At 56.3% G+C, this 88,278-nt stretch carries 79 protein-coding genes, 1 tRNA gene and 1 other RNA gene (1 of these 81 running past the window's edge); 34 read left to right on the top strand and 47 right to left on the bottom strand.

What is annotated here, in order from left to right; translation table 11 throughout:
- The first annotated feature begins 79 nt into the window (after nt 1–79).
- Nucleotides 80–155, top strand: a tRNA-Lys gene (locus QMG44_RS20700).
- Nucleotides 156–182: 27 nt separating this feature from the next.
- A non-coding RNA gene (locus QMG44_RS20695) (RtT sRNA) lies at nt 183–310 on the top strand.
- Nucleotides 311–359: 49 nt separating this feature from the next.
- Here the strand turns inward: QMG44_RS20695 and QMG44_RS20690 are convergent.
- The 3 genes from QMG44_RS20690 to xapA all read right to left on the bottom strand — a co-directional run bounded on the left by QMG44_RS20690 (nt 360) and on the right by xapA (nt 3,448).
- Nucleotides 360–1,247, bottom strand: a complete 888-nt coding sequence (locus tag QMG44_RS20690; protein ID WP_020883096.1) for a LysR family transcriptional regulator — start codon at nt 1,245–1,247, stop codon at nt 360–362.
- 68 nt (nt 1,248–1,315) lie between these two features.
- On the bottom strand, nt 1,316–2,572 hold the full coding sequence (locus QMG44_RS20685; protein WP_086532237.1) for a nucleoside permease: 1,257 nt from the start codon (nt 2,570–2,572) through the stop codon (nt 1,316–1,318).
- Nucleotides 2,573–2,623: 51 nt separating this feature from the next.
- The gene (gene xapA / locus QMG44_RS20680) at nt 2,624–3,448 is read right to left on the bottom strand and encodes a xanthosine phosphorylase (RefSeq protein WP_014171078.1); all 825 of its coding nucleotides are present in this window, start codon (nt 3,446–3,448) and stop codon (nt 2,624–2,626) included.
- A 207-nt stretch (nt 3,449–3,655) separates the two neighbouring features.
- Between xapA and QMG44_RS20675 the strand changes: the two genes are divergently transcribed.
- Nucleotides 3,656–3,997, top strand: coding sequence for a FlxA-like family protein (locus tag QMG44_RS20675; protein ID WP_020883093.1), 342 nt, complete (start codon nt 3,656–3,658; stop codon nt 3,995–3,997).
- Here QMG44_RS20675 and QMG44_RS20670 read toward each other — a convergent pair.
- Entirely contained in the window at nt 3,994–4,929 is a 936-nt protein-coding gene (locus tag QMG44_RS20670; protein WP_086532236.1) for a LysR family transcriptional regulator, read from the bottom strand. The two genes, QMG44_RS20675 and QMG44_RS20670, sit on opposite strands and share 4 nt — an antisense overlap.
- 89 nt (nt 4,930–5,018) lie before the next feature.
- On the opposite strand from QMG44_RS20670, the gene QMG44_RS20665 reads away from it, so the two are divergent.
- The gene (locus tag QMG44_RS20665) at nt 5,019–6,014 is read left to right on the top strand and encodes a bile acid:sodium symporter family protein (RefSeq protein WP_014171081.1); all 996 of its coding nucleotides are present in this window, start codon (nt 5,019–5,021) and stop codon (nt 6,012–6,014) included.
- On the opposite strand, the gene QMG44_RS20660 is transcribed toward QMG44_RS20665, so the two are convergent.
- The 3 genes from QMG44_RS20660 to zipA all read right to left on the bottom strand — a co-directional run bounded on the left by QMG44_RS20660 (nt 6,011) and on the right by zipA (nt 9,299).
- Nucleotides 6,011–6,226 (bottom strand): DUF3820 family protein, encoded by a 216-nt coding sequence (locus QMG44_RS20660; protein WP_014171082.1) that lies wholly within the window; start codon nt 6,224–6,226, stop codon nt 6,011–6,013. The two genes, QMG44_RS20665 and QMG44_RS20660, sit on opposite strands and share 4 nt — an antisense overlap.
- Nucleotide 6,227: 1 nt before the next feature.
- On the bottom strand, nt 6,228–8,243 hold the full coding sequence (gene ligA, locus QMG44_RS20655) for an NAD-dependent DNA ligase LigA (RefSeq protein WP_025203500.1): 2,016 nt from the start codon (nt 8,241–8,243) through the stop codon (nt 6,228–6,230).
- 69 nt (nt 8,244–8,312) lie between these two features.
- On the bottom strand, nt 8,313–9,299 hold the full coding sequence (gene zipA, locus QMG44_RS20650; protein ID WP_020883089.1) for a cell division protein ZipA: 987 nt from the start codon (nt 9,297–9,299) through the stop codon (nt 8,313–8,315).
- A 230-nt stretch (nt 9,300–9,529) separates the two neighbouring features.
- Between zipA and cysZ the strand changes: the two genes are divergently transcribed.
- From cysZ to crr, 5 genes are all read left to right on the top strand, one after another.
- Nucleotides 9,530–10,291, top strand: a complete 762-nt coding sequence (cysZ, locus tag QMG44_RS20645; protein ID WP_086532234.1) for a sulfate transporter CysZ — start codon at nt 9,530–9,532, stop codon at nt 10,289–10,291.
- Nucleotides 10,292–10,454: 163 nt separating this feature from the next.
- Nucleotides 10,455–11,426: a cysteine synthase A gene (gene cysK, locus QMG44_RS20640; RefSeq protein ID WP_020883087.1), complete on the top strand. Its 972-nt coding sequence runs from the start codon at nt 10,455–10,457 to the stop codon at nt 11,424–11,426.
- A gap of 317 nt (nt 11,427–11,743) precedes the next feature.
- Nucleotides 11,744–12,001: a phosphocarrier protein Hpr gene (ptsH, locus tag QMG44_RS20635; RefSeq protein WP_000487600.1), complete on the top strand. Its 258-nt coding sequence runs from the start codon at nt 11,744–11,746 to the stop codon at nt 11,999–12,001.
- A gap of 44 nt (nt 12,002–12,045) precedes the next feature.
- A complete protein-coding gene (ptsI, locus tag QMG44_RS20630) occupies nt 12,046–13,773 on the top strand; it encodes a phosphoenolpyruvate-protein phosphotransferase PtsI (protein ID WP_014171087.1) in 1,728 nt (575 codons plus the stop codon).
- A gap of 40 nt (nt 13,774–13,813) precedes the next feature.
- On the top strand, nt 13,814–14,323 hold the full coding sequence (crr, locus tag QMG44_RS20625; RefSeq protein ID WP_003861316.1) for a PTS glucose transporter subunit IIA: 510 nt from the start codon (nt 13,814–13,816) through the stop codon (nt 14,321–14,323).
- 44 nt (nt 14,324–14,367) lie between these two features.
- Here the strand turns inward: crr and pdxK are convergent, their stop codons facing one another.
- The 10 genes from pdxK to QMG44_RS20575 all read right to left on the bottom strand — a co-directional run bounded on the left by pdxK (nt 14,368) and on the right by QMG44_RS20575 (nt 22,707).
- Nucleotides 14,368–15,204, bottom strand: a complete 837-nt coding sequence (pdxK, locus tag QMG44_RS20620; protein ID WP_020883086.1) for a pyridoxine/pyridoxal/pyridoxamine kinase — start codon at nt 15,202–15,204, stop codon at nt 14,368–14,370.
- Nucleotides 15,205–15,209: 5 nt separating this feature from the next.
- Entirely contained in the window at nt 15,210–16,121 is a 912-nt protein-coding gene (cysM, locus tag QMG44_RS20615) for a cysteine synthase CysM (RefSeq protein WP_014171089.1), read from the bottom strand.
- Between the two features lie 112 nt (nt 16,122–16,233).
- The gene (cysA, locus tag QMG44_RS20610; RefSeq protein ID WP_014171090.1) at nt 16,234–17,328 is read right to left on the bottom strand and encodes a sulfate/thiosulfate ABC transporter ATP-binding protein CysA; all 1,095 of its coding nucleotides are present in this window, start codon (nt 17,326–17,328) and stop codon (nt 16,234–16,236) included.
- Nucleotides 17,318–18,193, bottom strand: coding sequence for a sulfate/thiosulfate ABC transporter permease CysW (cysW, locus tag QMG44_RS20605; protein WP_086532233.1), 876 nt, complete (start codon nt 18,191–18,193; stop codon nt 17,318–17,320). Before cysW ends, cysA begins: the two co-directional genes overlap by 11 nt.
- Nucleotides 18,193–19,026, bottom strand: a complete 834-nt coding sequence (gene cysT / locus QMG44_RS20600; RefSeq protein ID WP_020883084.1) for a sulfate/thiosulfate ABC transporter permease CysT — start codon at nt 19,024–19,026, stop codon at nt 18,193–18,195. The genes cysW and cysT overlap by 1 nt, the downstream gene beginning before the upstream one ends.
- Entirely contained in the window at nt 19,026–20,039 is a 1,014-nt protein-coding gene (locus QMG44_RS20595; RefSeq protein ID WP_047743027.1) for a sulfate ABC transporter substrate-binding protein, read from the bottom strand. Before QMG44_RS20595 ends, cysT begins: the two co-directional genes overlap by 1 nt.
- Nucleotides 20,040–20,214: 175 nt before the next feature.
- Complete coding sequence (locus tag QMG44_RS20590) at nt 20,215–21,114, bottom strand: Dyp-type peroxidase (RefSeq protein WP_014171094.1); 900 nt, start codon at nt 21,112–21,114, stop codon at nt 20,215–20,217.
- 92 nt (nt 21,115–21,206) lie between these two features.
- Nucleotides 21,207–21,782, bottom strand: coding sequence for an RpoE-regulated lipoprotein (locus tag QMG44_RS20585; protein WP_020883081.1), 576 nt, complete (start codon nt 21,780–21,782; stop codon nt 21,207–21,209).
- Between the two features lie 63 nt (nt 21,783–21,845).
- On the bottom strand, nt 21,846–22,295 hold the full coding sequence (locus tag QMG44_RS20580; RefSeq protein ID WP_047955930.1) for a DUF2919 domain-containing protein: 450 nt from the start codon (nt 22,293–22,295) through the stop codon (nt 21,846–21,848).
- Nucleotides 22,282–22,707: a GNAT family acetyltransferase gene (locus tag QMG44_RS20575; protein WP_020883079.1), complete on the bottom strand. Its 426-nt coding sequence runs from the start codon at nt 22,705–22,707 to the stop codon at nt 22,282–22,284. Before QMG44_RS20575 ends, QMG44_RS20580 begins: the two co-directional genes overlap by 14 nt.
- Nucleotides 22,708–22,919: 212 nt before the next feature.
- Here QMG44_RS20575 and amiA point away from each other — a divergent pair, with 212 nt between their 5' ends.
- Both amiA and hemF read left to right on the top strand, forming a co-directional pair.
- Nucleotides 22,920–23,795: an N-acetylmuramoyl-L-alanine amidase AmiA gene (gene amiA / locus QMG44_RS20570; RefSeq protein ID WP_014171098.1), complete on the top strand. Its 876-nt coding sequence runs from the start codon at nt 22,920–22,922 to the stop codon at nt 23,793–23,795.
- Complete coding sequence (gene hemF / locus QMG44_RS20565; protein ID WP_025203494.1) at nt 23,795–24,694, top strand: oxygen-dependent coproporphyrinogen oxidase; 900 nt, start codon at nt 23,795–23,797, stop codon at nt 24,692–24,694. Before amiA ends, hemF begins: the two co-directional genes overlap by 1 nt.
- Nucleotides 24,695–24,712: 18 nt before the next feature.
- Here hemF and maeB read toward each other — a convergent pair whose 3' ends face one another.
- Nucleotides 24,713–26,992 (bottom strand): NADP-dependent oxaloacetate-decarboxylating malate dehydrogenase, encoded by a 2,280-nt coding sequence (gene maeB, locus QMG44_RS20560; RefSeq protein WP_014171100.1) that lies wholly within the window; start codon nt 26,990–26,992, stop codon nt 24,713–24,715.
- 290 nt (nt 26,993–27,282) lie between these two features.
- Here maeB and tal point away from each other — a divergent pair, with 290 nt between their 5' ends.
- Together tal and tkt are read left to right on the top strand one after the other, a co-directional pair.
- Entirely contained in the window at nt 27,283–28,233 is a 951-nt protein-coding gene (gene tal / locus QMG44_RS20555) for a transaldolase (RefSeq protein ID WP_014171101.1), read from the top strand.
- Between the two features lie 19 nt (nt 28,234–28,252).
- Complete coding sequence (tkt, locus tag QMG44_RS20550; RefSeq protein ID WP_086532232.1) at nt 28,253–30,241, top strand: transketolase; 1,989 nt, start codon at nt 28,253–28,255, stop codon at nt 30,239–30,241.
- Here tkt and QMG44_RS20545 read toward each other — a convergent pair.
- The 3 genes from QMG44_RS20545 to aegA form a co-directional block, all read right to left on the bottom strand.
- A complete protein-coding gene (locus QMG44_RS20545) occupies nt 30,238–31,281 on the bottom strand; it encodes a DUF1176 domain-containing protein (protein ID WP_020883076.1) in 1,044 nt (347 codons plus the stop codon). The genes tkt and QMG44_RS20545 overlap by 4 nt on opposite strands.
- A 108-nt stretch (nt 31,282–31,389) precedes the next feature.
- Entirely contained in the window at nt 31,390–31,980 is a 591-nt protein-coding gene (nudK, locus tag QMG44_RS20540; RefSeq protein WP_020883075.1) for a GDP-mannose pyrophosphatase NudK, read from the bottom strand.
- A gap of 67 nt (nt 31,981–32,047) precedes the next feature.
- Complete coding sequence (aegA, locus tag QMG44_RS20535; RefSeq protein WP_047366199.1) at nt 32,048–34,024, bottom strand: formate-dependent uric acid utilization protein AegA; 1,977 nt, start codon at nt 34,022–34,024, stop codon at nt 32,048–32,050.
- Between the two features lie 152 nt (nt 34,025–34,176).
- On the opposite strand from aegA, the gene narQ reads away from it, so the two are divergent.
- Nucleotides 34,177–35,871 carry a nitrate/nitrite two-component system sensor histidine kinase NarQ gene (gene narQ, locus QMG44_RS20530; RefSeq protein ID WP_086532230.1) on the top strand — a complete coding sequence of 565 codons (1,695 nt, stop codon included), beginning with the start codon at nt 34,177–34,179 and terminating at the stop codon, nt 35,869–35,871.
- 142 nt (nt 35,872–36,013) lie between these two features.
- Complete coding sequence (gene acrD, locus QMG44_RS20525; RefSeq protein WP_014171108.1) at nt 36,014–39,127, top strand: multidrug efflux RND transporter permease AcrD; 3,114 nt, start codon at nt 36,014–36,016, stop codon at nt 39,125–39,127.
- A 109-nt stretch (nt 39,128–39,236) separates the two neighbouring features.
- Here acrD and ypfM read toward each other — a convergent pair whose 3' ends face one another.
- Entirely contained in the window at nt 39,237–39,296 is a 60-nt protein-coding gene (gene ypfM, locus QMG44_RS20520; protein WP_015572204.1) for a protein YpfM, read from the bottom strand.
- A gap of 387 nt (nt 39,297–39,683) precedes the next feature.
- Here ypfM and QMG44_RS20515 point away from each other — a divergent pair, with 387 nt between their 5' ends.
- From QMG44_RS20515 to QMG44_RS20505, 3 genes are read left to right on the top strand one after another with little or no spacing between them, the layout of a single operon-like run.
- Nucleotides 39,684–40,034, top strand: a complete 351-nt coding sequence (locus QMG44_RS20515; RefSeq protein ID WP_014171109.1) for an ArsC family reductase — start codon at nt 39,684–39,686, stop codon at nt 40,032–40,034.
- 10 nt (nt 40,035–40,044) lie between these two features.
- Nucleotides 40,045–41,172 carry a succinyl-diaminopimelate desuccinylase gene (dapE, locus tag QMG44_RS20510; RefSeq protein ID WP_014171110.1) on the top strand — a complete coding sequence of 376 codons (1,128 nt, stop codon included), beginning with the start codon at nt 40,045–40,047 and terminating at the stop codon, nt 41,170–41,172.
- A gap of 24 nt (nt 41,173–41,196) precedes the next feature.
- The gene (locus tag QMG44_RS20505) at nt 41,197–41,394 is read left to right on the top strand and encodes a YpfN family protein (RefSeq protein ID WP_014171111.1); all 198 of its coding nucleotides are present in this window, start codon (nt 41,197–41,199) and stop codon (nt 41,392–41,394) included.
- Nucleotides 41,395–41,430: 36 nt separating this feature from the next.
- Here the strand turns inward: QMG44_RS20505 and ypfH are convergent, their stop codons facing one another.
- The 6 genes from ypfH to dapA all read right to left on the bottom strand — a co-directional run bounded on the left by ypfH (nt 41,431) and on the right by dapA (nt 47,914).
- A complete protein-coding gene (gene ypfH / locus QMG44_RS20500) occupies nt 41,431–42,126 on the bottom strand; it encodes an esterase (protein WP_032680517.1) in 696 nt (231 codons plus the stop codon).
- Between the two features lie 73 nt (nt 42,127–42,199).
- A complete protein-coding gene (locus tag QMG44_RS20495; RefSeq protein ID WP_086532229.1) occupies nt 42,200–44,173 on the bottom strand; it encodes a tRNA(Met) cytidine acetyltransferase TmcA in 1,974 nt (657 codons plus the stop codon).
- Nucleotides 44,173–45,042 carry a neutral zinc metallopeptidase gene (locus QMG44_RS20490; protein WP_020883068.1) on the bottom strand — a complete coding sequence of 290 codons (870 nt, stop codon included), beginning with the start codon at nt 45,040–45,042 and terminating at the stop codon, nt 44,173–44,175. Before QMG44_RS20490 ends, QMG44_RS20495 begins: the two co-directional genes overlap by 1 nt.
- A gap of 119 nt (nt 45,043–45,161) precedes the next feature.
- Nucleotides 45,162–45,875 (bottom strand): phosphoribosylaminoimidazolesuccinocarboxamide synthase, encoded by a 714-nt coding sequence (gene purC / locus QMG44_RS20485; RefSeq protein ID WP_008501631.1) that lies wholly within the window; start codon nt 45,873–45,875, stop codon nt 45,162–45,164.
- 109 nt (nt 45,876–45,984) lie between these two features.
- A complete protein-coding gene (gene bamC / locus QMG44_RS20480) occupies nt 45,985–47,019 on the bottom strand; it encodes an outer membrane protein assembly factor BamC (protein WP_020883067.1) in 1,035 nt (344 codons plus the stop codon).
- 16 nt (nt 47,020–47,035) lie between these two features.
- Nucleotides 47,036–47,914 (bottom strand): 4-hydroxy-tetrahydrodipicolinate synthase, encoded by an 879-nt coding sequence (gene dapA, locus QMG44_RS20475; protein ID WP_014171117.1) that lies wholly within the window; start codon nt 47,912–47,914, stop codon nt 47,036–47,038.
- Nucleotides 47,915–48,059: 145 nt separating this feature from the next.
- On the opposite strand from dapA, the gene QMG44_RS20470 reads away from it, so the two are divergent.
- Nucleotides 48,060–48,629, top strand: a complete 570-nt coding sequence (locus QMG44_RS20470) for a glycine cleavage system transcriptional repressor (RefSeq protein WP_014171118.1) — start codon at nt 48,060–48,062, stop codon at nt 48,627–48,629.
- Nucleotides 48,629–49,099 carry a thioredoxin-dependent thiol peroxidase gene (gene bcp / locus QMG44_RS20465; protein WP_047743042.1) on the top strand — a complete coding sequence of 157 codons (471 nt, stop codon included), beginning with the start codon at nt 48,629–48,631 and terminating at the stop codon, nt 49,097–49,099. Before QMG44_RS20470 ends, bcp begins: the two co-directional genes overlap by 1 nt.
- 121 nt (nt 49,100–49,220) lie before the next feature.
- On the opposite strand, the gene QMG44_RS20460 is transcribed toward bcp, so the two are convergent.
- The gene (locus QMG44_RS20460; RefSeq protein WP_014171120.1) at nt 49,221–50,285 is read right to left on the bottom strand and encodes an AI-2E family transporter; all 1,065 of its coding nucleotides are present in this window, start codon (nt 50,283–50,285) and stop codon (nt 49,221–49,223) included.
- A gap of 221 nt (nt 50,286–50,506) precedes the next feature.
- On the opposite strand from QMG44_RS20460, the gene bepA reads away from it, so the two are divergent.
- Nucleotides 50,507–51,970, top strand: coding sequence for a beta-barrel assembly-enhancing protease (gene bepA / locus QMG44_RS20455; RefSeq protein ID WP_020883065.1), 1,464 nt, complete (start codon nt 50,507–50,509; stop codon nt 51,968–51,970).
- An 18-nt stretch (nt 51,971–51,988) separates the two neighbouring features.
- Nucleotides 51,989–52,345, top strand: coding sequence for an arsenate reductase (glutaredoxin) (gene arsC / locus QMG44_RS20450; protein WP_059305769.1), 357 nt, complete (start codon nt 51,989–51,991; stop codon nt 52,343–52,345).
- Here the strand turns inward: arsC and QMG44_RS20445 are convergent.
- On the bottom strand, nt 52,342–53,166 hold the full coding sequence (locus QMG44_RS20445; RefSeq protein WP_086532228.1) for a helix-turn-helix domain-containing protein: 825 nt from the start codon (nt 53,164–53,166) through the stop codon (nt 52,342–52,344). The two genes, arsC and QMG44_RS20445, sit on opposite strands and share 4 nt — an antisense overlap.
- Nucleotides 53,167–53,311: 145 nt before the next feature.
- Between QMG44_RS20445 and celB the strand changes: the two genes are divergently transcribed.
- The 3 genes from celB to QMG44_RS20430 are packed head-to-tail and all read left to right on the top strand — an operon-like array spanning nt 53,312 to nt 57,012.
- Entirely contained in the window at nt 53,312–54,631 is a 1,320-nt protein-coding gene (gene celB, locus QMG44_RS20440) for a PTS cellobiose transporter subunit IIC (RefSeq protein WP_014171124.1), read from the top strand.
- A gap of 3 nt (nt 54,632–54,634) precedes the next feature.
- Nucleotides 54,635–55,591 (top strand): N(4)-(beta-N-acetylglucosaminyl)-L-asparaginase, encoded by a 957-nt coding sequence (locus QMG44_RS20435; protein ID WP_047366201.1) that lies wholly within the window; start codon nt 54,635–54,637, stop codon nt 55,589–55,591.
- Entirely contained in the window at nt 55,591–57,012 is a 1,422-nt protein-coding gene (locus QMG44_RS20430) for a M17 family metallopeptidase (protein WP_086532227.1), read from the top strand. The genes QMG44_RS20435 and QMG44_RS20430 overlap by 1 nt, the downstream gene beginning before the upstream one ends.
- A 56-nt stretch (nt 57,013–57,068) precedes the next feature.
- Here QMG44_RS20430 and QMG44_RS20425 read toward each other — a convergent pair whose 3' ends face one another.
- The 4 genes from QMG44_RS20425 to QMG44_RS20410 all read right to left on the bottom strand — a co-directional run bounded on the left by QMG44_RS20425 (nt 57,069) and on the right by QMG44_RS20410 (nt 61,464).
- A complete protein-coding gene (locus QMG44_RS20425; RefSeq protein ID WP_212479862.1) occupies nt 57,069–57,770 on the bottom strand; it encodes a DnaA inactivator Hda in 702 nt (233 codons plus the stop codon).
- A 95-nt stretch (nt 57,771–57,865) separates the two neighbouring features.
- On the bottom strand, nt 57,866–59,155 hold the full coding sequence (uraA, locus tag QMG44_RS20420; protein ID WP_014171128.1) for a uracil permease: 1,290 nt from the start codon (nt 59,153–59,155) through the stop codon (nt 57,866–57,868).
- 86 nt (nt 59,156–59,241) lie between these two features.
- Nucleotides 59,242–59,868 carry a uracil phosphoribosyltransferase gene (gene upp, locus QMG44_RS20415; protein ID WP_020883061.1) on the bottom strand — a complete coding sequence of 209 codons (627 nt, stop codon included), beginning with the start codon at nt 59,866–59,868 and terminating at the stop codon, nt 59,242–59,244.
- 165 nt (nt 59,869–60,033) lie between these two features.
- Nucleotides 60,034–61,464, bottom strand: coding sequence for a 6-phospho-beta-glucosidase (locus QMG44_RS20410; RefSeq protein WP_020883060.1), 1,431 nt, complete (start codon nt 61,462–61,464; stop codon nt 60,034–60,036).
- Between the two features lie 266 nt (nt 61,465–61,730).
- On the opposite strand from QMG44_RS20410, the gene purM reads away from it, so the two are divergent.
- The 4 genes from purM to ppx all read left to right on the top strand — a co-directional run bounded on the left by purM (nt 61,731) and on the right by ppx (nt 67,238).
- Entirely contained in the window at nt 61,731–62,768 is a 1,038-nt protein-coding gene (gene purM, locus QMG44_RS20405; protein WP_014171131.1) for a phosphoribosylformylglycinamidine cyclo-ligase, read from the top strand.
- A complete protein-coding gene (gene purN / locus QMG44_RS20400) occupies nt 62,765–63,406 on the top strand; it encodes a phosphoribosylglycinamide formyltransferase (protein WP_032680505.1) in 642 nt (213 codons plus the stop codon). The genes purM and purN overlap by 4 nt, the downstream gene beginning before the upstream one ends.
- Nucleotides 63,407–63,635: 229 nt before the next feature.
- The gene (gene ppk1 / locus QMG44_RS20395; RefSeq protein ID WP_040018112.1) at nt 63,636–65,696 is read left to right on the top strand and encodes a polyphosphate kinase 1; all 2,061 of its coding nucleotides are present in this window, start codon (nt 63,636–63,638) and stop codon (nt 65,694–65,696) included.
- 3 nt (nt 65,697–65,699) lie between these two features.
- Nucleotides 65,700–67,238, top strand: coding sequence for an exopolyphosphatase (gene ppx / locus QMG44_RS20390; RefSeq protein WP_020883058.1), 1,539 nt, complete (start codon nt 65,700–65,702; stop codon nt 67,236–67,238).
- 4 nt (nt 67,239–67,242) lie between these two features.
- Here the strand turns inward: ppx and QMG44_RS20385 are convergent, their stop codons facing one another.
- Nucleotides 67,243–69,483 carry an EAL domain-containing protein gene (locus QMG44_RS20385; RefSeq protein WP_086532226.1) on the bottom strand — a complete coding sequence of 747 codons (2,241 nt, stop codon included), beginning with the start codon at nt 69,481–69,483 and terminating at the stop codon, nt 67,243–67,245.
- 370 nt (nt 69,484–69,853) lie between these two features.
- Here QMG44_RS20385 and QMG44_RS20380 point away from each other — a divergent pair, with 370 nt between their 5' ends.
- On the top strand, nt 69,854–70,024 hold the full coding sequence (locus tag QMG44_RS20380) for a YfgG family protein (protein ID WP_020883056.1): 171 nt from the start codon (nt 69,854–69,856) through the stop codon (nt 70,022–70,024).
- On the opposite strand, the gene QMG44_RS20375 is transcribed toward QMG44_RS20380, so the two are convergent.
- Nucleotides 70,021–70,911, bottom strand: coding sequence for a LysR family transcriptional regulator (locus tag QMG44_RS20375; protein WP_086532225.1), 891 nt, complete (start codon nt 70,909–70,911; stop codon nt 70,021–70,023). The two genes, QMG44_RS20380 and QMG44_RS20375, sit on opposite strands and share 4 nt — an antisense overlap.
- A gap of 97 nt (nt 70,912–71,008) precedes the next feature.
- Here QMG44_RS20375 and QMG44_RS20370 point away from each other — a divergent pair, with 97 nt between their 5' ends.
- The 3 genes from QMG44_RS20370 (at nt 71,009) to QMG44_RS20360 (ending at nt 73,536) form a co-directional block, all read left to right on the top strand.
- The gene (locus QMG44_RS20370) at nt 71,009–72,202 is read left to right on the top strand and encodes an MFS transporter (RefSeq protein WP_086532224.1); all 1,194 of its coding nucleotides are present in this window, start codon (nt 71,009–71,011) and stop codon (nt 72,200–72,202) included.
- Between the two features lie 111 nt (nt 72,203–72,313).
- Nucleotides 72,314–72,781: a DUF6130 family protein gene (locus QMG44_RS20365; RefSeq protein ID WP_020883054.1), complete on the top strand. Its 468-nt coding sequence runs from the start codon at nt 72,314–72,316 to the stop codon at nt 72,779–72,781.
- 11 nt (nt 72,782–72,792) lie between these two features.
- Nucleotides 72,793–73,536 (top strand): alpha/beta fold hydrolase, encoded by a 744-nt coding sequence (locus tag QMG44_RS20360; RefSeq protein WP_047743058.1) that lies wholly within the window; start codon nt 72,793–72,795, stop codon nt 73,534–73,536.
- Nucleotides 73,537–73,581: 45 nt separating this feature from the next.
- On the opposite strand, the gene QMG44_RS20355 is transcribed toward QMG44_RS20360, so the two are convergent.
- Nucleotides 73,582–74,028, bottom strand: coding sequence for a helix-turn-helix domain-containing protein (locus tag QMG44_RS20355; RefSeq protein ID WP_040018117.1), 447 nt, complete (start codon nt 74,026–74,028; stop codon nt 73,582–73,584).
- A gap of 113 nt (nt 74,029–74,141) precedes the next feature.
- Between QMG44_RS20355 and QMG44_RS20350 the strand changes: the two genes are divergently transcribed.
- The gene (locus QMG44_RS20350) at nt 74,142–75,359 is read left to right on the top strand and encodes an MFS transporter (RefSeq protein ID WP_086532223.1); all 1,218 of its coding nucleotides are present in this window, start codon (nt 74,142–74,144) and stop codon (nt 75,357–75,359) included.
- A gap of 40 nt (nt 75,360–75,399) precedes the next feature.
- On the opposite strand, the gene iolB is transcribed toward QMG44_RS20350, so the two are convergent.
- The 10 genes from iolB to QMG44_RS20300 all read right to left on the bottom strand — a co-directional run.
- Nucleotides 75,400–76,212 (bottom strand): 5-deoxy-glucuronate isomerase, encoded by an 813-nt coding sequence (gene iolB, locus QMG44_RS20345; protein ID WP_086532222.1) that lies wholly within the window; start codon nt 76,210–76,212, stop codon nt 75,400–75,402.
- A gap of 9 nt (nt 76,213–76,221) precedes the next feature.
- Entirely contained in the window at nt 76,222–77,112 is an 891-nt protein-coding gene (iolE, locus tag QMG44_RS20340) for a myo-inosose-2 dehydratase (protein WP_032680496.1), read from the bottom strand.
- A gap of 14 nt (nt 77,113–77,126) precedes the next feature.
- Nucleotides 77,127–79,031: a 5-dehydro-2-deoxygluconokinase gene (gene iolC, locus QMG44_RS20335; protein ID WP_032680495.1), complete on the bottom strand. Its 1,905-nt coding sequence runs from the start codon at nt 79,029–79,031 to the stop codon at nt 77,127–77,129.
- Nucleotides 79,032–79,043: 12 nt separating this feature from the next.
- Nucleotides 79,044–80,177, bottom strand: coding sequence for a Gfo/Idh/MocA family protein (locus QMG44_RS20330; protein ID WP_020883047.1), 1,134 nt, complete (start codon nt 80,175–80,177; stop codon nt 79,044–79,046).
- Between the two features lie 8 nt (nt 80,178–80,185).
- Nucleotides 80,186–81,214, bottom strand: a complete 1,029-nt coding sequence (locus tag QMG44_RS20325) for an ABC transporter permease (RefSeq protein WP_014171147.1) — start codon at nt 81,212–81,214, stop codon at nt 80,186–80,188.
- 11 nt (nt 81,215–81,225) lie between these two features.
- The gene (locus tag QMG44_RS20320) at nt 81,226–82,773 is read right to left on the bottom strand and encodes a sugar ABC transporter ATP-binding protein (protein ID WP_086532220.1); all 1,548 of its coding nucleotides are present in this window, start codon (nt 82,771–82,773) and stop codon (nt 81,226–81,228) included.
- A 54-nt stretch (nt 82,774–82,827) separates the two neighbouring features.
- Nucleotides 82,828–83,757 (bottom strand): sugar ABC transporter substrate-binding protein, encoded by a 930-nt coding sequence (locus QMG44_RS20315; RefSeq protein WP_079231783.1) that lies wholly within the window; start codon nt 83,755–83,757, stop codon nt 82,828–82,830.
- Nucleotides 83,758–83,788: 31 nt separating this feature from the next.
- Nucleotides 83,789–84,775, bottom strand: a complete 987-nt coding sequence (gene iolG, locus QMG44_RS20310; protein WP_025203474.1) for an inositol 2-dehydrogenase — start codon at nt 84,773–84,775, stop codon at nt 83,789–83,791.
- A gap of 290 nt (nt 84,776–85,065) precedes the next feature.
- Nucleotides 85,066–86,991 carry a 3D-(3,5/4)-trihydroxycyclohexane-1,2-dione acylhydrolase (decyclizing) gene (gene iolD / locus QMG44_RS20305; RefSeq protein ID WP_086532219.1) on the bottom strand — a complete coding sequence of 642 codons (1,926 nt, stop codon included), beginning with the start codon at nt 86,989–86,991 and terminating at the stop codon, nt 85,066–85,068.
- Between the two features lie 11 nt (nt 86,992–87,002).
- Nucleotides 87,003–88,278: the 3' portion of a CoA-acylating methylmalonate-semialdehyde dehydrogenase gene (locus QMG44_RS20300; RefSeq protein ID WP_086532218.1), read on the bottom strand. 230 nt of this gene lie beyond the right edge of the window; only the last 1,276 of its 1,506 coding nucleotides appear in the window; its start codon lies beyond the right edge, outside the window; it ends in the stop codon at nt 87,003–87,005.

The raw sequence follows: 88,278 nt of genomic DNA, 5'->3' as shown, positions 1-88,278 counted from the left end.
GGCGATTAGCTCAGTTGGTAGAGCATCTCCTTTACACGGAGGGGGTCGGCGGTTCGAGCCCGTCATCGCCCACCATTTCGGGTCGTTAGCTCAGTTGGTAGAGCAGTTGACTTTTAATCAATTGGTCGCAGGTTCGAATCCTGCACGACCCACCAATGTAAAAAAGCGCCCTAAAGGCGCTTTTTTGCTATCTGCGGTATGGATGATTCGAACCTGCAGCAGGTCCGAGCCGAACGCAGTGAGGCAACGGAGCCGTTTACGGCGACGGCCCGAAGGGCGAGCGAAGCGAGTCATCCTGCACGACCCACCAATGTAAAAAAGCGCCCTAAAGGCGCTTTTTTGCTATCTGCGGTATAACATCACTCTTCCGTCAACGTTGCGATCAACGACTTAATCGCCGGTGTCGCCTGCTTCTCGTCATACACCACATACAAATCTGCCGGTATACGTACCTGTAATGGACGAAATACCACACCGGGCCACTGCATTTGCGCATAGCTGTCAGCAGCTAACGTAATCCCCATTCCCATGCTGATCATTGCCAGCACCGTCTGTGGTTCATCGGCTTCACGCACTATCATCGGTGAAAAACCGGCCTGCTGACACACTCGCTGTAAGAACGACCAGTCAGAATGCGCAGACGGCATAGTTACAAAGTACTCATTCTGCAGTTCGGTGAGCGCAATTGCGCTTTCCCCCACCAGCCGGTGATCCTCCGGCAGCGCAACCAGAAACGCCGCATCCCGTAAGCGGATACTGGTAAACCCTGCGGTGGGCTCGGTTGCCATTCGCCAGATCCCGACATCCAACTCCCGACGCTCCAGCAGCGCCATTTGCATTACCGGCGACTTTTCGCGAAAGACGACATCAACGTTCGGATGCTCTTTCAAAAATGTGCGCATGACCGTGCGCACTTCGCTCCACATGGCGGTACCGACAATGCCCAGCGCAATCCGCCCCGCCTCACCCCGTCCAATTTGTTCGACCCGCGCCAGTGCCTGGTTTGCGCTGGCAAGCAGTCGACGGGACTCTTCCATCAACACTTTACCCGCATGGGTCAAGGCGACGCTTCGTGAGTGGCGAATAAACAGTAAGGTACCGAGCTGACTTTCCAGCTCTTTTATATGCAGGCTCAACGGCGGCTGCGACATATTGAGACGGGCCGCAGCCCGTCCAAAATGAAGTTCCTCAGCGACGGCCAGAAAATAGCGCAGCAGCTTAAGGTCGGTTCGGTAGACGCGTTCCATCAACACATATCCTGGCGATAACACTTATGCTCCCACCTTAAAGCCTTTCACCGCCTGCCGGGAAAACTTTAATGCGCAACTGTGCGCAACTCGCTGTTTTGACTGGTGTGGCGATAGTTAAAGCTGAAATAAAACACCACGGCGAGCACCAACGCATACGCCGCAAATACCAGCCAGATGGTCTGCCAGTCTTTCACCCCATCCACGGAGAAATAATCTACCGCCGCGCCGCTCAATACCGATCCGAAATAAGCACCGATACCGTTAACGGTCGTCATAAACAGCCCTTGCGCGCTGGCGCGGATATCAGCGCTTACCTCCTGTTCGACAAACACCGAGCCGGAGATGTTGAAGAAGTCGAACGCGCAACCATAGACCAGCATTGACAGCATCAACAGCCCGACGCCTGTCGCGGAAGGATCGCCATACGCAAAGAGTCCAAAACGCAGCATCCAGGCCACCATGCTTATCAGCATCACGGTTTTTATGCCAAAACGTCGGAGGAAGAAAGGAATGGTCAGGATGAACAGCACCTCTGACATCTGCGAGACGGAGAGCAAAATAGAAGGATATTTAACGATAAAGCTTTCCGCATACGCCGGATTACGCGCAAAATCATGCAGAAAGGGGCTACCGAAAGTATTGGTGATTTGCAGCACGGCGCCCAGCAGCATCGCAAACAAAAAGAACACCGCCATTCGGGGCTGTTTAAACAGGACGAACGCATTCAGGCCAAGTTTGCTTGTCAGCGACGATGAGGTTTTATTCTTCGCCACCGGAATGGCCGGTAACGTCAGTGAATAGAGCGCCAGTACCAGCGACGCGGCAGCAGCAATGTAGAGTTGAATGTTGGTTAACTCTGCCCCCATCAGGCTTATGGCCCACATCGCCACAATGAAGCCTACCGTGCCATAGACCCGCACCGTTGGAAAATGGGTCACCGTGTCCAGCCCTGCCTGCTCAAGACAGGAGTAGGAAAGGGTATTCGATAGCGCAATGGTCGGCATAAAGGCCATGGCATTAACCAGCATGACCCAGAACATCAGCCCCGGCTCATTGACCTGCGCGGCATAGCAAAGCGCAACGGCACAGACGAGATGGCAAATCACATATGCACGATCTGCCCGCAGCCACTTATCGGCAATAATGCCCACCAGCGAGGGCATCACGATCGCGGCAAGCCCCTTCGAGCTGTAGACCATCCCCACGTCAGAGCCGGAAAAACCCAGGGTGTTAATCATGTAAGCGCCGAGAGTAACGAGCCAGCTTCCCCAGATAAAATATTGCATAAAGGACATCATCTTTAAGCGCGTCGTGATGTTCATACCCGATTCCTTATGGCAGAGTGGCCCTCACGGGCCACGATGTTGTTTCGCTCAGGCAAGCTGGCGCAGAAAACCGCAGATAAGATCGATGAAGTTCTGGCGAGAGAGTTCGGCGGCGGCAAGCGTTTGTTCATGCGACAGTTTTACATCGCTCAAACCTTCAGCAAGGTTGGTTATGGCCGAAACGGCGACCACCTTCAGGCCACAGTGGCGCGCCGAGATCACTTCCGGCACCACTGACATTCCCACCACATCTCCGCCGATGATCTGCATCATGCGGATCTCAGCCGCGGTTTCGAAGTTAGGGCCTGGATAAGAGACAAACACCCCTTCATGCAATGGAAAGCCCTTCTCGCTCGCCACGGTCTGCAGCAGGGCACGGCAATCTGCATCATAAGCATTGGCCAGCGAGAAAAAACGGTCGCCAAAACGGTCATCGTTCAGCCCGACCATCGGGGTACCCGGCAGGGTGTTGATGTGGTCGCTGAGGGCAACCAGGCTTCCCGGTTCAACCTCCGGACGTAATGAACCGGCGGCATTGGTACTGAACAGCAGTTCGCAGCCCAGCAGTTTGAAGGTGCGGATTGCATCGGTCATGACGGCGATGCCGCGGCCCTCATAGAAGTGACCGCGCCCTTTCATACAGGCGACCGGAACACCGGCAAGATGCCCCAACACCAGCTCACCGGCGTGACCGTGAACGGTGCTCACCGGGAAGCCCGGCAGTTTTTCATAGCTCAGTACTACAGCATCAACAATCTGCTCGGCGAGCGCGCCAAGACCAGAGCCGAGAATAAACGCAACCCGCGGAGTGAAATCAGGTTTAGCGGCACGAATGATGTCGGCAGAGAACCAGGGATTATTCGAGAGGGTCATAAAAGCTCCTTGAGAATTAAGATCGCGATATCACCGATCGCATGACCTTAGTCTTATATCTGGAGCCTGCGGGTTACCTCCAATACACTTTCTCGGCACCATCAATACTGATTTGGTATCAATACCTTTCCCTGCCAGATATGGCAGTTTTGCTCAAGCTAATTGCGTTGGCGCCGATACCTCTTTTTTACAGCGAGAGGAAAAAGTATGACGACCATTCAGGCTACAACCCAGCCCATTCAAACCAGCGGTGGCGGGAGTCGTTCTTCCGGCGGCAACGATATCGCTGCCCAGATCAGCCGTATCACTGACAAGATAACCAAGCTGACTCAACAGTTAAAAGAGGTTGCGAACGGTTCCGGCAGTGCGGAAGAGAAGAAGAAACAGCAGGAGCTTATCCAGGTGCAAATCAAAGTGCTGCAGGCACAGCTCGCACAGCTGCAGCGCCAGCAGGCGGAAGAAGCCCAGAAGAAACAAGAGCAAAGTCTGGTCAACGTGGAAGGCCCGAAGAACGCATCAGACAATCATCAAATAGACATCTACGTCTAACGCTCTGTTGAGTTAAACAGTGGATCGCGTATACGGGCCTCGGTTAATCGTTGCGCCTGGATACGCACCACTTCCCAGATAGCCTGCGCAGCCCCGGAGAGTGAACGGTTTTTTCGCCGTACCAGCATCAGTTTTCGCTCAATAGCAGGCGTCAGTCGCTTCACGACCAGACGGCTTCCCTGCGGCAAAGGGAGCGCCAGGGCGGGTAATACACTGATCCCTATGCCGGCCTCCACCATGGGAAACAGCGTTGCCGGGTGTCCAATCTCCTGCACAATGGTCGCCTTAACGCCCTGCGTCACCAGCGCAGAATCAATCAGCGGACGGCTGCCTGAGGCATAATCCTGTAATACCAGGTTCGCTCCCTGCAACGCCTGCCAGTGAACAGACGGCTGCACGGCTAGCGGATCGTCGTCCCGGCAAAGCAACAGAAACGGCTCAGAAAGCACAATTTCACATTCCAGGTCACTCACCTGACCGGGATCGATAACAATACCAAAATCCACATCACCCTGACGGATGCTCTCCAGCACCCACTGCTGCGGCCTGTCATGCAAAACAAAATCGATATCCGGATAGCGATGATTACCCTCTGCAATACACTGCGGGATAAGGTGCGCGGATATCGTCTGGCTGGCCGCAACCCGCACGGTACCCGACAGCTGCTGTCCCAGTCGACCTACATCTCTGAGCGTACTGTTGAGTTCGTCCAGCAGCCGTTCAAGGCGCTGAGCCAGCTGCTGTCCGGCTTCCGTGAGCACGACTTCACGCGTGGTGCGATCAAGCAGCCGGACACCCGTCTGGCTCTCCAGCTCTTTCACGCTGTGGCTTACCGCGGACTGGCTCAGGCCGATGATCTCCCCTGCCCGGCTGAAGCTGCGGGCATGGGCTACGGTGACGAAGATGCGAAGCTGGCGTAAGGAATAATTCATCTGTTTAATTCATGAATGGATGCAATAAATCAATTTTATTTCTCAAACGGAAAAAAGCACAATAGCGATATCTGTTTTCAGGAGTCATTATGAAACTATTTCGTATTCTTGATCCGTTTACGCTTACTCTGGTTGTCACGGTATTACTGGCCTCCTTCTTCCCCGCACGGGGCGGGTTCGTTCCTTTTTTTGAAGGACTGACGACCGCGGCCATCGCGCTGTTGTTCTTTATGCACGGCGCAAAGCTCTCACGCGAAGCCATTATTGCGGGGGGGAGCCACTGGCGACTGCATCTGTGGGTGATGTGCAGCACGTTCATCCTCTTCCCTGTACTCGGCGTACTGTTCGCATGGTGGGCGCCGGTGAATGTCGACCCGGCCCTTTATACCGGCTTCCTGTATCTGTGCATTCTGCCGGCCACCGTGCAGTCCGCTATCGCGTTTACCTCTCTGGCGGGCGGTAACGTCGCAGCCGCAGTCTGTTCAGCGTCGGCATCCAGCCTGTTAGGGATTTTCGTTTCGCCGCTGCTGGTGGGTCTGCTGATGAACATGCACGGCGCGGAAGGTAACCTGGAACAGGTAGGTAAAATCTGTCTGCAGCTGCTGTTGCCGTTTGTGCTGGGTCATCTCTCTCGTCCGTGGACGGGCGCGTTTGTTGCAAAGCACAAAAAATGGATCTCAAAAACCGACCAGTCATCGATTCTGCTGGTGGTCTATTCAGCCTTCAGTGAAGCGGTTGTGAATGGCATCTGGCATAAGGTGGGCGCAGGCTCGCTGCTGTTTATCGTGGTGGTCAGCCTTGTTCTGCTGGCGATTGTGATTGGCGTAAACGTCTTTGTGGCCCGCAAGTGCGGCTTCAACAAAGCCGATGAAATTACCATTGTCTTCTGTGGCTCGAAGAAGAGCCTGGCGAACGGCATTCCTATGGCAAACATTCTCTTCCCGACCTCAATGATAGGGATGATGGTACTGCCACTGATGATTTTCCATCAGATCCAGCTGATGGTCTGCGCGGTGCTGGCGCGTCGTTACAAACGCCAGACGGAAAAACAGGCGCAGGAAGAGACCCGCGCCGCGAAAGCTTAAGGACGTTTCAGGGGCTGAACCAACTGCGTCAGCCCCTCGGTTTTAATCAGTAACGTGATAGCCATCAGCTCACCCAGTCGTCCAGCCGGGAACCCATCTTTGCGGGCAAACCACAGCAAATAATCTTCCGGTAAATCAATCAGCCTGCGGCCCTTATATTTACCGAATGGCATCTCCGTGTTGGCGATCTCAACGAGCTGCTCTTTCTCCACGTTACTCTCCTAACAGGCGCATCATTTCCGCTTCGTCGATAACCTCAATGCCCAGCTCCTGAGCTTTAGCAAGCTTCGAACCGGCGGCCTCCCCGGCAATAACCAGGTCGGTTTTCTTCGACACGCTGCCTGCCACTTTTGCGCCCAGCGCAACCAGTCGCGCTTTAGCATCATCACGTGAAAGCTGGCTCAGGCTGCCGGTCAGAACGACCGTTTTGCCGGCAAACGGGCTGTCGATCTCGTCAGCGTTGACCACGACCGGAGCCGGCCATCTGATGCCCTCTTCCAGCAGCTTGCCGATCACCTCGCGGTTGCTCTCTTCGGCAAAGAAGTTAAAGACATGCGTCGCGACGACAATCCCCACGTCCGGGACTCTCTGCAGCTCGTCAATACTCGCTTTTTCCAGAGCTTCCAGCGTACCGAAATACGCCGCCAGCCCCGCCGCCGTGGCTTCGCCCACTTCGCGAATACCGAGCGCATAAAGGAATCGGGCAAAGGTTGTCTCTTTGGCAGCATCCAGGGCATTAACCACATTCTGGGCCGACTTAGGTCCCATGCGATCAAGACCCGTGAGTTTACCCGCGGTCAGTTTGAAGAGATCTGCAGGCGTATGAACATATTCTTTCTCTACCAGCTGATCGATAATTTTGTCGCCCATTCCGTCGACGTCCATCGCCCGACGGGAAACGAAGTGCTTCAGTGACTCTTTACGTTGTGCCCCGCAGATTAAGCCACCCGTACAGCGAGCCACCGCTTCACCTTCAACGCGCTCAACGTCAGATCCACATACCGGGCAATGCGTCGGGAACACGATGGCGCGCGTATCGTCAGGACGCTCTGACTCAACCACGTTCACCACCTGCGGGATAACATCGCCCGCGCGACGAATCACCACTTTGTCACCAATGCGCAGGCCGAGACGTTCAATTTCATCGGCGTTATGCAGCGTGGCGTTACTCACCAGCACGCCGGCAACCTGCACCGGCTCCAGACGGGCAACTGGGGTAATCGCGCCCGTACGGCCCACCTGGAACTCCACGTCACGGACAAAGGTCATCTGCTCCTGCGCCGGGAATTTAAACGCCACTGCCCAGCGTGGCGCGCGCGCCACAAAGCCTAACTGCTCCTGCAACGCAAGTGAGTTAACCTTGATAACCACGCCATCAATATCAAAACCAAGCGTCGGGCGGTCTTCTTCCACTTTGTGGTAGAACGCCAGCACGGCTTCCGGGGAGTCGCACAGCTGAACACGGTTACTCACCGGCAGGCCCCACGCTTTAAACTGCAATAAACGTCCAAGATGGGTATCCGGCAGTTCACCGCCTTCCAGAATCCCGACGCCATAGCAGAAGAAAGTAAGCGGTCGCTTCGCGGTGATACGGGGATCAAGCTGGCGCAAGGAGCCTGCCGCCGCATTACGCGGGTTAGCAAACACTTTCCCGCCGGTACGGCGCGCCTCTTCGTTGATTTTCTCGAAGCCCGCCTGCGGGAGGAATACTTCACCGCGCACTTCCAGTCGGGCTGGAATATTATCCCCTTGCAGCTTCAGCGGGATCGCACGGATGGTGCGTACGTTGGTGGTAATGTCTTCACCCGTCGTACCATCACCCCGCGTCGCGGCACGCACCAGCACACCGTTTTCATAGAGAAGGCTGACCGCCAGACCATCCAGCTTCAACTCGCAGCACCAGGTCAGGGAGTCGCTGCTTTTGAGGCGATCCTGCACGCGCTTGTTAAACGCGAGGAAGCTCTCTTCATCAAAGACGTTATCCAGAGACAACATTGGGACTTCATGACGTACCTGACTGAAAGCACCCAGCGGCTCCGCACCCACGCGCTGCGTGGGTGAGTCGGGCGTAATCAATTCCGGGTGCTGCGCCTCTAGCTCGCGCAACTCGCGCATCAGACGGTCATACTCCGCATCCGGCACTTCCGGCGCGTCCATAACATGATAGAGGTATTCATGATGGCGAAGCGTGGTTCGCAGTTCAGTGAGTTGTTGTTCGATTGAGTCCATATCACACCATCAATGAGAAAAAACCCCCGACATGCGGGGGTTGAGGAGGAGTCGATGTAAACGCGATGATTACGCGTTGGCTTCCTTAACTTCGCGGATGCGGTCCTGATACTCGCGCAGTTTCTGCGGCGTCATCATACGACGCTGATCGTCGAGCACCACACCACCGACTTCGTCAGCAATGTGCTGTGCGGACTGCAGCATCAGCTTAAAGTTTTGCAGTTCATCACCGTAGGACGGCACCTGCATGAAGATAGTGACACCCGGCGTCACGAAATCACCGGTCATTTCCGGGTCAAAGGTGCCAGGGTTGACCATATTGGCCAGGCTAAACAGCGCCGGACCGCTACCGTCAGGACTCAGGTGACGATGGAAAATATTCATGTCGCCAAACTTGAAGCCTGCCTGTTGAATGCTGTTAAGCAGGACATCGCCATTCAGGTGGGTGCCATGATGCGCAGCCACGTTCATGATGATGACCGCTTCTTTACGCTGCGGTTTTTCAACAACCGGTTCTGGCTCAACCACGGGCTCTGGTTCAACGAGCGGGGCCGGCGCAGGCTGAGGTGCAGGCTGCACGTGAACAGGCTGCTGCGGTTGGTGTACCGGCTGTGCAGGCTGTTGTGGCGCAGGTTGCTGCACAGGCTGTTGCTGAACCGGCTGTGGCGCAGCAGGCTGCTGATGGACAGGCTGTTGCGGCGGCTGACGCACCGGCTCTTCTCCAGGCTGCGGCGCCTGCTGGCGCGGCTGTGCAGAAGCATACGGCGGTTGATACTGGTGCTGCGGAGGCTGACGAGGGGCTTCATGCTCCCCATGAGCCGCGCCGGGCGCAGTATTGACCCGATGAACACGAACTTCACCCACGCCGTCGTCGTCGCTTCCGTCGATGTCATTTTCACTGTCATCGTCATCACGACTGGACTTCATGCGCTTCAGTGGGCGATCGCGAAACATAGAGGAACGCTCTTTACGGCTGGTCCAGAAACCATGTACCAGTAAAGCGATTATGGCGATCGCGCCAACAATGATTAATATCAGACGCAAATCCTGCATCATTATATTCTCTGTTGTTCTAACACCTTGCCACCACGGCAAACATTTACTCACTAAGAGTATTTGCCGTTTACGTCAAGTGCAAGTGTGTGCAGAGCATTCACAGCATAAAGATGAACTAAATCGTGCTTTTTGCTGTTTTTTCGAACATTTCCGAACTGGTCATTGGTCCGTAAGTGGATAATATAGGCGGGCAATTCCACTGGTTGTGAAAAAAGGAGTACAGCCTGGTTATGGTTTCAACATCATCTTCTCCCCCGCGCAGCGGCGTCTGGTATTTTTCTCAGGGCTGGAAACTGGTCTCACTGCCGGGGATTCGTCGCTACGTCATTCTGCCGTTGCTGATTAACATTATCCTGATGGGCGGCGCGTTCTGGTGGCTGTTCACCAAACTGGAGAGCTGGATCCCTTCGCTGATGAGCCATGTGCCGGACTGGCTGCAGTGGCTGAATTACCTGCTCTGGCCGGTAGCGGTTATCTCCGTGCTGCTGGTGTTCGGCTACTTCTTCTCGACGATTGCAAACTGGATAGCGGCGCCGTTTAACGGCCTGCTGGCAGAACAGCTGGAAGCACGTCTTACCGGTGCAACGCCGCCGGATACGGGCATGGTGGGGATCATGAAAGATCTCCCACGCATCATGAAGCGCGAATGGCAGAAGTTTGCCTGGTATCTTCCCCGCGCCATTGTGCTGCTTATCCTTTATTTTGTCCCTGGCGTCGGTCAGACGGTGGCCCCGGTGCTGTGGTTCCTGTTCAGCGCCTGGATGCTGGCAATCCAGTACTGCGATTATCCGTTCGATAACCACAAGGTGCCGTTCAAGACGATGCGCAGCGCCCTGCGCACGCAAAAAGTCGCGAATATGCAGTTCGGGGCGCTGACCAGCCTGTTCACCATGATCCCGGTGCTCAACCTGTTCATCATGCCGGTCGCCGTTTGCGGCGCAACGGCGATGTGGGTTGACTGCTACCGTGCTAAGCACGCGTTATGGAAGTAATGCAAAAATGTGTAAAAAGGGGGTGGCTTATGCCGCCCCTTATTCCATACTGATCCCCATTATTTCCTTGCAGTATATAGATATGCGAATTCCTTACTTCCCCCTACCTGTTCAACAGGTATGCTGGGACGGTATCCCAATTTCATACAGTTAAGGACAGGCCATGAGTAAGATTTATGAAGACAACTCGCTGACTATCGGTCATACGCCCCTGGTTCGACTGAACCGTATCGGTAATGGACGCATTCTGGCGAAGGTCGAATCACGTAACCCGAGCTTCAGCGTGAAGTGCCGTATCGGTGCAAATATGATTTGGGATGCTGAAAAACGTGGCGTGCTGAAGCCAGGCGTTGAGCTGGTTGAACCGACCAGCGGTAACACCGGTATCGCACTGGCCTATGTTGCGGCGGCGCGAGGTTATAAACTGACGCTGACCATGCCTGAAACCATGAGCATCGAACGTCGCAAACTGCTGAAAGCGCTGGGCGCGAATCTGGTACTGACCGAAGGTGCCAAAGGCATGAAGGGTGCGATTCAGAAAGCAGAAGAGATTGTTGCCAGCGATCCGGCGAAATATCTGCTGCTGCAGCAGTTCAGCAACCCGGCGAACCCGGAAATTCACGAAAAGACCACCGGCCCGGAAATTTGGGAAGATACCGACGGTCAGGTTGATGTATTTATCTCCGGTGTAGGCACCGGCGGAACCCTGACTGGCGTGTCGCGCTATATAAAAGGCACAAAAGGTAAAAAAGACCTGATTACCGTTGCCGTGGAACCAACCGACTCACCGGTGATCACCCAGGCGCTGGCGGGCGAAGAGATCAAACCCGGCCCACATAAAATTCAGGGTATCGGTGCCGGCTTCATTCCGGGCAACCTGGATCTGAAGCTTATTGATAAAGTGGTGACCATCACCAACGAAGAAGCTATCTCTACCGCACGTCGCCTGATGGACGAGGAAGGTATTCTGGCGGGCATCTCTTCCGGTGCTGCTGTTGCGGCAGCGCTCAAACTTCAGGAAGATGAGGCCTTTACCAATAAGAACATTGTGGTTATCCTGCCTTCATCGGGTGAGCGTTACTTGAGCACCGCACTGTTTGCCGATCTGTTCACTGAAAAAGAACTGCAACAGTAATGCCAGCATGTTAATAACGCGTAAAAAAGCACCTTTTTGGGTGCTTTTTTGTGGCCTGCTTCAAAGTTTTACCCCTCCTGGCATTGATTCACCCCGTTGGGTCTGGTATTTAAACCAGCAATTATTTTGATGCGTGAAATTAATCAGTGAACGAAATAGCCTTGCTGAATCGATTTTATGATTTGGTTCAAGTCTTGCTTTCGCTGCATAATGTTTAATGACGATCGAAACGTCAGCGCTAACAATACAGGCTAAAGTTAAGTCGCCAGGCTAGACTTTAGTTCCACAACACTAAACCTATAAGTTGGGGAAATACAATGTTCCAGCAAGAAGTTACCATTACCGCTCCGAACGGTCTGCACACCCGCCCTGCTGCTCAGTTTGTTAAAGAAGCGAAAGGCTTCACTTCTGAAATCACTGTGACTTCCAACGGCAAAAGCGCCAGCGCAAAAAGCCTGTTCAAACTGCAGACTCTGGGTCTGACTCAGGGTACCGTTGTCACCATCTCTGCTGAAGGTGAAGACGAGCAGAAAGCAGTTGAGCATCTGGTAAAACTGATGGCTGAGCTCGAGTAAGTTTCCGGGTTCTTTTAAATATCAGTCACAAGTAAGGTAGGGTTATGATTTCAGGCATTTTAGCATCCCCGGGTATCGCTTTCGGCAAAGCACTGCTGCTGAAAGAAGACGAGATCGTCATCGACCGGAAAAAAATTTCTGCCGACAAGGTTGATCAGGAAGTTGAACGTTTTCTGAGCGGTCGTGCCAAGGCATCTGCGCAACTGGAAGCAATCAAGACTAAAGCTGGCGAAACTTTCGGTGAAGAAAAAGAAGCCATCTTCGAAGGGCACATCATGCTGCTCGAAGATGAGGAGCTGGAGCAGGAAATCATAGCCCTGATTAAAGATAAAAGCATGACGGCAGACGCTGCTGCGCATGAAGTTATCGAAGGTCAGGCAACTGCCCTAGAAGAACTGGATGATGAATACCTGAAAGAGCGTGCGGCTGACGTACGTGACATCGGTAAGCGCCTGCTGCGCAACATCTTGGGTCTGGCCATTATCGACCTGAGCGCTATTCAGGATGAAGTCATCCTGGTTGCCGCCGATCTGACCCCGTCTGAAACCGCACAGTTGAACCTGAAAAAGGTCCTCGGTTTCATCACTGACGCGGGCGGCCGTACCTCCCACACCTCTATCATGGCGCGTTCTCTGGAACTGCCTGCCATTGTGGGTACCGGTAGCGTCACCTCTCAGGTCAAAAACGACGATTATCTGATTCTGGATGCCGTAAACAACGTGGTTTACGTCAACCCAACTAACGAAGAGATCGAAAAACTGCGCGCGGTTCAGGAGCAGGTTGCGACTGAAAAAGCGGAACTCGCTAAGCTGAAAGACCTGCCAGCCATCACTCTGGACGGTCATCAGGTTGAAGTGTGCGCAAACATCGGTACCGTACGTGACGTCGATGGCGCTGAGCGCAACGGCGCGGAAGGTGTGGGTCTCTATCGTACTGAATTCCTGTTCATGGACCGTGACGCGCTGCCAACTGAAGAAGAACAGTTTGCTGCGTACAAAGCTGTGGCTGAAGCGTGTGGCTCTCAGGCAGTTATCGTCCGTACCATGGATATCGGTGGCGACAAAGAGCTGCCATACATGAACTTCCCGAAAGAAGAGAACCCGTTCCTGGGCTGGCGTGCAATTCGTATCGCGATGGATCGTAAAGAGATCCTGCGCGATCAGGTTCGCGCTATCCTGCGTGCGTCTGCTTTCGGTAAACTGCGCATCATGTTCCCGATGATCATCTCTGTTGAAGAAGTGCGTGCACTGAAGAAAGAGATCGAAATCTACAAACAGGAACTGCGCGACGAAGGTAAAGCATTTGACGAGTCAATTGAGATCGGCGTGATGGTGGAAACACCTGCGGCGGCGACCATTGCGCGTCATTTAGCCAAAGAAGTTGATTTCTTTAGTATCGGTACCAATGATTTAACGCAGTACACCCTGGCAGTTGACCGTGGTAATGATATGATTTCACATCTCTACCAGCCAATGTCACCGTCCGTACTGAACTTGATCAAGCAAGTTATTGATGCTTCTCATGCAGAAGGTAAATGGACTGGCATGTGTGGTGAGCTTGCAGGCGACGAACGTGCTACACTTCTGTTGCTGGGTATGGGTCTGGACGAATTCTCTATGAGCGCCATTTCCATCCCGCGCATTAAGAAGATTATCCGTAACACGAACTTCGAAGATGCGAAGGTGTTAGCAGAGCAGGCTCTTGCTCAACCGACAACGGACGAGTTAATGACGCTGGTTAACAAGTTCATTGAAGAAAAAACAATCTGCTAATCCACGAGATGCGGCCCAAATTACTGCTTAGGAGAAGATCATGGGTTTGTTCGATAAACTGAAATCTCTGGTTTCTGATGATAAGAAAGACTCCGGAACTATTGAGATTGTTGCTCCGCTCTCCGGCGAGATCGTCAACATCGAAGACGTGCCGGATGTAGTGTTTGCTGAGAAAATCGTTGGTGATGGCATTGCTATCAAACCAACTGGCAACAAAATGGTTGCTCCAGTTGACGGCACCATCGGTAAAATTTTTGAAACCAACCATGCGTTCTCTATCGAATCTGATAGCGGTATCGAACTGTTCGTTCACTTCGGTATCGACACCGTTGAACTGAAAGGCGAAGGCTTCAAACGTATCGCGGAAGAAGGCCAGCGTGTTAAAGTTGGCGACCCGGTCATTGAATTCGATCTGCCACTGCTGGAAGAAAAAGCCAAGTCTACCCTGACGCCGGTTGTTATCTCCAACATGGACGAAATCAAAGAACTGATCAAACTGTCTGGCAGCGTCACCGTGGGTGAAACCCCGGTTATCCGCATCAAGAAGTAATTCTTGCCGCACAGAAAAATGGCGCCTTCGGGCGCCATTTTTGTTTATGCGGGCAGGATAAGCTCGTCGTAGCCTTTCGACTGCGTATAAATCATCACATCAGTGACGCGGTCTCCGGCCATGCGAATCGCATCGGCAACGGTTTTGCCCTCAACGATCCCGCTTACCAGCTCTGAACAGAAGAGATCGCCCGTGCCTTTCAGGTCCGTTTCAACACGCGGATGCGCACTGACGGTCACACCGTCTCGGGTAACCAGCACCACGTGAATATTCTCCGGATCGTCCGCCACCGGCGCACTGGTGATGGCCACCCATTTCAGCGTGTCGGAAAGTAACCCCTGCGCTGCCGCTATGGCACTTTCAGGCGTACGACACGGTTTACCGCTTAACACTTCCAGCTCAAAGACGTTAGGCGTGATCCCCTGCGCCAGTGGCAGCAGGTACTCCCGATACGCCTCAGGGATATCAGGTTTCACATACATCCCACTGTCAATATCGCCAATAACGGGGTCAACCAACACCAGCAGGTCAGGATGCTGCGCTTTGATCGTGTTGAGCCACTGCGCCAGGCATTTTATCTGGCTGGCACTGCCCATGTAGCCCGTGGTAACGGCTTTAAGCTCGCGCAGGATCTCGCGCTCTTCCAGCGCCTTAAGATACCCGCTGAACCACTCATCGGGGATCACGCCGCCGTAAAAGGTATCGTAGTGCGGCGTGTTGCTGAACAGCACGGTCGGCACGGCGGTGACGGTCAGCCGGTGGGTACGAATGTTCGGCACCGCAATGCTGTTCCCCACGCTGCCGTAAACCACCTGCGACTGTACCGCGACAATATCGGTTTGCTGCGCCCGGGTGTTATCCCGGAATAAAATCATCTCCATGACGCTTAAATCCCCGCCCCCTGCGTATAACTCTCTTCACCAAAGACGCCGGTAGAAAGATAGCGATCGCCGCGGTCGCAGATAATCGCCACCACGACAGCCCCGGGATGTGCCTGCGCAACACGCAATGCTCCCGCTACCGCGCCACCCGAGCTGACCCCGCAGAAGATACCTTCACGCACGGCCAGTTCACGCATCGTATTCTCCGCCTCGCGTTGATGAATATCCAGCACCTGATCCACCAGTTGGGCGTTATAAATACCCGGCATGTATTCCGCCGGCCAGCGGCGAATACCCGGTATGCTGCTCCCCTCTTCCGGCTGCAGACCCACAATCGTTACCGCCTTTTCCTGCTCGCGCAGAAAACGGGATACGCCGGTAATGGTCCCTGTCGTGCCCATGCTGGAGACGAAGTGAGTGATGCGCCCGTTGGTCTGCTGCCAGATTTCCGGACCGGTAGTGGTGTAGTGAGCGTACGGGTTATCCGGGTTATTAAACTGATCGAGCAGTTTGCCTTCACCGCGTTCGGCCATGGCTAGCGCCAGATCGCGCGCCCCTTCCATCCCCTCTTCTTTAGAGACCAGAATCAGTTCGGCACCATAGGCACGCATCGCCGCACGGCGCTCCTGGCTCATGTTATCGGGCATCAGCAACGTCATGCGATAGCCTTTCAGCGCGGCAATCATCGCCAGCGCAATACCGGTGTTACCGCTGGTGGCTTCAATCAGCACGTCGCCGGGCTGAATTTCACCGCGTTTTTCGGCCTGCACAATCATGGAGAGCGCAGCCCGGTCCTTCACCGAACCGGCAGGATTATTGCCTTCGAGTTTGACCCAGATTTCGCTGCCGTTGTCCGGCCCCATGCGCTGAAGTTTGACCAGAGGGGTGTTGCCGATGGTGTGTTCTAATGTGTTCAAGATCGCTGTCCAATAAAAAGCCCGGTGGCGCGCAGCGCTCCGGGCATACGGAGATCATATTCCAGACCGGCTAAGCGCAGCGCCTCCGGTCAAACTACGTGTCATTAACCTATCAGGCTGACTCCGCCAGAGCAATATCCTCGCGCGTCTCTATGCGCTCATTGCCATGATAAATACGGGCATGCTGCAGCCCAACAAACAGGCGTTCGCCCCGGTACGGCGGCTCGTCATCACGCATCACCACCGTCAGCGGCTCGGTATACCAGCCCAGCGGTTGTACCACCAATTGGGTGTAGTGCCCTTTAGGGCTAGCTTCCAGCACCTGCACCGGCAGCGGTGAATCCAGACTCGTCCGGCGGCTCACGTCCACTTCCCAGGGACGCAGGAACAGATCGACCGGCCCCTGATGTGCGGAGGTGTATCCCAGCGGCCAGCGGTGTGCGCCCACGTGGAATTGCCCACCGCGGATGGTGCCCTGCAACCGGTTAACTTCGCCCATAAACTCGAGGACAAATCGGGTCGCCGGTTCACGCCAGAGCTGCTCTGGCTCATCAACCTGTTCGATGTTCCCCTGGCTCATCACCACCACGCGGTCCGCGACTTCCATCGCCTCTTCCTGATCGTGGGTGACGAAGACGCTGGTGAATTTCAGCTCTTCATGCAGCTGACGCAGCCAGCGGCGTAACTCTTTACGCACCTGCGCATCCAGCGCGCCAAACGGCTCATCCAGCAGCAGAATTTGCGGCTCAACGGCCAAGGCCCGCGCCAGCGCGACGCGCTGCTTCTGGCCGCCGGAAAGCTGCGCCGGGAAGCGGTCAGCCAGATGCGCAAGCTGTACCATCTCCAGCAGTTTGGTCACTTTCGCTTTGATGGTGGCCGCATCCGGGCGCTCGCGGCGAGGCAGCACGGTCAGACCGAAAGCGATGTTATCGAACACGGTCATATGGCGGAACAGCGCGTAATGCTGGAACACAAAGCCCACTTTACGGTCGCGGGCATGCAAACGGCTTACGTCGGTACCGTGAAAACGAATATGTCCGCTGGTCTGATGCTCAAGCCCGGCGATAATGCGCAGCAGCGTGGTTTTACCCGAGCCAGACGGCCCGAGCAGTGCCACCATTTGTCCGGAAGGGATATCCAGCGAGATATCATTCAGCACCTGGGTGCGACCAAAAGACTTCTTAATATTGGCAATCTCAATGCTCATGATTTCCCTCCTGGTGCTGACGTTTTTCCTGGTTCTCTAAACGCCACTGCACCACACTCTTCAAAAACAGGGTCAAAATCGCCATCAGCGTCAGTAACGCTGCGGCAGTAAAGGAACCGACGGTGTTGTAGTCCTGTTCCAGTAATTCAATCTGTAACGGTAACGACAGCGTTTCGCCGCGGATGGAGCCCGAGACGACCGAAACTGCACCGAACTCGCCAATGGCGCGGGCATTGGTCAGCACGACGCCGTAGAGCAGCGCCCAGCGAATATTCGGCAGCGTCACGCGGCGGAACATCTGCCAGCCGGATGCGCCCAGCAGAATTGCCGCTTCGTCTTCATTGCTGCCCTGGCTTAACATCACCGGGACCAGTTCGCGCACCACAAACGGACAGGTTACAAACACCGTGACCAACACCATGCCCGGCCAGGCGAACATGACCTGCAGGTTATGCTCATCCAGCCAGCCGCCCAGCTGGCCGTTAGAGCCGTAGAAGAGCAGATAAACCAGACCGGCCACTACCGGCGACACGGCAAACGGGATATCCAGCAGGGTCAGCAGCAGCTGACGTCCCGGGAAGTTAAAGCGCGTTACCAGCCAGGCCAGCAGCGTACCGAACACCAGGTTGACCGGCACCGTGATAAGCGCAATCAGTACGGTCAGCCAGATGGCGTGCAGCATATCCGGGTTCGCCAGGTTTTCCAGCGCGGGCATCAACCCCTTGCTGAACGCCTGAACAAAAATATAAATCGTCGGCACGACGAGAATAAAGGCGGACACCAGCACGCCCGTACCAATCAGAAACCATTTTCCCCAGTTGATACGGTGAGCATCGTATCGCTTCAATTGAGTAACTTCCGCCATCAGTGACCTACCACGCGTCGACCAAAGCGACTTTGCAGAGTGTTAATTGAGTAGAGCAGCAGCAGCGATGCGGCAAGAATGACCGAGGCAATCGCGCTCGCCGCCGGGTAATCAAACTCCTGCAAGCGGATAAAAATCATCAGCGAGGTGACTTCGGTTTTCCACGCAATGTTCCCGGCAATGAAAATAACCGCGCCGAACTCACCGAGGCTACGGGTAAACGACAGCGCGATACCGGCCAGCAGCGCTGGAGAAAGCTCAGGCAGGACGACCTTGCGGAAGCTCTGCCAGCGCGTGGCACCCAGCGTTTCCGCCGCTTCTTCGTATTCAGGGCCTAATTCTTCGAGCACTGGCTGCACGGTGCGTACAACAAAAGGAATGCTGGTAAACGCCATCGCGACCGCGATACCGAGCCAGGTATAGGTCACTTTGATATCAAGCTTCGCCAGCCACTCACCGTAAAACCCGTTCACGGAAAAGAGCGAGGCAAGGGTTAAGCCCGCCACCGCCGTCGGCAGCGCAAACGGCAGGTCCATTAACGCGTCGAGCAGCGTACGGCCCGGGAAACGGTAGCGGGTTAAGATCCACGCCATCAGCAGGCCAAAGGCCCCGTTAAAAATGGACGCCACAAACGCCGACAGCAACGTCACCTTATAGGCTGCGACGACCTGCGGGTTGGTTATCACTTCCCAGTACTGCGCCCAGCTCATTTGCGCAAGCTGCATCACCAGCGCGCTGAGCGGCAACAATAAGATCAGGCAGACGAACAGCAGGCTGGTCCCGAGGCTTAAGGTAAAGCCCGGCAGCACACGTCTGGTAGAGACTGCAAACATTACTTACGCCCCGCCGCCAGCAATTTGTCTAACTCACCGCCGCTGGCAAAATGCGTTTTCATGACATCAGGCCAGGAGCCGAAATGGTCTTCCACGCGGAACAGCTCGGTCTGCGGGAATTTATCCTTCAGTTTGTTCATCACATCCGGGTTATTCACGCGGTAGTAGTAATCGGTAATGATCGTCTGCGCCTGTGGGCTGTACAGGTAGTTGAGGTAAGCTTTTGCCGCTTTCTCTGTACCGTTGGACTGCACGTTTTTATCTACCCACGCTACCGGGAACTCGGCGAGGATATTGGTTTTCGGGATAACGACCTCGAAGCCCTGCGCGTCGTACTGTTTGCGGATATTATTCACTTCCGACTCAAAGCTGATCAGCACATCGCCCAGTCCGCGCTCTGCAAAGGTCGTGGTCGCGCCGCGACCGCCGGTATCAAACACCTCGACGTTTTTCAGGAACTGGGTCATGAACTGCTCGGTTTTCGCTTTATCGTTACCGTCAGCTTTGTCCGCCGCGCCCCACGCAGCCAGATAGGTATAGCGCGCGTTACCGGAGGTTTTTGGATTCGGGAAAATCAGCTTCACGTCGGAACGCACCAGGTCATTCCAGTCGTGGATATTTTTCGGGTTGCCTTTACGTACCAGGAAACCCATGGTGGAGTAGAACGGCGAGCTGTTGTTCGGCAAACGACTCTGCCAGTCAGCGGCGATCAGCTTGCCTTTGTCGTGCAGGATCTGCACGTCAGTGACCTGGTTATAGGTCACCACATCCGCTTTCAGCCCCTGGAGAATGGCCAGCGCCTGCTTGGACGACCCTGCGTGTGACTGTTTAATGGTCAGCTTGTCGCCGTTGTTGTCTTTCGCCCACTGCTGTTCAAACGGTGGGTTAAGGGCGGCAAACAGCTCGCGGGAAACATCATACGAACTGTTCAGCAGCTCAGTAGCCTGCGCCTGTGCCACCAGCAGCAAACCTGCCAGTGCCAGCGATCCTTTTTTCAGTACAGTAACGGCCATTGCGCACCCTTATAAATGTGATGACTATCTTATAGTCATAATATTTATAACGAGGACGAAAGGAGTAACGGTTTTATATACCGTTTGGTGATTTACAAGCAGAAAAGAGAATAAGGGTGCAGCCCGTCGTGGTCCGCACCCCAGCCCTCTCCGTGCGGGAGAGGGTGGAAAGCACTTACAGCGCCAGCAGACGCTCGACGGACGGGGCGAAGTAGTAGCCGCCGGTCACCGGTTTGGTGAAGCGCAGCATGGCGTCACGCTTGCCGTCGGTATCGCCAAACATGCTCAGCAGCTGCTGTTCGATGTTATGCAGGCGCGCGCAGTACGCACAGAAGTAAAGACCGTGGGTACCGCTTGCTGTGCCGTATGGCAGGCTCTGGCGAACAATCTTCAGACCTTTTCCGTCTTCCTTGAGGTCAACACGGCTCAGGTGAGAGGTAACAGGACGGGCATCGCCGTCGATCTCTTCGTTGGCCTCTTTCGTACGGCCAATCATCATCTCCTGGTCATGCACGCTCATGCGGTTCAGCTGCTTGAGGTTGTGCTCCCAGCGCTGGACGAATACATAGCTGCCGCCCGCGTCGACACCGTCTTTGATTACCGCCACTTCCCGACGCGTCTCTTCACCCGCCGGGTTTTCAGTTCCGTCAACGAAGCCGCTCAGGTCGCGTTCTTCCACCCAACGGAAACCGTGGATCTCTTCCTGAACGTCAATGCTGTCACCAAAAGCCGCAACCGCCGCCTGGGCAACGGAGAAGTTCACATCATGACGCAGCGAGAGAATGTGGATCAGCACGTCGAACTGCGTTGCGGGTGCCAGGCCTTTACCGTAAGGGATAAAATCCTTCAGCTCTTCGGCACCTTCGCCACCGCTCAGTTGACGCCAGACGTTATGACCAAAGGCAACGACCGCGCCCAGATGGGCATCCGGGAATTTGGCCTGGAAGGTGGCCAGCTTATCAACGAACGCTTTACTGGCCGCACGCAGGGCATCCACATCCCCTTTAACATTGGCTTCAATCCAAATCGCCGCGCGGCAATGTTCTGGCAAAATGCCACTCTGAACCTGAGACATCGCTCCTCCTGAAATAAAGATGCCACGTCAGCGTGGCATTGATGGCGGCTATTATACCCGTATTTCAGCGAGACGGTTTGTTCAGGCGCAAATTACTGCTTCCAGATAATTTTGCTCACTTTCCAGCTTTTCAGCGTGTCGTCAGACGGCATTAAACCTTCCGGACCACTCCAGGTACCGGTGAAGAGATAGCTGATGTGCTGGCTGCCCTGCGCTTTACATTCCACCGCCACGCCGTCGTCAGACGGGGCGCTGGTGCAGTTGCCGAAGGCCTGTTTATAGAGTTCGCTAAACGGGGTTCCCACTTTCACACCGCTTTCGGTTGGGATGTCGTCGTCCATCACAGCAATGCGGTTTACCGTGCCTTTATCACCGTTAATCACCAGCGCCAGCGTGTCACCCTTCAGCGCTTCGAAATAACGCACGATATTGCCGTTTTCTGTTTTCATGCCGCTGCGCAGGCGATAACCGCCACCCAGTGCATCCTGAAGGGCGTCCTGATCCAGCGCCGTCGCGGCGGTAATTTTACCCACGCCCTGCTCGGTCACTTCCGTTGAAGAGCCAAACCAGTTCCACGGATAGGCCGCAGACCAGTTAATTGATGAGAGCGTTGAACAGCCGGTTAACGCCAGCGGGAGAGCGCATAAAAGTAAACGCAACGATTTCATTGAAACGTCCTTACGAGTTAAATCAACGCTTGTTGGAGTGCGGTATCGGCAAAAAGTGCCAGGTTAATCTTCCTGATGCGTAAAACAGGCGCGAAGGCGGGGATTCGTCAGCAGCCACAGCAGCGCCACGATATCCGCCACGACCAGCGCAATACCGATCCCCGTAAGCGGTTCACCGCTCCACCAGAGCACCGGTTGCCAGACGAGCAGCGCAAGCTGAGCGAGGATCAGCAGCCAGCGAAGCGCACCCCACAGGCGCGGGATCGTATGCCGTCGCCCGCTGCATAAAAACGCCACCACCGCCGGCACGCCCGGCAGCAAGCCGAGCCAGAAGGCATCATGATCGGGATAAAAGAGCGTCAGAAGCGTATCGCCCTGCCCGCGCGAGGCGGCGGCCATCACAAACAGCACCCAGGTACGGGCCTGCAGCAGCAGAACGCACCAGAACAAAAAGGGCAGCCTGACACGCCCTTGCGCATCATAATCTGCCGGATGGATCTCAGTACTCTTCATCTTCTATCAGGCGCTTACCTAAGCTCAGTACGTCCGCGTGTTCATAACCCAGGCGTTCATACATGCCCAGCACCACGTCGTTATCTTCCCGCACCATGATCTGAATCTTCGGGCAGCCGCGGGCAATCAGTTTCTTTTCCAGTCGATTGAGCAGCGCATTGGCGATGCCGCGCGCACGAAATTCCGGGTGCACGCCCAGATAATAGGCCGAGCCGCGATGGCCGTCGTACCCGCCCATCACTGTTCCCACCACCTCGCCGTTGACTTCTGCCACCAGAAACAGACTGACGTCGTGATTCAGCTTACGTTCAATATCCATTTCCGGATCGTTCCACGGACGCAGCAGATCGCAGCGCTCCCAAAGGGTGATCACCTCTTCGAAATCTTCCTGGCGAAAAACGCGTATCTCCATGGTATTAACCGCCTTTTCGGGTTTAAAAACAGTGATTATGGCGTGAACATCGCGTTTAGCCAATAACCGGGGAAAAACTCGCCAAAATTTGGCATAATGTCACTTTGTCACGTATTGAAATGAAAAGTAAAACAATTCTCAATAAGGACTGTCGTAACGCTAATCACGATACGATATAACACCAGGACCCCAATTTTTACAATTCAGGCCGCATGAGCACATTCAAACCATTAAAAGCACTCACATCGCGTCGTCAGGTTCTCAAAGCGGGGCTGGCGGCCTTAACGTTAACGGGCATCGCACAGCAGGCTCAGGCTAAAGAAGAGAGCACGCTCAAAACCAGTAACGGACACAGTAAACCGAAATCGAAAAAGCCGGGCGCGAAGCGTCTGGTCATGCTGGACCCCGGTCACGGCGGAATTGATACCGGCGCTATTGGTAAAAACGGTGCGAAAGAAAAGCATGTCGTGTTAGCGATTGCAAAAAATGTGCGCGCAATTTTACGCAGCAATGGCATTGACGCCCGCCTGACGCGTTCTGGCGACACGTTTATTCCGCTGTACGACCGCGTAGAGATCGCCCACCAGCACGGTGCCGATCTGTTTATGTCGATTCACGCGGACGGTTTTACCAACCCGTCGGCGGCGGGGGCTTCGGTGTTCGCCCTCTCCAACCGTGGGGCGAGTAGCGCCATGGCGAAATATCTCTCCGATCGTGAAAACCGGGCGGATGAGGTTGCGGGGAAAAAAGCCACCGACAAAGATCATCTGTTACAGCAGGTGCTGTTTGACCTCGTTCAGACGGACACCATTAAAAACAGCCTGACGCTCGGCTCGCATATTCTGAAGAAGATTAAACCGGTGCATCGCCTGCACAGCAGGAGCACCGAACAGGCGGCGTTCGTGGTGCTTAAGTCGCCGTCAATTCCGTCCGTGCTGGTGGAGACGTCGTTCATCACCAACCCGGAGGAAGAACGCCTGCTCGGCACCACCGCGTTTCGCCAGAAGATCGCCAACGCCATTGCCTCAGGCATAATCAGTTACTTCAACTGGTTCGATAACCAGAAAGCGCACTCCAGGAAACGTTGATGAAACCCAATGCACAGCTGGTAAAAACATTCCTGCTGCAGCTGCAGGATGAGATTTGCCAGAAACTGGCCGCCGCAGATGGCGGTGAATTTCAGGAAGATAGCTGGCAGCGCGAAGCCGGTGGCGGCGGACGCAGCCGCGTGCTGCGTAACGGCGGCATCTTTGAGCAGGCTGGCGTCAATTTTTCCCACGTCCACGGAGACGCGATGCCTGCTTCCGCCACGGCCCATCGACCAGAACTGGCAGGCCGCAGCTTCGAAGCAATGGGCGTATCGCTGGTGGTTCATCCGCACAACCCGTATGTGCCGACCAGCCATGCCAACGTGCGCTTTTTCATTGCTGAAAAGCCCGGAGCCGATCCGGTCTGGTGGTTTGGCGGCGGTTTTGACTTAACGCCCTACTACGGGTTTGAAGAAGATGCCGTGCACTGGCACACCACCGCACGCGATCTCTGTCAGCCGTTTGGGGATGACATCTACCCGAAATTTAAAAAATGGTGCGATGACTATTTTTATCTGAAGCACCGTGATGAGCAGCGCGGCATTGGTGGGCTGTTCTTTGACGATCTCAACACGCCAGATTTTGATACCGCGTTCAGCTTTATGCGGGCGGTAGGTGAAGGGTATACCGGGGCCTATCTGCCGATCGTGGCGCGGCGTAAAGATACCGACTACGGCGTGCGCGAGCGCGAGTTCCAGCTTTACCGCCGCGGGCGCTATGTAGAGTTCAACCTGGTATGGGATCGCGGTACGCTGTTTGGCCTGCAGACCGGCGGGCGCACGGAGTCCATTCTAATGTCGATGCCGCCGCTGGTTCGCTGGGAGTACAGCTACGAGCCAAAAGAAGGCAGCCCGGAGGCTGCCCTGAAAGACTTTATTACGATTCGGGACTGGGTGTAATGCCGGCAGGCGCAGCGCTTACAGCGGCTGCGTCTGCGCTTCAACCACCGCCAGTGCTACCATATTCACGATACGACGCACCGAAGCAATCGGCGTCAACACGTGCACTGGCTTCGCCACGCCCATCAGCACCGGTCCTACGGTAACCCCTTCAGAGCTGGAGACACGCAGCAGGTTGTAGCTGATGCGGGCCGCTTCCACGTTCGGCATAATCAGCACGTTTGCAGAACCTTTCAGCGGGCTGTCCGGCATGCGTTCGTTTCGAATGCTCTCCACCAGCGCAGCATCACCGTGCATCTCGCCGTCAATCATCAGTTCCGGCGCACGCTGGCGAACCAGCTCCAGCGTCTGGCGCATTTTGCACGCCGCCGCTGATTTCGACGAACCGAAGTTGGAGTGCGACAGCAGCGCCACCTTCGGTTCAATACCAAAGCGACGCACGGTTTCTGCCGCCATCACGGTGATCTCCGCCAACTCTTCCGGGCTCGGATCGTCGTTGACGTAGGTGTCGGCAATAAAGGTGTTGCCGCTTGGCAGCAGCAGCGCGTTCATCGCCCCGGCGGTGTGGACCCCTTCGCGATAGCCGAAGATCTCCTGCACCACGCTGAAGTGCTCGTGATAATCACCGATCGTGCCGCAGATCAACGCATCCGCTTCACCGCGGTGGACCATGATCGCCCCGATCACCGTGGTGTTGCTGATCACGGCCTTTTGCGCCTGCTCCTGGGTGATCCCGCGACGTTTCATGATCGCGTAGTATTCGTTCCAGTACTCTTTAAAGCGCGGATCGGATTCGTTATTAACGATCTCAAAATCCACACCCGCTTTGATCTGCAGCCCCAGCTTCTGAATACGCATCTCGATAACGCTCGGACGACCGATCAGGATTGGCTTCGCCAGACCTAAGGTGATCAGCTCCTGCGTGGCATGCAGAACGCGCGCCTCTTCCCCTTCCGCCAGCACCACGCGTTTCGCGTCGGCACGCGCCTGGGAGAAAATGGGCTTCATAAACAGGTTGGTTTTGTAGACAAACTCGGTGAGCTTATCGACGTAAGCATCGAAATCTTTGATGGGGCGCGTCGCCACGCCGGAGTCCATAGCCGCCTTAGCAACCGCCGGGGCGATTTTGACAATCAGACGCGGGTCGAATGGTTTTGGAATGATGTAGTCCGGGCCAAAGCTCAGATCCTGGTCACCATACGCCGAGGCGACCACTTCGCTCTGCTCGGCGTGCGCCAGTTCCGCAATGGCATGAACGGCCGCGAGCTTCATCTCTTCGTTGATCGCCGTCGCGCCCACGTCCAGCGCCCCGCGGAAGATGAACGGGAAGCAGAGAACGTTGTTCACCTGGTTCGGGTAATCGGAACGACCGGTACAGATAATGGCATCTTCACGCACGGCTTTTGCCAGCGGCGGCAGAATTTCCGGCTCCGGGTTTGCCAGCGCCAGAATCATTGGCGCACGCGCCATTTTCTTCACCATCTCCTGGGTCAGCACTTTCGGGCCTGAACAGCCAAGGAAGATATCCGCGCCGTCAATCACGTCCTCCAGCGTGCGTTTACCGTCGTCTTCTACCGCGTAGGCCGCTTTGGTTTCCGCCATGTTCGGCTCACGGTCCTTGTAGATAACGCCTTTGGAGTCGCAGACCACAATGTTGTGCTTCTGCATGCCCAGCGCCACCAGCAGGTTCATACAGGCGATTGCCGCCGCGCCTGCGCCGGAGACCACCATACGCACGTCAGAGAGATTTTTCTCAACCACACGCAGACCGTTCAGAATGGCCGCGGTGCTGATAATCGCGGTACCGTGCTGGTCATCATGGAACACGGGAATGTTCATACGCTCGCGCAGTTTCTGCTCGATATAGAAACATTCCGGCGCTTTGATGTCTTCGAGGTTGATCCCACCGAAGGTTGGTTCCAGCGCGGCAACCACATTGATGAATTTATCAGGATCGAGCTCATCCACTTCGATATCGAACACGTCAATACCGGCAAATTTCTTGAACAGAACGCCCTTGCCTTCCATCACGGGCTTACCGGCCAGCGCACCAATATTGCCTAATCCCAGCACCGCCGTCCCGTTAGAGATCACGGCGACCAGGTTGCCACGCGCGGTGTATTTATAGGCTGCCAGCGGATCTTTTTCGATTTCGAGGCACGGCGCCGCGACGCCGGGCGAGTAGGCCAGCGCCAGATCGCGCTGAGTCGCCAGCGGTTTTGTCGGGGAGACCTGAATTTTACCTGGGACAGGGAACTCGTGGAAATCGAGAGCACTCTGTTTTAACTGATCATCCATCTTATTTTTCCTTTCACGTATCGGTCAAAAGGGTGACGTTTGCGATCCTGAAGCACACCCTGGTGTGCCGCCTAGTATCGCCGCAGGCAGCCACATAAACTTTGAAGGCTGCCAAACTCTCACCATTGCAGAATAAAAATTGTTATCAATTTATAACAGCCATGTTACCCGTCTCAGAAAGCAATGCCTCCCCCGTCTGCTATGCTTTTTTGTTAAGTCCATCATGATTTTCGCAGAAGTGTGAACTAACGCACTCGAGTAACTCTTTTATTTCCAAGGAGTAATTATTTATGAACCAACTAGACGGCATCAAACAATTCACTACCGTGGTCGCCGACAGCGGTGATATCGAGTCGATTCGTCACTATCAGCCCGAAGATGCGACCACTAACCCTTCGCTGCTGCTCAAAGCGGCCGGTCTTGCTCATTTTAGTCATCTGATTGATGACGCTATCGACTACGGTAAACAGCGCGGTAAAACACAGGAGCAGCAGGTCGCCGAAGCGAGCGACAAGCTGGCCGTTAATTTCGGTGCGGAAATTCTGAAAAGCATCCCGGGACGCGTCTCTACCGAAGTGGACGCCCGCCTCTCCTTCGACCAGGAGAAGAGCATCACGAAAGCCCGCCGCCTGGTTGAGCTCTACCAGGAGCAGGGCATCGATAAATCGCGCATTCTGATTAAGCTGGCCTCAACCTGGGAAGGGATCCGCGCGGCGGAAGTTCTGGAAAAAGAGGGGATCCATTGCAACCTGACGCTGCTGTTCTCCTTTGCGCAGGCGCGCGCCTGTGCCGAAGCCGGCGTCTTCCTGGTGTCTCCGTTCGTCGGGCGAATCTATGACTGGTATCAGGCTAAACAGCCGATGGATCCGTACGTGGTGGATGAGGACCCGGGCGTGAAATCGGTGCGTAATATCTACGACTATTACAAACAGCACCGCTACGAAACCATCGTGATGGGCGCCAGCTTCCGCCGTACCGAGCAGATCCTCGCCCTGGCAGGCTGTGACCGCCTGACCATCTCCCCTAACCTGCTTAAAGAGCTGCAGGACAAAGAGGAGACGGTTATCCGCAAACTGGTGCCCACATCAACCGTCCTCCCCAAACCTAAAGCCATGACCGAAGCGGAATTCCGCTGGGAGCACAATCAGGACGCAATGGCCGTCGAAAAACTGGCGGAAGGCATCCGCCTGTTCGCCGTCGACCAGCGCAAACTTGAAGATCTTCTTGCCGCCAAACTTTAACCTTGCCACGGAGTGAATTATGTCCCGTAAAGAGCTAGCCAATGCCATTCGCGCCCTCAGCATGGATGCCGTGCAGAAGGCCAATTCCGGCCACCCTGGCGCCCCCATGGGCATGGCTGACATTGCCGAAGTGCTGTGGAATGATTTCCTGAAGCACAACCCGAACGACCCCAGCTGGTACGATCGCGACCGTTTTATTCTCTCTAACGGCCACGCCTCCATGCTGCTCTACAGCCTGCTGCACCTTTCCGGCTACGACCTGCCGCTATCCGAGTTAAAAAACTTCCGCCAGCTGCACTCAAAAACGCCGGGCCACCCGGAGATAGGCTATACGCCGGGTGTGGAGACCACCACCGGGCCGCTCGGCCAGGGGTTAGCCAACGCGGTCGGGCTGGCGATTGCCGAACGCACGCTGGCGGCGCAGTTTAACCAGCCAGACCACGAGATTGTCGATCACTACACTTATGTGTTTATGGGCGACGGCTGTCTGATGGAGGGGATTTCTCACGAAGTCTGTTCGCTGGCGGGCACGCTGGGGCTGGGCAAGCTGATCGGATTTTACGATCACAACGGTATCTCCATCGACGGGGAGACCAAAGGCTGGTTTACCGACGACACGGCAAAACGGTTTGAGGCCTACCACTGGCACGTAGTGCATGAAATTGACGGCCACGACCCAGAAGCGGTGAAAAAAGCGATTCAGGAAGCGCAAAGCGTGAAGGACAAACCGTCCCTGATCATCTGTCGCACCACCATCGGTTTCGGCTCACCGAACAAAGCGGGTAAAGAGGAAGCCCACGGCGCGGCGCTGGGTGAAGAAGAAGTGGCGCTGACCCGGCAGAAACTGGGCTGGAAATACCCGCCGTTTGAGATCCCGAAAGAGATCTACCGCGCGTGGGACGCCCGCGAAGAGGGTGAAAAAGCCCAGCACGCGTGGAATGAAAAATTTGCCGCCTATCAAAAAGCCCACCCGGAACTGGCCGCTGAATTCTCGCGCCGCATGAGCGGTGGCCTGCCGGAGGACTGGGAAGCGAAAACCCAGGCGCTGATTGAAAATCTGCAGTCTAACCCGGCGAAAATTGCCACCCGTAAGGCCTCGCAAAACACCCTCAACGCCATCGGCCCCCTCCTGCCCGAACTGCTGGGCGGCTCCGCGGATCTGGCTCCAAGTAACCTGACCATCTGGTCTGGCTCAAAATCGCTGAAAGAGGATATTGCCGGGAACTATATCCACTACGGGGTGCGTGAGTTCGGGATGACCGCCATTGCCAATGGCATCGCCCATCACGGCGGGTTTGTGCCCTACACTGCTACCTTCCTGATGTTCGTTGAGTACGCCCGTAACGCGGCGCGTATGGCGGCATTAATGAAAGCGCGGCAGATCATGGTCTACACCCACGATTCGATTGGTCTGGGTGAAGACGGTCCCACCCACCAGGCCGTTGAGCAGCTGGCGAGCCTGCGTTTGACGCCAAACTTCAGCACCTGGCGTCCGTGCGATCAGGTCGAAGCGGCGGTTGGCTGGAAGCTGGCGGTTGAGCGCCACACGGGGCCAACGGCATTAATTCTGTCGCGGCAAAACCTGGCCCAGATTGAACGCACGCCGGAGCAGGTAAAAAATATCGCCCGCGGCGGGTACATCCTGAAAGACAGCGGCGGCAAACCGGATGTCATCCTGATTGCTACCGGTTCTGAGGTGGAAATTACCGTGAAGGCCGCGGAAAAACTGACCGCCGAAGGTCATGCGGTACGCGTGGTATCCCTGCCGTCCACCGACATTTTTGATGCTCAGGATGAGGCCTACCGTGAATCGGTCCTGCCCTCTAACGTCGCAGCCCGTGTGGCCGTCGAGGCGGGTATCGCCGACTACTGGTACAAATATGTCGGGCTGAAGGGTGCCATCGTCGGGATGCGTGGGTACGGCGAGTCGGCGCCTGCCGACAAGCTGTTCCCGTATTTTGGCTTTACCGTTGAGAATGTGGTTGAGAAGGCGCTGAGCGTAATTTAGCGCGTGATCCACAACGTGGGCCAGGCATCTGGCCCATTCCAGTTATCGCAGCTGGGCTCTTCTGCATAACGCACCAGGCGGAAACGCTGGCCGTCAAAACGCCAGCGCGTCTGGACCCCACAATCGCCAATACCGCGACCCAGCGCGAGCGTAGTCAGCTCGCGCGTTTTCTCATCAAAGCGGGCATTCATCAATTCGATTTCACTGCTATCGTCTGCAGGGGTGAAAGGCAGACGCAGCCTTACGCTGCGGGAAGAAAACGGCTTTTTGCGCGATACCAGCCAGGCCAGATCGACCGTGTTATACGCCCCCGCCTCACAGCTAATAATCAGCAATGCTTTTTCATCGGTTAACGCGGTGACGCGCACTTCACGGCGGTTAGGATCGAGCGAGCACTGGCTGTTGTTCATCCGCCAGGTGCCATAATCCAGCAGGTCGTTCAATTCGGCGTGGGAGAGCGGCGTCGGCGTCGGATTGACTACCGCCACCTTTTTTAAGGCGGGTGCAGGCGGCACGCTTAACGGCGGATCGTCACCTTTTTTAATCCAGGCCGTTTCACTCCCGACACGTTTCTGCTGCGCATCAATAAACAACAGCGCGGCTTTCAGGCCGTTCAGAGAGATAACCTGGTCACCGCCGCGCAAGGTCAGGGCTTTTCCTTCCTGGATATTTTTCAGAAACGCCGTGATGGTGGCGGCATCATCACTTTTCAGATGCCACGGGGTTAACTGCCAGTGCTGCCGATCCAGCTTGAGAGGAACCTTATCCAGCAACAACCGTGGCGCAATATCCGCTTCTTTCACGGCAGGGTCAGCAAGGCCGCCAAGATCGATACGCAGCGTAGCGTCGGTTTTCGCGCCGGCACTGCGGCTGAGCGTCATGACCAGCCCCCGGTGTTCACCGGTATTGCGTGCGAGGCAAAAATTCTGGTTATTGCAGGTCACCTGCCAGTCAGAAAATAATTGCTGGGCAGGCGCAGCCCACACCTGCGAGGAGGTGAGCACGCAAAACAGGCAGAGAAGAGAGACGCAATAGCGCATGAATGGCACAATCCCGGAACGAAAACGCTTAACTGGGCTGTATCTTCGTGTTCCCGCCCGGGTTGCTCAATCGGATTTATCGGATAGATTTATCCGAAATACAATCTATCACCGTTCGAAAGAGGCGTTCATCAGCCCGGTCGTTTGAAGATACTGTAGTAATATCACAGCTTTACCATCCCTGATTTCCCCGGCATGCATCATCTCCAGCGCGCGGGAAAACGGCAACTCCAGCACTTCAATATCTTCATCTTCCACGCCACCGCCGCGGTGAGTACGCTGCGCATCGCTGTATTCCGCGATGAAGAAATGGACGATTTCCGTCACGCCGCCAGGAGACATAAACAGCTCGAAGACTTTTTTGACCTCTCCCACCTCAAAGCCAGTCTCTTCGACGGCCTCTTTGCGGATGCACACTTCCGGCTCGTCGTCATCAAGCAGGCCCGCACAGGTTTCAATCAACCTTCCGTCAGGGTTGCCATTGACCCATGTTGCTACCCTGAACTGACGGATCAGCACCACACTCTGCTTTTCACGGTTATAAAGCAAAATGGTGGCGCCATTGCCGCGGTCATAGACCTCGCGTTTATGGCGGATCACTTCACCGTTATTACGGGTTAAATCGTAAGTGATGTTACGCAGAACAAAGTAGTTTTCAGAAAGGATTTTGTCTTTGATAACGTCAATTTTCAGGGTCATACGGGCTCCACGACACAATGAGTCTTCCTATAGTACGCCGTGAAACCCGCTTTGTCGCCCGCCTGGTTTAGTGCATTTTCGGCACACTGACCTCAAGCCAGTCAAGGATCCCCCGCGCCGCATGACGCCCTTCCGCCATCGCCGTCACCACCAGATCAGCACCGCGCACCGCATCACCGCCGGCGAAAATTTGCGGGTTAGACGTCTGGTAACGATAGCGACTTTCCACCGAGGCAATGATTCGCCCCCAGTCATCGGTGTTGACGCCCTGACTCTCCAGCCAGGGCATGGCATGTGGGTTAAAGCCAAAAGCCATAATCACCGCATCGGCCGGCATGACAAACTCGCTGCCCTCCACCGGGACGGGTCGACGACGCCCCTGCGCATCCGGCTCTCCCATCCGGGTGCGCAGCATCCGGATGCCGTTAACCTTGCCGTCAGCAGCAAGGGTCAATTCAACGGGCTGGACGTTAAATTCAAATGCGGCTCCCTCTTCTTTCGCATTCTTCACCTCTTTTTTCGAGCCCGGCATATTGGCTTCATCCCGGCGATAGGCGCAGGTGACTTTTGCCGCGCCGTGACGTAACGCGGTGCGCACGCAGTCCATTGCGGTATCCCCCCCGCCCAGCACCACCACGTTGAGCCCACGGGTGTCGATAAACGGTTCGTTGGCCGTCGCGTCCAGCCCCATGACGTGGCGCGTGTTCCCCACCAGGAACGGCAACGCATCGTAGACACCCGGCGCATCTTCATGGGGGATGCCCGCTTTCATCGAACGATAGGTTCCCACGCCAATAAACAGGGCGTCGTAATCTGTTTGCAACTGAGACAACGACACATCGCTGCCCACGTCGCAGTTCAGCTCGAAGTGAACCCCCATCGCAGTAAAAATCTCTCTGCGTCGTGCGAGCAGGGATTTATCCAGCTTAAAGGCCGGAATGCCGAATGTCAGCAAGCCGCCGATTTCGGGATGCCTGTCATAGACCGTCACGCTCACCCCGCTGCGCACCAGCACATCCGCGCATGCCAGCCCGGCAGGCCCCGCGCCGATAATCGCGACGCGTTTTCCCACCGAAGAAACGCCAGACATATCCGGTCGCCAGCCCAACGCCAGCGCCTGGTCAGAGATGTAGCGCTCGAGGTTGCCAATGGTCACCGACCCTGACGCATCGCGCGCGGTGCAGGCACCTTCACATAACCTGTCCTGCGGGCAGACCCGGCCGGTAATTTCAGGTAAACAGTTGGTCTGATGAGAAAGTTCGACCGCGCCGAGGATGTCACCGGCGTTAATCCGTTCAATCCACTGCGGAATGTGGTTGTGCAGCGGGCAGGTCCATTCACATATGCTGTGCTCCCCGCATTTCAGGCAGCGCGATGCCTCGCGTCTGGCCTGTTCGGTCCGAAACGGCAGGTATATTTCATTGAAATGGCCAACCCGCTCTTCGGCAGCCAGTTTGTCGGGCTCGCCGCGTGGTGGTGTGTTGTGCATCTGCTGCAGTTTGGTGGGTGCCGTCCCCTCGCTGACTGCCTCACTGTGCCAGGGCTGCGCCTCCAGCCTGGCGGTGCGCTGACGGCGCGATTTTGCCAGGTTATCCAGCACGTCTGGCGTCGCCAGCGTCAGCACATCTGCCGGGCAATTTTCGATACAGGCCGGGCCCTGCGGGCGGGTCAGGCAGAGATCGCATTTATACGCCGAGGCTTTTGCACTGCCGTTGTCGAGCGGCGTAACGATAATCTCCATTGTGCCGAAGGGACAGGCAACCACGCAGGCTTTACAACCGATGCATTTTTGTTGATTCACCTGTACGCTGTCATCGCGTTTGCTGATGGCGCCGTTCGGGCAACTGAGTGCACACGGGGCATTTTCACAGTGGTGACAGGTGACGGGGCTGTTCTGCGCGCCAGAGTTAAGGACCGTAATACGGGGATGGAAATGGCGCTTGCTCAGGACATGTTGCTCATCATTATGCGCCATTACGCAGGCAACTTCGCAGGCATGGCACCCAATACATTGCTGGCTGTTAGCCATAATAAAACGATTCATAACGACACCTGTTTTTGGTTCAATAACCTTATTCTTTGTATGAATATGGTATTTACTCATCACAGCGTCGTCAGGCAATGTTCAATTGCCCGGAATGCCAAACTATTTCCAGTGAACCTGTGGCAGATCAATTTTATTCAGGAAGCCGTTCTGTGACCGTTAAACGCCCTGTTTCCGCAAGCCTGGCCTGGGCTTTCTTTTCGATGATTGTGTTATCCGTTCTGACCAGCACCGTCGCGCTGCTGACGCTTGCCAGCAGCCAGCGTGACGCCGAAGCCATCAATATTGCGGGTTCACTGCGTATGCAGAGTTACCGGCTGGGCTATGAGATGCAGCGCAACAGCCCTTCCCTGACACAGCATCGCCAACACTGGCAACACACCCTGAGCGCACCTGCACTCCAAAAGCTGAACCGCTGGTACGTGCCGGACGATGTCAAACAGCGCTACCAGCAGCTGCATCTGGCCTGGCAGGAGATGGATACGCACATCGCCCGCGGCGATCTCGCGTGGTATCAAACCCATATCGAAGATTTTGTTGGCCGTATTGATGCCTTTGTGCTCGCCCTTCAGCACTATACCGAACATAAAATTCAGACGGTGACCCTGCTCTCTCTGGCTGGCGCGCTGGGGATCCTGCTGCTGACGGTGTTTACCCTGCGACGCATCCGTCGCCAGGTGGTCTTGCCCCTCAACAATCTGGTCGCCGCAAGCGAACGCGTTGAACGGAGACAATTTGATACCCCGGCACCGGATACCACTTTGCCGAATGAACTCGGTCAGCTGTCCCGCGCCTTTAACCATATGTCGGCGGAGTTACACACCCTCTATCGCTCGCTTGAAGATTCGGTTGCGGAAAAGACCCGGCACCTGAACGAGGCGCATCAGCAGCTCGAAATGCTGTTCAAATGTTCGCAGGCGCTCAACACCGGACAGATAGACAGTCACTGTTTCCGGCATATATTGCAAATCGTCCATGAATACACCCGGATGAATTATCTGGAGTTACGGACCAGTGACGACTGGCGTCTGTGTGAAGGGAGTGAGGCAGCCGACATGCCGCTGCAAAACCTGCCGGTGCTGATGCAGGATACGCTCTACGGCGAGCTACGCTGGCAGAGCGAGACGGACAGCGTCCCGCTTCCGCTGATGAGAAGCGTGGCGACAATGCTCGGGCGCGGGCTTTACTTCAACCAGGCGCAAAAGCATTACCAGCAGTTGCTGCTGATGGAAGAGCGCGCGACGATTGCCCGCGAACTGCATGATTCTCTCGCGCAGGTGTTGTCGTATCTGCGGATCCAGCTTGCGCTGCTTAAGCGTGCCGTACCGCAAGAGAATGCCCCGGCGCAGACCATCATCACCGACTTCTCCCGCGAGCTTAACAATGCCTGGCATCAGCTTCGCGAGCTGCTCACCACCTTCCGCCTGACGCTCAACCACGCTAACCTGCCGGCGGCCCTTCAGGAGTCACTCGACGGCCTGCAGAGTCAGACGCAGGCAAAGCTGCATCTTGACTGTCGCCTCTCCTCCCTGGCCCTTGACGCACAAAAGCAGGTGCATCTGCTGCAGATCGTGCGTGAAGCGGTGTTGAACGCAATCAAGCACGCGCAGGCCAGCGAGATCACCGTAAGCTGTATCACCGCCGTGGACGGCACGCACAGCGTGAGCATTCGCGACAATGGCATCGGGATTGGCGAAGCCAGCGAACCGCCGGGACATTACGGGCTGAATATAATGCGTGAACGCGCGGAACGGCTCGGCGGTACCCTGCACTTTTCGCAGCCACAAAATGGGGGAACGCAGGTGAGCGTGACATTCCCTTCGTCGCTGGCGTTAACAGGTAAATAACCGTAAAGGGGGCAGCGCAGAGAAACGCGCATGATAATTTACATTATCTCCTTTATTTCTCCACGTTTGGTCTTCGTCTTGCCGCTAAAGTGGTGCGGGCAATAAACAATAATGACGTGCAGCAAAACGAGGTCAATTTTTCATGGCGAATTTTTTCATCGATCGCCCCATTTTTGCCTGGGTACTTGCCATTCTGTTGTGTCTGACAGGTGTCCTGGCCATTACTTCACTTCCCGTTGAGCAATACCCCGATCTGGCACCTCCTAACGTGCGTGTCACAGCAAACTATCCCGGCGCCTCGGCACAGACGCTGGAAAATACCGTGACGCAGGTTATCGAGCAGAACATGACGGGTCTGGATAACCTGATGTACATGTCCTCACAAAGCAGCGCCACGGGCCAGGCAACGGTGACCCTGAGCTTTACGGCCGGGACTGACCCGGATGAAGCGGTGCAGCAGGTACAAAACCAGCTGCAGTCAGCCATGCGAAAACTGCCGCAGGCAGTGCAGAATCAGGGCGTTACCGTACGTAAAACGGGGGATACCAATATTTTGACCATCGCGTTTGTCTCCACCGATGGTTCCATGGATAAGCAGGATATTGCGGACTACGTTGCCAGTAACATTCAGGACCCGCTCAGCCGTATTAACGGCGTAGGGGATATCGACGCCTACGGGTCACAATATTCAATGCGCATCTGGCTCGATCCTGACAAGCTGAACAGCTTCCAGATGACGGCGACTGACGTGACGGACGCCATCAAGTCGCAGAACGCCCAGATTGCCGTAGGGCAGTTGGGAGGAACGCCTTCCGTCGAAAAACAAGCCCTGAATGCCACCATTAACTCGCAATCGCTGCTTCAGACTCCGGAGCAGTTCCGCAACATCACCCTACGCGTGAATCAGGACGGTTCAGAAGTGCGGCTGGGCGATGTCGCCACGGTGGAAATGGGTGCGGAAAAGTACGACTACCTGAGCCGCTTTAATGGTAATCCCGCCTCCGGCCTGGGGATTAAACTGGCCTCCGGCGCAAATGAAATGGCGACGGCGAAACTGGTGTTAGACCGCCTGGACGAGCTGTCGAACTATTTCCCTCACGGCCTTGAATACAAAGTCGCCTACGAAACCACCTCCTTCGTTAAAGCGTCGATTGAGGATGTGGTGAAGACCCTGCTGGAAGCCATCGCGCTGGTCTTCCTGGTCATGTACCTGTTCCTGCAAAACTTCCGGGCGACGCTGATCCCGACCATAGCCGTCCCCGTGGTCCTGCTGGGCACCTTCGCGGTGCTTTACGCGTTTGGTTATAGCATCAACACGCTGACGATGTTTGCAATGGTGCTGGCAATTGGCCTTCTGGTGGATGACGCCATCGTGGTGGTTGAAAACGTCGAGCGCATCATGAGCGAGGAAGGCCTTTCCCCGCGCCAGGCCACGCGTAAATCGATGGGGCAAATACAGGGCGCGTTAGTCGGCATCGCCATGGTGCTTTCGGCGGTCTTTATCCCGATGGCCTTCTTTGGCGGCACAACCGGTGCTATTTACCGCCAGTTCTCGATAACCATCGTCTCGGCAATGGTGCTTTCGGTACTGGTGGCGCTGATCCTGACCCCTGCGCTCTGCTCTACCCTTCTTAAGCCTTTGCACAAAGGCGAGCAGCATGGTCAGAAAGGGTTCTTCGGCTGGTTTAACCGCATGTTTAACCGCAATGCCGCGCGCTATGAATCCGCTGTCGGTAAAGTGCTGCACCGCAGCCTGCGCTGGATGCTGATTTACGTAGTGCTGCTGGGTGGAATGGTCTGGCTATTCCTGCATCTGCCTACCTCGTTTCTGCCAATGGAGGACCGGGGAATGTTCACCACCTCCGTGCAACTTCCGAGCGGCGCGACGCAGCAGCAGACGCTGAAAGTGGTCGAAAAAGTCGAACAGTACTTCTTCACCCAGGAGAAAGATAATGTGGTGTCGGTCTTCTCCACCGTGGGCTCTGGCCCGGGTGGTAACGGGCAGAACGTTGCCCGTATGTTTGTACGCCTGAAGGACTGGGACGAGCGCGACACAAAAACGGGGACCGCGTCGGCCATCATTGAACGCGCCACCCACGCGTTTACGAAGATCAACGAAGCGCGCGTCTTTGCCAGCAGCCCACCGGCCATTAGCGGGCTGGGCAGTTCTGCCGGGTTTGACATGGAGCTGCAGGATCACGCCGGTGCAGGCCACACGGCGCTGATGGCGGCGCGCGATAAGCTGTTAGCGCTGGCGGGCAAAGACGCTGACCTGACCCGCGTTCGTCATAACGGCCTGGATGACAGCCCGCAGCTGCAGGTGGATATTGATCAGCGTAAGGCGCAGGCTCTGGGTGTTTCCATCGACGACATTAACGACACCCTGCAGACGGCCTGGGGCTCAAGCTATGTGAATGACTTTATGGATCGTGGGCGTGTGAAAAAAGTGTATGTCCAGTCCGCCGCGCCGTTCCGTATGTTGCCGAATGATATTAACCGCTGGTTTGTTCGTAATAACGCTGGCGGGATGGTGCCGTTCTCGGCGTTCGCCTCGTCGCACTGGGAGAGTGGTTCGCCGCGTCTGGAACGCTATAACGGCTATTCGGCGGTAGAAATCGTCGGTGAAGCCGCGCCGGGCGTCAGTACCGGTACCGCCATGGACACCATGGAGAAACTGGTGCAACAGCTGCCTGCCGGGTTTGGGCTGGAGTGGACGGCGATGTCTTATCAGGAGCGGCTTTCCGGGGCACAGGCGCCTGCGCTTTACGCGCTTTCCCTGCTGGTGGTCTTCCTCTGTCTTGCCGCGCTGTATGAAAGCTGGTCCGTTCCGTTCTCGGTCATGCTGGTGGTGCCGCTTGGCGTCATCGGTGCGCTGCTGGCGACCTGGATGCGCGGTCTGGAGAATGATGTGTACTTCCAGGTTGGGCTGCTCACCGTGATCGGCCTGTCGGCGAAAAACGCGATCCTGATTGTTGAGTTTGCCAACGAGATGAATGCCAAAGGCCACGAGCTGATGGCGGCCACACTGCACGCCTGCCGTCAGCGCTTGCGTCCGATCCTGATGACGTCGCTGGCATTTGTCTTTGGGGTATTACCGATGGCAACCAGCACCGGTGCGGGCTCCAGCAGCCAGCATGCGGTAGGTACAGGGGTGATGGGGGGCATGATTTCGGCAACCGTCCTGGCCATTTATTTTGTGCCGCTGTTCTTTGTGCTGGTGCGTCGCCGCTTCCCGCTGAAGGAACGTCCTGAATAACAGTACGTAATAAAAAAGGCGGCTCTCAGGGCCGCCTTTTAGGGTGTGTGATTAATTCACACTATGGTTATTTTACTTATTTAAGTGCTCTTGCAATTCTTACTGAATGTCATTTACGAAGCATGCCTTCGATAAAATCTTTCCAGTTCCCCAGTTCACGTTCAATCATAACTACCTCTCTTATTATTATGCGCATTCTACGAAAACGTATCATCATTGTGAAGACCGTCTAACCTATCGCTGTGATTGTACCCCGCTACTGTCAGGGATTTATGATAAATATGAACGCAGGGCCTTAAATTTTGTGTGACGCTCAGCAATATTTTGAAATAACCATACAGGCAGGTGAGATTTAAATTACCGCCTGAGTTCATTAGCATTTTCGGTCTTATGGACATCTATGCTTAAATGATGAAAGAATATTCAGCGTACAGTTGTGAGTTGAATTAAGAAGAAGTGTAAATCAAGACAATTCCTGAATGTGTTATATTCCACTTAAGGATATATCTTCGAAATTACTGAACATTTAATCATCATAAGAACAAAAGGATTCACCATGGTTGTGATGTACGGCATTAAAAATTGCGACACCATCAAAAAAGCACGCCGGTGGCTGGAAGCGAACAACGTGGAGTACCGTTTCCATGACTATCGCGTTGACGGGCTTGATGCAGAATTTCTGCATACCGCTATCAAGGAACTGGGTTGGGAGGCGCTGCTGAATACCCGTGGTACCACCTGGCGTAAACTGGATGAAGCCGTCCGGGCTGGCATCAACGACGCCGACAGTGCCGCCAAACTGATGCTCGAAATGCCGGCAATCATCAAACGCCCATTGCTCTGCGCGCCCGGGCAGCCTATGCTGCTGGGTTTCAGTGAAACCCTTTATTCCGACTTTTTTCGTTGAGGTGTAGTTTATGTCATGCCCGGTCATTGAGCTGACTCAGCAGCTTATTCGCCGTCCCTCCCTTAGCCCGGACGACGCAGGTTGTCAGGCATTAATGATTGAGCGCCTGCGTGCCATCGGTTTCACCGTTGAACGCATGGACGTTGGCGACACCCAGAACTTCTGGGCGTGGCGCGGTCAGGGCGAAACGCTGGCCTTTGCCGGACATACCGACGTCGTTCCCGCAGGTGATGCGGATCGCTGGATCAACCCGCCGTTTGAACCGACCATCCGCGATGGCATGTTGTTCGGGCGCGGTGCGGCAGACATGAAAGGCTCGCTGGCGGCGATGGTCGTGGCGGCAGAGCGCTTCGTTGCCCAACATCCGAACCACAGAAACCGCCTCGCGTTTCTGATCACCTCTGACGAAGAAGCCAGCGCCCACAACGGCACCGTGAAGGTCGTTGAGGCGCTGATGGCCCGCAATGAGCGTCTCGACTACTGCCTGGTCGGCGAGCCGTCCAGTACGGAAGTGGTGGGAGACGTCGTCAAAAATGGTCGCCGTGGTTCGCTGACCTGCAATTTGACGCTTCATGGCGTTCAGGGGCACGTTGCCTATCCACACCTGGCCGATAACCCGGTCCATCGCGCGGCACCGATGCTGAACGAACTGGTGACCATTGAGTGGGACAAAGGCAATGAGTTCTTCCCGCCGACCAGCATGCAGATTGCAAACCTGAAGGCCGGTACCGGCAGCAACAACGTGATCCCGGGTGATTTCTTTGTCCAGTTTAACTTCCGCTTCAGCACTGAACTGACCGATGAGATGATCAAAGCGCGCGTTATCGCGCTGCTGGAAAAATATAATCTGCGTTACACCGTGGACTGGTGGCTTTCCGGCCAGCCGTTCCTGACCCAGCGCGGCAAACTGGTGGATGCGGTAGTGAACGCCATCGAGCACTATAATGAAATTAAGCCACAACTGCTGACGACAGGTGGCACCTCAGACGGACGCTTTATTGCCCGGATGGGGGCCCAGGTTGTCGAACTGGGGCCGGTGAACGCAACCATTCATAAAATCAATGAATGTGTGAATGCTGCTGATTTGCAGCTGCTGGCCCGTATGTATCAACGAATTATGGAGCAACTCGTCGCCTGACGAACGCTCTGAGAGGAATAGCGAATGGACTGGCTTTCAAAGTACTGGTGGATTCTGGTGTTAGTGTTTCTGGTCGGCGTGTTACTTAACGTCATTAAAGATCTTAAGCGCGTTGATCACAAAAAGTTTCTCGCCAACAAACCGGATCTTCCACCGCATCGTGATTTTAACGATAAGTGGGACGATGATGACGACTGGCCGAAGAAAGACCAGAAGAAGTGATTCTCTGTCCCCTCTCCTGTGGGAGAGGGGCCTACATCACATAAACTCGACGATATCATCGTCATTTGGCTTGCCGCCACTGAGCGCTTCATCAAAGTAGTGCTTCGGTACGGTATAACGCAGATGATCGAGCGCAAACTGCATGCTGCGGTCATCAATCGCGTGCCCCAGATCGTCTACAATATCCAGCGTCACATCCCCGCCTTCGCGGATCAGCGCTTCCTGCGCGGCAACCGCATGCGAAAGTTCAATCACGCGGTCTTCACCACCGTGGATCAGATGGATCGTGGTCTGCGTCGTCGCGCGTTGCGGTAACGTCGCAAAGCGACCGTTAAAAGCAATCACACGCGACACCAGGCCTGGCTGCGCTTTTACGCTCTCCAGGGACATGATAGACCCCTGCGAAAAGCCAATCAGCGCGGTCGCATCGGCACCAACGCCGCTCTGCTGCTGCCAGTAACGCACGGTGTCGATAAAGACAGGCATGACGGCGTCAATACGTGCCTGACGGTTCTCTTCCGTTACGCCCTGAACGGAGAACCACTGCCGTCCGTTCGGACCACACGGCTCCACTCCGCCAATACTGACAATCAGCGCCTGCGGAAATACCGGGGCAAACCAGCTGCCAATCTGGCCCATATTGACGGCGTTATCGCCAACACCATGAAACAGAAGCAGTAACTGTTTAGCCGGTTTATCAGGGCTTTGAACAACAAAATGATCGTGTTTCATGGCGGTCTCCTTATTTGATGGCCTGGATTCTACGCCTCTCAGGAGGAATGACCATGCCACTTTACTGAAGAAGTCATTGAAAAAATTGCCATTGCAAAATGTCGTCTTTCAGCTGCTGACAGCGTGCAGGTTCAAGGCTTTCAAGCGCTTGCGCCGTTTCACTGCGAAGCCTGGCCAGTAACGCTTTTCGCCCCGAAAGAAGCAGTTCAGCGCTGAGCCGGGCGTCATCACTTCTCGCCTCCACTTTCCCGCGCAGGGCGGGCAGCGGCATGTCCACGCTTAGCAGCAACCGTGTTAACGCCGCGACGGAGGTAGAAAACGCGCGGTGGGCAAAGGCAAAGCCCGCCAGCTCCAGCCAGTCGTCACTATTAAGGGTAGCCTCCCAGCCATCGTCCACCGGGATCTTTTCACCGTTCAGGGCCGATAACACGCGCGCATCGCGGCGCAGTCGCTGATGCGCCTGCTCACACAGCTGTCGCCCCGCGTCGCTGAGGGGCAGCAAGGCCATTGCGGTATAACAGCCGCTGCTGGCTTCGCGATGGCTGCCCATGCGCACCAGCACAAAGCCGCATCGCTGCCAGAAACGCCACAGTTCATCGGTATAGCCAAAGCTCACCGACAGGTAATCCTCGCCGCTTGCGTTGCGGATCAGTGCCTGTCCGATGCCTTCCCGTTGACGACGAGGATGTACCGCTATTCGGGTCACCCGTCGGCCTTTGAGCGTTGCCGCCAGCGGGGAGCCGCCATGCGCGGCAAGGGACTGCGCCACCAGATTCCCGCGAGGACGGCGGAACCCCGCCCAGACGGCACGGCTGAGCTGCGCCGTTAATCCCCCCTCTTCCACCAGCCAGAGCGCCCCGGCAATGACCGAGTCCGTTTGGGCGACGGAAAAGTGCTGGCCGGGCGCGTCCATCATGCGGCGTAAATCAAGCGGTGAGGTGCGGTAATGTGCCGCACAAAGCAGCTCATACACACTCGCCGCCAGCGCCGGGTTGCTCGCCCAGGCTTCCGGAGCCAGAGAGGTCAACTGTATGGCGCCTGTTGGGCTGCGATCGATAAGCGTATCGTCAAACAGCAGTGCGCTGGCGACGACCCGCTCAAGAGGACATCCTGCAGCCCAGCGTACCGGGGTTGATAAGGTATACCGCTGCAACCCGCTGAACCGGCTACAGAACTTAAGCAGAAAGCCTCTTCCTGTTCCTTCGTAACCCTGCACCGTTGTGGTCAGCAGGACGCGCGGGAAACGGTCGACCAGCTTTTCAAGCAGCGGTCCGGGGATGGCGGCGGCTTCGTCAACAATTAGCCAGTCGGCCTGCTCTTCAGAGGCCAGCAGCGCGTCCGGGGCCATAAAGTGAAAACGTTCGCCGGCAAAACGGGCGATAACCTCCGTCGCACCTTTTGATGGCGCGGTGACAATGGCACTGCCCTGCGTGCGGCTCAACAGCATGCCCGCCAGCGCAGACTTCCCGCGTCCGCGCGGGGCCGTAACGGCCACAACGCCGCGTTTCATGGCCAGGAGTGCTGCCAGGATCTCAGCCTGCTCGCGCTGCGGCGCACCGCTGGCGGGCTGCCAGTCAGGGGCGTCGGATCGTGCAGGAAGCGATAAAGATTGGTGCTGAAGCCAGACTATCGCCTCAGGATCCTCGGCAATCGTCCGGCAAAAGTGGTGAATAAAATTTGGTGTGGCGATGGGTTCGGCGCTGTCACTCCAGCGCAGAGAATCGCTGTCAGGTTGCTCCGCCCACACGCCAGGGGGCGGTGCCAGCAGCACCAGAAGGCTACCGGCACGCAGCGTCCCGCTCAGGGCCGCAAAGGCTGAGACGTCAAACCCGGCGCGGGCATCAAAAATTGCGTGCCGGAACTCGCGTCCCAGCAGCCCGCTGATGGCTCTGGACGCGTTATCCGCCAGCCACAGCCAGTCTCCGGGCAAGGCATCACGCAGGGCTGATGCCTGCGTGAATGTCCACTGCTCATCGCCGCTGAGCACCACCAGCCGACGATGACCTTTGTGCTCAAGCTCGCGAATCAGATGTTCAAACGCCACCATTACATGGCTTTGCCGAAGGTATTACACTGCGCAGGGTCACCGCTGTCGAAACCGCGTTTGAACCAGCTGTATCGTTGCTGTGACGTGCCGTGAGTAAAGCTGTCCGGCACGACGCGGCCCTGGCTCTGCTGCTGAAGACGATCGTCACCGATAGCCTGCGCGGCATTGAGCGCCTCTTCCAGGTCACCGGATTCCAGCACGCCCTGCTGCTGCATGTTGTGCCCCCAGACGCCCGCGAAGCAGTCCGCCTGCAGTTCCATGCGTACGGAAAGACGGTTTACCTCAGCCTGAGAAGCGTTTTGCTGAAGCTGGCGTACTTTGGGTTCTATCCCCAGCAGTTTTTGCACATGGTGCCCGACTTCATGCGCAATGACATAGCCCTGGGCAAAATCGCCGTCAGCGCCAAGCTTGCGTTTCATGTCATCATAGAAAGAGAGATCGATATAGACGGTGCTGTCTGCCGGACAGTAGAACGGCCCCATCACCGACTGTCCGGTGCCGCATCCGGTACGGGTTGCGCCACGGTACATCACCAGCTTGGGTTGCTGATAGGTACGCCCCATTTTCTCGAACAGCTGACCCCAGGTTTCTTCTGTGGTGGCGAGAATAACGGAGGTAAATTTGGCCGCTTCATCCTCGTTCGGGCTGATTGAGCGCTCAGAATGCTGCTGTTGCTGCAGAGGCTGGCCGGTCATTAAACCGGTCAGATCGACACCGTAGTACCCCGCGACCAGTACCACAATCAGCAGAATAATACCGCCCTTTCCGCTGGGTAACCGGAAGCCAGGCCCACCCATTGAAGGACCGCCGCCGCTATCGCTGCGCCTGTCTTCTACATTGTCACTTTCACGACGCCCTTGCCAGCGCATAACCACCTCGAACTATTCCATTAATAATAGCTATGATCGTAGGCGGTTAACGGCAAGATTACCATAGGAAACAAGGGTAAGACGCCAAAGGATATACATATCCTTTGGCGATGAGGGAGTTAGTCGAGCTTAACGCCTAAACGGTGAGCAACCGCTTCGTACGCTTCAATCAGGCCACCCAGGCTCTGACGGAAACGGTCTTTGTCCATTTTATCCAGCGTTTCTTTATCCCACAGACGGCTGCCGTCCGGAGAGAACTCATCACCCAGAACCACTTCGCCTTTGAACAGGCCGAACTCCAGTTTGAAGTCGACGAGGATCAGACCCGCGTCATCAAACAGTTTTTTCAGCACGTCGTTGGCTTTGTAGGTCAGCTCTTTCATGCGCGCCAGGTTCTCTTTATTCACCCAGCCGAAGGTTTCGCAGTAAGAGTCATTGACCATCGGATCGTGCATGGCATCGTTTTTCAGAAACAGGTCAAAAAGCGGTGGATTCAGCTCAATACCTTCTTCAATACCAAGACGCTTCACCAGGGAGCCTGCTGCGCGGTTACGAATGACGCACTCAACCGGAACCATATCCAGTTTTTTCACCAGACATTCCGTATCGGACAACAGCGCTTCCATTTGGGTCGGGATACCCGCTTCGGCCAGTTTGGTCATAATGAAGTGGTTGAACTTGTTGTTCACCATGCCTTTACGATCGAACTGCTCAATGCGTGCGCCATCCCCTGCTGACGTATCATTGCGGAACTCGAGCACCAACAGATCCGGGTTTTCCGTGCTGTATACGGTCTTCGCTTTGCCACGATACAACTCAGCTTGCTTCTGCATCTTCATTACTCCTGGTGTGATGATTGGTGTTCAAAACTGGGGATATTATGCCACGCACACGTTTGCGTAGCACGAAAATAAAAAGGGCTGGATTAACCAGCCCTCGTATTTATTTGCTGAATGCAGCCTGGAAGACGGCCACCAGCGCATCGTTCTGCGACTGGGTCAGCGTGTGGCCTTTCGGATCGATAAACTGCAGACTGCTGCGGTTATCGAGGTCACCTACCTGAATCTTGTAGTCGCCGGAAGCCAGCTGTGGATCGGTGGCGCCCAGTTCCTGCCATGCACTGTCAGACAGCGGCTTATAGGTTGCCGTCATGCTACCGGTTGAACGGGTGCTGTCGGTCACTTTCATGCCCACTTTTTCCAGCGTCGCTGGCAGGCGCTGCCAGGTCTGGTTAAACGGTGCACGCACAACCAGCATTGGCAGACCGGTGTCATCCGCACCGCTCTGAACGTCAAACGTCGCGCCGTTGCGGCTCTGCGCTGCGTTAGCGGCGTCGCTGGCGTTCTTATCCAGACCCGCGGCAATCACGTTCAGCATTTCAGTGCTGTAACGCTGCATTGATGCGGCATCCGCAACCGGTTTACCCGCCTGCTCCAGGTTCAACAGCTTAACGGTAACCGCCTGCTGATAACCCTGAGGTTTAACGGAGACTTGATAACGCCCACGGTACTGCTGATCTTCGTCCAGACGGTTCCACTCGATCCAGTCGGTGGTCAAGGTCTGGCTGGCATCATCGCGTTTATCGATGGTGTAGTTCTTCGCCTGAATGACGCTCACAACCTGCGGCCACAGGGTGGTACCGCGGGCGCTTTCAACCAGCAGCGACGCCGTATCACCGGTGAACTGGGTACGCGCCCCGCTCACCAGCGCCAGAGGCTGTGCTGGCGGACGAATATCGAGCGCTTTACCGACCAGGCCGCTGCCGTTGGTCACGGGAATATTGTAATCGCCGTTCTGAATCGGCAGGATCATACCAGCCGGTGCGTGAAGTTCAGCAAGCGGGGTCGCATCCAGATAGGATTCATCACCGCTCACCTGGCGCTTGTAGCGCGAGTCTGAACTACAGGCAGCGAGCAGCATAACAAGCGAAACACTCGCAACCTTCGCCAGGCGCGACTTCTGTACTGAATAAGCCATCAAATCTCCCTAAACTCTACAGCAAACCGGCATGCTTCAGCGCTGCTGTGACAATTTCACGACCGTGGTCGGTAATCGGTGTCATTGGCAGACGCAGCGTATCGGTTGCTACAAGTCCCAACTCCTTACACGCCCATTTCACGGGGATCGGATTGGGTTCGACAAATAATTTATTATGCAACGGCATCAGACGCTGATTAATCACGCGAGCTTCATCAAAGTGACCGGCAGCCGCCAGTTTGCACATTTCAGCCATATCGCGGGCCGCAACGTTCGCCGTTACGGAGATCACGCCATGGCCACCGAGCTGCATAAAGTCCAGTGCGGTCGCATCATCGCCGCTCAACAGGATAAAGTCGTCTGAAACCAGCTCTTTGATCTGATGAACGCGGCTTAAGTTCCCTGTCGCCTCTTTAATCCCGATAATATTTTTTACTTTCGAGAGACGACCAACGGTTTCCGGCAGCATATCGCAGCCAGTACGGGACGGCACATTATACAGAATTTGTGGCAAGTCAGTATGTTCTGCGATGGCTTTGAAATGCTGGAACAGACCTTCCTGAGTAGGACGGTTGTAATAAGGGGTCACCGTCAGACAGCCCACGATGCCGCTGTCGTTAAAACGTTTGGTCAAACTGATAGCTTCTGCCGTGGCGTTAGCGCCTGTCCCTGCGATGACCGGGATACGCCCGTCAGCCAGTTCCAGGGTCAGCATCACCACATCGCCGTGCTCTTCGTGGCTTAGCGTTGCAGATTCACCGGTAGTCCCTACCGAAACGATCGCCGAGGTTCCATTGGCGACATGGTAATCAATCAGCTTCTTCATGCTTGACCGGCAGACATTACCTTTTTCATCCATCGGTGTAACAAGCGCGACAATACTTCCCGTGAACATGAGCCATCCTCTGTGCGAACAAGAGCCTCAATGGTACGTTTGGAACTGTAATAAAAGCAAGCGACCTGAGGCCCTCAGGCGGTTGTATGCATGTTTTTTTTATGCTTTCCTTAGGAAGACTTAACCATGCAAAGGAAGAACAGGTTTGACAACCTCATCACAACATTACCTGGTTATCACTGCGCTGGGTGCTGACAGGCCGGGTATCGTGAACACCATCACCCGCCATGTGAGCAGCTGCGGCTGTAATATCGAGGACAGTCGTCTGGCTATGCTGGGCGAAGAGTTCACGTTTATTATGCTGCTGTCCGGGACATGGAATGCCATTACCCTTATCGAATCGACCCTGCCGCTCAAAGGTGCGGAGCTGGATTTGCTGATCGTGATGAAACGCACCACTGCTCGCCCACGTCCGGCCCTGCCCGCGACCGTCTGGGTGCAGGTTGAAGTCCCCGATTCACCCCATCTGATTGAGCGCTTCACCGCGTTATTTGATAGCCATCAGATGAATATTGCCGAACTCGTTTCCCGAACGCAGCCGGGTGACGGCAGCGCCATTCCCACCCTTTTTATTCAGATTACCGCACACAGCCCTGCCTCGCAGGATGCGTCAAATATCGAGCAAGCGTTCAAAGCCCTCTGTACAGAATTAAACGCGCAAGGCAGTATAAGCGTCGTCAATTATTCGCAGCATGAACAGGATGGAGTTGAGTAATGAACCCACTGAAAGCCGGTGACATCGCACCGAAATTTAGCTTACCTGACCAGGATGGTGAGCAAGTAAATTTGACCGACTTCCAGGGACAGCGTGTTCTGGTCTATTTTTACCCGAAAGCCATGACCCCGGGCTGCACCGTACAGGCCTGCGGCTTACGCGACAACATGGACGAGTTGAAAAAAGTCGGCGTGGAAGTGCTGGGTATCAGCACCGATAAGCCAGAAAAGCTGTCACGATTTGCTGAAAAGGAGCTGCTTAACTTCACGCTGCTTTCTGACGAAGAGCACCAGGTATGCGAGCAGTTTGGCGTCTGGGGCGAGAAGACCTTTATGGGCAAAACCTACGACGGCATTCACCGTATCAGCTTCCTGATTGACGCTGACGGTAAAGTTGAACATGTGTTTGATGACTTCAAAACCAGCAACCACCACGACGTGGTGCTGAACTGGCTCAAACAAAGCGCCTGATCGTTGGGCTGCGGCTTCGCCTGACCCGACCTACGCGGTAAATGCAATACGGTAACGCAGGTTACCGTTTTTGATATTTGCCCCTCTCCCCACGGGAGAGGGTATCAGGCCGCACAACTATCTACTTATCCTCAACCGCGGGCACATCCGGCCACGCGTGAACCACTGCTTTGATCAGCGTTGCCAGCGGAATGGCAAAGAACACGCCCCAGAATCCCCACAGCCCGCCGAAAATCACCACGGATAAGATAATCACCAACGGATGCAGGTTCACCGCTTCGGAGAACAGCACCGGCACCAGCAGGTTGCCATCCAGTCCCTGAATGATCAGGTACACCGCGAAGCAGCTCCAGAACTCGGTCCCCAGACCAAACTGGAACAGCGCAACGCCGACAACCGGAATGGTCACCACAAAGGCACCGATGTAGGGAATGAGCACCGACAGCCCCACCAGCACCGCCAGCAGCAGCGAGTAGTTAAGCCCGAAAATTAAAAAACCAATCCAGGTAGCCACACCCACCACAATCATCTCCAGCACTTTGCCGCGAATGTAGTTGGTGATCTGCTGGTTCATCTCTTCCCACACCTGCCCGGCCAGCCCGCGATTACGCGGCAGAATGCGCCGCACCGCGTTCAGCATCTGCTCTTTATCTTTGACGAGGAAGAAAACCATTAACGGAACGAGGACAAGGTAGACGGCCAGCGTGAGCAACCCTACCAGCGACGCCAGGGAATATTTCACCACGGAATCACCCATTGTCATGATGCGGGCGCGCATGTTTTCGGCCATCGCATCAATGATCCCGGCATCCATCAGGGCGGGATATCGGCGCGGCAGCGTGGCGGCAAAATCGGAAAGCTTATTCAGCATGCCGGGCATATCGCGGATAAGGTAAATCCCCTGTTGCCAGGCCACAGGCATAACGACAAACGACATTAACAGCAGGATGCCGACAAACAGCACCAGGACGATACTGGTCGCCCAGCGACGGGAACAGCCTATATTTTCCAGACGCGCCGTTGGCCACTCCAGCAGGTACGCCAGCACAATCGCGACCAGCAGGGGGGCGAGAAGACCGCTGAAGAAGAACAGAATGCCGAACCCGGCGACGAGAATAACCAACAAAGCAATGGCTTCCGGGTCGCTAAACCGACGGCGGTACCACTGCATTAACATTTCAAGCATACAACCCTTCCCTGAATCGGATGGCGGGAGTGAGAACGTGAATTGTATCTAACTGTCACAAAAAAGACTTTCGCTTTTTGTCTCCCTGCCACGATCCGCAAAACCCTGATGAATGGGATTTTCATCATGCCTCAACACGGCTACACTCGCAGGGCAGTGGAGATGAACGATATACCGGTTCATCGGTCAAATTAGCACATCCCAAATACAGGACAGTGGTTATGTTCAGGCAGTTGAGAAAAACACTGGTTGCGACACTGATTGCCGCACTGACGGTCGGTCAGGTGTTGCCAGCTTTCGCTGACTCGTCCGATTCATTGCCGGACATGGGCACTACAGCAGGAAGCACGCTCTCCATTGGGCAGGAAATGCAGATGGGGGATTATTACGTTCGTCAGCTGCGTGGCAGCGCGCCGCTGATTAACGACCCGTTGCTGGTTCAGTACATCAACGGGCTGGGCATGCGCCTGGTCGCGCACGCCAACTCGGTAAAAACCCCCTTCCACTTCTATTTAATCAATAATGACGAAATCAACGCCTTCGCCTTCTTTGGCGGCAACGTGGTGCTGCATTCGGCGTTATTCCGCTACTCTGATAACGAAAGTCAGTTGGCCTCGGTCATGGCGCACGAAATCTCTCACGTCACACAGCGCCACCTTGCCCGTGCAATGGAAGACCAGAAGCGTAACGCTCCGCTGACCTGGGTTGGCGCATTGGGTTCCATTCTGCTGGCAATGGCCAGCCCACAGGCCGGGATGGCGGCGTTAACCGGTACGCTGGCGGGAACACGTCAGGGGATGATCAGTTTCACCCAGCAAAACGAACAGGAAGCGGATCGTATTGGCATTCAGGTGCTGCAACGTTCGGGCTTTGACCCGCAGGCCATGCCGAGCTTCCTCGAAAAGCTGCTCGACCAGGCGCGCTACTCCTCCCGTCCACCGGAAATTTTGCTGACGCACCCCTTACCGGAAAGCCGTCTGTCGGATGCGCGTAACCGTGCGAACCAGATGCGCCCGGTCGTGGTACAGTCGTCGCAGGATTTCTACATGGCAAAAGTGCGAACGCTTGGAATGTACAATTCCGGGCGTAACCAACTGACCAGCGACCTGCTGGATGCGCTGGCGAAAGGCAACGTGCGTGAGAAAAACGCGGCTCAGTATGGCCAGGCGTTACAGGCGATGGAAGCCAGCAAATATGACGAAGCGCGTAAAACGCTGCAGCCACTTCTCGCCGCCGATCCGAATAACCCGTGGTATCTCGATCTCGCCACGGATATCGATCTGGGGCAGAAAAAAGCCACCGATGCGATTAATCGCCTGAAAGGGGCAAAAGAGGTGCGGACTAACCCGGTGCTGCAGCTTAACCTGGCGAATGCTTACTTACAGGGTGGTCAGCCTGCTGAAGCGGCGAACATTCTGAACCGCTACACCTTTAACAATAAAGACGATCAGAACGGCTGGGATCTGCTTGCCCAGGCAGAAGCGCAGCTGGGCAACCGCGATCAGGAGCTTGCGGCACGCGCCGAAGGCTTTGCCCTGGTGGGGCGTCTTGATCAGGCGATTTCCCTCCTGAGCAGTGCCAGTTCACAGGTTAAGCTCGGCAGTCTGCAGCAGGCCCGTTACGATGCGCGTATCGATCAGCTTCGCGGTCTGCAGCAGCGCTTTAAGCCGTACGAGAAGATGTAATAAAGGAGAATTCAGGTCATGACAGACGCGGTAAAAATCTACCACAACCCACGCTGCTCGAAGAGCCGCGACACCCTTAGCCTGCTGAAGTCGAACGGCATTGACCCGGAAGTGGTGCTGTATCTGGAGACACCGCCAGATGCACAGACGCTTCGTCAGCTGCTGCACATGCTGGGAATGGGCAGTGCCAGAGAGCTAATGCGCCAGAAAGAGGAGCTGTATACGTCGCTCAATCTGAATGACAGTCGTCTAACCGAGGCTGAGCTGATTCAGGCGATGGTTGAAAATCCGAAACTGATTGAGCGCCCCATTGTGGTCGCAAACGGTCAGGCGCGTATTGGACGCCCGCCGGAAGAGGTGCTCGAGATTCTCTAATCCTTACGCCGCAGCGCTTCCAGAAAGGCCTGCGGCGTGCTCTCTCCCAGCTTTTTCTGCGCTTTACCCCGATTGTAAAACTCGCACATCTCGATCAACACCTGCCCTAACGGAACAGCATTCACTCGTGGAATGATGTCGCCGAGCGGTACCGCAACCTGCACGGCCTTGTGCCTGGTCGGCTGTACTTTTACGACAGGTTCACCTGCGTGTAAGTCGGGTTCAAAACCGAAAGTCTCAACAGATTGGATATCAGCCGGACAGGCGTTCAGCAACTCACACATCCAGTTGTTCAGCAGCTGTGATGAAATTCCCGCATAGAGCCGGGCATAACACCAGCCGCTCACCGGTTCGCGCCCCCACAGCAGATGCTGCTCCCCGCCATCATCCATATGCAGCGATAAAGGCTGGTGATGCACCAGCAGTTTTGTGGGTAAAACGCCTGCCTTTAGCGCTTTTTTCCCGTGAAGTTCAACGCCTTTGCGTTTCGCAGAAGCGGGACGGAGATAACGGTTCAGCGTCGCCCGCGAAACGGAAATCCCCAGCACCGCGTTAACCAGCAGCAGGAGTTCATCCAGCGGTGCGCCCGTGATATCACGCAGCGCATTAACAAGATCAACCTGCTCTTGTCTCATCGCTTTGTGTATCAATTTTGGGGTCGTATGGTTGTCAGAAACCCGATCGCGATTGCGCCATCGCCGCACGGTTGTCACGGAAATACCCAGCTCAGTAGCCAGTTCTCTGTCGCTTTTATTGGATTGTTGCAGATAGCGACGGATCCGCGGCGTGGTGGTGGCATTGGCGTGCAATTTGATTTCCATCGCTGTAACTCCATAACCAATCTCATGAGATTTATAATATCTTAGCGAGTGCTTTGTGACTTGTTTCACCTTTCAGCCACCGCGCTTCACTGATAATCCACAGACATAACATAACAACACCCCTCAATCTTGTACGGAGTTCACAATGAACAATGTTCTGGGATTTCTTGAAGCAAAACTGATGCCGCTGGCGGCCAAAACCGCGCAACAGCGGCATCTGGGCGCCATACGCGGGGCCTATGTTTCCTTCATGCCGTTTATCATCGTCGGCTCGATTCTGCTGGTCATCTCCTCTTTTCCGAACCAAACCTATCAGCAGTTTATGTCTCAGGCATTTGGTGAAAGCTGGAGTGCCATCATTGAAATTCCGTTCAACGCGGTGTTCTCAACCATGTCGCTGTTTATCAGCTTCCTGGTGGCGTTTCGCCTGGCTGAACACTACGGCGAAGATCGCATCTCCTGCGGCATTCTGGCTCTGGTCGCCTTTTTAATCCTGACACCTTTTATCAAAGTGGCCGAAAACGGCGGTATCACGGTCATGCCGGTGGAGTGGATTGGCAGCAAAGGGCTGTTCGTGGCGATGATTGGCTCTCTGCTGTGGACGGAGCTGTTCTGCTGGCTGAAGCGCAAAAAGCTGGTCATCAGAATGCCTGATGGCGTGCCGCCGGCGGTGCAGGAATCGTTCGCCGCACTGATCCCGGCCCTGCTGGTAATGATTCTGGTGCTTATTATCCGCATCATTTTCGAAAACACCCACTACAACACCATTCACCAGTTTATTTACGAGGTGGTCGCCACGCCGGTTCGCCACTACGGGACCTCCTATTTCGGCGCGCTGATGACGGTGTTCAGCATCACCATTCTGTGGTCTGTGGGCATTAACTCCGGCTCAATGATCAACGGCATCATTCGCCCGCTGTGGATGGAGAACCAGACCGATAACATCGCCGCCATTCAGGCGGGTACGACGCCACCGCACATTATCACCGAACAGTTTTTTGACATGATCTGGATGGGTGGCGCAGGGGCAACGCTCTCGCTGGTGATTGCGATGCTGATTTTTGCCCGCAGCAAAAACATGCGCGAGGTGGCGCGTCTCGGCGCGGGGGCCTCGGTGTTTAACATCAACGAGCCGATTCTGTTTGGCCTGCCGGTTATCATGAACCCCATCATGCTGATCCCGTTCAATCTGGTGCCACTGGTCCTGGTTACCGTGCAATATGCCGCGATGAAAATGGGTGCCGTCGCTGTGACCACCGGGGTGTTTATCCCCTGGACGTTACCGCCGGTGATCAGCGGATTTATCGTCACGGGGCATCTCAGCGGCAGCGTGATGCAGCTTATCAACCTGCTGATTGGCGCCATGCTGTATCTGCCTTTCATGCGTATCGTGGATAAACAATACCGCGCCGCGGAGATTGCCACCGTGACGCAAACCGACCCAACCCTTGCAAAACAGGAGTAAAGCATGTGGGGAATTATCGCAACCTGGCGAATGGCGCTTGAAGGGGTCACGGAGTCTGCGTCTGCGCTGGCTGCGGGGAAACCGGTAGCAGAAGCGGTGGTCGATGCCGTTGCTGCCGTCGAGGACTTCCCGTTGTATAAATCCGTCGGCTACGGCGGGCTGCCAACCGAAAATGGCGAAGTCGAACTGGACGCGGCGTATATGGATGGCGATACGCTTGCGTTTGGGGCCGTGGGAGATCTGGTTGATATTGCGAACCCGGTACGTGTCGCCCATGCGCTAAGCCGCCAGCGCTATAACAGCCTGCTGGTCGGCCAGGGCGCGCGCGAATGGGCGCTGAGTCAGGGGTTTGCCGACAAAACCATGCTTACCGACCGCGCGATGCAGCATTACCGTAAGCGCTGCCGGGAAACGCTGGACAAAGGCTTAAGCCCGTACGATGGGCATGATACCGTCGGGATTATTGGCCTCGACAAAAGGGGGTCGATGAGCGTGGCCACCTCCACCAGCGGTCTGTTTATGAAAAAGCGCGGCCGTATTGGCGACTCGCCGATTATCGGCTCCGGCTTTTACTGCGACAGTGAAACCGGTGCCGCCACCGCCACCGGCGTGGGGGAAGACCTGATGAAAGGCTGCACCAGCTACGAGATTGTTCGCCGCATGGCACAGGGCATGTCACCGCAGCAGGCGGCGGACTCGGTGGTCTTCGAACTGGAAGACAAACTGATGTCACGCTTTGGCCGCGCGGGCGATCTCTCGGTGGTGTGCATGAATAATAAAGGCGAATTCGGCGCCGCAACCAACATCAAAACCTTCTCATTTGTGGTGGCAACGGCCCGCCAGCCTCTCACCGTATTTCGCGCCGAGCGCCTGCGGGAAAAAACGCACTATCAGCCCGTGGATGAGGAATGGATGCAGGCCTATGCCGCGCGGATCCGCGCGCCAGTTGAGGAGTCATAATGATTACCTTTAAGCTTATCACCGACCTTGCAGACGCAAAGCCCCGGAGTCATCTTATTGCCCGGGCCGCCTGCGCGTTACTGCCGGACACCGCACTCATCGCTGAAATGCGTGAACAAAACGCCGTCGCGGATACCCGCTTTGGCTGTGCCCCGTTTGCCAGAATCACGCTGCTGCCGGATGCGCTCTGGCAGGACAGTCTGACAGAAGGGTTACTCACCGCCCTCCGTCCACTGCTGGCAGCCCCGGTCAGCGCCGATGTGGTACTGGATATCACGGATATTGACGAGGTGGTGCTGACGCAGGTTCTGCGTTTTCTCTTTAACCAGGCGTATGACCTTCGCGATCTGCAGCTTAAGAAAACCGATGGCAAAAGCGTTCGCCTTCGCCATGTCACCGCCCTGTGTCATCCGCAACAGCGTGAAAGGCTGGACGCTCTCTTCCAGCGACAGCGGGCTATTGCCCGAGGAATGGTCGCCGCGCGACGTCTGGCGGATATGCCGTCCGATCGCTGTACGCCGCAGTATGTCGTCGACGAAGCGCAAAAGCTGTGCGCCGCCTTCCCCGCCCTGCGGTGTGAAGTGCTTGATGAAAAGCAAATTATTGAACAGGGACTGGGGCTTCTGCATGCCGTCGGTAAAGGCGCGACCTGTCCACCGCGGCTGCTGGCCATTCACTATAACGGCATCGCTGATGGCCCGGTACGCTGTTACGTGGGCAAAGGCATAACGTTTGATACCGGTGGCCTGTGGCTGAAGGAAGGCGCGGGCATGTACACCATGAAATATGACATGTGCGGGGCAGCGAACGTGCTCGGGTTAATGCTGAGCGTGGCAGAACTCGGCCTGCCGGTTCGTATTATGGGCGTACTGGCGCTGGCGGAAAACGCCATAGGACCGGATGCAATGCAGCCGGGCACGGTGGCCAACGCCTGCAACGGTATCACGGTTGAAATCAACAATACCGATGCCGAAGGCCGGCTGGTACTGGCGGATGCGATCGCCTGGGCCAGCCAGCGTCATCCGCAGGCTCGCTATATTATTGATATGGCGACCTTAACCGGTGCCGTCGTGAAAGCGCTGGGGTACGAGCTGAGTGGGTTAATGACGCAGGACGAAGCGCTACGTCAGGCGCTCACCCACGCGGGGAAACGGAGCGGTGATGAGGTGTGGTCCCTGCCGCTGGATGCACGGTTAAAAAAACAGACCGACAGCGCCATCGCCGACCTGTGCAATACCCCACCCAATAATGCGGCGATCAGCGCATCGGCGGCCTGGCTGTTACACCATTTTTGCCCGCCGACCATTCCATGGGCCCATCTGGATATTAGCGGCACGGCGCTGTGGCGTGAGAACGGAAAAAGCGTGGCCTCGGGCAGACCCATTCCACTTCTGGTTGAGCATTTGCTGGAAGACAGGTGAGTTTTAGCCAGTGGCGCTGGTTCTCCCTCTGCGCCAGGCAGAGGGAGAAAAGCGCATCACAGCTTCAGAATATCTTTCACAAAAGGAATGGTCAGCTTGCGCTGCGCGGTAATCGAAGCGCGATCGAGCTGATCGAGCGTATCAAAGAGCGTGCGCATTTCCCGGTCCAGGCGCTTGAGCAAGAAACGCCCCACGTCTTCCGGGAGTTCAAAGCCGCGCAATCTTGCGCGCAGCTGTAACGCCTGAAGTTTGTCTTCATCCGACAGCGGCTGCAGCTTGTAGATTTGCCCCCAGTCCAGACGGGAAGCCAGATCCGGCAGCCCCAGATTCAACTGGCGCGGCGGACGATCGCCGGTGATCAGCAGCCGGGTTTTCCCCGACTCCAGAATGCGGTTATAGAGGTTAAAGATCGCCATTTCCCACGGCTCATCCCCCGCCACACATTCGATATTATCGATGCAGACCAGTGAGAGATGTTCCATTCCCTCCATGACTTCAGGCACAAACCAGGTACGTTTATCCAGCGGCACATAGCCTACCGCATCACCCCGCGCGGAAAGCTCCGCACAGGCGGCATGCAACAGGTGGCTGCGCCCCGCGCCTTCGCGTGACCAGATATAGATGTATCCGCTGTGTTCCTGACGCAGCACGTTTTGCAGTGCAGCCAGTAAAGAGGGGTTATCACCCGGCCAGAAACTCGCAAAAGTTTCGTCGTCAGGGAGATAGAGTGGCAGAGAGAGCTGTGCCGGTCCGTTCAGAAGTACCTCAACCAGATCTTACATAAAATCGGCGGTGAGTTTAGCACGGAACGTGCAAGGAGAGAACCGGGCGGATCGTCCGCCCGGTTTTACGATCAATGTGACGCTTTTTCGCTGTCTTCAGCATCCAGCACCACTTCTTCCGGGCGCAGGACGGAGATCAGTTTGAAGATCAGGCTCAGGCCCACACCCACGATGGTCGCGAGCGCCATGCCTTTCAGTTCAGCCGCACCGATGTGCACCTTCGCGCCGCTCACGCCGATGATCAGGATCACGGAGGTGAGGATCAGGTTTTGCGCTTTGCTGTAGTCCACTTTCGATTCAATCAGCACGCGAATACCGGACGCGCCGATCACACCGTACAGCAGCAGAGAGACGCCTCCCATTACCGGTACCGGAATGATCTGGATAGCCGCCGCCAGTTTGCCCACGCAGGAGAGCAGGATGGCGATGATTGCCGCGCCGCCAATAACCCAGGTACTGTAGACACGGGTAATCGCCATCACGCCGATGTTCTCACCGTAGGTGGTGTTAGGCGTAGAACCAAAGAAACCGGAGATAATGGTAGAGAGGCCATTAGCAAACATCGAGCGGTGCAGACCCGGGTCGCGGATCAGGTCACGTTTAACGATGTTTGCCGTCACCACCAGGTGACCTACGTGCTCAGCAATAACCACCAGCGCCGCGGGCAGGATCGTGAAAATGGCAAACCATTCAAAGCGTGGCGTATAGAAGGTTGGCAGTGCGAACCAGTGCGCTTCAGCAATGGGCGTGGTATCAACAACACCCATCACGAAGGAGAGCGCGTACCCCGCCAGTACACCGATCAGGATCGGGATAATTGCCATAAAACCGCGGAACAGCACGGAACCAAATACCGTTACGCCCAGTGTCACCATCGAGATAATGATGGTTTTGGAATCCGGTGACTGCCCGTCAGCAGGCAGCAGGCCAGCCATATTGGCCGCCACGCCCGCCAGCTCCAGACCGATGACGGCGACAATGGCCCCCATTGCGGCTGGCGGGAACATAACGTCCAGCCAGCCGGTACCGGCCTTCTTCACAATGAAAGAGACCAGGCAGAAGAGGACGCCACACATAATGAAGCCGCCCAGCGCCACTTCATACCCCAGCGGCAGCAACAGCAGAACCGGTGAAATAAAGGCGAAGCTTGAGCCGAGATAGGCAGGGATTTTGCCTTTACAGATAAAGAGGTAAAGCAGCGTACCCACACCGTTGAACAACAGCACGGTAGCCGGGTTAATGTGAAACAGGATTGGCACCAGCACGGTTGCGCCAAACATGGCGAACAGGTGCTGCAGACTAAGCGGGATTGTCTGTAAAAGCGGCGGTCTTTCACTCACCCCGATAGCACGGCGCGTCATAGTGTTTTCCTCTGAGTAGTATTGTTGTTGGCGTTTTATTCAAAAAAAAGCCGACTATCAAAGTCGGCTTCATTATCGTTATTCGATTATTTAGTACCAAAAATCTTATCGCCGGCATCGCCAAGCCCCGGGATGATGTACCCGTGCTCATTCAGCCCCTGGTCGATAGACGCGGTATAGAGTTCGATGTCCGGGTGCGCTTTTTCCAGCGCCGCGATACCTTCTGGTGCGGCAACCAGCACCAGCACTTTGATGCTGCTGCAACCGGCTTTTTTCAGCAGGTCGATGGTGGCAATCATTGAACCGCCGGTCGCCAGCATCGGGTCAACCACCAGGGCCATACGCTCGTCGATGTTAGACACCAGCTTCTGGAAGTACGGTACCGGCTCCAGGGTCTCTTCGTCGCGGTAGACCCCGACCACGCTGATGCGCGCGCTTGGTACGTGCTCCAGCACGCCTTCCATCATGCCGAGGCCGGCACGCAGGATGGGCACAACGGTAATTTTCTTACCTTTGATCTGCTCAACCTGAACCGGGCCGTTCCAGCCCTCGATGGTCACTTTTTCCGTTTCCAGGTCAGAGGTCGCTTCATAGGTCAGCAGGCTGCCGACTTCAGAAGCCAGTTCGCGAAAACGCTTCGTGCTGATGTCATGCTCACGCATCAGGCCCAGCTTGTGTTTAACGAGTGGGTGCTTCACTTCCACAATCTTCATTCTCTTTCTCCTCTGAGGGGGCAACCGCAAAAAAATCGCGGGATTATACCGCTTTTTTCGGATTGCACCATACCCAACTTGCTTGACGTACATCAAGCAAAGTGTTTTAGAGGCAAAAAAGCCGGAGGGCAAGCTCCGGCTTTTTGCGTTTTTACTCTGCTGGAATTAAAGAGTGTCGCCGTTGCTGGCTATCACCTGCTTATACCAGTCAAACGACTTCTTCTTACTGCGGTTCAGGGTGCCGTTACCTTCATTGTCTTTGTCGACAAAGATAAAGCCGTAGCGTTTTTTCATTTCACCCGTTCCGGCAGACACCAGGTCGATACAGCCCCACGGGGTATACCCCATCAGATCAACGCCATCTTCGACCACCGCTTTTTTCATTTCGCGGATGTGCGCGGCAAGGTAATCAATACGGTACTGGTCATTCACCGAACCGTCGCTCTCCTGCACGTCAATGGCGCCAAAGCCGTTCTCCACGATGAACAGGGGCAGTTGATAGTGATCCCAGAACCAGTTCAGGGAGTAACGCAGGCCCACCGGATCAATCTGCCAGCCCCAGTCAGATTTCTGCACGTACGGGTTGGAGACCAGGCTCTTACTTTCGTCGTAATCCAGCTCCGGGTTATCCGCCGTCGCTTTGGTGGCGAAAGACATGTAATAGCTAAAGCCAATGTAATCGACACACCCCTGCGTCAGCGCCGCGTTATCTTCTTCTGTGATATCCAGCGTGAAACCGCGACGAGCAAAGTAGTTAAGCAGATGCTGTGGGTACTTGCCGCGCACGTGGACATCGGTGAACCAGTAGCGACGGTGCATGGCGTTCATCGCCATCATCATATCGTCCGGGGCACAGGTCAGCGGATAGATTGGACACATGGCAATCATGCAGCCGATCCGCAGCGACGGGTTAATGTCGCGCCCGGCCTTCACCGCCAGGGCGCTGGCCACCAGCTCATAGTGTGCCGCCTGGAACATTACCGGTTCGCGGTCTTCGCCCGGCTCGTACTTCAGACCGGAGTTGGTAAACGGTGCAAAGTCTTCGTGGAAGTTGGCCTGGTTATTGATCTCGTTAAAGGTCATCCAGTACTTCACTTTATGCTGGTAACGTCTGAACACAACCTCCGCAAAGCGAACAAAGAAGTCGATCAGCTTACGGTTACGCCAGCCACCGTATTCGGTGACAAGGTGGAACGGCATCTCGAAATGGGAAAGGGTAATAACCGGCTCGATGCCATACTTCAGGCACTCGTCAAACAGGTCGTCATAGAATTTCAGGCCAGCTTCATTAGGCTCCAGCTCGTCCCCTTTCGGGAAGATACGCGTCCAGGCGATGGAGGTACGGAAGCATTTGAAGCCCATCTCGGCAAAGAGTTTGATGTCCTCTTTATAGCGATGGTAGAAATCGATGGCTTCATGGTTAGGGTAATTTTTCCCTGGCAGCACGCCGTTGGTGATTTCACGCGGCACGCCGTGCGCGCCGGCAGTCATCACATCGGCAACGCTGATCCCCTTACCGCCCTCGTTCCAGCCCCCTTCCAGCTGATGCGCTGCGACCGCACCACCCCACAGAAAATCTGCTTTGAATCCTGACATACACTTTCCCTCATTCTGCGTTATTTTCTGCAAAAACAATTACAGAAACCGGTTTCATTCTGATGATGTGCAAAGGGGCTTTCTGTTGCAAGGAGAAAACCGAAACCGGTTTCATTTTCGTGAACAGACTCAACTTTGGGCGCATTCGCAGGGCCTGCTGAAAAAAAAATCCTCTCGCCGAGAATAGGCTCGCAAACGTTTGCCTGGACTGTTAGAATTGCGCCGATTTTTCTTACTAGCTATGCAATCGCGTGGGGACTTGAGCCGTGACCAACAAAACTTCTCTCAGCTACAAAGATGCCGGTGTTGATATTGACGCAGGTAATGCGCTGGTTGACCGAATCAAAGGTGTGGTGAAAAAAACCCGCCGCCCGGAAGTGATGGGTGGTCTGGGTGGATTCGGCGCACTGTGCGCGCTGCCGCAAAAATATCGTGAACCTGTTCTGGTCTCGGGTACTGATGGTGTAGGGACGAAACTGCGCCTGGCGATGGATTTAAAACGTCACGACACCATCGGTATCGATCTGGTCGCGATGTGTGTTAACGACCTGGTGGTTCAGGGCGCAGAGCCGCTGTTCTTCCTGGATTACTACGCGACCGGAAAACTGGACGTGGATACCGCAGCAAGCGTCATTAACGGCATTGCCGAAGGGTGTCTGCAGTCTGGCTGTGCGCTGGTCGGTGGTGAAACCGCCGAAATGCCCGGTATGTATCACGGCGAAGATTATGACGTCGCAGGCTTCTGCGTTGGCGTAGTAGAAAAATCAGAAATTATCGACGGCAGTAAAGTGGCTGATGGTGATGTGCTGATCGCGTTGGCCTCCAGCGGCCCGCACTCGAACGGCTACTCTCTAGTGCGTAAAATCCTCGACGTGAGCGGCAGCGATCCACTGACCACCGAGCTTGATGGCAAGCCACTGGCTGACCATTTGCTGGCGCCGACCCGCATCTACGTGAAAAACGTGCTGGAGCTGATTGAGAAGGTTGACGTTCACGCTATTGCCCACCTGACCGGTGGCGGCTTCTGGGAAAACATTCCGCGCGTCCTGCCGGACAACACCCAGGCGGTGATTGACGAATCGTCCTGGCAGTGGCCGTCCGTCTTTAACTGGCTGCAGACTGCGGGCAACGTGAGTTCACACGAGATGTACCGCACCTTTAACTGTGGCGTGGGCATGGTTATCGCGCTGCCAGCAAGCGAAGCGGATAAGGCGATTACGCTGCTGACCGACAAAGGTGAAAACGCGTGGAAAATCGGTATTATCAAAGCATCCGATTCCGAACAGCGTGTGGTCATTGAATGAAAAACATTGTGGTGCTCATTTCCGGTAACGGAAGCAATTTGCAGGCGATAATTGACGCCTGCAAACAGAAGAAAATCAACGGCACCATTCGGGCAGTATTCAGCAATAAGGCCGACGCGTTCGGCCTTGAACGTGCCCGGGAAGAGAACATTCCCGCGCACGCGCTGGAAGCCAGCCAGTACTCCGGACGTGAAGCGTTTGACCGGGAACTGGTTCAGGAGATTGATGCCTATGCGCCTGACGTTGTCGTGCTGGCGGGGTATATGCGTATCCTGAGCCCGGCCTTTGTCGGGCACTACGCTGGACGTCTGCTGAATATCCACCCTTCCCTCCTGCCGAAGTATCCCGGCCTGCACACCCATCGTCAGGTTCTGGAAAACGGCGATGAAGAGCACGGTACCTCCGTGCATTTCGTTACCGACGAGCTGGACGGCGGGCCGGTGATCCTGCAGGCAAAGGTGCCGGTCTTTGAAGGTGACAGTGAAGACGACGTTACCGAACGCGTGCAGACGCAGGAACACGCCATTTATCCTCTGGTGGTAAGCTGGTTTGTTGACGGGCGTCTTCAGATGCGCGACGGTGCCGCCTGGCTGGACGGCGTCAGGCTCCCTGCACAGGGTTATGCCGCTGACGAGTAGTTTGTTTGATGTGCCCGGCGGCGCGACGCCTGCACGGGCCTGTGGTCTTCACTGTCGGGTGAGCACCGCGCTTCCCGACATGCCCTTCCCCCAACCCTCTAAAATCCCCCAGAAAAAAAATAACTGTCATACTTTTCTGGCACTGTTGGACATATCGTGGAAATGCTCGCCATAATAAGGACGAGACGGATTTACCACGTCCTGTGATTGAACTGGAGTGTGAGCTGTAATGGGTCAGGAAAAGTTATATATCGAGAAAGAGCTAAGCTGGTTAGCATTCAACGAACGTGTACTCCAGGAAGCGGCAGACAAAAGTAACCCGCTTATCGAGCGTATGCGTTTTCTGGGGATTTATTCCAACAACCTGGATGAGTTCTACAAGGTTCGCTTTGCCGAACTGAAACGGCGAATCATCATCAGCGAAGAACAGGGCTTAAACTCTCACTCGCGCCATCTGCTGGGCAAAATTCAGTCGCGCGTATTGAAAGCCGATCAGGAGTTTGACGGCCTGTATAACGAACTGCTGCTGGAAATGGCACGCAATCAAATCTTCCTGATTAACGAACGTCAGCTTTCTGTTAACCAACAAACCTGGCTGCGTCACTATTTCAAACATTACCTGCGCCAGCACATTACCCCTATTCTGATCAACCGCGAAACCGATCTGGTGCAGTTCCTGAAAGATGACTACACCTACCTCGCGGTGGAAATTATTCGTGGCGACACGATTCGTTACGCATTGCTTGAGATCCCGTCCGATAAGGTGCCGCGGTTTGTGAACCTCCCGCCGGAAACCCCGCGCAGACGCAAACCAATGATCCTGCTCGATAACATCCTGCGTTACTGCCTGGACGACATCTTTAAGGGCTTCTTCGATTACGACGCGTTAAACGCCTACTCCATGAAGATGACCCGTGACGCCGAATACGATCTGGTGCACGAGATGGAAGCCAGCCTGATGGAGCTGATGTCATCCAGCCTGAAACAGCGCCTGACGGCGGAGCCGGTGCGCTTTGTTTATCAGCGCGATATGCCAGATGCCATGGTGGAAATGCTGCGCGACAAGCTGACCATTTCTCGCTATGACTCCATCGTGCCGGGCGGTCGTTACCATAACTTTAAAGACTTTATTGGCTTCCCGAACGTCGGCAAGGCCAATCTGGTGAACAAACCGCTGCCGCGTCTGCGCCATCTCTGGTTCGATAAATTCCGTAACGGTTTCGACGCCATTCGCGAGCGCGATGTCCTGCTCTACTATCCGTATCATACGTTTGAACACGTGCTGGAACTGCTGCGTCAGGCTTCGTTCGACCCGAACGTACTGGCGATCAAAATCAACATCTACCGTGTGGCAAAAGATTCCCGCATCATCGACGCGATGATCCATGCGGCGCACAACGGCAAAAAAGTGACCGTGGTGGTTGAGCTGCAGGCACGCTTCGACGAAGAGGCAAACATTCACTGGGCGCGCCGTCTGACGGAAGCCGGTGTCCACGTTATCTTCTCAGCGCCCGGGCTGAAAATTCACGCCAAGCTGTTCCTCATCTCCCGTAAAGAGGGGGAGGACGTGGTGCGTTATGCCCACATCGGTACCGGGAACTTTAACGAAAAAACCGCGCGAATTTATACCGACTACTCGCTGCTGACTGCCGATGCACGCATCACTAACGAGGTTCGCCGGGTGTTCAACTTTATTGAGAACCCGTACCGCCCGGTCAGCTTCGATTATCTGCTGGTCTCGCCGCAGAACTCACGACGCTTGCTGTACGACATGATCGATAAAGAGATCGCCAATGCCCAGAAAGGGCTGTCGTCGGGCATTACGCTGAAACTCAACAACCTGGTCGACAAAGGGCTGGTGGATCGTCTGTATGCGGCGTCCAGCTCCGGCGTTCCGGTCAATCTGCTGATACGCGGTATGTGCTCACTGATCCCTGAACTCGACGGCATTAGCGACAATATTCGCGTGATCAGCATTGTTGACCGCTACCTGGAACACGATCGGGTCTATATTTTCGATAATGCGGGTGATAAACAGGTCTATCTCTCCTCTGCAGACTGGATGACGCGCAATATTGACTACCGAATTGAAGTCGCGACACCGCTCCTGGATCCGCGGCTGAAACAGCAGATCCTCGATATCATCGAGATTCTGTTCAGCGATACGGTGAAAGCACGCTATATCGACAAAGAACTCAGTAACCGCTATGTACCGCGCGGCAATCGCCGTAAAGTGCGGTCGCAACTGGCGATTTACGACTATATCAAATCACTCGAGCAACCCGATTAACCTATGCCGATAAATGATAAGACCCCACGCCCGCAGGAATTCGCCGCGGTCGATCTTGGTTCTAACAGTTTCCACATGGTCATCGCCCGTGAGGTGGATGGCGCGTTGCAGATCATCGGTCGTCTGAAGCAGCGTGTACACCTGGCGGATGGTCTTGATGAGCGCAGCATGCTCAGCGAAGAGGCAATGGAGCGAGGCTTAAACTGCCTGTCGCTATTTGCTGAACGCCTGCAGGGCTTCTCGCCCTCCAGCGTATGCATTGTAGGCACCCACACGTTGCGCCAGGCGCTGAACGCGCCTGAATTCCTCAAGCGGGCCGAAAAAGTGATCCCCTACCCCATTGAGATCATCTCCGGTAACGAGGAAGCCCGTCTGATTTTCATGGGTGTTGAACACACTCAGCCGGAAAAAGGACGCAAGCTGGTCATCGACATCGGCGGCGGCTCTACGGAACTGGTGATCGGCGAAGATTTTGAGCCGCGTCTGGTCGAAAGCCGTCGTATGGGCTGCGTCAGCTTTGCGCAGATGTATTTCCCGGGTGGCGCAATCAGCCGCGAAAACTTCCAGCGCGCGCGCATGGCCGCTATCCAGAAACTGGAGAACCTGGCCTGGCAGTACCGTATTCAGGGCTGGAACGTAGCGCTGGGCGCATCGGGCACCATCAAAGCGGCACATGAAGTGCTGCTGGCGATGGGTGAAAAAGATGGGTTTATCACCCCAGAGCGCCTGACCTTGCTGACCGAAGAGGTGCTGAAACATAAAAGCTTTGACGCGTTAAGCCTGCCGGGTCTTTCCGACGAGCGCAAAGCGGTATTCGTACCGGGACTGGCTATCCTGTGCGGCGTATTTGATGCGCTGGCAATTAAAGAGCTGCGTCTTTCCGACGGCGCGCTGCGTGAAGGTGTGCTGTATGAAATGGAAGGCCGTTTCCGCCATCAGGATATTCGTAGCCGCACCGCGCAAAGCCTGGCAAACCAGTACAATATCGACCGCGAACAGGCGAAGCGCGTGCTGGAAACAACCGTTCAGATATACGACCAGTGGCAGGAGCAGAACCCTAAGCTGGCGCATCCGCAGCTTGCCGCCCTGCTGAAATGGGCAGCGATGCTGCACGAAGTGGGACTGAATATTAACCACAGCGGAATGCACCGCCACTCAGCCTATATCCTGCAAAACAGCGATCTGCCTGGCTTCAACCAGGAGCAGCAAACCATGATGGCGACCCTGGTGCGCTACCATCGTAAAGCCATCAAGCTTGACGATCTGCCGCGCTTCACGCTGTTTAAGAAGAAGCAATTCCTGCCGCTTATTCAGCTGCTGCGTCTCGGCGTCCTGCTCAATAACCAGCGTCAGGCCACGACCACCCCGCCCACGCTGAAGCTCAAAACGGATGACAACCACTGGACCCTGAGCTTCCCGCCAGACTGGTTTAGCCAGAATGCGCTGGTGCTGCTGGATCTGGAAAAAGAACAGCAGTACTGGGAAGCGGTCACCGGCTGGCTACTCAAAATCGAAGAAGAGAGCTCAGACGTCGCGGCGTAACCCCTCAGGCCTCGACCGGCGACGCCTCTGCTTCCAGCAGTGACTCAAGCGCCACCGGTCTGCCAATCAGATAACCCTGTACATAATCGATACCTAGCGCGTGAACCGCGCTACGTATCTCTTCTGTTTCGACATACTCCGCGACCACCAGCATTTTCTTCATTCGCGCCAGATGGCAAATCGAGGCCACTATCTGATAGTCCAGACTGTTGTTGACGATATTGCGGATAAAGCTTCCGTCTATCTTAAGGATATCGGCGTCCACGCTTTTTAGCCGCGCGTAGCTCGCATAGCCGGTACCGAAATCATCAATCGCAATGCGTACCCCCATTTTTTGCAACTGCCTGAGGGTATGGAGCGCCTGCTCTCCACTGCCGAAGGTGCTGCACTCGGTCACTTCAAATATCAGCTGCCAGGGTTCCACGGCGTATTTCGCCAGCAGACGACTCACCTCAGCCGGGAACTGCGCACGGCACACGGTGGAAGGGCCCAGATTAATGGCAAAACGCTGGCCGGGCAGATGTACCCGATGCTCTGCCAGGAAGCGTAGCGTGTTCTCCAGTACCCACAAATCAACCCGCGACGACAGGCCAAACTCCTGGGCGACGGGCAGGAATTGCAAGGGAGAGAGCAACGCCCCGTTTGCATCTGACATCCGCAGCAACACTTCGTGGTAGCAATCGCCCCGCACGCCGCAAACCGGCTGGACCAGCAGAGTAAACGCGTTACTGTCGAGCGCACTTTGCAGACGGCTCATCATCGCAACCTTGTCCTTCAGGCTACGCTGGAGATGGACAGCACCGCGCTGCTGCAGATTTTCCGGATGGTTGGTCGAAATCGACAGATCGGCAATTACCCCCAGTTCACCGAGGACCAGATAGAGGTGGGTCACCGGTGAGCGTACATAGCAGTAGCTCACGCCCACCTGAGGCTGCAGCGGCATCCCATCCCAGACAAAGCGGAACTGTTTAATATGCTCGTCCAGCGCCTCGATGCGTTGCTGGTGCGATTCCGCGTTAAGGCGAACCGCCAGGTCACAGCCGGTGAGGTGATAGACCCGCTCACTGGGCTGCAAGGTGCCATTGACCCACTGCGCCAGCTGCTGTTTATACAGGATCCGCAACAATACCCCGTAATTTCGGCCCAGCACCTCCAGCTCCGGAATGCGCAGCAAACAGAGCGCCGACCACGGGTTTTTGGCAAGATCGCGCGACAAGGCCCGCAGGTTCGGCATATGGACAACCGGGTCGAGTAGCGCCAGCCTGCGGGAACGTTTATTTGCGGCGCGCTGGCAGGTGGCCAGCATCGACATGTAAATCACCACAAACGAAAAGACCAGATAGCTGGAAGAGGTAATTGCCAGCTGAATGTCATACCCGGACTGTTGAGGGATATAGCGGTAAAAATAGTGGATGGACACCAGCAGCACCGGGGTCCAGATAAGCGACATCAGCTTACAGCCAAACCGCATCGCTCCCCACAACATCACCGGCATCAGCAACGACAGGGTGTAGTTGGTGGTGAAAATCGAGCTGTTTTCATTCATCGGGAGCAGCAGGAGGGTAAGCAGTCCGCCAAGCGCAATGGCCCACAGCAGAAATTCAATGACCGTCACCTTTTTGTCTATCTGCATTCGCACCTGCGAGACAAGACTTCTGATATACCGCGGATGGCGAATCAGACGGATCAGTAAATAGCTTAACGGCACGCCCGTCAGCCCACTGACCAGCAGCGCCTGATAGTTAATCAGCGTGCGAATATTAAGCGGGGTTAACCCCTCCAGGCTCTGACGACTCTCATACACACCCAGATAGAGGGCAAACTGAAACAGCACCAGAAACAGCGTCGCGGGGCAAAAGGCCTGCCAGAAGATACGCTGCGCCATCAGTCTGACATCCCCATAAGCCGTCATGCTGCGTCTGGGCGCAAACACCCGATAACCCCCCCAGCTGAGCACAACAGGGACAATAAAATGAAAAATGCCGGCGATGGTTTCGAACAACCCAACCGACGGGTAGTAGCGGATGAACAGTGACAATACGATGCCGGGCAGCGCTTCCAGACCAAAAAACATCATCACCGAAAGCAGAAAGGAGAGAGGTAAATAATAGAGTGCCACCAGACCATCGCCCAATCGGGTAAAGGTATTGGCAACGCTTAATACAGGCAGTAAACCCACCGGTAAAATAAGCGGTAAAGCCCACCAGCGGTCTTTATTGTTTTTCAGGAAAGAAATAATGTTCATAGATGCCCGTTTAAACCCCTTTCGCTCCAGAGGGAAATGAAGACAGGCATCCAACCTGACGTACCTGCCGCCCGACAACGTGCGGGGCGAACAGCATGGAGGTGGGATTTTAAATACCAGGCCAGGGAAACCGTTGACTTAAATCAAACTAATTTACTCAAACGATCCTTTCTTACATTTTTTTTGAAATAGTTTTCTTCATATTATCAATATGGTAAATGCAATTATTAATTTCAATAACATTAATTAATGTAACTATTGACGGTTATTTACACATTTGCGAATTGACCCTCTCTTCCCGCTGTGCCTTAATATCCCTGTCGCCCAAAAGGGCATGCCCAGGAAAAACACAGTGAGTCAGGCCACGCGTATGCGAAAACGACATCAGTTCAACACCCGGATGACCCGCATCATACTGCTTATCAGCTTCCTGTTTTTCTTCGGCCGCTTCGTTTACTCCTCTATTGGCGCCTGGTATCACCATCAGGACAAGGCCCAGTCACAGCAATCCAGCCTGACCGTTGATTCAGCCGATCGCTAACGCGTCGAAGGATTTTGTAATATCCGAATTATCCCTGCTATTCCTTTGCTCAGGATTTTATCCTGGCGCATCACCACAGCCAGCTGTCGCTGCAGCACGGGCGTGAGCGACATCACGCATAGCCCTTCGCGGTCAGCCGCCAGGTCTACGGCCATACGCGGCACGATACTGTAGCCAAGCCCCGCACGTACCATCCGCTTGATCGCCTCGATGCTGCCCAGCTGCATCACCGGCGTGAGGATTCGCCCCTCGGCCGCAAACCAGCCGTCGATCAGCGCCCGGGTGCCGCTGCCTGATTCAAAAGCAATGAATGGCTGCGCGTGCAACGCAGCGGGCGTCAACGGCTGAAAACCGTTCTGCTGGTCCAGCGACGCGATAAAAACAAACTCTTCGTCCATCACCGGCGTAACGTCGAGCGCTCTTCCGCTCACCGGTAGCGTCACCAGCCCCATATCAAGTCGGTTTTCTTCAATTGCCCGGACGATGTCGAGCGTATTGCCGGTCGTCACGCCCACTCTGAGAAGCGGATAGTCACGTCCGAGCTGCTGTAACAGCGGCGGCAGAAGATGAATGCAGGCCGTTGCGCCCGTACCAAGCGTAATGGTGCCACTCACGTCGTGGCTGAACTCACTCACGGACCGAATGGCTTCATCCACCGCCTGCTGAATACGCTCCCCGTGCACCAGCAACGCCTGCCCGGCAGCCGTGGGTTTGATACCCCGCCCGGTACGCTCTACCAGCCGGGTTTGCAGAAACTGCTCCAGCTGGCGGATTTGCAGGCTGACGGCCGGCTGGGAAATGCCCAGCAGGTCCGCCGCCGCGGAAAAACTGCCGCGCTGGATAACCAGACGGAACGTCGCGAGATAGCCCAGGTTGAGCGTTGTCATTCAAAGTTTCTCTTATACAGCGCATAAGGTGACTGACCTGCCAGCACAATAGCGCGCTCGCTATGCTCAGGACAACTGCATAACGGAATGAAAAACAATGAAAACACCTGCCCTTCCCCGTCACCTCGCCCTCCGGGCAGGTTGTCATCAGCTTATCAACTGGGGGATCTCGTTTTATATGCCCGGGACCTTTGCCCAGGCGATTGTGGCCGACCGGGGGTGGTCATCACCGCAGCTCTACCTCGGCCTGACGCTGGCGATGCTGGTAATGGCGATGGTCTCCCCTTTTGTCGCCCGACTGCTGGCGTACGCTGGCGGGCAGAACGTGGTGATGAGCGGAACGTTACTGATTGCCGCAAGCTGCGCGGGCATGGCATATACGCAGACGCTGTTCGGCTGGTACGGTGCCTGGCTGGTTGCCGGTATCGGGATGCGGCTGTCGCTGTATGATGCGCTGTTCGCCGCGCTGGTGAACCTGTACGGCCAGCAGGCACGCAGAACGATCTCGCGCATCACGCTCGCTGGCGGTCTGGCATCAGCGGTTTTTTGGCCGCTGGGTGATGGGCTGCTGAAAGTGATGAGCTGGCAACACGCATTGCAGATCTACGCCCTCTTTGGCCTGCTGAGTGCGGTGCTGATTCGCACGCTTCCCCACCAGCAGCTGGCGGCCCCCCCGCACGTTACCGCGCCGCCCGTGCGCGAGGAACGGCGTAACGGCTGGCGGTATGCCACGTTTATTGCCCTCATGACCTTTGTCTCTAACGGCACGTCCACCCATCTGCCGGAGTTTATTGCCAGTTTTGGCCTGCCGGTCGCCATCGGCATGCTGTGGGGCGTTGGCCAGACGGGCGCACGCGCCACGGAGGTGCTGGCGGGTGCACGCCTAACCCCACTCAACCTGACGCTCCTGACCGCCCTCGCCATGCCGCTTTGCTTTGTTATCGGGTTAAGCAGCTCGCTGTTTGTCGGGTGTGCCGCCGGTTTTGTGCTGGGCTACGGCGCCATCAACGGGCTGATGACGATAGTAAAAGCCACCCTGCCGCTGACGCTTTTCAGCCCCGAAAGCTATGCCCGCCGCACCGGCATGCTGCTCATTCCCGCACAGCTTATGGCCGCGGCATCGCCGTTTGCCTATGCGTGGCTAAACAAAACGCTGGGGATCGCCGGCGCAATGTGGGTTTCCACCGCGCTGACGCTGGTGATTGCCGGGCTGGCGATAGCGATTGTGCGCAGTGCCGACCCCGCGCGAAATGATGAAATGTATCCCACTGTATCCGGAGCGCCACGCTGACAAGCCGGTACAAAACGCCGTTCCCCGCAAACATCCCGGATACATAAAAATGGTTTTCTGTGTCTGTCATTGTTTGAAACCGAATTTGAAACCGATTGAGGAGAGACTCAGATGATCCGTCGTTATTTACTGCTCCCTGCACTTGTTCTGGCGTCAGCAACCTGCTCCTGGGCCGCACCGTTGGATAACCTCAGCGCTGCCGACGTCAACGGCCCTGCCGCTGTTGCCCCGCTGGAACGTCCACAGCCGGCCGCTAAGCTGATTGTCGATCCACCGCTTGCCGGCCCGCTGAGCAAGGGGGCGGTCTTTATTCAATACCGGGCTGAAAACCTGCGCATCGAGCCGGTATTCGGGCCCGATGCGCTGAAGGTCACACCACGTATCGGCCATATCCATGTCGTGGTGGATGACGCCCCCTGGCACTGGGCCGATACCAGCGGAGAGCCAATCATTCTGGTTGGGTTACCCGCCGGGAAGCATAAAGTGACCATAATTCTGGCCGACCCCACGCATAAACCCATCGACCATAAAACCATTGAATTCACCGTACCGCCTCACGCAACGGTCCATCATTTTTAAGGAGCCAGACAATGAAAGCACGCTCTGTACTGACGGCGGGTCTGCTGGCGCTTTCAGCCAGCGCCTTTGCTGAGAGCAAAACCAGCGTGGTGCTGGTCCATGGCGCGTTTGCCGATGGCAGCAGCTGGAACAAGGTCATTACCCGGCTGCAAAAACAGCATACCGAGGTGATTGCCGTCCAGCTGCCGCTCACGTCGCTTAAAGATGACGTTGCCGCCACCCGGCGCGCCATTGCACGGGCGCATGGCGATGTGGTGCTGGTAGGTCATTCCTGGGGCGGAACGGTGATCAGCGAAGCGGGCAACGATGCACGGGTAAAATCCCTGGTCTACGTAGCGGCCTTTGCGCCTGATTCCGGCCAGTCGACGGCGGACCTGGCGGGAAGTTACCCACCGCCAGCGGGGAGCGCGGATATCGCAAAAACGGCAGACGGGTATTTGTATCTCCCGCCAGAAGCCGTGATGAAAGACTTCGCACCGGATGCTGGCGCCGTTGAACAGCAGACGATTGCGGCCACTCAGGGGCCGATCAAGGCCGACGCGTTTGCGGAAAAAGTGAGTCATGCGGCCTGGCATGAAAAGCCAAGCTGGTTTGTGGTCAGCAAAAATGACCGGATGATTAACCCGGAGCTTGAACGTGCGATGGCGAAAACGATCCACGCGAAAACCACGGAAGTGGCAGCAAGCCACGTGTCGATGGTGAGTCAGCCGGATGATATTGCCCGCACGATTGAGCAGGCAATCACAAACCATTAAGCATGACACAACAGCCCGCGTATCGCGGGCTTGCAGAGCGTCGGGTTACGTCACTTTCTGCACGTCAGTATCTTGCGCCTTCAGCGCCGTTCCATCCTGCGCTGCTGGCGCCATCAGGGGAACCGGCTTGCCGGTACGCCTGTCGATCAACAGCGAGTGGCGCTCCCCGCGTTCAAACAGATGCTGCTCTCCCCACTGGCGAAGCGCAACGACGATGGGAAACAGGCTTTCGCCTTTGTCCGTCAGGACATATTCCTGATACGACGTACCGTCCGACGCCCCCTGCATCGCGAGAATGCCCGCGTCGACCAGCTTGCGCAGTCGGTCAGCCAGAATATTACGCGCAACCCCGAGATCCCGCTGAAAATCCCCGAAACGGCGCATGCCGTCAAAAGCATTACGCACAATCAGAAGCGACCAGCGATCGCCAATCAGATCGACGCTGCGGGCAACGGGACAGAATTCCTGTTCAATCGGTTTACGAGACGGCACAGCGTTACCCCGGCAGGTCAGTCAACAATAACTGGTTGCATTTTAAAACTGCATAGCCTAGCCTTCAACTGGTTTCTTTTTAAAACCACTTTACCCAGAGCGAGGATTTGAACATGTCACACGCGTCACCACTACCGTCAGATCGAAAAACCGGGCACGTCCGCTCAGGCGACATGCCGCGTAGCCTGGTGTGGCTGTTCGCCCTCGCCAGCGACTTAAGCGTGGCCAACGTCTATTACGCACAGCCGTTGCTTGACGCGTTGTCCAGAGACTTTGGCATCAGCCATGGTGCCATTGGCGGCGTGGTCACCGCCACACAGATTGGCTGTGCTCTGGCTCTGCTGTTCGTGGTTCCTCTGGGGGATAAAGTGGATCGCCGGCGCCTGATGGCGCTACAGCTTGTCGTACTGGTCGCCGCACTGGTCGCGGTCGGCATGGCACAGACGTCAACGATGCTGCTGGCGGGTATGCTCGCCACCGGCATGGCAGGAACGGCCATGACCCAAGGGCTTATCGCCTATGCGGCCAACGCCGCGTCGCCGCATGAGCAAGGCCGCGTTATTGGTGCGGCACAAGGCGGGGTATTTATGGGCCTGTTAGTGGCCCGCGTCGTCTCCGGAGGCATCAGTGATATCGCGGGCTGGCGCGGCGTGTATCTCTCTGCCGCCGGGCTGATGGTCATTATTGCGTTTCCGCTGTGGTGGAGGCTGCCCCGCTTGCCTGCGGTGCCTGAAACGATGAGTTATCCGCGCCTGATTCACTCAATGCTGACCCTGCTGCGGGAAGAAAAAGTCCTGCAGGTGCGCGGCGTACTGGCTTTACTGATGTTCGCTGCGTTCAATATTTTCTGGAGCGCTCTGGTGCTGCCGTTAAGTGCCCCACCCTATAACTTATCGCATACCGCCATTGGTGCTTTTGGCCTGGCCGGAATGGCAGGCGCGTTAGCGGCAACCCGGGCCGGAGAGTGGGCCGATCGAGGATATGCCCGGCGCACCAGCGCGGCTGCACTGGTCTTGTTACTCCTGGCGTGGTGGCCGATTTCACTGATGGATCGTTCGCTCGGCATTTTGCTCATTGGCATCGTGCTGCTCGATTTGGGCGGGCAGGCGCTGCATGTCACCAACCAGAGCCTGATCTTTCGCGCCCGCCCCGAGGCACATAGCCGGCTGGTCGGGCTTTACATGCTGTTTTATGCCGTCGGCAGCGGTCTGGGCGCGCTGAGCACCACGATGACGTATGCCATCGCGGGCTGGCAGGGCGTCTGCCTGACTGGCGCAGCGGTGAGCCTGGTGGCGCTGGTGTTCTGGTGGGTAACGCGCAAAACAGGATAATGTTGATAAAAAAGCCCGCGGGGTGCGGGCTTCTGCAACGTCAACGTGGATAGTCGCGGTTGATCCACGCGTGATCGTCTTCCCAGGTGAACATCCATTTTCGCACCGGACCGGCCATCACGTTGAGATAGTAGCTGTCATAGCCAGCCAGCGTCGCCACCGGATGGTACCCCTTCGGCACCATCACCACGTCGCGGTTATAAACGGCCATACACTCATCCAGCGACCTGTCGTCGGTATAGACCCGCTGCATGCAGAACCCCTGCCCGGGGTTGAGGCGATGATAGTAGGTCTCCTCCAGGTAGGTTTCCTGCGGTGGATTATCCGTATCGTGCTTATGGCTCGGGTATGAACTGGTGCAGCCTTCGTGGGTCCAGACCTCAACCACCAGCAGGCTGTCGGCGGGTTGATCTTCCGGCAGAATGTTGTGCACGTAGCGCTGGTTATGGCCTTTACCACGCGCCTGCGCGTCGATATCCTGCGGAGCGATAAGCCGTGTCGGGAAGGACCCTTTGCCGGGTGCAGCGCAGACCGCCAGCTCCAGCGTCGTCAGCGCCTTAATCTGCACCGACTCCTGCGGCGTGACGTAGACCGCCCAGGGCTTTATGCGCTCAAACGGGCTCATCCGCTCGCCGATGTCAGTAAACTGCGCGGTAGGTGTGCTGACAGAGGCCCGTCCGGCCACCAGCACCAGACAGCGCTCTTCGCTGACGGCGGGCAGCGTCAGCGTCTGCCCTTCCTGCAGTTCATACGCTTCAAAGCCAACGTATCCCCAGCCCGCGCGTTCCGGCGTGACGGACTGGGTACGGCCCTCCGCACTCGGCGGTTGCCAGCGTGATAACAGACGTGACATGTCACCTCCTCAGATAAGCCCGGCGTCACGCGCCAGACGGCTCAGGTTGTTATACCCCAGACGGGCGTAGGTCAGCGGGTGAGCGATAGCAGGATCCTGCTCCGCCTCCACCACCAGCCAGCCGTGATAATCCTGCGCCTTCAGCAGCCGCATGATGGGCGGATAGTCCACGCAGCCGTCACCCGGTACGGTGAAGACCCCACTCAGCACCGCATCAAGGAAGCTGGTTTTGCGGTTTTTGACGTCCGCCAGCACGTCGGCGCGCACGTCTTTGCAGTGAACATGGTTAATGCGCGATGCCCAGCGCTGGGCCACCGCCAGCGGATCAGCCCCGGCAAAGGTCAGATGGCCCGTGTCCAGCAGCAGGCCCACCTCTTCACCGGTATGGGTCATCAGGTTATCGACATCTTCAGCGGACTCAATGACCGTTCCCATATGGTGATGGTAGGCAATCTGCACCCCCTGCTGCTGCGTGTAGCGGGCGAAAGCGGTCAGCTTCTCACCGTACTCTTGCCAGCGCGCGTGCGGGAAGCGCGGGCGAAGATGAACCGGCGTCTGTTGCTCGCCGTGAATACAGCCGCTCACTTCGGCGAATACCAGCACCTTTGCCCCCAGTTCGCGCAGCAGCGTCAGGTGGGACTGCACGGCGGCAATCTCCTCCTCCACGCTACGCTCCAGCAGACGCCCTGAATACCAGCCGGATACCAGCTGCAGATCGTGGCGCTGCAAAATGGGGCCAAGCAGGCGCGCCTCACGCGGGAATTTATTGCCCAGTTCGAAACCGGCAAAACCGGCCTCTTTCCCTTCGCTCAGACAGGTATCCAGCGGCGTCTCCGCGCCGAGTGAAGGCAGATCGTCGTTCGTCCATGTCAGCGGGTTAATGCCTAATTGCACACTCATTGTCGTCTCCTGAATTATGCGTGTCCGCGCTCGCGCCACCAGGCGATAAGCTGCAGGTAATTGTCCCGGATGCGTGCCACCAGCTGCGCATCGTCAATATCGTGTTTCAGCCATGCACGGGACGCATCGCCAAACAGCGTGCGTCCTACGGCAAAGCCCTTCACCAGCGCGTGTCCCGAGGCGGCTTTAAAATCAGCGCGAAGCTGCTCAGCCGGGGCGTCCAACCCGAGGATCACCACGCCACGGCAGTGTGGATCCCGACGTTCAATAATCTCGCTCAGCGCCGTCCAGCCATCGGCAGAGAGCGGCGGCAGTTTCCACCAGTCGGGATAAATCCCCAGGTTGTAAAAACGCGAGATGGCGCGCAGGTAAAGCTCATCGCTGCGCGGCATGCTGGCAGGCAGGATCACCTCCAGCAGCAGTTCATGACCGGACTGGCAGCAGGCGTGGTAGACCTCTGCGATTTTCTGCTCCTGCTCCAGACGCAGGCCGTGCGCATCTTCCGGATGGAAAAAGACCAGGCATTTCACCACATGTTCCTGCGGCCAGCTGATGAGTTGCGTGCCGATGTTACCGTGCTCCATCTCCAGCGGCCGGGAGCCCGGCAGCTCAATAGGGCGGCCTATCCACCACCCTTCGCCGGTAATCGCGTTCAGGGCGTCCTGACCAAAAGTGCCGTCACACAGCAGGCCGGCTTTGCCCTCAAGCCCTGCGCTGCTGGCCGCCTCACGGCTGGCCTGCAGAATAAGCTGCTTCAGCGCTGGGATGCGCTTCAGGGATGCCCCGCACTGCAACGCCATATCTTCCAGCTGGCTGCGATGATCGAAGGCCATCACGCACAGCTCCGGCCACTCGCGGCGGCGGGTAGTGACGCGGTGCAGATGGTTCAGGCGCGCATCAAGATCGGGACGCGGCACCGACGCCGCACGCGACAGGTAGTCGTCCAGCTCAGCCTTGCTCGGCATCGCCGGGGCACAGCCGTGGCGGGAAACCACCAGCGCGCCACACGCGTTGGCGTAGCGGCAGGCCTGCTCCCAGCCTTCGTCGTTAAGGTAGCCGCGCAGCAGGCCGGACATAAACGCGTCGCCCGCACCGAGCACGTTCAGCACCTCAACGCGCACGCCGGTCACCGTCAGACCCTCATCCAGCCGGGGCGGTATAGCGTCGGTATACACCGAACAGCCAAGCGCGCCACGCTTGCAAACCAGCGTAGCGTTACTCACGGCGCGCACGCGACCCAGCGCCTGCAGGGTATCGGTACTGCCACCTGCAATGTGGAACTCTTCTTCGGTGCCGACAATGACGTCGAAAAGGTGCAGCACCTCCTGCAGTTCACGGGTCACGTTTTCTGCGGCAATAAAGCGCGTCTCCCCGTCCCCTAATGAGGTCAGCCCCCACAGCACCGGCCGGTAGTCGATATCCAGCACCGTACGAACACCGTGACGGCGGGCATAGTTAAGCGCCGTCAGCACCGCGTCACGGGTCTGAGGGTGCGAGAGATGGGTCCCGGTGATGGCAAGGCACCGTGCGGAGGCAATGTAGCGTTCGTCCACATCGCTGGCCGTGATGGCCATATCCGCGCAGTTATCGCGATAAAAAATCAGTGGAAAGGTGTCCCGGTCTTTAATGCCGAGGAGCACCAGCGCCGTCAGGCGTTCTTTGTCGGTGATCAGATGGCTGGTATCGCAGCCCACCTGGTGTAACTCTTCTCGCAGGAAGCGTCCCATATGTTCATCACCGACGCGTGCCAGCATCGATGAGCGCAGCCCCTGACGCGCCGTCCCGTAGGCTACGTTGCCGGACGAGCCGCCGAGATATTTCGCGAAGCTCGACACATCTTCAAGACGGGCACCAATTTGCTGACTGTAGAGGTCTACCGCCACGCGGCCCATGCATATCACATCAAACTGCTTTTCCACGTTGATACCTCATCAGACAATGTCGTTCACGTTCAGCCAGCGGCCTTCCTGGTGTGAGAGTGCGATGGCGTCCAGCACCCGCGAAACCTTCCAGCCCTCTTCAAAGTCCGGCCACATCGGCACATCAGCGGCAATACCGTCGACCAGGTCGCGTACTTCCACCGTTTTTTGATCGTTAAAGCCGATACCATGGCCCGCCCCCATGCAAAACGCGCCATAGTCCGGATGTGACGGACCCACGAGCAGCGTGCGGAATCCCTGGCGGTTTACCGGGTCGTCATGCAGATAGAGCTTCAGTTCCGCCATCCGCTCCTGGGTAAAACTGATGGCCCCTTTGGTGCCGGTTATCACATACGACAGTCCCATCTTGCGCCCGCAGGCGACGCGGGACGTTTCAATCACCCCTTGTGCTCCGCCGGCGAAACGGACCATCGCGTGCGCCTGATCTTCGTTTTCAACCGCAACGTTTTGCGACGAACCGGCCTGCGCCGGGCGTTCAGGCACAACAATTTTTAAATCACCGCAGACCTGCTGAATGTCCCCGACCAGATACTGCGCCATGTTGACGATATGCGCCGCCAGGTCCCCCAGTGCACCCAGCCCGGCGGTCTCTTTAAAACAGTGCCAGTGAATGGGAGAAAGCGGGTCGGCCATATAATCTTCGTTGTGGGTACCGTAGAAGTGGATCACCTCGCCAATCTCGCCGCGGGCGATGATCTCTTTCGCCAGCTGTGCCGTCGGGTTTTTCATGTAGTTAAAACCCACCAGCGTTTTCACCCCTGCCCGCTTCGCGGCGTCCACCATTTCACGTGCGTCATGGGCATTCAGCGCCAGCGGCTTTTCCGAGTAGACATGCTTACCGTGACGAATGGCCTCCAGCGCCATCTCTTTATGCAGATGGTTGGGCGAGCATATATCCACGACATCAATCGCCGGGTCAGCCACCAGTGCCCGCCAGTCGCCGGTTGAGCGGTTGAAGCCAAAGGCCTGCGCCCGCTCTGCCGCCAGCGCGGGCGTCACTTCCGCCACCATCTCGCGCACCAGTTTGCCGCGCAGGGTAAATACCGTCGGCGCCTGGGCATAGGCGATGGCATGCGCCTTGCCGATATACCCGGTGCCAATCAATCCAATACGAACCTCTTTCATCCTGATCCTCACAATGCGCCGCGACGGCTCTTGGCATAGGTGTCGAATGCCACCGCCAGAACGATAATTAATCCGGTGATTATTTGCTGGTAATAGGCCGAGACGTTCATCAGCACCAGACCGTTAATCAGGATCCCCATAATGATGGAGCCGATGATGGTGCCGCCGATGCGTCCATAGCCGCCCATCAGCGAGGTGCCGCCGATGACCACCGAGGCGATAACGCGCAGTTCAAAGGAGATCCCGGCGACCGCTTCCGCACTGCCAAGACGAGCGCTGAGAATAAAGCCCGCCAGTCCCGCCAGACAGCCAATCAGCACATAGACACTCACCAGCACGCGCTTCACGTTGACCCCCGCCAGGCGCGCTGCCTCCGGGTTACCGCCGATGGCATAGACGAAGCGTCCCCAGCGGGTTTTATGCAGCGCCAGATACCCGCCAAGCGCCACGATGGCGAAAATCCAGATTGGAATGGAGATGCCAAGCAGCTCCCCGCGTCCCCACCAGCGGTAACCCGGGTCGAAACCTGCAATGGGCGCGCCGTCGTTGATCACCAGCGTCAGGCCACGCCAGATGGTCATCCCGCCGAGGGTGACGATAAACGGCGGCAGGCGCAGGCGGGTTACGCCCAGGCCGTGCAGGAAGCCAATCGCCGTGCCCATCGCCAGACAAATCCCCAGCCCAATCAGCCAGCTCATGCCGCCCCAGGCGTTCGGATCAACGGTGGTGAAGTTGTCGCCCTTAATCACGTATGCAGCGGTCATGGCGCAGACCGCCAGGATGGAGCCGACAGAAAGATCGATACCGGCAGTCAGAATGACGAAGGTCATCCCCACGGCCATGATCCCGTAGATGGACACCTCGGTCAGGATGTTGAAAATATTGCGTTCAGAGAAAAAATTGCTGTTCTGCGACTGAAAGAAAATCAGCAGCAGGATCATGAAAATCAGTACCCCGAAGCGCTCGAAGAAGGCGATAGGATCGAGGCGTCCGCTGCGTTTCACCGGAACCTGCGTTTTAGAAATCATCTGCGTCATGGAAAACTCCGTTATGCCGCGTTGAGGGCGTTGTGGTTGATGGCCATCATCGTCATCAGCCGCTCTTCGTTAGCGTCGTCGCCGTGGATCTCACCGGTCACCCGGCCTTCACTGAGCGTGATGATCCGATCGGATACCGCCATCACTTCAGGCAGATCGGAGGAGATCACGATCACCGCCACGCCCTGTTTGGCCATATCAAACAGCACCTGGTGCACTTCCGACTTGGTGCCCACGTCGATACCGCGCGTCGGCTCATCGACAATCAGCACCCGAGGGTTCAGCGCCATGCAGCGCGCCAGGATAACTTTCTGCTGGTTACCGCCGGAGAGCTTGCGCACCTCCTGCGCGCTGTTGACCATTTTGATCTGCAGCGCCTTGCGGTAGGACTCAATCAGATCGTCCTCTTTGCGGGTATTCACAAACCAGCGCCACTGCATCAGAGAAGAGAGGCTGGAGAGCGACAGGTTGTCGCGAATCGATAACCCCAGCACCGCCCCCTCTTTCTTGCGATCTTCCGGGACCAGCGCGATGCCCTGCTCAAGGGCGTACATTGGGTCGCGCGGTTGATACGGGACGCCGTCCAGTTCAAAGCTGCCCGAGGTAAAGACATCCGCCCCGAACAGGCAGCGCGCCACTTCGGTGCGCCCTGCCCCCACCAGGCCGGCAATGCCCAGTACTTCTCCGGCGTGGACATGGAAGCTAATGTCATGCAGGGCAATGCCGTGCGGATCCAGCGGCGGTTTTTCGCGGCTCAGCCCTTTTACTGCCAGGCGGACCGGCTTGTTTTCATGATGGGTTTCGCTGGCGGGACGACGATTAAAGGCCACGTCACGCCCCACCATCAGACGAATCAGTTGCTCGACATTGGTTTGCGCCACGGCGCCACTGCCGGTGAAACGGCCGTCCTGGAAAACGGTAAAGCGATCGCAAAGCTGGAAAACTTCGTGCAGTCGGTGGGTAACGTAAATAATGCTCACCCCCCGGTTTTTCAGCTCGCGCACCACGCGGTGCAGGCTTTCCACCTCGCTGTCGCTCAGCGCCGCGGAGGGTTCATCCATGATGATCAGCCTGGCGTTCAGCGTCAGCGCCCGGGCAATCTCGACCATCTGCTGCTGGGCTACGCTCAGACGGGCGACAGGCGTGGTTGGCGCAACGTTCAGCTGCAGATAATCGAGGATCACCTGCGCCTCCTGGTTCACCGCTTTTTCGTCGACAATCAGGTTACGTTTACGCGGCTCACGCCCGAGAAACATGTTTTCCGCGACGGTCATATTGGGCAGCAGGTTAAATTCCTGATAGATAGTGATAATGCCCTTGTTCTGCCGCTCAACCGGTGAATCGTCCACCGGCAGCGTGTCGCCGTTGAACCAGATATCCCCGCGCGTTTGCGGCTGTGCGCCCGCCAGGGCTTTCAGCAGCGTGGATTTCCCCGCTCCGTTCTCACCCAGCAGCGCGTGGATCTCCCCGGCACCGACGGTGAGCTGTGCGCTGCTCAGCGCCCAGACACCAGAAAAGCTTTTTGCCAGGTCGGTCACTTTCAGTAAGGGTTGCGACATCGGTCTGCTCCTCCTTAATAGGGAGCCGCCACCTGCGCGGCGGCTCCGGATAAATCAGTTACCGGCCTCACTGATGCGCTCAGCCTGCTGCAGATTTTCTTTGGTGATAAGCGTTGGCGGGTAGTCCGCGCCGGTGATGGCTTTCTTCTCACGCACGTTGGCCACCAGCTGGCTCATCGCCGTTTGTACCGCGAAGCCCGGGCGCTGATCCGCCGTGACCGCCAGCCAGCCGTCGCGCACGCGCGCCAGCGCCTCAGGGACCGCGTCAAATCCGGTCACCAGAATTTCGCCTGGTTTCACGCCCTGGCCCTGCAGCGCTTCAATTGCGCCCAGTGCCATGTCGTCATTGGCGGAGAGGATCACCTGTGGGCGTTTCGGCAGTGACGGCAGAACGCTTTCCACAATGCGCATCCCTTCAGAACGCATCCAGTTGCCGGTCTGATCGGCAACGATCTTGTACTTGTCCCCGCCCGCCTTCAGGCTGTCGCGGATCCCTTTGGTACGTTCAATGTTGGAGGAGGAACCTGGCTGGCCGGTGAGCAGAATAATGTCTGCCCCGTTGGGGAATTTGCTTTTAACGAAGTCGCCAATCGCCTGGCCGCCTTTGTAGTTGTTGGCACCAAAATGCGGCACCTGCTTCTGGCTGTCGACGGAGCGGTCAAGCGTCACAACGGGCAGATTCGCATCCTGAATTTCATCCACCGCACTGGAGACGGCATTGACGTCATTCGGGGAGACGATGAACCCCTGCGCACCACGGGTGATGGCGTTTTCCAGGTCAGCGACCTGTTTCGGCGAGCTGCCCTGCCCGTCCAGTACCTGAAGCTTTACGCCCATCTCTTTTGCGGCTTTTACCGCAGTACGCTGCATGTGAACTTCAAACGGCATCGCCAGGTTTGGTGTACTGAAAACTATTTGCTCGTTTTCGGCCATTGCTGCCCCGGCGGTCATGGCGATGAGGGCGGCTAAGATCAGTTTTTTCATTATTATGTCTCTCTGTGTAGGGTGGTTGTGTTTAGAGGACGATCTCACGCTGGCTACGCAGGGATTCCAGCGCTTTATCCGCCAGGTACAGCGCACGTTCACCATCATCGCCGCTACAGTCAGGCGTCGCTTCGCCGCGCAGCACCGCAACAAAGTGTTCCCATTCCGCGGCGTAAGCGGATTTGTAGCGCTGCAGGAAGAAGTGTTCCGGCAGCGCGCCGGTGCAGCCCTGTTTGCCGTAGTGCTGCACCTGATTTTCAAGAATATTGCCCGCGCACAGCAGGCCTTCTGAGCCGTGCAGTTCCAGGCGCTGGTCGTAGCCATAAGAAGAGCGGCGGCTGTTGACGATGGTCGCCATCGCGCCGGAGGCATACTTCAGTACGATAAACGCGGTATCGATATCCCCCGCCTCGCCAATCGCCGGATCCACCAGATTGCTGCCCTGGGCATACACCGACACCGGCTCTTCGCCCATGATGAAGCGCGCCATATCAAAATCGTGAATGGTCATGTCGCGGAACATACCGCCGGAAACGCGCACATATTGCGCCGGTGGCGGGGACGGGTCGCGGGAGATAATCAGCAGCGATTCGGGCTTACCGATCCGCCCGGCCTGCACCTCGGTTTTGACCCGGCGAAACTGCGGGTCAAAGCGGCGGTTAAAACCGATAAACAGCGGTACGTTGTACTCGTTAACCACTTTCAGGCAGTCGCGCACGCGGGCAAGATCCAGGTGTACCGGCTTTTCACAGAAGATCGCTTTGCCGTGGCGGGCGGCCATCTCAATCAGATCCGCGTGGGTGTCCGTCGCAGACGCGATCAGCACGGCATGAACGTTTGGGTCGCTCATCGCGTCCTCCAGGCTCTGCAAACGAGCCTGATATTGCGTGGCGAGGCGGGTGGCAAATTCCTGATTCGGGTCGACCACAGACCAGAGCGTGGTCTCACTGTGGCTGGCGATGTTAGCTGCATGTACCTGGCCAATTCGGCCAGCGCCCAGTAAAGCAATGTTAAACATAACGGCTCCCGGTGTTGGTGAATGCTGTGAACTAACGACCCCTTAAATAAAACATTTATTTCATTTTTATAAATAGTGAAAATTATATTTTTGAGTGCGGGTTAACACTTTTGAGATGATTGAGATAAATTTTGTTATCAATATCACAACATTGCAGCCGCGCCGTGATGCACTTGCCACAGGAAAACAGGAGACAAAATGGCGACAGGTGTGCCCTCTCCCGTGGCGGGAGAGGGTGAGAATGAAGCCAGTGAAAAATGAAATGAAAATTTCGTTATGGCGGGAAATACTTAATACTGGCGTGCTTTTTTTACCTGCGCCTGGGTTTGCTCAGCGGCTTTGCGCACCGCAGGCGATCCCGCGACCTGCGCATCACCGGTTCGCCACCATGACGCGTAATCATGGGTCATGGTTTTCGGCAGCACTTTGATATCCAGCAGCGTTGGGCCAGGATGCGCCCGCGACGCCTCCAGCGCCGCCAGCAGACTCTGCTCGTCATGGACCCGCCACGCGCGACAGCCGTAGCTTTCCGCGTTCTGGGCGAAATCGACTTTCACCAGCGGCCCGTCAAGCCGGCCTGAATCTGGATTTCGATGACGGTTTTCCGTACCGAAGCTCCCCATCCCGTGCCCCATCTGCAGGTTATTAATGCAGCCGAAGCTGGCGTTATCAAACAGCAAAACGGTGACGTTAATCCCCTCCTGCACCGCGGTTTGTAGCTCGGAGTGCAGCATCATGTAGGAGCCATCCCCCACCATGGCGTAAACCGGCTGATGCGGGCTGGCAAGCTTCGCGCCTATCGCCGCGGCAATCTCATACCCCATGCAGGAGTAGCCGTACTCCAGGTGGTAACTGTCCGGCGTCTTCACCTGCCAGAGGCGCTGTAAATCCCCGGGCAGCGATCCGGCCGCGCCCACAACGATGGCGTTATCTTCGATATGTTGATTGATAAGCCCCAGCACCCGCGTCTGGGTCAAACGGGTGTTGAGCGCCTCACCGTATTCCGCCAGCTGCGCATCAAGGTGTCCTGCCACTTCAGGCGCATCGTCGGGATGCCACTGACGGCCCCATAAGCGCTGGCACTCCTCATGCCAGGCAGATTTCGCCTGAGCAATCTCCTCTCCCCAGTGGCTTCGGTACGCCGGGAGCGCCTGCGTTAAAGCGTGCAGCCCGGTTTGCGCATCGGCAATCAGCGCCGTGGCATCCAGTTTCAGGGCATCAAACTCGGCGACGTTCAAAAGCAGGAACTCGACGTCCGGATGGGAAAAGAGCGCTTTGGAGCCGGTGGTAAAGTCCGTCAGGCGCGTGCCGATGCCAATCACCAAATCCGCCCTGGGTGCAAGCTGGTTAGCGGCCATTCCGCCCGTCACACCGATCCCCCCCAGATTAAGGGGGTGATCGCTTACCAGCGCCCCCTTTCCGGCCTGGGTTTCGGCAAACGGCAGTTGCAGCGTCTCGACAAATTCCCGAAATGCCTCATGCGCGCCGGAATAACGCACGCCCCCGCCACACACCACCAGCGGACGGCGTTTACGGGCAATCAACGCCTGTGCCTGGGCCAGACGCTGGGGGTCAGGCGGACGGCGTTCAATGTGATGCACGCGACGCGCAAAGAAGCTCAGGGGATAATCCCAGGCTTCGCCCTGTACGTCCTGCGGCAGGCAAATGGTCACTGCTCCCGTCGCTGCAGGGTCAGTAAGCGTTCGCATCGCATTTAACATCGCGCTCATTAACTGTTCGGGACGGTTAATGCGGTCCCAGTAGCGTGAAACGGGACGGAAGCAGTCGTTGGTGCTGATACTGAGATCGTGGTACTGCTCGATTTGCTGCAAAACCGGATCGGGCTGGCGGCTGGCATAGATATCCCCCGGTAACAGCAGGAGCGGAATGCGGTTCGCGGTGGCGGTCGCCGCGGCCGTCACCATATTAGCCGCGCCGGGCCCGACGGATGAGGTGACGGCAAAAATGCGCCGACGGCGATGCTGTTTGGCGAATCCGGTCGCCATATGGGCGATGCCCTGTTCGTTACACCCCTGCATCACCTGCAGGTGGCCAGGATCCTGCTCCAGTGCCTGGCCGATACCCAGCACGTTACCGTGACCAAAAATGGTCGCCACGCCCTCCACGAAGGGCGTTTCTTGTCCATCAATGGAGACATATTGTTGATTAAGGAATCTGACCAGGGCCTGAGCCATGGTCATACGTTCGGTTTGCATAAAACCTCCTGTCAGCCCAGCGTCGGCATGGAGAACGCAGCGCCAGTCTCCTGCTGCATTTCCGGCCAGCGTGCGGTGATGGTTTTCATTCGGGTGTAGAAACGCACGCCGTCGTTGCCGTGGACATTCAGCGCACCAAAGATCGAACGCTTCCAGCCACCAAAACTGTGGAACGCCATCGGCACCGGGATCGGCACGTTCACCCCAACCATCCCCGCCTGCACCTCTTCGCAGAAGCGGCGCGCGCAGCCACCGTCACGGGTAAATATTGCCGAGCCATTACCATATTCATGCCGGTTAATCAGGTCCACCGCGCTGCTGTAATCTGCAACACGCACCACAGAAAGTACCGGCCCGAAAATCTCTTCTTTATAAATGGTCATCTCCGGCGTGACGTTATCGAACAGCGTTGGTCCAACAAAATAGCCCTGCTCGTGGCCTTTCACGCTGCACCCACGGCCATCCACGCGCAGGCGCGCTCCCTGAGTTTCCCCGCTGTCGATATAGCCCAGCACTTTGTTACGGTGTGCCGAGGAGATAAGCGGCCCCATTTCGTTCTCTGGCGTCTGGTCCAGACCCGGTCCGACGCGCAGCGCGGCAATCTGTTTTTCCAGCCGGGAACAGAGTTCATCAGCGGTGTTATCCCCCACCGCCAGCACCACCGACAGCGCCATGCAACGTTCTCCCGCCGCGCCGAAGGCAGCGCCCATAATCGCGTTCGTCGCCATATCCATATCGGCATCCGGCATTAAGATGCAGTGGTTTTTTGCCCCGCCCAGCGCCTGACAGCGTTTACCGTGGGCGGAGGCGGTCTCGTAAATGTATTGGGCGATCGGCGTTGAACCGACAAAGCTCACAGCCTGCACGCGCGGGTCAGTCAGCAGCACGTCAACCGACTCTTTATCGCCCTGCACCACGTTAAACACGCCGTCAGGCAGGCCGGCGTCTTTCAGCAGTTTTGCCAGCGCGAGCGCCAGAGAGGGATCTTTTTCCGACGGTTTCAGCACGAACGTGTTGCCGGTGGCCAGCGCAATCGGGAACATCCACATCGGCACCATTGCCGGGAAATTAAACGGCGTGATCCCGGCACATACGCCGAGCGGCTGCATCAACGAGTGGCTGTCGACACCGGTGCCAACGTTAGCGGAGTGCTCACCTTTTTGCAGATGCGGGATGCCGCAGGCAAACTCCACCACTTCCAGGCCGCGGGTCAACTCGCCCACCGCGTCGGAGAAGACTTTGCCATGCTCTTCGCTGATGATGCGGGCCAGGCGCTCCATGTTCTCT

The organism is Enterobacter sp. 200527-13 (genome assembly GCF_027924865.1).
Classification (GTDB): domain Bacteria; phylum Pseudomonadota; class Gammaproteobacteria; order Enterobacterales; family Enterobacteriaceae; genus Enterobacter; species Enterobacter ludwigii.
This window is presented reverse-complemented; position numbering and strand designations above follow the sequence as displayed.

Coding starts and splice junctions, on each gene's coding strand:
- QMG44_RS20690 (WP_020883096.1), bottom strand. CDS start 1,247: ATGGAACGCGTCTACCGAACCGACCTTAAGCTGCTGCGCTATTTTCTG.
- QMG44_RS20685 (WP_086532237.1), bottom strand. CDS start 2,572: ATGAACATCACGACGCGCTTAAAGATGATGTCCTTTATGCAATATTTT.
- xapA (WP_014171078.1), bottom strand. CDS start 3,448: ATGACCCTCTCGAATAATCCCTGGTTCTCTGCCGACATCATTCGTGCC.
- QMG44_RS20675 (WP_020883093.1), top strand. CDS start 3,656: ATGACGACCATTCAGGCTACAACCCAGCCCATTCAAACCAGCGGTGGC.
- QMG44_RS20670 (WP_086532236.1), bottom strand. CDS start 4,929: ATGAATTATTCCTTACGCCAGCTTCGCATCTTCGTCACCGTAGCCCAT.
- QMG44_RS20665 (WP_014171081.1), top strand. CDS start 5,019: ATGAAACTATTTCGTATTCTTGATCCGTTTACGCTTACTCTGGTTGTC.
- ligA (WP_025203500.1), bottom strand. CDS start 8,243: ATGGACTCAATCGAACAACAACTCACTGAACTGCGAACCACGCTTCGC.
- zipA (WP_020883089.1), bottom strand. CDS start 9,299: ATGATGCAGGATTTGCGTCTGATATTAATCATTGTTGGCGCGATCGCC.
- cysZ (WP_086532234.1), top strand. CDS start 9,530: ATGGTTTCAACATCATCTTCTCCCCCGCGCAGCGGCGTCTGGTATTTT.
- cysK (WP_020883087.1), top strand. CDS start 10,455: ATGAGTAAGATTTATGAAGACAACTCGCTGACTATCGGTCATACGCCC.
- ptsH (WP_000487600.1), top strand. CDS start 11,744: ATGTTCCAGCAAGAAGTTACCATTACCGCTCCGAACGGTCTGCACACC.
- ptsI (WP_014171087.1), top strand. CDS start 12,046: ATGATTTCAGGCATTTTAGCATCCCCGGGTATCGCTTTCGGCAAAGCA.
- crr (WP_003861316.1), top strand. CDS start 13,814: ATGGGTTTGTTCGATAAACTGAAATCTCTGGTTTCTGATGATAAGAAA.
- pdxK (WP_020883086.1), bottom strand. CDS start 15,204: ATGGAGATGATTTTATTCCGGGATAACACCCGGGCGCAGCAAACCGAT.
- cysA (WP_014171090.1), bottom strand. CDS start 17,328: ATGAGCATTGAGATTGCCAATATTAAGAAGTCTTTTGGTCGCACCCAG.
- cysW (WP_086532233.1), bottom strand. CDS start 18,193: ATGGCGGAAGTTACTCAATTGAAGCGATACGATGCTCACCGTATCAAC.
- cysT (WP_020883084.1), bottom strand. CDS start 19,026: ATGTTTGCAGTCTCTACCAGACGTGTGCTGCCGGGCTTTACCTTAAGC.
- QMG44_RS20595 (WP_047743027.1), bottom strand. CDS start 20,039: ATGGCCGTTACTGTACTGAAAAAAGGATCGCTGGCACTGGCAGGTTTG.
- QMG44_RS20590 (WP_014171094.1), bottom strand. CDS start 21,114: ATGTCTCAGGTTCAGAGTGGCATTTTGCCAGAACATTGCCGCGCGGCG.
- QMG44_RS20585 (WP_020883081.1), bottom strand. CDS start 21,782: ATGAAATCGTTGCGTTTACTTTTATGCGCTCTCCCGCTGGCGTTAACC.
- QMG44_RS20580 (WP_047955930.1), bottom strand. CDS start 22,295: ATGAAGAGTACTGAGATCCATCCGGCAGATTATGATGCGCAAGGGCGT.
- QMG44_RS20575 (WP_020883079.1), bottom strand. CDS start 22,707: ATGGAGATACGCGTTTTTCGCCAGGAAGATTTCGAAGAGGTGATCACC.
- amiA (WP_014171098.1), top strand. CDS start 22,920: ATGAGCACATTCAAACCATTAAAAGCACTCACATCGCGTCGTCAGGTT.
- hemF (WP_025203494.1), top strand. CDS start 23,795: ATGAAACCCAATGCACAGCTGGTAAAAACATTCCTGCTGCAGCTGCAG.
- maeB (WP_014171100.1), bottom strand. CDS start 26,992: ATGGATGATCAGTTAAAACAGAGTGCTCTCGATTTCCACGAGTTCCCT.
- tal (WP_014171101.1), top strand. CDS start 27,283: ATGAACCAACTAGACGGCATCAAACAATTCACTACCGTGGTCGCCGAC.
- tkt (WP_086532232.1), top strand. CDS start 28,253: ATGTCCCGTAAAGAGCTAGCCAATGCCATTCGCGCCCTCAGCATGGAT.
- QMG44_RS20545 (WP_020883076.1), bottom strand. CDS start 31,281: ATGCGCTATTGCGTCTCTCTTCTCTGCCTGTTTTGCGTGCTCACCTCC.
- nudK (WP_020883075.1), bottom strand. CDS start 31,980: ATGACCCTGAAAATTGACGTTATCAAAGACAAAATCCTTTCTGAAAAC.
- aegA (WP_047366199.1), bottom strand. CDS start 34,024: ATGAATCGTTTTATTATGGCTAACAGCCAGCAATGTATTGGGTGCCAT.
- acrD (WP_014171108.1), top strand. CDS start 36,014: ATGGCGAATTTTTTCATCGATCGCCCCATTTTTGCCTGGGTACTTGCC.
- QMG44_RS20515 (WP_014171109.1), top strand. CDS start 39,684: ATGGTTGTGATGTACGGCATTAAAAATTGCGACACCATCAAAAAAGCA.
- dapE (WP_014171110.1), top strand. CDS start 40,045: ATGTCATGCCCGGTCATTGAGCTGACTCAGCAGCTTATTCGCCGTCCC.
- QMG44_RS20505 (WP_014171111.1), top strand. CDS start 41,197: ATGGACTGGCTTTCAAAGTACTGGTGGATTCTGGTGTTAGTGTTTCTG.
- ypfH (WP_032680517.1), bottom strand. CDS start 42,126: ATGAAACACGATCATTTTGTTGTTCAAAGCCCTGATAAACCGGCTAAA.
- QMG44_RS20495 (WP_086532229.1), bottom strand. CDS start 44,173: ATGGTGGCGTTTGAACATCTGATTCGCGAGCTTGAGCACAAAGGTCAT.
- QMG44_RS20490 (WP_020883068.1), bottom strand. CDS start 45,042: ATGCGCTGGCAAGGGCGTCGTGAAAGTGACAATGTAGAAGACAGGCGC.
- purC (WP_008501631.1), bottom strand. CDS start 45,875: ATGCAGAAGCAAGCTGAGTTGTATCGTGGCAAAGCGAAGACCGTATAC.
- bamC (WP_020883067.1), bottom strand. CDS start 47,019: ATGGCTTATTCAGTACAGAAGTCGCGCCTGGCGAAGGTTGCGAGTGTT.
- dapA (WP_014171117.1), bottom strand. CDS start 47,914: ATGTTCACGGGAAGTATTGTCGCGCTTGTTACACCGATGGATGAAAAA.
- bcp (WP_047743042.1), top strand. CDS start 48,629: ATGAACCCACTGAAAGCCGGTGACATCGCACCGAAATTTAGCTTACCT.
- QMG44_RS20460 (WP_014171120.1), bottom strand. CDS start 50,285: ATGCTTGAAATGTTAATGCAGTGGTACCGCCGTCGGTTTAGCGACCCG.
- bepA (WP_020883065.1), top strand. CDS start 50,507: ATGTTCAGGCAGTTGAGAAAAACACTGGTTGCGACACTGATTGCCGCA.
- arsC (WP_059305769.1), top strand. CDS start 51,989: ATGACAGACGCGGTAAAAATCTACCACAACCCACGCTGCTCGAAGAGC.
- QMG44_RS20445 (WP_086532228.1), bottom strand. CDS start 53,166: ATGGAAATCAAATTGCACGCCAATGCCACCACCACGCCGCGGATCCGT.
- celB (WP_014171124.1), top strand. CDS start 53,312: ATGAACAATGTTCTGGGATTTCTTGAAGCAAAACTGATGCCGCTGGCG.
- QMG44_RS20435 (WP_047366201.1), top strand. CDS start 54,635: ATGTGGGGAATTATCGCAACCTGGCGAATGGCGCTTGAAGGGGTCACG.
- QMG44_RS20430 (WP_086532227.1), top strand. CDS start 55,591: ATGATTACCTTTAAGCTTATCACCGACCTTGCAGACGCAAAGCCCCGG.
- uraA (WP_014171128.1), bottom strand. CDS start 59,155: ATGACGCGCCGTGCTATCGGGGTGAGTGAAAGACCGCCGCTTTTACAG.
- upp (WP_020883061.1), bottom strand. CDS start 59,868: ATGAAGATTGTGGAAGTGAAGCACCCACTCGTTAAACACAAGCTGGGC.
- QMG44_RS20410 (WP_020883060.1), bottom strand. CDS start 61,464: ATGTCAGGATTCAAAGCAGATTTTCTGTGGGGTGGTGCGGTCGCAGCG.
- purN (WP_032680505.1), top strand. CDS start 62,765: ATGAAAAACATTGTGGTGCTCATTTCCGGTAACGGAAGCAATTTGCAG.
- ppk1 (WP_040018112.1), top strand. CDS start 63,636: ATGGGTCAGGAAAAGTTATATATCGAGAAAGAGCTAAGCTGGTTAGCA.
- ppx (WP_020883058.1), top strand. CDS start 65,700: ATGCCGATAAATGATAAGACCCCACGCCCGCAGGAATTCGCCGCGGTC.
- QMG44_RS20385 (WP_086532226.1), bottom strand. CDS start 69,483: ATGAACATTATTTCTTTCCTGAAAAACAATAAAGACCGCTGGTGGGCT.
- QMG44_RS20380 (WP_020883056.1), top strand. CDS start 69,854: ATGCGAAAACGACATCAGTTCAACACCCGGATGACCCGCATCATACTG.
- QMG44_RS20375 (WP_086532225.1), bottom strand. CDS start 70,911: ATGACAACGCTCAACCTGGGCTATCTCGCGACGTTCCGTCTGGTTATC.
- QMG44_RS20370 (WP_086532224.1), top strand. CDS start 71,009: ATGAAAACACCTGCCCTTCCCCGTCACCTCGCCCTCCGGGCAGGTTGT.
- QMG44_RS20365 (WP_020883054.1), top strand. CDS start 72,314: ATGATCCGTCGTTATTTACTGCTCCCTGCACTTGTTCTGGCGTCAGCA.
- QMG44_RS20360 (WP_047743058.1), top strand. CDS start 72,793: ATGAAAGCACGCTCTGTACTGACGGCGGGTCTGCTGGCGCTTTCAGCC.
- QMG44_RS20350 (WP_086532223.1), top strand. CDS start 74,142: ATGTCACACGCGTCACCACTACCGTCAGATCGAAAAACCGGGCACGTC.
- iolB (WP_086532222.1), bottom strand. CDS start 76,212: ATGTCACGTCTGTTATCACGCTGGCAACCGCCGAGTGCGGAGGGCCGT.
- iolE (WP_032680496.1), bottom strand. CDS start 77,112: ATGAGTGTGCAATTAGGCATTAACCCGCTGACATGGACGAACGACGAT.
- QMG44_RS20330 (WP_020883047.1), bottom strand. CDS start 80,177: ATGAAAGAGGTTCGTATTGGATTGATTGGCACCGGGTATATCGGCAAG.
- QMG44_RS20325 (WP_014171147.1), bottom strand. CDS start 81,214: ATGACGCAGATGATTTCTAAAACGCAGGTTCCGGTGAAACGCAGCGGA.
- QMG44_RS20320 (WP_086532220.1), bottom strand. CDS start 82,773: ATGTCGCAACCCTTACTGAAAGTGACCGACCTGGCAAAAAGCTTTTCT.
- QMG44_RS20315 (WP_079231783.1), bottom strand. CDS start 83,757: ATGAAAAAACTGATCTTAGCCGCCCTCATCGCCATGACCGCCGGGGCA.
- iolG (WP_025203474.1), bottom strand. CDS start 84,775: ATGTTTAACATTGCTTTACTGGGCGCTGGCCGAATTGGCCAGGTACAT.
- iolD (WP_086532219.1), bottom strand. CDS start 86,991: ATGCAAACCGAACGTATGACCATGGCTCAGGCCCTGGTCAGATTCCTT.